The organism is Rhodopila sp. (assembly GCF_035548095.1).
Classification (GTDB): Bacteria; Pseudomonadota; Alphaproteobacteria; order Acetobacterales; family Acetobacteraceae; genus Rhodopila.
Genome location: NZ_DASZUV010000001.1, coordinates 1 through 115343, shown reverse-complemented (window position 1 = coordinate 115343; position 115343 = coordinate 1). Strand labels below are relative to the sequence as shown.

Genomic DNA, 115343 nt, shown 5'->3' with positions numbered 1-115343 from the left:
CCGCGCCGGGGGGCGATGAGCGGCGGCCTCACTCTCATATGCGTTCTGGTCAGCCGGCGCCGGCGCCGTCCATCCCGCGTCTGCCGCCAACGCGGCTAAGATTTTGTAAACACTATGAATAAGTGTCCCGACCTGTTCGGTTTCAACGGAATTATGTTCCAGATGAGCGGAGACGATCAGGGAAACAAGGGTCAAGAGACGAGGGTGCCGTTCGGCCATCGGATAGGGCTGCCCATGCATGAAATGGTGTTTTGACGTTTTTTTAACGTTCTATTAGAATTTTTTTACCGGTCAACCGGGTTGCGGCCGAATGTCGGCCGCCCCGCGTTTGAATCGGGTTCTCAGGTCGGATGAGGAGCGTGCAATGAGCGATCGGGTCGTAGAGGAAGCCTACAATCGGGTTCGCAGCCGATATTCCGATGAATCGTGGTTCGCGCTGCCGCCGCGCGCGGTGACGGACGCCATCTATCAGGAAATCCGCCGGATCGACGCCGAGCACATGCAGCAGGCGCCGACACCGTCCAGTGAGGCCGTGCGAGACGCTTTCGCAGCCTGAGACACCACGGTGTCTGCTGAACCGCGTCGCGGTGGGTCGCCTGTCGGCCGGACGCGTCGAAGGCTGGCGCCGCCGTCAGCCGAGGTTTTTCCTCGGTCCTCGGGTCGGGCAGCGGGTCAGCCAACGCCTGATGGTCGCGGGCGCGGCGGCCGGTTCGGGTGATTCACGCGGTTATCCTCGTTTTCATCCCGGATTCGTTTGTCAGGACTGCCCCGGCCCCTTATCTGTGCCGGATAAGGAGGTATCCAGCGCGATGGGTTCTGGCAGTTTTCCGATCGATCTGGTCCTGTTCGGGATGATCGCCGCGTTCCTGGTGCTGCGCCTGCGCAGCATCCTCGGCCGCCGCACCGGGTTCGAGCGCCCACCGCAGCCGGTGCAACCGGCGCCGCGCATGGCACAAGGCCCGGTGATCGACGGTAAGGTGGAACCTGCCGTGCCCGCTGCGCAGCAATCCGTGCCGGATCCGGCATCGCCGGTCGGCCAGACATTGGCGCGCATGCGGGACATCGATGGCACATTCGATCCCGGCCGGTTCCTGGGCGGCGTGGACCAGGCCTTCCGCATGATCGTGACCGCCTTCGCGCAAGGCGATCGGGTGACACTGCGCAATCTGTTGTCGGACGATACCTATCGCGCGTTTGAGGGCGCCATCAGCGCTCGCGAGGCCGCCAATGAAACCCAGGTCAGTGAAATCCGCAGCATCCAGCAGCTCGCGATCGAAGGGGCGGAGCTGAAGGGCAAGACCGGGCAGATCATGGTCCGGATCGTATCGGACCAGGTCAGCTACGCGCGGGACGCCGGCGGCAAGCCGCTGACCGGCACGGATGCGGTCACCGAGATCGTCGATCTGTGGACTTTTGAGCGGGACCTGGTCGCCTCGGATCCGACGTGGCGTCTGGTGGCGGCGCGCAGCGGCTGATATCAGCCGTCTTATGACGGATACGAAAAAGCGGGTGGGTCTGTTCGTGACCTGCCTCGTCGATCTGCACCGGCCCTCGATCGGTTTTGCCGCCATCCGCCTGCTGGAGCAGGCCGGCTGCGCGGTGGAAGTGCCGCGCGCGCAGACCTGTTGCGGCCAACCTGCCTATAACAGCGGCGACAGGGGCACCGCGCGGGATCTCGCTCTGGCGGTGCTGGATAGCTTCAGCGGCTTCGACTACGTCGTCGCCCCGTCAGGGTCCTGCGCCGGGATGCTGAAACACCATGTGCCGCATCTGTTCGACGACGATCCCAACCTGCGCGCCAAGGCGGACGCCTTGGCGGAACGGACCTTCGAGCTGGTGAGCTTCCTGACGGATGTGCTGCATGTCACCGATACCGGCGCGCGGTTCCAGCGTATTGTCACCTACCACGACAGTTGCTCCGGCCTGCGGGAGCTGGGTGTGAAGCAGCAGCCGCGCACCTTGCTGCGGGCAGCCGGCGCAACGATCGTGGAGATGAAGGAGCCGGAGATCTGCTGCGGGTTCGGCGGCACGTTCTGCGTCAAGTACCCGGATATCTCGATCCGCATGGTGTCCGACAAGATCGAGGACGCAGCCACCACCGGCGCCGACACGCTGCTGGCGGGCGACCTGGGTTGCCTGCTGAATATGGCGGGCCGAGCGCAGCGGCTGGGCAAGCCGTTACACGTGCGGCATGTGGCGGAAGTGCTGGCGGGTATGACGGATGCATTGCCTCCCATCGGCGAAGGGCCGCATTAGCGCGGACATCCGGCCATCGGCGCCGGCGATGCCATTCGGCGGCTACCCACTTGCCATATGCAGGGCTCACGCGCGCCGCCGGGATTGGCCTAGATTGTCATGATATCGTAGTTTGCCGCCGACAGACCCCATTCCTTTCCTGACGACAGGGACACACGTGCCAGACATTGCGATCACCCGGACTGCCCACCCGAAGACGCCGCCGGCGGACGATTCGCTGGCCTTCGGGAAGGTCTTCACCGATCACATGTTCCTGTTGAACTATGATGAAGGCCAGGGTTGGCACGATCCGCGCATCGTGCCGTACGGCCCGTTCACGCTGGATCCGGCCTGCTGTGTCCTGCACTACGGTCAGGCGATCTTCGACGGGCTGAAGGCCTTTCGTGGCGCGGATGGGCAGATCCGCCTCTTTCGGCTGCGCGATCATGCGCGGCGGGTGAACCGTTCCGGCCACTATCTGTGCATTCCGGAAATCGATCCGGAGATGATCGAGGAGTCGATCCGCAAGCTGGTGGAGGTGGATCAGAACTGGGTGCCGTCCAAGCCGGGCACCGCCCTGTATATCCGCCCGACCGTGATCGCGACCGAGACGTTCCTGGGCGTGCACCCGTCGCACTCTTATCTGTACTACGTCATCGTTGGTCCGGTCGGCGCGTACTACAAGGAAGGCATGAACCCGGTTCGCATCCTGGCGACCGACAAATATGTCCGGGCCGTGCAGGGTGGCATGGGCGCGGCGAAGACGGCGGGCAACTATGCCGCCTCGTTGTTCGGGGCGGAGCAGGCCGCGAAGGAAGGCTATACCCAGGTGCTGTGGCTGGATGGCGTCCACCATAAATACCTGGATGAGGTCGGCACGATGAACATCATGCTGAAGATCGGCGATGAGGTGATTACCCCGCCGTTGAACGGCTCCATCCTGGCCGGCATCACCCGCGATTCCACGCTGACATTGCTTCGCGACTGGGGGTTGCGCGTGTCGGAACGGCCGGTCTCCATCGATGAGGTGATTGCCGCCGCCAAGGCCGAAGACCTGGAGATGTGGGGTACCGGCACTGCCGCCGTGATCTCCCCGGTGGGTGAACTGGGCTATAAAGGCGAACGCTATGTCATCAATGGCGGCCGGACCGGCGCGCTGACACAGAAGCTGTATGACACCATCGTCGGCATCCAATACGGCACCCTGCCGGACAAGTTCGGCTGGACCACGACCCTGGGCAATCGTCGCGAAGGCTGATCTGGGCGGGTCGGCGTGCTGCGTCTGACCGAGGTCCGGCTACCGCTGGACCATCAGCCCGAGGCATTGCAGCAAGCGGTTCTGGAACGCCTGGATGTACCGCCGGCGGATATCCTGGATATCCGCATTGCCCGCCGGGGCTACGATGCGCGGCGGCGGTCGGCCATTGTCCTGGTCTATTCGCTGGACGTCGCCGTCCGCGATGAGGCGGCTGCGCGGATGCGCCATCCCGGTCTACGCCTCGCCCCCGACACCGCGTACCGGTTCCCCACGCACGTGACCGACCCGCGCGTGCGCCCAGTGGTGATCGGCACCGGACCGTGCGGGCTGCTCGCGGCGCTGACGCTGGCCGAAATGGGATTCCGTCCGATCATCCTGGAACGCGGCAAGCTCGTGCGAGAGCGGACACGCGACACCTGGGCCCTGTGGCGCCGCCGGGTGCTGAACACGGAAAGCAACGTGCAGTTCGGCGAGGGCGGGGCAGGCACTTTCTCCGACGGAAAGCTGTATTCCGGCATCAAGGACAATCGCCATCTTGGCCGGCGGGTGCTGGAGGTTTTCGTCGCGGCCGGCGCACCCGAAGAGATCCTGTGGGTCAGCAAGCCGCATATCGGCACGTTCCGCCTCGTCACGGTCGTGGAGGGTATCCGTGCTCGGATCGAGGCGCTTGGCGGCGAATACCGGTTCGGCTCCCGCGTCGATGACATCGTGCTGGATCATGACCGCCGGCTGCGCGCGGTGGTGCTGGCGGACGGATCCGAGGTGGCCACCGACGCGGCGGTGCTGGCGATCGGGCATAGTGCGCGCGACAGTTTCACCATGCTGCATCAGCGCGGGGTGGCGATCGAGGCAAAACCGTTCTCGATCGGGGTACGGATCGAGCATCCGCAATCGCTGATCGACAAGGCACGTTTCGGCCGCGCGGCCGGCAACCGGACGCTGGGCGCGGCGGACTACAAGCTGGTCCACCACGCCGGCAACGGCCGATCGGTCTATAGCTTCTGCATGTGTCCGGGCGGACGTGTGGTCGCGGCGACATCCGAGGAAGGCTGCGTCGTCACCAATGGCATGAGCCAGTATTCCCGCGCCGAGTTCAACGCCAATGCCGGGATCGTGGTGGGGGTCACACCGGCGGATTTTCCGGTGATGGATCATCCGGGAAATCCGTTGGGTGGGGTTGCATTCCAGCGCATGTGGGAGCGGCGGGCCTTCGCCGCGGGCGGCGGCACCTATGACGCGCCGGCCCAGCGCCTTGGCGACTTCCTGGCCGCTCGGGCGTCGACAGGGCTGGGTTCCGTCGTGCCTTCCTATCGGCCCGGCGTGCGCCCGGCCGATCTGGCCGCCTGCCTGCCGGACTTCGCCGTTGCGGCGATGCGGCAGGCCCTGGCCGCCTTTGGGCGGAACATTCCTGGCTTTGCCATGGACGACGCCGTCATGACGGGGGTGGAGACGCGCACTTCCTCGCCCATCCGCATCCGCCGTGGCGCCGATGGACAAAGTGTCAACACGATCGGACTGTTTCCGGCGGGGGAAGGAGCGGGGTACGCCGGCGGAATTCTGTCCGCGGGCGTGGATGGCATTCGCGCGGCAGAGGCGGTGGCCGCGGCGCTGACCGGCACGCCCCTGCCGGAACCGATGACGCGGACCGAGGCAACGCCGGGCGGCGTTTATGGGTAGATGCGGATGGCGCATCGCCTGGCAGTTGATTCCAGCCGGCATGGGTGTTGACCCGGTCCGCCGTTGCTTCCCGTCATGGCAAGCGAAGTCCCGCCAGCCATGGCTTTGCCTTGAGGCGCGGTTGCAGGGTGGGATTTTCGATGGAAGGCCGTGAATGACGGGTCTGCGCACGCCATCACGAAAGGGCGCGACGAGTCCCTTGCGCCGCATGAAATGAGACCGGCGGGACAGCTCGATCGTGGGTCGTCATGACGGCGCGTCGCCGTCCGGCAAGCCGTTCGGAAATGCCAGCTTGCGCAGGAAATCGGTCGAATAGTCGATTTCCTCGGGCCAGGTGAGGCCGGCGCCGCCATCCAGAACGCGCATCGTGGCGACGAAATAGTCGCCATCCCGCAGCGGTGTGAACCAGCCGCCGCGATCGATCACCGGCAGGAAATCCACCGTGCCGCGCAACCCGTCCGACCAGGTAATGGTCACCGTATGGTCGGATTGCGCGACGGCGCTTGTGATACCGTACAGCACGCGCCCGGGACTTTTAATCCTGGCTGCCCAAACGCGTAATGCGACCGGCGGTCATCCCGCCATCGATGACGAGTTCGGACCCGGTCATGTGGCTGGACAGGTCGGAGGCCAGGAACAGGATGCCATTGGCGATCTCCTCGGGTTCGCCGGCCTTGCCCATCGGCACGCTTGCCGGCGCCATGGCATAGGGGTCGATCGGCCGGTTCTGGCCGACGGGAATCTTCGTCCAGATCGGGGTTGCAATGATGCCCGGATGGACCGAGTTCACTCGGATGCCGTCATGTGCCTGCGCGCATTCCAGGGCCATCGACTTGGCGAACAGTCGTACCGCGCCCTTGGTCGCGCTATAGCCTGCCAGGCCGGCCGATCCGCGCAGGCCGGCGACTGACGACAGCATGATGATCGACCCGCCATGGCCGAAACGGCGCATCACGGGGATACAATACTTTACCGTAAGGAAAACGCCATCGACATTGATTGCCATCTGGCGGCGCCAGTCCTTCAGCGACATGTCGATGGCGTTGCCCATGATGCCGATACCGGCATTTGCCACGACGATGTCGAGCCGTCCGAGCTTTTCGGCGGCGGCGGCGACGGACGGCCAGGTGTCCTCGTCGGTGACGTCATGGTGCAGGTAGATGCCGCCCACTTCCTCGGCAACCGCCGCTCCGGCCTTGTCGTCCAGGTCGGTCAGCACCAGCCGGGCACCTTCCTTCGCCAGTGTCCGCGCGGTGGCAGCGCCGATTCCCATCGCGGCCCCGGTAATGATGCCGACCCGGCCATCTAGCAAGCCCATTGGTTTACCCCTGTCGTTGTGGCCCGTTCATCGCATCAAGCCATGATGCTTCCAAGGGCCTTCCGTGACCCCCGTATACTCTCACCATGACCTCATACTCTCCATGACCTCCGTGTCGGGATTGCTCAAAGCGGAAGGAACCCGGACAGCGTCCGGGAATCCCTGGGATTTCGGCGTCTCGGCCTGCCCGTTAACCTCTCCCGCCTTATTACTGGGGCAACCGTCCCATGCCCACCGCTTAACGATCCGCTCCGGTCACCGGAGCGGCGCAGTTTGGGGAAGGGGCGGGGACGATGCCAAACCGTCCCCGCGTGCCGCGCGTGCCGGAGGTTCCGGCTGACCGCCTATCGTACGAACCCGGCCAGTTCGTCGGCGGCCCAGTTCTGCACGTCCTTCACCGACTGGCCGCTCTTGAGCTTTGCCAGCATGGTCGGCAGCGTGCCGCGGTTGTAGATCTGCACGGCGATTTCCGGTGGTGCGGGCGCGACGGCGATCCAGTTCTTCTGATGATGCGACTCGCGGATCGGGTAGTGGTAGACCGTGCCCTTCGGCGGCTCGACCTCCTGCCAGATCTTGAAGTCGGACATACTGGCGAAGGGCGGCACGTCATAGCCGGAGCTCGCGTTGCAACGCTCCTCGACATACTCCCGTTGGCACAGATATTCGATCAGCTCCTTCGCCGCGGTCTTGTTCGGGCTGAAACCCCAGATTCCCAGGGAAAACGCGCCGATCGGCAGGAACCGTCCCTTTGGTCCCTTGGGCGCCGGGAAGGTCCAGCAATCCTTCGCCACGTCCGGCGCGTCGCGCTTGGCGACCGCCCAGGCCGAAGGCGGGTTCCAGATCAGCGCGCTCTTGCCGGCGATCAGCGCGCGGTTGTTCGATGCGTCGTCATAGCTGACGGCATCATCCGGCAGGTATTTCACCAGTTGCTGAGCATATTCCAGCACTTGCCGCACCGCGTCGGAATCAACGGTGACCTGGCCCTCGGCACTGACCACCTCGGCGCCGAAGGCGGCGAACATGGACCCGGCGGTGTCCACCGAGTCCGGTGTCGTGCCCAGGCCGATCCCGAAAGTCATGTTGGCTTTCTTGCAGGCCTCGGCGGCCTTCAGCATCGTATCGTAGGTCCAGTTGTCCGCCTCGGCGGCCGCCGGCGCGGATGGCGGATACATCTTCACGACGTCCAGGCCGGCGGCTTCCTTCAACACGGAGATGCGGCCGCACGGTCCCTTGTTCTGATTGCCGGAGCTGAACGGGACAGCGAGCCACTTGCCCTTGGCGGTGAACAGATACTTGCTGATATCGGCAACCGGCCCGTATTTCGCGAGCAGCCGGTTCATCACGTCATCGATCGGTTCGAGCTGATCGGCGTGGTTCTGTACTTCCCAGCCGGGAAATTGCTGGATGTCATGGCCGGTGCGTGCCTGTGCCTCGGCGGCCTGTGTCAGGATGTTCTTGCCGCCATTGGACGTGATGAAATCGATCTGTACCTCAACCTGATTGGCCTTGGAAAACGCCTCGCACTGCTTGCGCAACGCGTCGTTGCCTGCCGGCACCCAATGATCCCAGAATCCCACCGATACCTTCCCCGCCGCCCGGCCGGTGCGGATATGCACCAGCGGCAGGGCCGTGGCGGCAGCGCCGATTTTCAACGCGGTCCGGCGCGACAGTCTCGTCGATTTCATGGTCGTATGAGCCTCCAGTGGTTGTTTCTCAGCCAGCCGCGCGATGCGGACTGTCAGGAACGCCTTGTTGTCAGCAGGCTAATGCAGAATGTCAGGCTGGCACAATATCTGTCCTGATGCCGTGTGGTGACATCTGCTTCAGAAATGACATTTGATCTATAAAAGCTGAAGGATGATGAAGCTGGCCACCGCGGCGAAATACAGCGTGGCGATGCCCAGCCGGACCTGGCGGGCATGACGCGGGAACAGCCGGGGGCTTAACAGGAAGGCCGCCATCGTCGTGCCGGTGACGATCTGGGCGGCCCGTATGGTTTCAGATGAGACGTGATCCAGCAGCACGTCCGCGTTGTCGGCTATTCCTGCGGGTAACGCCAGGGGTCGGACGGCTGGGCGGCGGTCTCATCGATCGTCCATTGCGGCAGCGCCAGGCCCGGCGCGACATCGGAGAACACCATGCGCAGCCGTGTACCGATGCCGACCTTCTTCACCATCTCGGGCGGGGCAAGCTGTCCGTCCGGCGTCGCCAGATTGCCGACCACGCGCAGCGCCTCGTCCGGCGTCGGCTGGCCCTTCTGCGTATCCAGGTCGACCACCAGGATCATATAGGGTGTCTTGCCCTTGAAGGCGGGCTGAATGGCGTGATGCACCTCGGCATAGGAATGCACCGCGCCTTTGCCCTCGACCGCCGTCCATGTCGCTTTCGGGCTGGCGCACCATGGGCAGCCGGTGGTCGGCGGATAGCGCAGCAGGCCGCAATCGTCGCATTTCTGCAGATGGAAGTCGTGCGCGGCGCAATGTTGGAAATAGTCGATGTTCTCGTGGTCGAGATCATCGAGCGTCAGGTTCATTCCCAGATAGTTGCCCTGGACGGTCATTGCCCGTTCCCTCCACTCAGTTGCTCAACGCCTGGTCCGCGTCGCCGGCGCCCCGCGCCCGCGGCGGCCCCGCGTTACACGCCGCGCCGCATGACCATCGCCGAGGTGGTCATCGGGTTGGCCCAGCCCAGGTTGGCGGTGACCTCGATGTCCTTCACCTGGCGGCAGCCGCCCTCGCGGTAGTCGTGCGTGTGCATGCGCTTGCCGTCCGGTCCCATCGGGCAGGAATCGTCCACGTCATGGCGCAGTTGCCGGACATTCTCGATCACCATGTTCATGCCGTGCGTGTAACCTTCGCACAGATGCCCGCCAGAGGTGTTGTTCGGCCGCTTGCCCCCCAGGCGCGTGATGCCCGAGGATACATACTCCCCGCCCTCGCCTTTCTTGCAGAAGCCGTAATCCTCCAGTTGCAGCATCGACGTGAAGGTGAACGCGTCATAGGCGCCGGTCGCGTCCACGTCCTCGGGGCCGACGCCGGCGTTCGGCCACAGGATCTCCTTGGCGTAGTAGCCGCCAACGCGCTCGATCGGGCCATGCTGGTAGTGCATGTCCATGCGCGGCTTGCTGCACCGTCCGACGACACCGCGGATCAGCGCCGGCGTATGCCGCATATCCTTCGCGCGGTCCGCCCGGGTTACGATGATCGCGGTCGCATTGTCGGTCTCCACACAGCAATCCAGCAGGTGCAGCGGCTTGCAGATGATGCGGCTGTTCAGCACGTCATCCACCGTGTAGCGCTTCTTGTAATAGGCCTTCGGGTTGTTGGACGCATGCTCCGAATGGACCACCTTCACCATGGCCAGCTGCTCAGGCTTCGTTCCATACACGTGCATGTGGCGCATGAAGGACGGCGCGAACATCTGTCCGGCGCTCTGCCAGCCATAGGCGCGGTTGTGCAATGCCTCGCCATTGACGGGCGCCGCCGACCGCGCGCCGGTGCCGCCGATGCGCACCTGCGAAAAGCCGTTCATCGCGCGGAAGATCGCCACGCAGTTGCACAGGCCGGCCTCCATCACGCCGATGGCGATGCCGATCAGCGCCTCGGTCGAGGAGCCGCCGCCATAGCAGTCCATGAAGAAGTTCAGGCGGGCACCGATGTCGCCGGCCATGAAAGTGGAGGGCGTGCTGTCATTGTTGGAGTAGGACAGCATGCCGTCGATGTCGGACGGCTTCAGCCCGGCATCGGCGATCGCGTTACGCAGCGCCCAGGTGCCCAGCGCCCGCGTCGTCTTGTCCGATCCGCGCGTATAGGTGGTCTCGCCCACGCCCACGATCGCATATTTGTCGCGCAGGTATTTCGGCGTCGAGACATCGGTGTCGGCCGGCAACGGCATGACGCGTCCTCCCCCTTCTGGTTGACCGGAAGCGTGAGCGCTTCGGCCACACCAGTCAACCGGTGCGACCTCCGGTGCCTGTTTTCCCGATGATGCCACGCTTTCCGCACGATGCTGGCCAGACGAGGGCGCCGCCTTCGTGCCGGCACTGCCTTCCTGCCGGCACTGCCTTCGTGCCGGTACCACCTTCGTGCCGGTCAGGCCGCGTTGGCAACGTCCGCGGCCAGCCTTGCATCCAGCGCCGCATCCAGCTCCGCCCGCCGCTGCCATAAGGAGCGATACCAGGCGATCCGCGGCTCGACCTGATAGGCGAGCATCCGCTCCGTCTCGACATAGTGGCGCGCAGCGTCCCCCATCGCCCTGGCGGCATTCGGATCGTCCAGCAGGCGCCGCAGGTTCTGGTAGAGTTCACTCGGATCACGGAACAGCAGGCCGGTCCGTCCATGCTGGATGCTGTCGCTGTACACCACGGTGCTGGCCAGCGCGGTCGCCCGGCAGGCGCCGCATTCGATGAATTTCAGGTCCGACTTGGCGCGGTTGAACGGCGTGTCGGCCAGGGGCATGAAGCAGATCTCCGACGTGCCCAGCAGATGCAGATAGGTCTCATAGTCGCAGGTCGGGGTGAACGCCTTGTGCGGGGTGTCGAGCGCCTCGAAGAAGTGGCGGTCGTGGACCACCTGGAACCGCAGGCGCCGGCCGAACATCCGGGCGACCGTGTTGATCACGTCCATCAGCGGCTGCCAGCACTGCTCGCGGTTCAGCGCACCGAAGAACAATGTCATGCTGTCCGGATCATGAAAATTATGGATGGGAGGCAGCGTCGCCACCGCGTTGGGAAAGATTGCGATCTCGGGGTTGTAGCGGCGCAGGACGGTGGCCAGGGTCGGCGTGCTGGTCTGCAAGGCGTGCACCCCGCGAAACGTCAGGTCGCCGCCCATGCGCATCATGTTGAAATAATCCGGATGGTCATCGAACTCGGTGATCACCAGATAGCCCGATGTCCGCAATGCCCGAATCAGCGCATGTCCGCGCTGCGCGGCCAGCGCCGGACGGTGCAGGACGAAGATGCGCGGCGTGTCATCCGGCGGCGGCTGGGCGGTCATGTGTTCCGTCACCCGGACGGTGGCCAGCGGATCGGAACCGATCGCGGCCAGGGGATGCACCACGCGGACATGGGATACGCCACCCACCGGTTCCAGCATGCTGCCCGAGACGATCAGACGCTCCCCATCCGTCTTACGAACGCGCCAGACATGATGCGAGGCACAGGCGCGTCTTGCGTAATCGTCCGGGTCCACGCCCAGCGCCGCCAAAGCGGGCGTCATGGCCGTGACGAAGGCCTCGGCCTCATGCTTGGCCGGTTCCTCCAGCGTGACGTCGCAAAGGGCCAACCCGATGTCCAGCAGGCCTTGCCGCAGCCCGTCGAGGGAAAAGACCGGCGGCACGGCGGGCACCATCAGATCTGCCTCGTCCGCATCCGCGCCCCGCAGCAGGCGCCGCGTCAGGCGCCAATACTCGGCGTTGGGGACCTTGATCAGCATCATGCCGTCGGTGGCGAGGGCGGACATATGCCGGCGCAGCCGGACGAATGGCTCGGCCGACCGCTCCAGCGCGCGGTCATAGACAATGCAGTCGATCCGGCCATCAGCGTCGTCCAGCGGCAGCGCATGCGGTCCACCATCGACCGCGACCGCGTCGAAATCGGCCTCCAGGGCCGGGATCGTGGCCGGATCGGACACCAGCGCCAGCAATCGCGCCCGCGGGTTCATCCGCCGGTATGCCATCGCCAGGGCACCGTCGGGGCAGTCGATCATGAGAACGGTTCGCGCGGACAGGGGAATCCGCCGCAAGAGTTCCGGATCGGCAGTTTGAGGCATGGGCGGACAGGTTCCCGCAAAGTGCGACGTCAGAGCCTGTGAACGCTCAACCGACAGGCCGGAGTTGGTATTCGGATTTGTTCAATCGATGCAAGCCTGTTCCGGCCACGGAGACGGAAGACCGCCGATGCGCGCGCCGCATCGGGTCGCACCGGAGCCGTGTCACCGCGTCCAGCATACGGCTCTGGGCTCGGTCCAGCGCCGTGTCGGACGACAGGTGCGCTTCCGCCGTGGCGGCGCGCTGCAGCGCCTGGGCGGCCATGTCGAGAAATCGGTTCGGCCACAAGCCATTCAGCTCGTCCCGGTGCCGCGACAGCAGGCGGCGTATGCGGTGGCGCTGGCAAAACCCCCGGACCGTCAGCCATTCCGCTCCGCAGGTTGCCGGCAGGTGCTCCGATCGCAGCGTGACGTCCAGGGTCGCCGCCCAATCATGCCACTTGTCCCGATGGATCGCGGCCAGCGGGCGCAGCGGCACCCAAGGTATGCGCAGCGCGTCGGCGATGATGGCGCCGTGCAGCGATTCACTCAGCAGTACGTCGCAGCGGGCGATGGCGGCCATCACCGCCTGCGGCGGCTCGCGGGGATCGATCAGGGTCACCCCCGCCATCCCGGCGGCCCGATCCCAGGGGCCGCGCTGCAGGCTTTCGAAATGCGGCATGAAGCCGACGGCCGGTTGCGCGCCGGCGACTGGCCCGCCAGGGAATGGCCCGCCAGGGAATGGCCCGCCAGGGAATGGCGCGGTGGGGAATGACGCGGCGGGGAATGATACATCAGGGAGCCGCCGGACCACCGGGCGCCGCGGGACTGAGTGTTGGGGGACGGAGTATCGGGGGACGGGGCAGGGCATGGCGAGGGGCAGCAGCATCGCCGGGTCCCCCAGCGCGAGGTCTGCCGGCAGACCCAATACCGCCGCGGTTAGCGGCCCTCGCACCCAATGGATGATCCAGGATTCGTCCAGTAGCGGCTTTCGCTCATAGCCGGCGTAACCGGCGCCGGCCACCACCTTGGTTGCCTGCGGCGGATGCCGGCTGTCCAGGACCGAGCCGATGCCCAGCAGCCGGGTCGCCGGCTCGCCGTCGAAGAAGTCCGGCAGCAGGGCGGGCCATAACAGCGTGTTGAGCTCGTCGCCGAAATTCGGTGCGTGGCCTCGCCAGTGATACAAAATCATGCGGCGGCCGCCAGTGATGTCCGGCGCATCATCGCCTTCCCCACATGCGGGCCGAGGGCGGCGCGAATGAAGCCGGCTGCATAGGCGGCCCGCCAGCGGCCTTCGATCAGGAAGGCTGACTGGCGTGGCACCAGGATCAGGGGTCCCAGCAGCACGGCAACCGCCAGCCGGCGCGGCAGCTCTTGCCATACGCTGCGCGGGTTGCGCAGCAGGCGCCGCGTCAGCACCGTCGAGGTGCCTTGCCAGTAGAGACGCGTCAGCAGCCAGGATGGCTCCAGGCGCCGCGCCTGGATCTGGTGATGGACCACGATGCGAGAGTCATAACGGACCGAGTGGCCGGCATCCTGCAGGCGCCAGACGACTTGCACTTCCTCATCCGACAGCAGCGAGGTGCCGAAGCGGCCATGTGTGGTGCCAAACCCGCCGATGGCGATCAGCGAGGCGACATGCAGGACGAGGTTGGCGGCATAAGGTTCCAACCCGCCGGGCAGATCCGCGGTCCGATACTCGCCCTCCCCCTCATGCTCGATGATCGACAAGACGCCGCGCAAGGAGGCAGGCCACCAATCGGGCAAGGGAGCCTCCCACTTCGGCAGGATGCGGCCGCCGATCGCCGCCGGCGGACGCCCGGGTCGGGCGATCGAAGCCAGGATGGCCTCCGCCCAATCGGGTGCCGGAATGGCATCATCGTCGAGATAGGCGATGTAGCGGCTCCGCGCCGCCCAGGCGCCGGCGTTGCGCGCCAGGCTGACGCCCGGGCGGTCCAGGCGGATCAGCCGGGCGCCGTTCTCCGCCGCCAGGGCTCGAAGCTCGGCGGCGGCGGGGGGGTTGGAAGCGCTGTCCACCAGCACCAGGGACAAGGCGGAGCGCGGCAGTGTCTGGGCTCGCAACCCCGCCAGGCAATCGCGCACATAGCCCGGCCGGTTATGGGTGCAGATGCAGACGGTGAGGTCCATGGCCGCCACCCTAGGCTGCAAACTGCTAACGAGCCGTTAACGGCAGCATGTTCTTCGCGTGTCCCGGTGCGGTACAGTTGACATATATGAAATGACTATACCGCACCCCGTCGTGTGCCATCGATCCTTAACCGCACATGACCCTAATCCAGGGACCGACGGGCGGATTCTGCCTGCCCTGGCATGGAGTACATGGCGATGTCGGATCTTCTCTACCTGGCCCTTGGGGCGGTCTTTCTTCTTCTTTGCGTGGGCTATGCCCATGCCTGTGACGTCCTGTAGGGGCGTCCCATGGCCCTGGATTACCTCCTTGGCGGCGCGGTGGCCCTGTTCGTGCTGGGCTACCTGATCTTCGCGCTGATCCGCCCGGAACGCTTCTGACCAGCCGCGGAGCTTATTGCCATGACCTTGAATGGCTGGCTGCAGATCGCATTGTTCTGCCTGCTGCTGCTCCTGATCACCAGGCCGCTTGGCGGCTACATGACACGCGTCTTCAACGGCGAACGGACCGTGCTGTCGCCGGTGCTGCGACCGCTGGAACGGTGTTTCTATCGGCTGGCGGGCGTGGATGAGACCGAGGAACAGCATTGGATCGGCTATACCGTCGCCATGCTCGCGTTCAGCTTCGCCGGCTTCGTGGTGCTGTACGCGCTGCAGCGCCTGCAAGGCATTCTGCCGCTGAACCCGCAGGGAATGGAGGCGGTGTCGCCAGACCTCGCGTTCAATACCTCGGTCAGCTTCGTGACGAACACGAACTGGCAATCCTATGTGCCGGAAGCAACCTTCGGCTATCTGGTGCAGATGGCGGGCCTGACGGTGCACAACTTCGTCAGCGCCGCCACCGGCATTGCCCTGGCGCTGGCGCTGATCCGCGGTTTCGCGCGCCGGTCGGCACGGACGGTCGGTAATTTCTGGGTCGATCTGACCCGTGGCACCCTATACGTGTTGCTGCCGATCTGCATCGTCGCCGCCGTGTTCATGGTGTGGCAGGGCGTACCGCAGAACCTGTCCGCCTATACGCAGGTCACGACGCTGGAAGGCGGCAGGCAACTCATCGCCCAGGGACCGGTCGCCTCGCAGGAGGTGATCAAGATGCTGGGCACCAACGGCGGCGGCTTCTTCAACGCCAACTCCGCCCATCCGTATGAGAACCCGACGGCGCTGACCGATCTGGTGCAGATGCTGTTGATCTTCTCGATCGGCGCCGCGCTGACCAACGTGTTTGGGCGCATGGTGGGGAATCAGCGGCAGGGCTGGGCGATCTTCGCCGTCATGGCCCTGCTGTTCCTGATCGGCGCTGGTACCGTCTACACCGCCGAGGCGGCTGGCAATCCCTTGCTGGCGCATCTGCCGCTGGATCAGGCCGCCGGCAACATGGAAGGCAAGGAGGTCCGGTTCGGCATCGTCAACTCGGCCTTGTTCGCCACCGTCACCACCGATGCGTCCTGCGGCGCGGTCAACACGATGCACGACAGCCTGACGCCACTGGGTGGCATGGTGCCGATGGTCAACATCATGCTGGGTGAAATCATCTTTGGCGGCGTCGGCTCCGGCCTCTACGGCATGCTGCTGTTCGTCATCCTGGCGATGTTCGTTGCCGGCCTGATGGTTGGCCGCACCCCCGAATACCTCGGCAAGAAGCTGGAGGCGAAGGAGGTGAAGATGGCGATGCTGGCGATCCTGGTGCTGCCATTGTCGATCCTGGGCTTCACCGCGCTGGCCGTCGTGCTGCCGGTCGGGACCGGCGCGCTGGCCAACGCGGGCCCGCACGGGTTCTCCGAGGCGCTGTACGCCTACACCTCGGCCACCGGCAACAACGGCAGCGCCTTTGCCGGCCTGTCAGCCAACGTGCCGTTCTGGAATACGACACTGGCGCTGGCGATGTTCATTGGCAGGTTCATGATGATCGTCCCGATGATGGCGATTGCAGGATCGCTGGCGGCGAAGAAGATCGTTCCGGTATCCGCTGGAACCTTCCCGACCGATGGCGGCCTGTTTGTCGGCCTGGCGGCGGGCGTGACCCTGATCACCGGCGGCCTGACCTTTCTGCCGGGTCTGGCGTTGGGACCGATCGTCGAGCATCTGGCGATGCTGGCCGGCACCACTTACTGAGATCGTTGGAAATGACAACACAGTCTCATTCGCGAAGCGTTCGGTCCAGCATGCTGGACCCGGCGATCCTGATGCCGGCGATCGGTCAGGCCTTCGTCAAGCTGGACCCACGGCAGATGATCCGCAATCCGGTCATGTTCGTGGTGGAAATCGTCGCCGCGCTGACCGCCGTGCTATGTGTCCGCGATGCCTTGGCCGGCGGCACCCATCTGGGCTTCACCATTCAGATCGTCGTCTGGCTATGGTTCACCGTGCTGTTCGCGAATTTTGCCGAGGCGGTGGCCGAAGGACGCGGCAAGGCGCAGGCGGCGACCCTGCGGCGGGCGCGCACCGAAACGACGGCAAAACGCCTGCTGCAGGGAAGCGATGGCTCGTTCAATGTCGATGGGTTGTTCGAGGAAGTTGCCGCACCGGACCTGAAACCCGGGGACATGGTCCTGGTCGAGGCCGGTGAGCTGATCCCGAGCGACGGTGAGGTGGCGGAGGGGATCGCCTCGGTGGATGAATCCGCCATCACGGGTGAGTCCGCGCCGGTGATCCGCGAAAGCGGTGGCGACCGTTCTGCCGTGACCGGCGGCACCCGGGTGCTGTCGGACTGGATCAAGGTGCGTATCACCGCCGCGCAGGGCAACACCTTCCTGGACCGGATGATTGCGCTGGTGGAAGGGGCGGAGCGGCAGAAGACGCCGAATGAGATTGCGTTGAACATCCTGCTGGCCGGCCTGACGATCATCTTCGTCTTCGCCGTCGCGACCATCCCCAGCTTTGCATCTTATGCTGGTGGGGCAGTGCCGGTGGTCATCCTGGTTGCACTGTTCATCGCCCTGATACCGACCACGATCGGCGCGCTGCTGTCAGCCATCGGCATCGCCGGCATGGACCGGCTCGTCCGCTTCAACGTATTGGCGATGTCGGGCCGCGCGGTGGAGGCGGCGGGCGATGTCGATACGCTGTTGCTGGACAAGACCGGCACCATTACCCTGGGCAACCGACAGGCGACCGCGTTCATGGCGTTGAGCGGCGTCAGCCCGCGTGAGCTGGCCGATGCGGCACAGCTGTCATCGCTGCCCGATGAGACGCCCGAAGGGCGGTCGATCGTCGTATTGGCCAAGGAGAAATACGACATCCGCGGCCGCGAGATGGCGCCTCTGGGTGCCCATTTCGTTCCCTTTTCGGCACAGACCCGCCTGTCGGGCATCGACTTCGACGGCTCATCGATCCGCAAAGGGGCGGTGGACGCGGTGCTGGCCTGGGTCCGCGCGCCACGCGCAACCGGGGACGGCACGACCCTTATCCGCTCCGGCGTATCCGAGGACGCGGTGCAGGAGCTTACCGCCGTCGCCGAACGCATCGGCAAGGCCGGCGGCACGCCTCTGGCGGTGGCCAGGGACGGGCGCCTGCTGGGCGTGATCCAGCTGCAGGACATCGTGAAGGGCGGCATCCGCGAGCGCTTCGCGGAACTGCGCAAGATGGGCATCCGGACGGTGATGATCACGGGCGACAACCCGCTGACCGCGGCGGCGATCGCGGCCGAGGCCGGCGTGGACGACTTCCTGGCGCAGGCGACGCCGGAAACGAAGCTGCAACTGATCCGCGATGAGCAGGCGCAGGGCAAGCTGGTGGCGATGTGCGGCGACGGCACCAACGACGCTCCGGCCCTCGCGCAGGCCGATGTCGGCGTGGCGATGAACACCGGCACCGTGGCGGCGCGCGAGGCCGGCAACATGGTCGACCTGGATAGCGATCCGACCAAGCTGATCGAGATCGTCGAGATCGGTAAGCAGCTGCTGATGACCCGCGGCGCGCTGACGACGTTTTCCATCGCCAACGACGTGGCGAAATACTTCGCGATGATCCCGGCGATGTTCATTGCCTTCTACCCGCAGCTGGAGGCACTGAATGTGATGCGCCTGCACAGCCCGCAGAGCGCCATCCTGTCAGCGATCATCTTCAACGCGCTGATCATCGTCGCTCTGATCCCGCTGGCGCTGAAGGGGATCGAATACCGAGCGATCGGGGCAGCGGCGCTGCTGCGCCGCAATCTGCTGATCTATGGCGTTGGCGGACTGATCGTCCCGTTCATCGGGATCAAGCTGATCGACCTGGGTGTCTCCGCGCTTGGGCTCGTATAGCTCACTGGCAACCGGCTTTCACAGGACACGCCTTACATGATCCATCACATCCGCCCGGCCATCGTCATGATCATTGCCATGACGCTGCTCACCGGCCTTGCCTATCCTCTGGCGATGACCGGGATCGCCCAGCTCGTCTTTCCCTATCAGGCAAACGGAAGCCTCATCGTGCGTGACGGCAAGGTGATCGGCTCCGCCCTGATCGGCCAGACCTTCACCGGACCGGAATGGTTCCACGCACGGCCGTCGGCCACCACCGATACCGATCCGAACGACGCCAGCAAGACCATTCCGGCGCCATACAACGCGGCGAACTCCGGCGGGTCCAATCTCGGCCCGACCGCGAAGGCGCTGATCGACCGGATCACCGGGGACACGCGGAAACTGGCCGCCGAGAACCCCGGCACACCCGTGCCGATGGACCTGGTGACGGCGTCGGCCAGCGGGCTCGACCCGGACATTACCCCCGCGGCCGCCTTGTTCCAGGTGCCCCGCGTCGCAAGGGCGCGCAACCTGCCGGAAGACCAGCTCCGCCAGCTCGTGGAACGGACCACCACCGGCCGCCTGCTCGGCCTCCTCGGCGAGCCGCATGTGAATGTCCTGGCACTGAACCGGGCGCTGGACGCGCTGTCGCGGCATTGACCGGGGTGCTAGACAGTCGCCATGGGCGAGAGTGCGGCGAAGGACCGTCGGCCGTCACCTGACGCGCTGCTGAAGGAAGCGCGGAAGGCGCATCGCGGGCGCCTGAAGATCTTCCTTGGCGCCGCGCCGGGCGTCGGCAAGACCTATGAGATGTTGTCCGCCGCACAGGCGCGCCGGCAGGAGGGCGTCGATGTCGTGATCGGCGTCGTGGAGACCCATGGCCGGGCGGAGACGCAGGCTCTGCTGGCCGGGTTGGAGATCGTGCCCCGCCGCGCCGTCTCCTATCGCGGACACGCGCTGAGCGAGATGGATCTGGATGCCGTGCTGGCGCGCCGTCCCCAGCTCGCGCTGGTCGATGAGCTGGCGCATACCAATGCCCCTGGCAGCCGGCATCCGAAACGCTATCTGGACGTCGAGGAATTGCTGGCGGCCGGAATCGACGTCTATTCCACGCTCAACATCCAGCATGTCGAAAGCCTGAACGATGTGGTTGCGCGCATCACGCGCATCCGGGTGCGGGAGACCGTACCGGATTCGGTGATCGAGCAGGCCGATGATGTCGAACTGATCGACCTGACGCCGGACGACCTGATCCAGCGGCTGAGAGAGGGCAAGGTCTATGTGCCGGCGCAGGCGGAGCGGGCGGTCCGGCATTATTTTGCGCCGGGCAACCTGACCGCGCTGCGTGAACTGGCCTTGCGGCGCACCGCGCAGCGCGTTGACAGCCAGATGATCGACTATATGCGCAGCCACGCGATCGAGGGGCCCTGGCCGGCCGGCGACCGCGTGCTGGCCTGCGTCGAGGCCGGGGCGGGTGCCGTCTCCACGGTCCGGCACGCCAAGCGTCTGGCCGATCAGGTCCACGCCCCGTGGATCGCGCTGAGTGTGGAAACCGCGGGCGTGCGGCGTGACACCCAGGCTGCCAGGGACAGCGTGGCCAATGCTCTTGGCCTCGCGGAACGCCTGGGTGGAACACCGGTCCTGCTGCCGGGACGGGACGTGGCGGCCACGGTGATCGACTATGCACGATCCAACAACGTCACGCATATCGTCGTCGGCAGACCGCGCCGCCCGCTCTGGTGGCAGCGGCTTGCCGGATCGATGGCCCATCGCCTGATCGACCAGGCCGGGGCGATCAGCGTGCATGTCGTGGAAACCGCATCGGACCAGACAGCCCCGCCCGGCGCGGGATCCTCGCGCCGTATGGAAGGTCCCCGCATCAAGCCATACGCCATCGCGACAGGCATAGTGGCGGCGGCCACCTCGGGCGCAGTGGGCCTGCATGCGCTGCTGAGTGTCGCCAATGTCAGCCTGGTCTTCCTGACCGCGGTGCTGATCGATGCGGTCCTGTTCGGCCTGGGGCCTTCACTGCTGGCCTGCCTGCTGGCGGTGCTGGCCTATAATTTCTTCTTTCTGCCACCGCTCTATACCCTGACGGTTGCCGATCCGGAAAATGTCGTGGCGTTGTTCTTCTTTGGCGTCGTCGCGCTGATCGCCTCCAACCTCGCGGCGCGTGTCCGTGACCAGGCGCTGACGGCGACCCAGCGTGCCCGCACCACCGAGGATCTGTATCAGTTCAGTCGCAAGCTGACCGTCGCCGTCACCATGGACGACCTGCTCTGGGCCACGGCCCATCAGATCGCGATGATGTTGAAGGTGCGGGTCGTGCTGCTGTTGCCGGAAGGCGAGGGATTGGCCGTCAGGGCAGGATACCCGCCCGAAGACATGCTGGATGAAGCCGACCTGGCGGCCGCGCGGTGGTGCTGGGAGAAGAAGCACGTCGCCGGCCGGGACTCGGACACGCTGCCTGGCGCGAAATGGCTGTTCCAGCCGATGCGCACCAGCCGGGGACCGCAGGGCGTGATCGGCATCATCCGCGACGAGACGGGACCGCTGCTGACGCCGGATCAGCAGCGGCTGCTGGACAACCTGTCCGATCAGGCCGCGCTGGGGATTGAACGCGTTACGCTGGCCCGCGACCTGCACCAGGCACGGCTGCAGGCGGAGACCGACCGGCTGCGTTCTGCGCTGCTGACCTCGATTTCGCACGACCTGCGCACGCCGCTCGCTTCCATCCTGGGATCGGCGACCAGCCTGCGGTCGCAATCCGCGGTGCTGGACGCCGAGACCCGGGAGACGCTGTTGACGACGATCATCGAGGAGGCGGACCGGCTGAACCGCTTCATCGGCAATCTTCTGGACATGACGCGGCTGGAGTCCGGCGCCTTGCATCCGCGGACGGACCTCGTGGTGCTGTCCGACGTGGTTGGGGCGGCGCTGCAGCGGGCGGCGAAAATCCTGTCAGGTCACCGGGTGGAGGTTGAATTGCCGGCGGATCTGCCGCTGCTGTGCCTGGACATGGTGTTGTTCGAGCAGGTGCTGTTCAACCTGCTGGACAACGCGGCGAAATATGCGCCGCCACGGTCCCTGATCCGGGTGGACGCCACGCGGAACGGGATGTCCGTGATGCTGCGGGTGACGGATGAGGGGCCGGGCATCCCGGCTGCCGCGGTCGCGCACATCTTCGAGAAATTCTATCGGGCCAAGGGGCCGGATCGGGGCAGGGCGGGAACCGGCCTGGGCCTGGCGATCTGCCGGGGGTTCGTCGAGGCGATGGGCGGCGAGATCATGGTCACCAACCGGCGCGATCGGCCGGGCGCCGAGTTCACCGTCACCTTGCCGGTACCGGAAGATGTGCCACTGCTCGATCTGGCCGAAGAGGCTGACGCGTGACCGCCGGGAGCGCGCCGTTGCGGGTTCTGGTGGTGGATGACGAGCCCGCCATCCGGCGCTTCCTGCGTGCCGGCCTGACCAGTCAGGGCTATGTCGTAACGGAGCTGGAAACCGGACAGCCGGCGATCGATGCCGCCCGCCGTGGCGCGGCCGATCTGATCGTGCTGGACCTGGGTCTGCCCGACATCGACGGCATGGATGTCATCGCGGGTATCCGCTCGGCCGGGGTGGCGGTCCCCATCGTCGTTCTGTCCAGTCGCGACAATGAAGCGGCGAAGGTCGAGGCGCTGGATCTGGGTGCCGATGATTACGTCACTAAGCCGTTCGGCATCGACGAGCTGTTGGCCCGTATCCGGGCGGCGCAGCGACACCGGCTGCAGCAGGGGGGGGAATCTGCGATCTTTCGCAGCGGCGATCTGGCGGTCGACCTGGTGCGGCGGATCGTCACCGTGCGTGGCCAGGAGGTGAAGTTCTCGCCGCGCGAATACGCTGTGCTGCGCCTGCTGGTCCAGCATGCCGGCAAGGTGCTGACGCACGGGATGATGCTGCGCGAGGTCTGGGGGGCCAATACCGACGTGCAATATCTGCGTATCTACATCAGGGCGTTGCGCCAGAAGATCGAGGCCAATCCGGAGCGGCCGACGCATATTCAGACCGAAACAGGCGTTGGCTATCGCCTGCGCGTTGGCGACTGAGCGGCGGCATGGAGATCGCCGAGCTTCTGAGCGAGGACCGTATCGTGCTGGGCTTGCGCGTCCGCGACAAGCGGAGCCTGATCGCGGAGCTCGCCCGCCTGATCGCGCCGCACACCGTTGGCGTGTCCGCCACGGAGATCGAGCGGGCATTGCTGATGCGGGAACAGCTTGGTTCCACCGGTCTCGGTTCGGGTTTCGCGTTGCCGCATGCCCGCCTGGGCGGGTTGGCGGCCTTCGTCGGCTTGTTCGTCCGGCTGGCGCGGCCGGTGGATTTCGATGCGATCGATGACAAGCCGGTGGATACGGTCTTCGTATTGCTGATCCCCGATTCCACGGCGGATCATGTTGCTGTTCTGGCGGCGATCACGCGGCGTTTCCGCGACGCGGATCTGCGCGCGGCAGTACGATCCGCGGCGACGCCGGCCGAGATCGCGCGTATCTTAACACAGCGGTAACAAGTGCCCGGCTGCCCGGGCCGTGACAACTGATCTGAAAATAGCCAGGACCCGTGCCGATCGTCGGCCCCATTCGTGCTGCTATCGAGACGTGTACGGGGCAAAAAGCGCCATTGACCCCCGGTGCCGGTTTCTTCATTTACCGTCGTCGTGCAGTCTACAGACGATTCGGACAATATGACAATAACAAGACAGTCATATTGCGTTTCGGCGTTGCCTTGTACTTGTCGGAGGTATGGTCTTGGCCGGTGTCAGAGAGATGGATCGTGATCAGGTCGCCGAGGCGTACGGACGATGGGCGCCGATCTATGACCTGCTGTTCGGGCCGGTCTTCCGCCAGGGGCGCCGCGCGGCGGTCGTGGCGGCCGAACGGATCGGCGGACGTATCCTGGAAGTCGGGGTCGGAACGGGCCTTTCTCTGAGTGATTATGTCAAAGGAAACCGTATCACCGGCATCGACATCTCCGCTCCCATGCTTGACAAGGCTCGGCGGCGCGTTGAAACCCTGAAGCTGGACCACGTGGAAGGCCTGTCGGTGATGGATGCCGAGAACCTGACCTATCCCGACGCCTCCTTCGATGTGATCGTGGCACAGTATGTCGTGACTTCCATTCCGCATCCGGAAAAGGCGCTGGATGAGTTCGTGCGTGTGGTTCGGCCGGGCGGCGAGATTATCCTGACAAGCCGGATCGGTGCCGAAACAGGTCTGCGGGGTTCGATCGAAAAGATGCTGATGCCGATGACCAGCCGACTGGGATGGCGGACCGAATTTCCCTGGGGCCGCTATGAACGCTGGGCGGAACAATCGGGTGCCGTCCGACTGCTGGAGCGCCGGGCGCTGCCGCCACTGGGGCATTTCTCACTGATTCGTTATGTTCGATTGAGCGATCCGCGAGGTGCGGGACCTGCCAGTTGATACAGCGATCAGCCTGTCAACCAACGTCGAACCGTCAAGGGAAAGCGCATGCGTAACTTTCTGGAAGCTCTGCGAATCCAACGCTGGGATGATCACCGCTACTACCACCACAGCCTGGTGAACCAGTCGCTGCATTTCCTCAGCGCGATCAGCTTCTGCATCGCCTATCTGGTGATGTTCAAGGATCCGGCTATGGCGGCTGTGATCGGCTGGGCGGTCTCCATGCTCAGCCGCCAGGCGGGGCATTTCTTCTTTGAGCCGCGAGACTACGATTACGTCAATCAGGCGTCGGACGAGTACAAGGAAGCAATCAAGGTCGGCTACAACATCAAGCGCAAGATCATCCTGATGTCGATCTGGGCCGCCTCACCGCTGCTGGTCTGGTACAGCCCCACGCTGTTCGGCCTGTTGCCCTCGCCACAGGGCACGGTCCAGTGGATCCGCCAGATCGGCTATGTCTGGCTGGTCGTGGGGATCGGCGGCCTGATCTTCCGGGTCGGCCAGCTTTGCCTGACGCGCGGCGTGCAGACCGGCCTTGTCTGGGCAACCAAGATCATCACCGATCCGTTCCACGACATCCGGATCTACTGGAAGTCGCCCTGCCTGCTGCTGCGCCGTGTGAAGGATGTCTCACTGATCAATGAGGAAGATGAAGGACCAGCGGAAGTGCCGCAGTACTGAGATCGCGTGGCCGCCGCCGGGCGCGCGGTCCCGGCGGCATGCCGAGGCTCAGGCGGCCTTCCCGACGCGGTTCGGCCGCGCGAGTTCCTTCTGCCGGTCGAACTCCTCACGCCGGCGCTTCAGTTCCTCGGCCCCGATCTGCTCCAGGTTCAGATAGTCCAGCTTCCATTTACCATCCTGGTTCCAGCGGATCGGCGACTGCCGGGTGGTCTGCGGGCCGGAGGCGGATTCCAGCAGCGACAGCGCCAGTTCCAGTGTCTGGTCCTGCGACGCGACATCGTGCGGCTTGCCCGCGCTGTTGCCCAGCGGGAAGTCGCTGAACAGGAAGCGCGGCACGGCGGCGTGTTCGACGATGTCCTTGGCGCAGCCCATCAGCACGGTAGGGATGCCGGCAGCTTCCAGATGGCGCGCGGTGAGGGAACAGGTCTGGTGGCAGACCGGACAGTTCGGCACCAGAATGGCGACATCGGCGCCATCTTCCTGCACGCGGCGCAGGATTTCAGGGGCGTCCGTCTCCACCGTGATGCGATGGCTGCGGTTGGTGGGCGCGCCATGGAAGCGCGGGGCCACAGCCCCGATCCGTCCGGACGCGGCGGCCCGGCGCAGGGCGGGTAACGGGAACCAGGTATTGCAGTCGGTGGCGGTGGTATGCGTGCGGTCGTAGCCGATATGCGAGATACGCAGGTCGTGATCGACCGATGTGTCGCCGGAGTAGACCTGATAGAATTTGGCGCTGCCATTATAGGGCGCCCCCGGACCCTGGTCGCCCTTGTCCGGCTGGTAAGGCGCCGCGGTGGAGATGATGGCGACCTTTGATTCCGCCAGCGGCTTCTTCAGCGGTGCAAATGGCGCGGCCAGGTAATGAGCCCAGCGGTACGGCGTCGTGTACCCGATCGCGGCATAATATTCGCGCGTGCGACGCATATACGGGATCGGCGAATCGTAATCCGGCGCGAAGCCGAGGAGTTCGTCGAGGGCCTTGTCCATCAGTTCCTCCGGTCTCGAAAGCAGGCGGCAATGTGCGGCCTTGCCAAAGTGGTCGCATGCCAGCGCCGGCCCCGCAAGAATGCTCGCCCGCATGGGATTGCACAGAAGGGGGCTCAGCCCGGCGCGGCGACATTGTCCAGCAGCCGGACGGTGCCCAGGCGCGCGGCGGCGATCAGCCGGCCCGACGCGGACGCGCTGGTCAACGGCGCCAGGGTCGGGCCATCGACCAGCGCGAAATAGTTCACCTCGAACCCTTTCGCCTCCAGGCCGGCACGGGCGTTCGACAGGACCTGTGCGACGGGCTCGCCGCTGGCGATCCGGCCGGCGGACCGCCGCAGCGCAAGGTTCAATGCCGGCGCGATCGCGCGCTCCTCCGCGGTCAAAAACCGGTTGCGAGAGGACAGGGCCAGCCCATCCGGCTCGCGTACGGTCTCGATCCCGATGATGTCCAGCGGCAGCAGCAGGTCGCTGGCCATGCGGATCACCACCTGCAGCTGTTGCCAGTCCTTCTCCCCGAAATAAGCCCTGTCCGGACGCACCTGTCCGAACAGCTTGGCGCATACCGTGGCCACGCCCCGGAAATGGCCGGGTCTGGCCTCACCCTCCCACCGTTCCGCCGGACCGGCGACCGAGATCGTGGTGGCTTCGCCAGCCGGATACATGACGTCCACCGCCGGCAGCCAGGCCAGCGCGCAGCCTTCCGCTTCCAACGCCGCCAGGTCGCCATCCTCATCGCGGGGATAGCGCGCCAGATCCTCGCTGGGGCCGAACTGCAGCGGGTTGACGAAGATCGACGCGACCGTTGCCGCGCCGGACGCGACGCCCGCGCGGACCAGGGCGCGGTGGCCGGCGTGCAGGGCGCCCATCGTGGGAACCAGAGCGAGCGAGCCGGCGGAGCGGCGTAGCGAGGCGCAGGCATCACGCAGATGGGGCAAGGTGCGGGCAATCAGCATGGCGCGGACCATGGTGCAGGCGCAGCGCGAAGGCAACAGCCGCGCCGGGCGCATTGTCGCCCTGCCGCGCGGGCCGGGATTGTACTGGGCCGCGGATCGTTTCCACGGCAACATGGTAGGGCACATCGGGAGGTATCGGCATGCAGCTTGAAGGCAAGATCGCGCTGATCACGGGCGGGTCCCGCGGTATCGGCAGGGCCACGGCGCTGCTATTCGCGCGGGAAGGGGCGGATATCGCATTCTGCCACCTGAATGACGATGGGCGTGCCGACGTGGCCGCTGCCGAAATACGATCGCTGGGGCGACGCGCCCTGCACCGGTCGGTCAACGTCGCCGACATCGCCGCCGGCAAGGCCTTCGTTGCCGATGTGGCGCGTGATTTCGGACCGGTCGACATCCTGTTCAACAACGCCGGGATGAATATCCGCAAGCCATTTGTCGACTACACGGAGGCCGAGTTCGACAGCATCGTCGCGGTGCACCTGAAAGGCATGTTCTTCATGGCACAGGCGGTGTTTCCCGCGATGGTCGCCAGGGGGCAGGGGTGCATCATCAACATCGCGTCCCAGCGCGGACTGAAGGGTGCGCCCAACGCCGCGCCTTATTCGGCGGCGAAGGCCGGAATCATCGGCCTGACGCGTGCGCTGTCGTGGGAGGCGGCGCCAAGGGGCGTGCGCGTGAATGCCATCGCGCCGGGCCCGATCACCACTGACCTGACGGCGACGATGGACCCGGCCGATCGCCAGGCCTTCATCGACGCCCTGCCGGTCGGCCGTTTCGGAACGCCGGAGGAAATCGCCGCCACCGCTTTGCTGCTGGCCGGGCCTCAAGGCGGTTTCTATGTCGGCGCCACGCTGTCGCCGAATGGCGGCGATGTCATGTATTGACCCGCGCCGACCCGCCTGTATGGGACAGGGTGCCGGCTGCGCGCGCCGAGGGTGCGCGATCCGCGGCGATCGCGGTCAGCACCTGGTCCGGTGTCACCCGCATGACTCCATCGTAAACGCCAATATCCGGCGTGGTGATTGGTACGATCTGCGAGGCGTGCTCCACCGGCGGGGTGCGCCCGAAGATGGCGTAGGATCGGACACCCACCGCCGCGGCCATGTTCATCACGCCGGTGTCGTTACCGGTATAGAAGGCTGCCTCGGCCAGCAGTCCCGCAACCTCATCCATCGGCCAGCCCAGCACGGGGATGACGCGCGACGGATCGAAGGCGGCATTGCGGATCGTGGTCGCTGCCGGTGCGTCGTCGGGGCCGCCCAGAATCGCGATCGCCGGCCAGCCGTCCGCCAGCAGGGCGGCAGATACCGTGCCGAACCGGTCGGCCGGCCAGCGACGCAGTTCCTCACTGCTGCCGATGCCGATCGCGACGAAAGGCGCTTCGCCGATCCCCAGCCGGGCGCGCGCCGCACTCCTGACCGCCGCCGGAACATGCAGGATGGGTTCGGCGTCGCCCAGTTGCAGACCGGCATTGCGCAGGAAGCCGGTGGCCCGTCCGTGCGGCCGCTGTTGCGCGTCTTCCGGCTTGATCCAGGGGCCGGTGGTGAGAAACCAGCGCTGCACGCCGCGTCCGTAGCCGCGGCGGTCGGGGATGCCGGCAAGCCAGGCGGCGGCGGCGAGGCTCTCGCTATGGTGCAGGACGACGGCGCTGGCGAAGCGGCCGGCCCGCAGGTCCCTGATCAGCCGCAACAGGCCCAGCGGCCCGTCATGGGCGCCGCGGCCACCGCGCGGATTGCGGTCGACCCACAGGACGCGCTCGACCGATGGTTCATGACGCAATAACTGATCGGCCAGGGAGCGGGGCTTGGTCAACACGGTCACCGGCGCGCCGGAGAAGGCGGCTATGGCCCGCAGATGCGGCACATGCCAGACCATGTCGCCGATGCCCGGCAGGGGTTGCACGACCAGGACAGGCGGCCGAAGAGGCGGCCAAGGACGAGGGGCGACCGGCACCATCCAGCCTATCCCGGCGCGGGCGTCGCCTGGCCGGGGCGGGTCGCGATGTACAGCCATTCCATCGGCAGCAAGCCGTAGCGAACCTCGGCCGGTGGCGGCAGCCGGAACGTTTCGACGCTGAAGCCGGCCGCGGACAGGCGGTCGGCGAAATCCAGCCCATAATAGCGGCGATGGTCGGGGGCGTTGAAATGCGCGTTGCGGAGGGCCGGGTCGGTGATCGCCGGATCCTCGTAGGTCGTGGCCCTGGTCGGATTGAGCGGCACCGTCAGCAGCGCGATTCCGCCCGGCCGCAGCACGCGGAACAACTCCCGCATGGCCTTGCAGTCATCGTCGATATGTTCCAGCACATGGTTGGCGATGATCACGTCATAGCTTTGGTCGGTCATCGGCAGCCGGGTGATGTCAGCCTGGTGGGTGACGCCGGGTTGGAACAGGTCGCAAGTCTCATAGCCCGGATTGCCGGCCAATGCCTTGCGCAAGGCTTTTTCCGGCGCGAAGTGCAGGATGCGCTTGCCGTTCAGCCTGTTGCCGCCGTCGGCGGTGATCCACAGCCACAGCAGCCTGTGCCGCTCGCGGCTGCCGCACCTGGCACAGCGGGAGTCCCAGCGGGGCGGGTGACCGACGCCGATCATCGCGCCGGTGTGGCCGCAGATCGGGCAGGTACGCGCCACCTTGCCGCCAATGAACTGGCGCCGGTCGCGCAGCCAGGCACCGACCAGACGGCGAACCACCGTCCAGTCCAGGCGAGCGGCCTGGCCGCCCCCTGGGGCCTCCGTGGCTCGGCCGAAGGTCGTATCGGTCACCATGATCCGGTCCGCTTACCCGGACCGGGGGTGGTTCACAAGCGCTGCTTCCAGGCGGCTGATGGACTATTCCATCGGCTCTGCCTTGACCGCGATGATCCCTTTTGGACGGCGCATCATCAACAGCAACAGCAATGCCGGCAGCGTGGTGTAGATCAGCAGCATGTAGTCATTCGAATAGGCGATGATCTGAGCCTGGTGGTTCACCACCTTGTCGAGCAATGCCGCTCCGTGCTGGGTGGCCGGATCGTAGATGCCGATGGCCGCCAGGGCGCGGTTGAATGGCGTGACGGAGCCGCCGATCACCTCGTGCATGATCTGTGTGTTGCGCGCCAGCATCATGGACGTGACCGAGACGCCGATGGCGGCGCCGATATTCCGCACCAGGCTGAACAGCGAGGCGCCCTCGGTCCGCATGGCGGCCGGCAACGTGGCGAAGGCCAGAACCTGCAGCGGGGTGAAGACCAGCCCCATGCCGGCGCCCTGAATCATAATGGCGATAATGATGTCGGTCTCCGACACGTCGGGCGTCCAGCCGGTCATCATCCAGAAGGAGCTGCAAATCAGCAGCAGCCCGACGCCGACCAGCAGCCGCGGGTCCATGCGCGTGGACATGCGTCCCGCGAACATGATCGCCGCCAGGTTCCCAAGCCCGCGCGGGGCCATGACCAGGCCGGCGGTCTGCACCGGGTAGTCGCTGAGCGTCTGCAGCCATGGCGCCATCAGCGCGAGGCTGGATACCAGCAACGTGCCCATGGCGAACATCAGGGCGAGCCCGGAGGAGAAGTTCATATCGCGGAAAATCGCCGGCCGGATCAGCGGTTGCCTGGCCGACATCATGTGGACCAGGAACAGGTAGATGCCCAGCCCGGCCAATACGCATTCCACGATGATCTCGGTCGAGTGAAACCAGTCCAGGGTCTGGCCACGGTCCAGCATCAACTGCAGCGAGGCCACGCCGACCGACAGCACGGTGAAACCGAACCAGTCGAACCGCAGACGGTTCAGGCCCATGGTTCTCGGCATGAAGACGATCAATCCGATCGTCGCCAGCACGCCAAACGGGAGGTTGATGTAGAAGACGAACCGCCAGTTGTAGTTCTCGGTCAGGAAGCCGCCCAGGGTGGGGCCCATGATCGGGCCGATCATGACGCCCATGCCCCAGACCGCCATGGCGAAGCCTCGCCGAGCCGGCGGGTAGATGTCGAGGAGGGTGGCCTGGGAGAGAGGGACGAGAGCGGCGGAAAACATGCCCTGCAGCAGACGGAAGCCGACGATCTGTGCCAGCGATTGCGCCGCGCCGCACAGCATCGACGCGATGGTGAAGCCGATGATGCAGCCGACATATAATGGCTTGCGTCCGAAGCGCTGCGCCATCCAGCCGACCGGCGCGGTCAGGATCGCGGCCGCCGTGATGTAGGAGGTCAGGACCCACGTGATTTCATCATAACTCGCCGAGAAGCTGCCCTGCATGTAGGGCAGCGCGACATTGGCAATCGTCTGATCGAGCGATTGCAGAAGCGTCGCGCCGATGGCGCAGATCGTGATCATCGCCCGATGCGGTACGTCGTCTCCCATCGGCGTCTGATGGTCCGATTCCGCCATGCTGTCTGCTACGTGGGACGTTTCATGCTGTGCGGACGATCGTGCGGGCAAACCGGCCGTCTGGTCAATTGCCCGACGCTGTTTTAACCGTCGTCAAGCCGTCCCCAGGACAATACGGAAACGATCCGGATCGCGATGACCGGCAATGGCGCCAGATCCATGGCGCGATACTGCGCATATCGCGCCCGCAACGATTCCTGCGCGGCATCGTGCTCGGCGCCGGTGTCCAGGATGTACGCCGTACCGCGCACCATGACCCAGGCGAGGCGCGTCCAATCCTCATCCCAGCGATCGGCCGTCAGCGCGACGGACGGGTTCTCCAGAATATTCCGGATACGTTTCAAGGGCCGGTCGGCCCGCTTCGGTTTCTCGTCGATGGTGATGTAAATGCGGCCATCCAGCAGGCAGAAGCACACCGGCACCAGATGCGGCCGGCCGGCCGCGTCGGCCGTTGCCAGCCGCGCCACCCGCGCGGCCTGCAGGAAGGCCGCCTGAGCCGGCGTCGGCCTGACAGCGGCGGCCGGCGTCACAGCACCAGTTCGATGCGAGTGGTCTTTTCAAGCGTGTCATCGAACCAGGACTCGATCGCCGCCTGGCGCTTGCCGACGAAGACCGGCTTGCCGTCCTCCAGCACCATCGGCAGGTCGTGGCCGGGTACCAGCAGAGTACCGGGGCGCTTGCGCCACAGGGTCCACATGCTTTCGATCGAGCGCGCGGTGACCGAGGCATCATAGGTCATGTCGGCTTGGCGGGTGAGCAGCTCCACGCGGTTCTTCGCCGCATCGCCAGTGAACAGGACATCACGATCCTTCCCCGCCAGGTAGAAGATCAGATGCCCGGGCGTGTGGCCGGGCGCATCATAGGCCGTCATGCCCGGGATCAGCGTATCGCCCTGGCGCACGCGGCGGAGCTGCTGAGAGCCAGCCAGCTCCCGCACATACAGTTCCGGGACCGGCGTGCTGCCCCAGGGCTCCTTCACCGACCAGTCGAGTTCCTCGCCGCCGATCCAGATCGTTGCCCTGGGGAACAGCACCCAATTGATGGCATGGTCGTGGTGGGAGTGGGTCAGCACCACATCGGTCACTTCGGCCGGCGTCAGGCCATGCCGCTTCAATCCGTTGATCAGGTTGGCGCGATGGCTGAACGTGCCGCAATCGACCAGGGCGACCCGGCCGTGGCCACGCAGCAGGACGATCGTGCTCCAGCCCAGCCCGCCATGGCAGACCGACTTACCGGGATAGCCCTGCACCAGAATGTCGAGCTGATAATCGCTATCGGCCACGGCAAATCCTCCCTTCCGTTGCGTCCCGGGTACTGCGATTGCCGGCCCCCGGCAAGGTCAGCGTCGGCAGGGTCGGCGGCGGCAGGGTCAGCGTCGGGCGAGTTGTTGCTCCACCAGTGTCGCCCACCACGATGCACCGACCGGCAGGACGTCGTCGTTGAAATCATATTTCGGATGGTGCAGCAGCGGATCGTCGGAGCCGCGCGCCCCGCCCAGCATCAGATAGGCCCCCTGTTTCGCGTTCAGCATGAAGGCGAAATCCTCGCCACCCATCGTTGGTGCCGGCAGTTCTTTCACGTTATCGGCCCCCGAGACGGCATCGGCCGCGGCCACCGCGAAGCGCGTTGCCTCGGGGTCGTTAACCGTGGCCGGGCAATGCCGGCGGAAGGTCAGTGCCGCGCTCGCGCCAAAGCTCTCGGCGATCCCGTGCACCAGCCTGTTCATGCCGGTCTCGATGCGGTCGCCGACCTCCGGCTTGAACCAGCGTGCCGTCCCCTTCATCACGATGCGTTCCGGCAGGATGTTATGGGCGTCTCCGCCATGGATGCTGCCGATCGACACAACGCCGCCCTGGATCGGTTCGATGCCGCGCGAAATGATCGTCTGCAAGGCGGTGATGATCTGCGCCGAGACGACGACCGGATCGACGCCCTCATGGGGGAAGGCGCCATGGCTGCCGCGGCCGGTGATGGCGATGTCGAAGAATGCGACCGCCGCCATCACCGGCCCGGTCCGCCACAGGAACGATCCGGCCTTCATCTGTGGCCAGTTATGCAGGCCATAGACCTGATCCATCTTGCAGGTCCGGAACAGCCCATCCTGCACCATCTTCTCGGCGCCGCACTCGAATTCTTCGGCCGGCTGGAAGATCAGGTAGACGGTGCCATCGAAATTCCGTGTCTCCGCCAGGTATTTCGCCGCGCCCAGCAGCATTGTCGTGTGGCCGTCATGGCCGCAGGCGTGCATCACGCCCGGGTTCCGGCTGGCCCAGGGCAGCCCTGTCTCCTCCTGCATCGGCAGCGCGTCCATGTCCGCCCGCAGCCCGATCGCCCGGTCCGATGTGCCGGCACGGATCACGCCCACAACGCCGTGCTTCGCCATGCCGGTGATGATCTCGTCCACCCCGAACGCCTCGAGCTTTTCCTTGACCATCGCGGCGGTGCGGCTTTCGTGCATCGACAGTTCCGGGTGTGCGTGCAGATCCTGCCGCCATCCGGTCATCTCCTCGTGGAACGAGGTAATCCGATTGATCACTGCCATGTCACGCATCCCGTGAATCGGCTGGTTGAAAGGAACGCGCGAATGTCAGCGCAAGTCCCTGGTCGAGCGCAACCGGTATCGTGCCAAGCCGGTCGCGCATCGGGCCGATCGAAAAAGCCTTGTCCTCGGTCAGGCGCCGGATTTCCTCGGGTGCGATGGTCGGCAGTGCGCGGATATGGCGCGTGAGCCTGGCGCCCATCAGCAGCGGGGCCAGGGGGAAGGGCAGAATGATCGGCTGGCGCAGGCCCGCCGCCGCGGCGACGGCGCGCACGAAATCGGCATAGCGGATCGGTTCGGGACCAGCGATGACAAGGCTGGTCGCGGTGGCCCACGGTTGGGTCAGGGCGGCGCGAATGCAGCGCGTGACATCGCCCTGATGGATCGGCTGCACCAGGAACGTGCCGCCGGCCGGCAGCGGCAGCACCGGCATGCGCCGTAGCAGCGCGGCGAGACGTTGCACGTTGTTCTCGCCCTGCGCGCCATAGATCATCGTCGGGTGCAGCATCACGCCACGCCGTCCGGACCGCAGCAATGCCGCCTCGCCGGCCAGCACGCCATTGCCGTGCGCGTCCGGCCAGCGGGTGAATTTGCGGGTGCTCCCCAGCAGGATCAGCACGGCCTGAGGGGGCGCCGCCGCGATGAGTGCTTCCGTATGACGTGCGTGGGCGCAGGACACGATATGGGTGGCATCGGCAAGCGCCACCTTCAACGTGTCGGGCTGCCGCAAATCAGCCTGTCGCGACTCGCCTGCCAAGGCGGTTGCCGTCCACTTCGCCGGGTTGCGCACGACCGGCGCGACCTCGATCCCGTCTGCCAGCAACGACCGACACAGGACGACGCCGGATCGGCCGGACGCACCGATCACATGGACCCGCTCCATCTCTCTCTCAGCCGCGCAGCGGAACGCGCTCGGCGATCAGGAACGCCGCGTCCGGCTCGGCCTGGGTGCACAGGCAGATATCCGTGATACGGCGGGAAACCGCCAGAGCCGGCGCGAACCATGCTTCCGCCGTTGGCATGACGACGGATTTTTCGGCCGCCGACAACCGCCGCGTCAATGTCATATGGAAGAACCAGGTATCGAACACGTACGGATAGCCCCAGCGCACCAACATCGCATCCTGCTCCGCCGAGAGCCGCGATCTTCTGCGCCGAGCCAGTTCGGCGTCGGAAGGCGGAGCGCGGAACATGTCGAGCTCCCTGACGCAGGCATCCGCCAGAGCCTGCAAGGGCGCGCAGGGCTGCGTCTCCCGCAGCGCCAGAAACCCGTGCAGGTCCTGCACCGACAGGCGCGGCAGCTCGAATGGTGCGATGGAGGAGGCCATCACGGTGACCGCATCCCGCAGTGCCGCCCAGCCTCGGCCAGCCGCCAGCCGCATCGGTGGCTTCAGCGTCGCATGAAACCCATAGCGTCTTGGCTCCGCCGTCAGCTCCGCGATACCGGGCAGCTCAGGCTGCGGCACCGGCGTGCCGGAGACAGGGTCCCGGCCAAGCCAGCGTGCCGCCAGGCCGGTCAGCGGATCGTCGGGTAGCGGCGCATAGTACAGCGCGACGCGGGCCGGCTCCGTCATCAGATGACCGCCATCAGATGACCCGTTCGCCGGCATGCCAGACCTGCCGCACCACCGGCAGCGCGCCGAGCAGCCGGATACGGACGAGGTCGGCGCGCAGGCCGGGCTCCAGGCGACCCCGGTCGGTCAGGCCGACCATCCGGGCCGGCTGGTCCGTCACCATCGCCACCGCCTGGGGCAGCGTGATCCCCACATCCCGCGCGCACTGGAATGCCGCCTCGATCAGGCTGGGCGGCACATAGTCCGAGGCGAAGGCATCCACCGCCTTGGCCCGCACGAGGTCGGCGGCGGCGACATTGCCCGAATGGGACCCGCCGCGCACGATGTTCGGTGCGCCGGCGATCACCTGCATGCCCGCCTGCTTGGCGGCGCGGGCCGCTTCCATGGTGACGGGAAATTCGCTGATGCGGATTCCGTCCGTGGCATTCTCGGCCACTTCCTCGACCGTGCGGTCGTCGTGGCTGGCAACGGCGATCCCGCGGTCACGGACCCGGTCCAGCAGCGCGCGGCGGTTCGGATCGCGCGTTCGCGCCCGCTGCTCCTGCATCTCACGCATTCGGCGCTCGATTGTCTCGTCATCCAGGCCGCCGCGCCGGCGGAGGTCGCGATAAAAGTCGAGATTGGCGTACTGGCCGACGCCCGGGCTGTGGTCCATCAGGCTGATCATCCGTACCAGGCGGTGATCGGCGACGGGATCGAACAGTTCCAGCACGTCCGTCGCCGGTACCTCGCAGCGCAGATGCAGGTAGTGGTCGGATTTCAGCAGCCCGGCCTCGCAAAGCGCGTCCAGGTCGACGACGCCGTCCTTGAACGTCTGGATGCGGTCCTTGTCGAAGCCCAGATCGCCCAGGCACAGCGCGTCCAGGATGGTGGTGACGCCGGCCGCGGCGCATTGCGCGTCATGCGCGACCATGGCGGAGCGGGACGGCCAGCGCGCCAGGCTGCGCGGCTGTACCTGCCGCTCCAGGTTGTCGGTGTGCAGGTCGACGACGCCGGGCATGACTGTGTCGCCCCCCAGGTCCACGGCGCCCGCCGCGGCGGACCGGCCGGGCTGGATCTCGGCGATCCTGGTGTCACGGATGACAATGGTTCCCCGGACGACTTCGTCCGGCAGGACGAGGATGGCATTGGTCAGAACGGTCTCGGCGGTCATGCTGCTTCCTGCAGGGGCGTCATCTCGAACAGCCGGTCGGCAATGGCGTCCCGGACATCCACATCATGGCAGATCGCCACGATCGCTGTCCCGCGCGCTTTCGCCTCCCGCACCATGTCCACAACCACTGCGCGGTTGGCGGCGTCCAGGCTGGCGGTCGGCTCATCCAGCAGCAGGATGGGGTGGCCGGCGATGAAGCCGCGCGCGAGGTTCACGCGTTGCTGCTCGCCGCCGGAGAAGGTCGCGGGCGGGATGCCATGCAGGCGAAGCGGGATGTTGAGGCGCAGCAGCAGGTCCCGCGCCGCTGCCCGCGCGGCTTCGGGGGCGTGGCCATGCAGCACCTCGGTGACCACGTCCAGCGCCGACACGCGCGGTACGACACGCAGGAACTGGCTGACATAGCCGACGGTTTCCCGCCGCACCGCCAGGATGATCCTGGGATCGGCGGCGGCGATATCGAGCATGGCGCCGCGATGACGCACCTCGATCGTTCCGCCGTCAGCCTGGTAATTGCCGTACAGGCTGCGTATCAGCGTGGTCTTGCCGGCTCCGGACGGGCCTGACAGCACCACGCACTCTCCGGCCCGCACGGACAGATCGATGCCGGAGAGCACCGGCATGCGCATGTCGCGCAAATGCAGGGTGAAGGATTTCGTCAGCCCGTGCGTGCGCAGCAACACGGTCATGCCGCCACCCTCCCGCTAACCTTTGATTCACGATTTCGCGGTTCCCTCGGCCGGTAGGTCCGAGGTGCCCCCTCTCTATGTCCGTTAGCCGCCGCCTGAGGAGTCCGCGAGGACGAAACCGCGCCGATCACCGATCGGTCGGCCTGGTCGCGGCGCGTCCCGGAGAAGACGGAGCGCGTTGCACCGTTACCAGGGCAACGCCGCCATCGGAGAATGGCAATGACATTCCACGTCATTATCCTGATCCGGTGGGGGAAGAGGTGGGTCAAGATCGAAATCAAGATCCGCCTCTGACCTACACCGGGGCCGGAGGATGCTAGCAACGCTCCCCGGTGCCCGGGTCCATACCAGACTGTACGTGCCCTCTCAAGCCCCTGTAATCGCTGCATACTTATGCACTCAGGACCGAGCTGACGAGCAGTTGTGTGTAGGGATGGTGCGGATCATCCAGCACCCGATCGGTAAGGCCGGTTTCCACGATATGCCCACGCTGCATGACGGCGATCCGGTGCGCCAGCAGCCGGGCCACCGCGATATCGTGCGTCACCAGCACCACCGCGATCTTCAGCCGGGCGACCAGCGACCGGATCAGGTCCAGCAACCGCGCCTGCACCGAGACATCCAGCCCACCCGTCGGCTCATCCATGAACACCAGCCGCGGGTGCGTCACCAGGGTGCGGGCGATCTGCAACCGCTGCTGCATGCCGCCCGAGAATGTCCGCGGCAGGTCGTCGATTCGGCTGCCGTCGATCTCCACCTGCGCCAGCCAGTCCAGCGCCGCCGCCCTGATGTTCCCGTAATGCCGAGAGCCCTGTGCCATCAGGCGCTCACCGACATTGCCGCCGGCGCTGACGCCCATGCGCAGGTTCTGGCGAGGGTCCTGATGCACGAATCCCCAGTCGGACCGGTGCAGCGCGCGCAGCGCCGGGGCCGGCATGGCATGCACGTCATGCAGCCGGTCATCCGGGTCGCGATACGAGACAACGCCCCGATCCGGCCGCACGCGGCCCGACAGCACGTTCAGCAGCGTCGTCTTGCCGGAGCCCGATTCGCCGACGATCGCCAGCATCTCCCCCGGCCACAGGTCGATATCGACATCCGCCAGAGCGGTCACCGATCCGAAGGCCAGGCCGAGGCCGCGCCCCGACAGCAGCGTCGCGTCGCTCATTCCGCGGCCTCCTTCATCCCGTCGCTGCCGACATGGCCGGCCGCCCGGCGTTCAGCGCAGTAATCGGTATCGGAGCAGACGAACAGCCGGCCGCCGCGGTCGTCGGTGACGACCTCATCCAGATAGGAATGGGTCGATCCACACAGCCCGCACGCATGCGGCGCATTGATCGCGCGAAACGGATGATCCTCGAAATCCAGCGATCTCACCCGCGTCCACGGCGGGATCGCGTAGATCCGCTTCTCCCGTCCCGCGCCGAACAGTTGCAGTGCCGGCATCATGTCCATCTTCGGATTGTCGAAGGCAGGAATCGGGCTGGGCGACATCAGGTAGCGCTGGTTCACCATCACCGGATAGTCGTAGCTGATCGATATCTGACCGAAACGGGCGATATCCTCATACAGTTTCACGTGCATCAGCCCGTAATCCGCCAGCGCGTGCATCCGCAGCGTCTCCTGCCGGCTCGGCTCCAGGCGGAACAGCGGCTCCGGCTGCGGCACCTGGTAGACGATGATCTGGTCCTCCCGCAGCTGTCGTTCCGGAATGCGATGGCGAGTCTGGATCACCGTCGCCTCGGCGGTCGCGGTGGTTGTCCGCACGCCGGCGGTGCGGGCAAAGAAGCGTCGGATGGACACGGCGTTCGTCGTATCGTCCGCGCCCTGATCGATCACTTTCAGTGTGTCGCCCGAACCCAGGATCGACGCCGTCACCTGAATCCCGCCCGTTCCCCAGCCATAGGGCAACGGCATCTCCCGAGAGCCGAACGGCACCTGGTGCCCGGGGATCGCGACCGCCTTCAGCACGCAGCGGCGGATCATCCGTTTCGTCTGCTCATCGAGATAGGCGAAGTTGTAGCCTTTCATTCGGCGGCTTCCTTCTCCTGGCCCATCCGTTCCTGTTCCGCCCGCAGCCGCCGCACGTTCTGCAGCTCGCTCTGGAAATCCACATAATGCGGCAGTTTCAGATGCTCGACGAAGCCGGTCGCCTCGATATTGTCCGAATGGTACAGCACGAACTCGACGTTCTGTGCCGGCGCCGTGACATCCTCGCCCAGCTCCGCCGCGCGCATCGCCCGATCAACCAGTGCCATGGCCATGGCCTTGCGTTCACTGAATCCGAAGACCAGTCCGTAGCCGCGGGTGAATTGCGGCGGCATGGTCTTCGAGCCCTTGAACTGGTTCACCATCTGGCATTCGGTCAGCACGATGTCGCCGATATCGATGGCGAAACCAAGCTCAGGCGGGACGAATTCCACGGATACCTCGCCCATCCTGACCTCGCCGGCGAAGGGATGGGCGCCTCCATAACCGCGCTGGGTGGAGTAACCGAGGCCGAGGACGAAGCCTTCGTCGCCCCGAGCGAGAGCCTGCAGGCGGACGTCGCGGCCGGCCGGAAAGCGCAGAGGTTCGCGCGTCAGGTCCCCCGGCTCGTCGGCTGCGCCACCATCGCTTTCCATCAGGCCTTCCTGCCCCAGAATGTCCGGTACCCGCGGCATCACGCCGTCATCGGGTGCCGCGCGCGATGTCGTTGCGGCATCGCTCGGACCGAGCAATGAAAAATCCAGCAGCCGGTGCGTGTAGTCATGCGTCGGCCCCAGAACCTGGCCACCAGGCAGATCCTTGAAGATGGCCGATACCCGCCGGCAGATCGCCATCATCGTGGTATCGACAGGCTCCGAATAGCCGAAGCGGGGCAGGGTGGTGCGATAGGCTCGCAACAGGAACACCGCCTCGATCAGGTCGCCGGAGGTCTGTTTCACTGCGAGTGCCGCCAATTCGCGGTCGTACAGCGACCCTTCGGCCATCGCCCGATCGACCGCTCGCCCCAGTTGGGCTGCGATCTGCGTCACCGACAATTCCGGCACGCCCGGATCGCCCCGCCGCTCCTCCGCCAGCCAGGCATGGGCGGCGTCGATCGCCCTCTCGCCGCCCTTGACCGCTACGTATGCCATCAGGCGTCTCCCACTGTGATGCTGCGCGGCAATGCGGCAACCATGTCGCCGGCGCACAGGATCAGGTCGATGCCGCGGGGGAACAGCGCATGGTTCGCCGCCCAGCGCGCAGCGAAGTCAGCCGGTAGCCCGTCGACGTGGAATGTTGCCGGTTCCCGCAATCCGGGCCCTGCCAGGCGGAAGCCGGGGCCGGAGGACAGTGACTGCACTTCCAGGATCACGGTGGCCGATGCTTCCGGCATTTCATCGCTGCCAGCCGGCACGCTGGTCAGATCGGGCAGGGACAGCGCGAGCGCGAAGCCGGCGGCGTCGGCCGCCGTCATGGGCGCGCCGGTGTGGAACGTGATCCACGGCGCGGCTGCCTCGGCCCGCGGGTCCAGCCAGAGCGGCGTCTCGTGGTCCACCAGGGTCAGAAGCACGGCCGCCGCGGCCGGTGATAGCGGGTGGGGCGCTTCCAGAACAGGCACGCGACGCACCCGCCCGGGATGCGACAGCGCGTCCAGCACGGCGCGGAAGCAGGTCTGGGAGTCCGCGACCGGATCGGCGAAGCCGGGGGACAGGGAAGCGCTCATCCGCGTGTCGTCTGCATGGCGAAGAACTGGACCCGTGTACCGGCTGCCTTGGCGGCGCGATCGGCGCGTGCCGCCTCCTGCGCCGCGGCGAGCGGAGCGATCACATGACGTTCGACGGCCTCGGACCAGTCCGGATCCTGCATCAACGCATCCGCCAGGGCGGCGGCTTCAGCCTGCGGTCCATCCCGCCCAGCCACATAGGCGTGACCCACACACCCGGTCGCGGTGCGGATGGTGCAACGCGTGACCGTCATTTCGCCAAGATTGAAGGGACCGCCGCCGCCGCCGACCCGGCCGCGCACCATCACCAGCCCATCCTCCGGTCCGCGGATCACGGTATATGGCGGCAGGGTGCCGCAGGCGGCCAGTCCCTGGCGGATCGGCGCCGCGCCTGCTCTCGCGAGGATGGACATCCAGCGGCGGCGCGCCGGATCGGGATGGGCTGTCTCGGCTGTCATTGCAAACACCCGGTGCTGTGTAGATGTCTAGACGACTAAGCGTGCATCGGCGTATGGTCAACCGCGTTCTGGCAGCGCCGGATGGAGGAGTGGATGAAAAGTCTATGACGCCCGCGGATGACGTGCTGATCCATCCGGTCCAGCGCCAGGCCGGGGTGGCGCTGTGGCGCCAGATCGCCACCGCGCTGCGGGAGGATATCGCCAATGGTATCAGCCCGCCAGGAACGCAATTGGCAACCGAAGCAGAAATGTCCGCCCGCTTCGCCGTCAACCGCCACACGGTCCGTCGCGCGCTGGAGGAGTTGTCCCGCGATGGCCTGGTCCGCGTAGAGCAGGGCCGGGGCACGTTCGTTGCCGAGGATGTCCTGGACTATGCTGTCGAAGCGCGCACCCGGTTCTCGCAATGGATACGCCGCCATAACAAGGAACCGTCCGGGCGTGTGCTCCGCCTGCAGGAGATGGCGGCGGAGCAGCGGGTCGCGCGGGGTCTTGGCATGCGCGCGGGCAGCCGCGTGGTGCTGCTCGAACGGATCGGCTTCGCCGACGACCGCCCGGTCTCCCTGACCCGGCACTATTTCCCCGCGGCGCGGCTCAGGGGCATCGAGGAGGCGCTGCACGCCACCCCCTCGATCACCGAGGCACTTCGGAAAGCCGGCATCGACGACTACCTGCGTCAGCAGACCAGGGTGACCGCGCGAATGCCGACGCCCACCGAGGCGGATCTGCTGCGCATGGCGCGCAGTCGCCCGGTGCTGGTGACCGAAAGCGTGAACGTCGACCGCCTCGGCACGATCATCGAATTCTCCCTGGGTTGCTACCCCACGCCCCGCGTGCAAATCGTGTTCGAACCCTGAATCGTATTCGAACCCTGAAAGGTGCCGACGATGCGTGATCTTTCCCTGGCCGGCGGCACCGTTCTTCTGCCGCGGGACGGTCTTCAGCGCGTGGATGTGGCGGTGCGTGGCGGCCGTATCGACAGCGTTGGGGATGCCGGAGCCGGTTCAGCGCTGCTGGACGTATCGGGACTGCTGGTCCTGCCGGGCATTGTCGACCTCCACGGCGACGCGTTCGAGCGCCAGATCCAGCCGCGGCCCGGTGTCGATTTTCCCGTCGACCTCGCCTTGCGCGATACCGAGGCGCAACTGCTCGCCAACGGCATCACCACGGCCTTCCATGGCGTGACGCTGTCCTGGGAGCCGGGTCTGCGCAGCCTCGCGGCCTGGCGCGCCATCCTGGATGCACTCGCGGCGGGGCAATGGACATGCGACATGCGCGTGCATCTGCGATGGGAGGCCTACAACCTCGACGCGCTCGACACCGCCGTTGCCGATATCGAGGCCGGCCGTGTCCATCTCGTGGCGTTCAACGACCACACGCCGTCGATCCTCCGGAAACTGAATGACGCGGTCGAGGGTGCCAAATACGCCGGGCGCGCCGGCATGAAGATGGCCGCATTCAGGGCCTTGGCGGATTCCGTTGCCGCGCGCGCCGACGCGGTACCGGCTGGCCTGGATCGCATTGCCGCGGCGGCCACGGCCGCTGGTCTGCCCATGGCGAGCCACGACGACGACAGCGTCGAGGTCCGCAACGGTTTCCGTGCCCGTGGCGCCCGGATCTGTGAGTTCCCGATGGGCGAGTCCGTCGCCGAGGCCGCCGTCGCCGCCGGCGACTTCGTGGCAATGGGCTGTCCCAATGTGGTGCGCGGCGGATCGCATCTGGGCTGGGCCTCTGCCGCACGGCTGGCGGAAGCCGGGCTGTGCCGTGTGCTGACCTCGGACTACTACTATCCAGCGATGAGCCGAGCGGCTTTCATCCTGGCGGAGCGGGGGGTATTGGGCCTGGCGGAGGCCTGGGCCCTGATCTCGGAAAACCCCGCCAGGGCCGGCAATCTGCATGATCGCGGCGTCATCGAAGCCGACAAGCGCGCCGACCTCGTCGTTGTGGACCCGGTGGACGGCCGCCTGTTGGCGACCATCGTCGAGGGGCGCATCGCCCATCTGAATGCGGCGGCCAGCACGCGGATGTCCTGGCGATAGGGGACATCTGATCCGCGTCAAGGAACGTGGCGTCCGCCTTCCTCAAGTTTATTGCACTGCGGCACGGAACACGGCATGTGGTCCGGTCGTGACGGTTGATGGCGAGGCAGGCGTGGGATTTCGGTACATCATCGAACGAGTCATGTTCGCCAGCCGATGGCTGATGCTCCCGCTCTACCTCGGGCTGATCCTGTCGCTGGTCATGCTGGCATTCAAGTTCCTGCAGAAGCTGGTGTCGCTGGTGCCCGGCTATGTCGGGCTCGACTTCAACACCGCCATGGTGGACAGCTTGAAGCTCGTGGACATCACTCTGACCGGGAACCTGCTGCTGATGGTGATCCTGGCCGGCTACGAGAACTTCATCGCGCCCATGCGCCACCTGGGTGGTCTGGAGCAGCCGCAATGGATGGGCCACGTCGACTTCACCGACCTGAAGATGAAGCTGATCACCGCGATCATAGCGATTTCGGCGATCCAGCTTCTGGAGCGGTTCATGAATATCGGTGATCAGCCAGCGAACGACCTTCTGTGGTCGGTGATCCTCCATGTGACATTCCTGGTGTCGGGCCTGCTCCTGGCTCTGATGAACCGCATCAGCCATCCGCCGGAGCAATAGGAGGCACAGGGCAGTCTTGAAGCAGGATAGGGTCAACCTGACCCTATCCTGCTCTATCAACTCTTCGATTCAAGAGCGCGGGTCACGCCGCCTCGCCGCCGGCTTCAGGCGATCGCGCGCCAGCAGCCGGGGTTCGAGCCGGCGCCGGCGGGGCGACGCGGCGTTGCTGTCGGCCTTGGCTATGCGGGCAGGGGCGGATCGGCCGTCCGAACCGCCGCGACCAGTGTTTCGGTGGGGGCCAGGCGCGGCCCATCGCCGGTATCCACCGGCGGCACGATGGTGACTCTCCAACTGGCCAGTGTCCGTAGCGATGCCTGCGCGATCGGATGAGCCAGCAGCGGCGCGTTGAGAGACGGCGCGACGATGACCGGCGTCTGGCGGCCGATTGCCTCGGCCGCGACGGACAGCGCCAGTGAATCGGCGATCCCCTGTGCCAGCTTATTCAAGGAGTTAAAGCTGCACGGTGCGAACAGCAAGACGCCGAGCGGCGGGCGCGGACGGATCGCGCGATCAAAATAGGATTCCACGACCTGCACGCCGGGTGTGTCGGCCAACTCTCGGCCGGCGATGGTGCGGGCCGCATTCGGCGTCGGGATCACGATGACAGAGCTGTATCCCAGCCCGACAAGGCTGGTGAGGATTTCTGGCCCACGCGCCGCCGTGGTCGTGCCGCTGATCAGCAGATAAAGCGTCTCCAGACGGCCGGGCGGGCGTTCGGAAGGGATCGGGGGCGCTACCATGTTGTACCATCGGATCGGCACCCTGGGCGCGGGCGTCGCCTTCTCGGGCCGCTTTGCGCCAGGTGCCGGCCCATGCGGTCAGCGTGCGGTGCCTTTCCGGTTGACCGATACGCCTCGCTCATGACCGCGCCCTCCGCCTAGTGTCCCGCGTGGCTGCCGGAGAAGTCCGGCTCGTTCAGCCCCGATGCCTTCAACTGCGCCACCAGCGCCGCCTTCAGCCGCTCCAGTCCCGCTTGGGTCGTGGCCTCGGCGCGCGCGACCAGGACCGCCTGCGTGTTGGATGCGCGCAGCAGCCACCAGCCGTCATCGGTCAGCACCCGCACGCCGTCGGTCGGCGCCACGTTCGCACCCTCGGCGGCCAGGCGGGCAGCCACCTCCTCGATCACCGCGAATTTCCGGGAATCGTCGCAATCAAAACGGACTTCCGGCGTATTGATCACCACAGGCAGCGCGCCGCGGAATGCGGACACCTTGCCCGGCGTGCGGGCGATGATGCCCAGTGTACGAACAGCCGCGTACAAGGCGTCGTCGAAGCCATACCAGCGATCCGCGAAAAAGATATGGCCCGACATTTCGCCGGCGAGCGGGCTGCCGGTTTCGGCCATTTTCGACTTGATCAGCGAGTGGCCGGTCTTCCACATCAGCGGCGTCCCGCCGGCCTTGGCGATCTCATCGAACAGCACCTGACTGGCCTTCACGTCGGCAATGATGGTGGCGCCGGGCTTGGCCTTCAGGACGTCGCGGCTCAACAGAACCAGCAATTGGTCGCCGAACAGGATATGGCCCTGGTCGTCCACCAGGCCGATGCGGTCGGCGTCGCCGTCGAAGGCGATGCCGACATCCGCCTTGTGCGCGCTCACTGCCTCGATCAGCTGCGCCAGGTTTGCCGGGACGGTCGGGTCCGGATGGTGGGCCGGAAACGTGCCGTCGATCGCGCCGTTCAGGACGATGTGCTCACCGGGCAGGGTGGCGACCAGCTTCTTCAACACCTCACCGGCCGCGCCGTTGCCGTTATCCCACACCACCTTCAGCGCTCGATCACCGCCGTCCCAGTCCGCGTGCAGCCGGGCGACGTAGTCGTCGACGATGTCGATGGTCTTGTCCGATCCCTGCGCCTCCGGCACCACGTCCCCGGCGGCGGCCAGGTCGCCGATCTGACGGATCTGCGCGCCGAAGAACGGCTTGCGGCCCAGCATCATCTTGAAGCCGTTATAGTCCGGCGGGTTATGGCTACCGGTGACCATCACCGCACCATCGGTCTGCAGCTTGGTAGCGGTATAATACAGCATCGGCGTCGGGCCGCGGCCGATCCGCAGCGCCTCCAGCCCGCTGGCCTTCAGGCCATTCACCAGTGCCTGTTCCAGCGATGGGCTGGTCAGCCGCCCGTCGTAACCGACTGCCACGCGCTTGCCACCGCCTTTCACGACGATCGAACCGAATACCCGCCCGATCGCGAAGGCATCCGCCTCGTGCAGCGTGCGGCCGACGATACCGCGGATGTCGTATTCGCGCAGGACAGTCGGGTCGAAACGGTGGGAAAACGCCATGGAGACCCCTCTGTATCGTCAGACGTACTTCTTCAGGAACGCATGCACCGCCTGGGCCATATCCGGCCGCTTCAGTGCGAATGCGATCTGGGCTTCCAGAAACCCTACTTTGTCGCCGCAGTCAAAGCGCGTTCCCTGATAACGCAGACCGTGGAACGGCTGTTCGCCGATCAGGCGCGCCATGCCATCGGTCAGTTGCACTTCATTGCCCGCGCCGCGTTCCATCAGCGCCAGATATTTGATTACGTCCGGCATCAGGATGTAACGGCCGATGATCGACAGGTTGGATGGTGCCTTGTCGGGCGCCGGCTTCTCCACCAGGCCCTTGACCTCAACCAGCCGTCCATCATCGCGGCCGGTCTTCAGGATGCCATACCGGTTTGTGTGCTCGCGCGGAACCTCGGTGACCGCAACGATGTTGCCTCCGGTCTCGTAATAGGCTTCGGCGAGCTGTGCCAGGCACGGCGTCTCGGCCAGCACCAGATCGTCCGGCAGCAGGATGGCGAAAGGATCATCGCCGATGAAGGCTCGCGCGCACCAGATCGCGTGCCCGAGCCCATGTGGCACCTGCTGGCGGACGGTCAAAATGGAGCCGGGCTCGACCCGCGTACCCTCCAGCAGATCCAGCGCCTCGGTCTTGTTCCGCTCCCGCAGCGTGGCTTCCAGCTCATAGGCAATATCGAAATGTTCGACCAGCGCGGCCTTGCCACGGCCGGTGACCATGCAGAATTCATCGATCCCGGCGGCAAGCGCCTCCTCGATCGCGTATTGGATCAGGGGCTTGTCGACAACCGGCAGCATTTCCTTGGCGGTCGCCTTGGTGGCCGGCAGGAACCGCGTTCCAAGGCCGGCGACAGGAAGGACGGCCTTGCGCAATTTCTTGGTCACCCATTGTCTCCGTTTCTGAATCGAGTGAACGTCGGACTAGCCAATTTCGGGTTAGCCATTCGGATTCGGGTTAGCCACTGGGGCAGGCGGAAATATGGCGGCGCGGCGGTCTATGCGGCGTACAAAGGCGTGAGAGTGATAACACGATGCTGCGATGCCGCAGAGGCCATGGCCGCGTGTCGTTCAACCCAAAAGGACATCGCGCGCCTGGTTGATGCGTGTCGCCAGCCACGCCGATCCCCCCACATCCGGGTGTGCCCCGCGCATCAGGCGATGATGTGCCTCCCGCACCTCGGCTTCCCCGGCACCTGGCCGCAGGCCCAGAATATCGTACGCTTCCTGGCGTGACATCGCGCTGCCACCGGTGCGTGCCCGTGACCCGGAGCCCTGGGCGGAACCCTGGCCGGAACCCCGGGCGGAACCTTGGCCGGGGGCCGCCCCGCCCGGGCTTTGCGGGCCATGCTGTCCTGCTCCCGCGCGCCGGGCAAAGGATTGCATCCGGGCCGCCTGCACCTTCTGCCAGACCAGCGGCCCGAACATCACCAATGCGCCGACCGCCGCACCGCCGCGGCCGGTCAGGGTCAACATCAGGGCCAAAGTCAGCCCGCCCAGCGCCGCGATCCAGGCCAGCAATGCCTTGATCGAGCCCACCGACGCCCGCTCGAACGCGCGCAGGGCCGCGACCAGACTGAACAGGACCAGGGCGCCAAGCAACAACCAGATCATGAGGGCGTGTCCGTCGGAACCGTCCCGTCGATATGGCCCTGCGCCTGCACGACCGAAAGGGCGCTCAGGTTGACGATGCCCCGAGCGGTGACGCTGGGCACGACCACATGGATCGGCTTGGATATGCCCAGCAGAATGGGCCCGATCGGCAGCCCGTCCGCCGCCGCCTTCAGTACATTGAAGGAGATGTTGGCCGCGTCCAGCGTTGGCATGATCAGCAGGTTTGCCGTCCCAGTCAGCCGGCTATCCGCCACCGCCTGGTTGCGGATCGCCTCCACCAGCGCCGCGTCGGCGTGCATCTCGCCGTCTACTTCCAGATGTGGCGCCTTCTTGCGGATCATCGCCAGGGCGCGGCGCATCTTCCGCGCGGTGTCGCTGTCGCTGGCGCCGAAGCTGGAATGCGATACCAGGGCGGCCTTGGGTGTCAGCCCGAAACCGCGCACCGCCTCGGCGGCCAGCAGGGTCATTTCCGTGATCTGCTCTGCTGTCGGGTCGACCACCATGTAGGTGTCGCACATGAACAGCACGCCGGTCTGCAGGATCAGGCAGGACAGGGCGTAGACGCGGTCGACCTCCGGCCGGCGGGGAATGATCGGCAGGATATATTGGATCTGCCGCCACCAGGCGCCGGTGCCGCCGCAGATCGCCGCGTCCACCTGCCCGTCGTCCAGCAGCATCGCCGCCGCCACCGAGGGACGGGTGCGCATCCGCCGCGCCGCGGGGTCGGGCGGTGTGCCGCGTCGGCCGGCCAGCAGCTGATAGCGCGGGATCAGCGGTTCGAATACCGCGCTGTCACGGTCCGGATCGAGAACCCGCGTTGCCCCGTCCAGGTCCAGCCGCAGCCCCATCTCCTTGACCTTGGCTGCGATGACGTCGCGCCGGCCCAGCAGCACCGGGCGTGCGATGCCGTCATCCACCAGCGTTTGGGCGGCGCGCAGCACACGTTCGTCCTCGCCCTCGGCAAAGGCGATGCGCTTTGGCGCCCGCGCGGCGGCGGCGAAGACCGGACGCATCAGGTAGCCGGAGCGGAAGACGAACCGTTCCAGTTCCCGCTGATAGGCGCCGAAATCGGCGATCGGGCGGCGTGCGACGCCGCTGGCGATCGCGGCCCTGGCGACGGCGGGCGCGATCTCCAGGATCAACCGCGGATCGAAGGGCTTGGGGATGATATAATCGGGGCCGAAGACCGGTGCCGCTCCGCCATATGCGGCGGCGACCACCTCGCTTGCCTCGATGCGGGCGAGACGCGCGATCGCCTCGACCGCCGCGATCTTCATGTCCTCATTGATCGTCGAGGCACCGACATCCAGCGCGCCGCGGAAGATGAACGGGAAACACAGGACGTTGTTGACCTGGTTGGCATAGTCGCTGCGTCCCGTGGCGACGATCGCGTCGGGCCGGGCGGCGCGGACCAGGTCGGGGTCGATTTCCGGGTCGGGATTGGCCAGCGCGAGGATCAGCGGACGCTCCGCCAGCAGTGGCAGCCATTCCGGTTTCAGCACGCGGGGGGCGGACAGGCCCATGAAGATATCGGCCCCCGCCAGGACGTCGGCCAGCGTGCCCGCGTCGGTGTTTCGGGCGTAGCGCGCCATGTTCGGCAGCATGTTGGGCCGGTCGGACCGGATCACGCCATTGATGTCGGTCAGCGTCACGTTTTCCGGCCGCAGCCCCATCGAAACCAGCAGATCGACCGTGGCCAGCGCCGCCGCCCCCGCGCCCGAAGTCACCAGCCGGACGTCCGCGATGTCCTTTCCCTGCAGCAGCAATCCGTTGCGGACAGCGGCGGCCACCGTGATGGCGGTGCCGTGCTGGTCGTCGTGGAATACCGGAATGCCCATGCGCGCGCGCAACGCGTGCTCGATGGCAAAACATTCCGGCGCCTTGATATCTTCCAGGTTGATCGCGCCGAAGGTCGGTTCCAACGCAGCCACCACGTCGCAGAACCGGTCCGGATCGGCGGCGTCCACCTCGATATCGAACACGTCGATTCCGGCGAATTTCTTGAACAGGACGGCCTTGCCTTCCATCACCGGCTTGCCGGCCAGCGCACCGATATTGCCCAGGCCGAGGACCGCGGAGCCATTGGAGATCACGGCGACGAGGTTGCCGCGGGCGGTGTAATCGAAAGCGGCGCTGGGATCGGCCTTGATCGCCTCGCAGGCGGCGGCGACGCCGGGGGAATAGGCGAGCGACAGGTCGCGCTGCGTTGCCATGCGCTTGGTTGGCTCGATCGCCAGTTTTCCGGGCCGCGGCAGCCGATGATAGTCCAGCGCGGCCTTTCGGAAGTCGTCATCCATTCAGGTTTCCCCCAGCCGGGTCGTTGCCCGCTGTCATAGCCCAAGGGGTGGGACGGCGGGAGGGGCGTCATCGGAGCCGCCTGGCAGGTTGGCGCCGTCGAGGATGGATTTGGCCCCTGGCCGGCGCGGCGTGGGAGAACTCTGTCGGCGCCAAGGCGTAAAAAGAAAATACATCTTAATTATCGGGGTGATCTTGCGGTCAGAGAAAAAATATCCTCCTTTCTGACGGAATTTGCCCCTTTTACCAGGCCCTTCGTGGATGCATCTGCCCCACCTCAACCCGCCGGCCTTCGTCCCAGGCTCGGTCTGGCTGGTCGGCGCCGGCCCCGGCGATCCCGGTCTGCTGACACTGCATGCGGCATACGCGCTGAGCCAGGCCGACGTGGTGGTGCATGACGCACTGGTGCCGGCCGAGATCCTGGCCCTGGCCGGGCCCGCCCGGCTGGAACTGGCGGGCAAGCGCGCTGGCGGCATCCGCACCCAGCAGATGTACATCAATGCCCGGCTGATCCGCCTGGCACGCCAGGGACAGCGCGTGGTCCGGCTGAAGGGCGGCGATCCGCTGATTTTCGGCCGCGGCGGCGAGGAAGCCCTGGCGCTGGCCACGGCCGGCATTCCGTTCCGGATCGTGCCCGGAATCAGTGCCGGGATTGGCGGCACCGCGGCTGCCGGTATCCCGCTGACCCATCGCGGCCTCGCCCGCAGCGTGGCCTTCGCCACCGGCCATGATTCCAGCGGGGACCTGGCCGATGTCGACTGGACGGCGCTGTCCCGCGGGTCGGAGGTACTGGTCTTCTACATGGCCCAGAGGCGCATCGCGGCGATTGCCCGACGCCTGATCGACGCCGGGCGCGACCCTGACGATGCGATCGCGCTGATCAGCAACGCCACGCGGCCTGACCAGGAAGTCCGGATCACGACGCTGGCGGTGGTGGCCGAGACCGGCGCCGAGGTTCCGGCCGACGCGGCGACGTTGGTCGTCAGCGGACCAGTTCTGGCGCTGCGTCCGCTGCTGGCTGGCTGGCAGCAGACCGAGCCGATGAAAGTTACGGATAAAACCATGCCGCGGCGCGCGGTGGGTTGAGGAAGACATGATGAAAACCGCAGTTCTACTGCCCAGCTCGGCGCCGTTCGCCGCCGATCAGATCGACGCGCTGAATGGCGTGATCGGTGCCGCCTCGGCGGAGCAGCGCGCCTGGCTGTCCGGCTTTTTGGCGGGACTTCAGGCTGCCAACGATTCGCGCGCCGCTGCTCCGCCCGCCGCGCCGCCAGCGAAACGTGTCCCGCTGACCATCCTGTTCGGCACCGAATCCGGCAACGCCGAGGCACTGGCCAACCAGGCTCGCAAGGCCGCGTCGAAGCTGGGCTTCGCCCCCAAGGTGCAGGACATGGCGGACTTCACGCCGGCCCAGGCCGCCGGGGTCGAGAATCTGCTGATCGTTGCCGCCACCTGGGGCGAAGGTGATCCGCCGCAACGCGCCCAGGATTTCTATGAATCGCTGATGGCCAACGGCGCGCCGCGTTTCGAAAAGACGCGCTACGCGGTGCTGGCGCTTGGTGACCGCGCCTATGCCCAATTCTGCGAGATCGGGCGGCGGATCGATGAACGGCTCGCGGCGCTGGGCGGGGCGAGGATCGCGGATCGCATCGAATGCGATGTCGATTACGAGACGCCGGCGCAGGGCTGGATCGACCAGACCCTGCAGCGGCTCGGCGCCGAGGCGGGTGCGGCCGGGGATACCTCGGTCATCCATGTCGATTTCGTCCGTTCGGGCAGCGAGGCGGAGGCGGACCAGCCGACCCGCGCACGTCCCTTCGCCGCTGAAATCATCGAGCATGTCCGCCTGTCCGGCAGCCGCTCGACGTCGGACACCTATCATGTCGGCGTGTCGCTGGAAGGGTCTGGCATCACCTACGAGCCTGGTGACGCCCTGGGTGTCGTGCCGCGCAATGATCCGGCCTTGGTCGACGCCATTCTGGACACCGCCGGGCAGGGCGGCGACGCGGCGTTGCGAGAGACGCTGACGCAGCGGCTGGACATCACCACTCTGACCGCGCCGCAAGCCGAAACGTTCGCGCGGCTCACGGGCACCGAGGTTCCGCCAGCGGACTGGCTTGCCGGTCGGCAGGTGATCGACCTGCTGGAGCGTGCGCCGGGGAAGCTGTCGACGGAGCAATTGACGGCGCTGCTACGGCCGCTGACGCCCCGCTACTACTCGATCGCGTCCAGCCGCAAGGCCGTGGGCGAGGAAGCGCATCTGCTGGTCGGCGCGGTGCGGTACCGGTCGCATGACCGCGACCGGAGCGGCGTTGCCTCGGTGGACATCACGGAACGGTCGCGCGCAGGCGGCCATCTGCACGTCTTCCTGCGTCCGAACCCGCATTTCCGCTTGCCGGCGGAACCCGACCGCAAGGTGATCATGGTCGGACCCGGCACCGGCCTCGCCCCGTTTCGCGGTTTCCTGCAGGAACGCGAGGCGACGGGCGCCCAGGGCGCCAACTGGCTGCTGTTTGGGCATCGCAACTACACGCACGACTTCCTGTACCAGCTGGAAATCCAGGACTGGGTCAAGAGCGGCTTGCTGAGCCGGCTGGATGTCGCCTTTTCCCGCGACCAGCCCGAGAAGCGCTATGTCCAGCATGCGCTCTGGGACGCGCGGCGGGACCTGTATGCGTGGCTGAAGGACGGCGCGTCGCTGTACGTCTGTGGTGACGCCAATGCCATGGCAAGGGACGTGCATGCGGCATTGCTGCGCGTCCTGGCCGACCAGGGCAACCAGGATGAGGACGCGGCCAAGGCCGAACTCGATGCGATCCGCCGCGATGGGCGGTATCTGCGCGACGTGTATTGAGGGTTCTGACGATGGACATGGAACGCCCGCTATCGGCGAATGAGCGGATCAAGGAAAAAAGCCGGTTCCTGCGCGGCACGATCGCTGATGGCCTGACACGCGTGGATACCGGCGCCCTAGCCGACGACGATACGCAACTGACGAAATTCCATGGCTTCTACATGCAGGACGACCGCGACCTGCGCGCGGAACGCGGCCGGCAACGGATGGAGAAGGCATTCAGCTACATGGTGCGCATGCGCGTGCCGGCCGGTATCGTCTCGCCGCAGCAATGGCTTGGCATCGAGAAACTCGCGCTGGAACGCGGCAACCGCACTATTCGGCTGACGACGCGGGAGACGGTGCAGTTCCACGGCGTGCTGAAAAGCAACCTGACACCGCTGATGCGGGGATTGGCGGCGATGTCGCTCGATACGATCGCCGCTTGCGGCGACGTGAACCGCAACGTCATCGCCACCACCGATCCATCGCGCGGCGGCCTGCATGAGGCGGTGGCGACGCTGGCCCGCGACATATCGGGCCATCTGCTGCCGCGCACGCGCGCCTGGCATGAGATCTGGCTCGGCCAGGAGCGTATCGCCGGCGGCGTGATCGAGGAGGAGCCGATCCTGGGCCGCACCTATCTGCCCCGGAAATTCAAAATCGGTATTGCCATCCCACCGCGGAACGATGTTGATGTCTTCGCCCAGGACCTGGGCTTCATCGCGGTCGTCGAACGGGGCCGGATCGTCGGCTACAACGTGGCCGCCGGCGGCGGGATGGGCATGACGCATGGCGAACCGGAAACCTATCCGCGCAACGCCGACGTCATCGGCTATTGCGACGCCGATGACGTGATCGCGGTGGCGGAGGCGGTGGTGACCGTCCAGCGCGATTTCGGCGATCGCTCGAACCGCAAGCACGCGCGGCTGAAATACACCATCGACACGCTGGGGTTGGACAGGTTCGTCACGCTGGTGAACGACCGCCTGACGCACAGGCTGGGGCCGCCGCGTCCGTTCACCTTCGAATCCACCGGCGACCGCCCCGGTTGGGCCGAGGACGAAGACGGTCGTTCGCATGTCACCCTGTTCATCGAGAACGGGCGCATCCACGACCTGCCGCATCGGAAGATGATGACCGGCCTGCACCGGATCGCGGAACTGGATGTCGGGCGCTTCATCATGACACCGAACCAGAACATCATCATCGCCGATATCCCGCCGGCATCACGACCGATGGTGGAGGCGCTGCTGGCGGAGCACGGGCTGGATGATGCGCAAAGTGGCCTGCGCCGCAACGCCATGGCCTGCGTCGCCCTGCCGACCTGCGGCCTGGCCCTGGCCGAGAGCGAGCGCTACCTGCCGGCGTTGATCACGCGGCTGGAACAGGAGCTGGATCGGTTCGGCCTTGCGCAGGAAGACATCACCCTGCGCATGACCGGCTGCCCGAATGGCTGTGCCCGGCCGTATATCTCTGAAATCGGCATCGTGGGCCGCGGGCCTGGGCTATACAATCTGTATCTCGGCGGCGCGCATGAGGGCACGCGGCTGAACAAGCTGTATCGCCGCGACGTCGATGACGACGGCATCGTCGCCGCGTTGTCGCCGCTATTTGCCGCTTTCGCTGAAGCACGGAAGCGGAACGAACGCTTCGGCGACTTCGTGATCCGTACCGGCCATGTCGCGGCGACCGTTACCGGCCTCGATTTCCACGAAAACCTCGCTTCAGATCTGAGGAGCTGACCTCATGCGTGCCGTTCGTGTCCTGACTGGACTGTCCTTTGGCCCCGCCGCGCGGTCGGGCGGTCAGCCGTGGTTGCCCGGCCTGCCGCACGTTTTGGTTGCGCTGGCGATCTGGCCCGCCCTGGGCGCGGCCGCATGCGTGACAGGGTTGCTGCTGGCGACCATGGCGAGCTTCGTGGTCTTCCTGCCGCTGACGGCGCTGGCGCTGAATGGCGGCCGCCCGTTGCCGGCGGACGCGCCTCCCCCGGTGCTGCCGGTGCGGGCCCAGTTGACGCTGTTCGTGCTATGGTCGCTGGCGGTGTGGGTTGCCGCTGCCCTGGCTGCGTATACGGGAGGCTGAGAGGTCGGCGGCGCACCGGGGCGCTGCACCGTCATCGCCTGGGGGTGTCACGAAAGGCGATGGACGGCGTCCGGCTTCCGCGGGAAGCTCCGGGGCATGCGTCCCGTCACCGCCTGAGAGCCGCCCCGCATGCCGCTCGCTGTCACATTGTGTCTCAGTCCGGCTGCCGCCGTTTCTGTCAAGCGCCTGCTGCGAACCTTGGCTGATCGTCTGGGCGTGGACGACGTTCTGCGCCTGGGGTACCGGCCGCACGTGACCCTCGCCGTGTTCCCGGACGAGACGCCCATACCACCGATTGAGTCCGCATTGCGGCGGCTGGCTGCCGATGCACCGGGCTTGGCGGTGACATTGGCGGGTCTGGCGATATTTCCAGGCACACCACCGGTTCTATGGGCCGCGCCGGCACCCTCCGCCAGGTTGCTCGCATTCCACCGTCACTTGCTGGAGGCCATCCCGTTCGAGCCGCATCCGCACTATCGGGAAGACCACTGGGTGCCACATGTCACTCTGAGCAAGGAAGCCCACGTGCCGGCCGGCGCGCTGCTGGACGCGGTGGTATCCGCGTGGTCCGGTCCGATCGGCGGATATCTGGACCGGCTGGAACTGGTCCGGTTCCGGCCGGTCGGCATCCTGTTCAGCCAAAGGCTGGAGGCGTGATGGGACAGCCCGGTCTCAGGCCGGCACCATTGCGGCGGCGGCCCGCTTCACGGCCGCTTCCCGCTCCGCGCGTCGTGCCGCCATGCGGGTCCGCGCGGCCGCCACCAGGGCCGGGTCCGCGGTGTCCGGGTTGCCGGCATTGAAAGGCGGAGCGGGCGCGTATTCGATGCCGAGCTGAATGGCTTGCGCAGCGTCCGGACCCGCCAGCTCGGCTACCATGGTCAGGGCGAAGTCGATCCCCGCAGTGACGCCGCCACCGGTGAAATACTTGCCGTCGCGCACGACGCGACCCGGCGTGGGGATGGCACCGAATGGCACCAGAAGGTCGGTCCATCCCCAATGCGTCGTCGCCTTGCGGCCATGTAGCAGCCCGGCCGCGCCCAGCACCAGCGAGCCGGTGCAGATCGAACCGACATAGGTCGCCTGGTCCGCCTGCGCGCGCAGGCATGCCAGGGTCTCGGGATCTTCCATCAGCGCCAATACGCCATAGCCGCCCGGCACGCAGATCACATCCAGCCGCGGACAGTTCGCAAAGGTGACGTCCGGCACCAGGGTCAGGCCGCCATCGGCCTTGATCGGGTCCCGGGTCTTCCAGATCACCATCACCTCGGCTTCCGGCATCGAGGCGAAGACCTGCGCCGGACCGGACAGGTCCAGTTGGGTCACGCCGGGGAAGGCCAGCAGGCCGATACGGATGCGAGGCATGGGATTCTCCTTCACCATGGATGATTGCCGTGGACGGCGCCGTTGTCGCATGGCAGGATTTGGCGGAAATGCCATTTGACCCACATATTCCGCCATTCCCTCGCCGCGTCGAAGTTCTGGCTTTCCCCAGCGTGCAATTGCTGGATGTCACCGGACCGTTCCAGGTGTTCGCCACTGCGAATGATTGGGCGGAGCGGGAGGGGCGTCGGCGTCCATATGCGCCGCTGGTGATCGCCCCGGGTGGCGGCCAGACCGCCGCCTCCGCCGGGCTGGCGCTGCTGGCCGAAGGGTTGCCGACGGCCAAAGTCGGGTTGGATACCTTGATCGTGGCGGGTGGGCCCGGCGTTCACGCGCTGGCAGCCGATCCGGCAATGTGTGCCTGGGTGAGAGAGCGGTCGCGTGTCGCCGGGCGAACCGCGTCGGTCTGCACGGGTGCCTTTCTGCTCGCCGCCGCCGGGTTGTTGGATGGCCGCCGAGCCACCACGCACTGGTCGCGCTGCGCGGAACTGGCCGCCACCTTTCCGGCGGTGCGGGTCGAACCGGACCCGATCTACATCCGTGACGGTGCGGTCTGGACCTCGGCCGGCGTCACCGCCGGCATCGACATGGCGCTGGCGATGGTTGAGGCCGATCTGGGCCGACCGGCCGCCACCGCGGTCGCTCGGCAGCTGGTGGTCTTTGCCAAACGGCTGGGCGGGCAGGCCCAGTTCAGCACCGACCTGGCGCTGGCGGGCGCCGACGACAGCTTCGACGGCCTGCACGACTGGGTGCGGCAGAACCTGCGCACGCGCCTGGCGGTGCCGATGCTGGCCGCGCGGGCCGGCATGAGCGAGCGCAATTTCCTGCGCCGCTACAAGCAGGCGACCGGCCTGACTCCGGCCCGTGCGATCGAACGGATGCGTGTCGAGGCGGCACGGCAGGTGCTGGGCGCCACGACGCAGTCGCTGAAACGCATCGCCCGCGACTGCGGGTTCGGAACGGAGGAAACCATGCGCCGCGGTTTCCTGCGGGTGCTGTCCGTGCCGCCGCAGGCCTATCGGGAGCGGTTTCCGGTCTGATGCCAGCCCTGATCCGGCGTGCGTTCCGCCAGCGTATGTTCCGGATGATGTGGCGATAACGCGCGGGCCTGGCGCGCCGAAGCCGGGCATCGGTGTCATCACCTGTAACCGGAAGGGGTTGCTGGCCGAAACGCTGGACCGTGGCTGGAGCCGCGTGATGCCGTAATATATATTACGTTATCGATAAAGTAGAGCGGAATCGCGCCGTCCATCTGGAGGTTCATCAGCAGGAATCTCGTCGGCCACCCTGGCGGAGCGATGATGAAATGCGACAGTTCAGGGTTGAGATCGACGCCGCGTCGCGAATAGGCGAGGCGGCATTCGCGCTTCGGCCAATCGGATAGCGTGAACGATGGAGGTCGGCGGTCGCGAGGCGGCTGCCGGTTACGGCAGCCCCGCGCCCGGCACCGTCACGCGGACCGTCTCGATCTTTCCGTCGGTCTTGCCGGCGCGGTCAGGTCCGCTGGCCGGCGCGGTGCACAGGAACAGCGTACGGCGGTCGGCATCGCCCAACATGCAGGCGAAGGCGTTGCGGCCAGGCAACGGTATCGTCTCGGCGATCGTTCCGCCCTCCCGCACGCGCAGCACCCGGTTGCCGCGCGCGTCGGCGACCCAGATCGCGCCCTCGGCATCCAGGCAGATGCCGTCCGGGAACACGCCTTCCATCTCTGCGAAGACCGACCGACCCGATAGCGCGCCATCCCCAGCGATCGTGAATCGTGTCAGGCGGCTGCCCATCGTTTCGGCTACGATCAGTGTCTTGCCGTCCGGCGTGATGACGCTGCCGTTCGGGAAGCGCATGTCCTCGGCCACGACCGAGACGGTTCCGTCGGGATCGACCCGAGCTAGATTCGCCGCCCGCACGGCTTCACCATTGAACCGATCGTAACCAAAATTCCCCACATACGCTCGGCCTTTTTCATCGACCACCATATCGTTGCAGGGGCCGCCGGCAATCGCGGACAGGTCACCATGCACCACCAGTGCGCCGTCCTGAACCCGCATCAGCTTGCGGTCGTTCATCGAAACGACCAACATCGTGCCGTCCGGCAGCCAGCCCAGGCCGGACGGGACTTGCGGAACGGTCAACATCGTCTCCGCGTGACCGGCCAGATCCACGGCGACGACGCGGTGGTTGTAGAAGTCCGAGAACCACAGGCGATCCTGGCGCCAGCGTGGTCCCTCGGCGAATGTCAAGCCTTCCAGCAACGTCTCTGGTGCCGTCCCTGGCACTGTCCCTGGCATCGTTCCGTCTCCGTCTCAGCGTGAGCGAGGGTTGGCGGCAACCGCCAGCGGCGATGTGACATCGGCGAACGTCACATCCATCGATGTACGCACGTCGATCACCGTCGGAATGCGGGAGGTCAGGGCTTGCTCCAGCGCCGGCTTCAGCTCCCACGGGTCGGTGACCCGCACCCCGTTGCAGCCCATCGCGCGGGCGATGGCGCCGTGATCGAAGTCCTTGAAGGCCGCCGCGAACGGGCCGGAACCGTGATAGACCCAGCCCAGCGCGTTGTTGTTGAAGACAACGACGACGATCGGAATATCCTGTTCGATCGCGCTCATCAGCCCGTTCATCGTCATGGCGAAGCCGCCGTCGCCGCAGATGGCGACGCAGGGACGGGCGGGGTGCACCAGCTTGGCGCCCATCGCCGCCGGAATGGCGAAGCCCATCGGGCCGGAGCCGGCGGCTTGCAGGAAGCCGCCCGCCTTCTTCGTCTGATAGAAATGCGTCATCAGGATGCGATTCTCGCCGGCATCGCAGGTAACGATCGCGTCGGACGGAAGGGTGCGCATCAGCTCGCCGATGACCCGTTGTGGCAGCAGCGGCGATTCGTCGGAATGATAGGTGGGGCCATCGAAATAACCGTGCTCCGACCGCAGCGCGGCGACACGTTCGCTGCCGTGATGCAGCCTCCCCTCGGCGCGGTGGCCGATCGCCTCCCGCAGCTGTGCGAGCACGGTGCCAGCGTCGCCGACCAGCACATGTTCGGCCGGAAAATTCCACGATGCGTTCTTTGGTTCAATGTCGATCTGGATGAAACCCTGCCGCGTCGGGTCCAGCAGATCCCGGTTCTCCCACGCCGTGTCGGACGGACCGAGCTTGGTGCCGATCGCCAGCACAAGATCGGCGTCCATCACCGCCGCGTTCGCCGCCTTGGTGCCGAACGTGCCGAACACGCCCAGTGCCAGGGGATGAGTCTCGGCGAAGGTGCCCTTGCCGGCGGCGGTGGTGACGACGGGCGCGCCGATTGCTTCGGCCACGGCTTCCAGCGCGTCATAGGCTTGGGAAATGCGCACGCCATTGCCGGCGATGATAACCGGCCGGACGGCGGTGAGCAGGGCGCGCGTAGCCTCGGCGACGCGGGTGGCGTCGGCGGGTGGCGGTGGCGGTGGCAGGTAATAGCGGGTGGGATACAGCACCGGCTGGCTATCGGGTTCGACCGATCCGCTCAGGCTGGCCAACGAGAACAGGACGGTCACCGGCCCCATCTGCCCCGCCGTGGCGTGCTTGATGGCGAGCTGTGTCGCCTGCACCGCGGCGACAGGGGTATGTGCCTGCATCACCTGCTTGGTTACGCCGCCGAAGGCCCGCCGTGCGTCCCAGCTGCCATAGTCGCCGGTCGCCTGCTGATAGGGCGCGTGCAGGTGAAACGGCGTGGCGTCGGAGAAATCCGTCAGCAGCAGCATCGGCGAGGAGGACAGATATGCCTCCATCGTGCCGATCAGCCCATTGCCCAGCACCCACGGACCCTGGCCGATCAGCACGCCGGGCCGGCGGGTCAGCCTGCCATAGACCTCGGCCATCACGCCGGCGAGCGATTCCTCGCGCACCGTCACCATGCGCACAGAATTCTGATATTTTGCCAGGCCGGTGATGATGCGGCCGGTATGGCCACCGGAGATGCCGAAAACATATTCGATGCCGGCTTCCTGCAATACGCGGCCGATGAGGTCGCCGACCGGTTCGGCCTCGGTCAGCATTCGGTCGATCGCCATGATGGTTTCCTCCGTCTGGTTGGGCCGGAGGGTGGAGGCGCCGCCGCCGGGGCGTCAAGCTCCGTTCGGATCGCGGAGCTTCCGCCTCGTCATGGGCTTATCGCCAGATCGGGCGGCCCAGATTGATTCCCGAACCGGTGGTCACCGCGCCGCCCAGCGCACCGGCCGCGCCGCCGATCGCCGCGCCGACCAGGGGCGCCCCGCCGGTCAAGGCCGCGATCCCGGCGCCGCCCGCCGCGCCGATCAGGCCGCCCGATGCCGCCCTGTCCCCCGGCGTACGACCACAGCCAGTCAACAGCAGCAGGGCGCCCAGCAGGGCTATGGCGGGTGTCAGCGAACGCGGCATCGATACATTCTCCTTGATCATGTCAGCTTGATCGTGTCGGCGCCATCACGTCAGGCAAATCGGGCTGTTTTGGGGACGGATTGCGGCGGGAAAGGCGTGCGATCGTCACGGCCTCGTGACCTGGGCTGCGGGCGCGGGCGCAATTCCCCCATTCTATCCCGCGCGCCGCCAGCCGAATCGGTTGCCAACCGCTCGGTGGCTTGCCTTAGTGCGCGGCAGGCGATTGGCGATGGAGGGAATTGGCTGCATGCTTCCTCGATGCATCCGGCGATGGATGCTGATCCTGCCGCTGCTCGCCGCCACCGCCTGCACCGGACCCCAGATGCCTGATGCCCATGTGCCCCCCTTCGCGAAAGTTCCGTTCGAGCCGTTCTCCCGTGAGGCCGTGGTGGCCATCGCGTTGCGGGAGTGGCGGCTGTTCGGGCAGAACATGGCCGATCCGGCGAAGGACGCGATGCGCACGGTGAAGCCCGAGCGAGAGCAGGGGTTGTGGCAGCGTGTCGGCGAATACTGGTGGCTGGGCATGAATGCCGGCTCCCCTGAGAGCGACTGGACCGGCAGGCATGACGCCAAGGGCGACGTGTTTCCGCGCGACGAAGACGGCAACTATGCTTGGTCCGCCGCGTTCGTTTCATATGTGATGCGGATAGCCGGTGCCGGGAAGCGGTTCCCGTATTCGGCCGATCATGCCGACTATATCAACGCGGCACGCAGGGTCAGCCTGGGCCAGACCCAGCGCTGGCTGATTTCGGCGGAGCGGGTGCAGGATTACGCGCCGCTACCGGGCGACCTGATCTGTTTCGGTCGCGGTTCGGCGCGCGGGTTGCGCTATGAAGACCTGCCGACGCCGGCGACATTCACGTCGCATTGCGACATCGTGGTCGATACGGCGACGCCGGGGCAGATCGCGGTGATCGGCGGCAATGTCGAGGATTCCGTGACGATGACGACGGTGCCGGTGACCGCGGATGGCAGACTGGCCACGCCGGACGGCACGGTGCTGGACAAGCGCTTTCCATGGATGGCGGTGCTGCGTCTGACCGGTGGGTGACGCGTCGCGGCGGAAGCCGCGGCGGCCGCGCTTCGTTCATCCGTTGCGTGTTGTTGGTGATCGGCCGCGCCCGGTTCGGGTCCATCCTCCGTCGGGTCGGCTGTCAGGGCCCGCCTTCTGGTAGGCCGTGCTTCAGTCGGAACCCGCTGCCCTCGGAACCCGCCCCAGCCGGAACCCGCCCCAGCCGGCATCCGCTTCGGCAGTGACCGAAGCACGGGCCGGTGGTCGGTTTCCAGCCGCCGAATCAGGAAGTCCCGGTCGGCAGCATCCGGTGAAGCGACCCGCAGGTCGTCATTTCCGCCGCGACGGCCTTGTCGATGCGCGTGGCCAGCGTGTCCGAGACCAGTGTCATCGGCAGGCGCAGTTCCGGACTGTTGATCAGTCCGCACCGCCAGAGCCAGTGCTTGATCGGCGCCGGATTGGGCTCGCTGAACAGCAGCGCGGGAAGCGCCGACAGGTCCCGCCAGGCATGCGCCGCGGCATCCTGGTCGCCGGCGGACAGCATCCGCCGGATGGCGGCGAAGTCACCGGTGTGGATATGGGCCGATGCCAGGATGCCACCATCCGCGCCTTGCATGAGCGCGGAATGAAACTGCGCGTCCTCACCCGTCAGGACCGCGAAAGCCGTCGGACGCCGCGCGATGAGGTCGGCGGACTGTGCGGGATCGGCGCAGCAATCCTTGACGCCGGCGATCCTGGGATGCTCCGCGAGTTCCAGCATCGCCGGGTTCTGTAGATTGACGCCGGTGCGATAGGGGATGTTGTAGATCATGACAGGCCGCGTCGCGGCGTCGGCAAGCACGGTGAAATGGCGCACCAGCCCCTGTTGCGACGGCCGGGTATAATACGGGCAGGCAATGAGGTAGCCGTCGATCGGCCAGCGCGCTGTCCGCGTAAGCCGGTCTACGAGCCTTGCCGTATGGCTGCCGCACAACCCGAGGACGATCGGCAGCCCGCAATTGGCGCGGCTCAATTCCATTTCCGTAAGGATCACCAGCCGCTCGACCTCCTGGTCCGACAGCGTCAGGCCCTCGCCGGTGGTGGCCGCCAGGATCAGTCCGTCGATCGGCGTTCTGGCGTAGTGTCCTACCAGCCGCCGCACCGCGGGCTCGTCGAGTTGCCCGTCGCGAAACGGGGTGATGAGCGGAAGCCAGACGCCGTGGCGTGTCTGCGTTCTGAGGGTCATGTCGTTCGTCTCCGGTTGACAGGTGGAGACGTGACGATCAGGGCCCCGTCCTCACCGGCGGGGTCCAACGCGATCCAGGCTTGCGGCTGTCTAGTCGGCGCGCGGATCGTCGGCCCCCGGAAGGGGACGCTTTTTCGACGCGACGGGCGTGCGGCTGACGTGGATCACATCATGTCGATGACGTACGGGCGCCCCGGCGTCAAGCCCGGTGCGCCGCACCGCGAATGGTAGACCGATCCATGCAGCGCGGTCAGCGCAGCGCGGGAGCTGCGCCAGGTGCGCGACGCAGCGTCACGGATGGCATCGCGTCTTCGCCGGTGGTTTATCGTTGCAGCCAGGGCAGACCCTCAGCCTTCCAGCCGGCTGCGTGGCCACGATGGCCATGCGCGTCGATCGGGCCTTCGAACCCGTCGGCGACGTTGAACACGTGCGGGAAGCCGGCGGCGCGCGCTGCTTCGGCGGCGGCAAGGCTGCGCACGCCACTGCGGCAGATGAAATACAGGTGATGATCGGGCGTGAATCCGGCGCGGGCCAGGCGATCCTCGAACGCCCGGTCGCGCTGCATTGACGGATAGACCTGCCATTGGATCAGCACCGCCTGCTTGCCGGCCTCCGACAGATCGGCGACGCCGACGAAGGCCCATTCGGCTTCGGTCCGCACGTCGACCATCTGGGCGTTGGGGTTGTTGCGCAGGGCATCCCAGGTCTGCGTCGGCGGGATATTCGGGATCATCAATGGTTCTCCAATCGGGGCCGCCCGTACCATGTGCCCCGCACGACGCGCACTGTACCATGCCCGGCGCCGGAGGACAGGCCACTCGCGGGTCGCCGCCACGCGGCCGGCATTGATGTCGGCCGGGTTTGCGGCCTAATCAGGCACGTCGATCGGGGTTACATCGATAAGACATCGGGCCGAAATCCCTCGGCCATAACCGCCGCCGCCTGGCGGCATGAGGAAGCGCATGACAGCCTGTTACCATGGCAGCGGCTACCAGGCGGATCTGGCCGCCGCAATTGGTCAGACGCCGCTGATCCGGCTGCGCCGCGCGTCGGAGGCGACAGGCTGCACGATCCTGGGCAAGGCCGAGTTCATGAACCCCGGCGGGTCGGTGAAGGATCGCGCCGGCCTGGCGATCATCGCGGATGCGGAGCGCCGGGGCGTGCTGAGGCCCGGCGGCACGATCGTGGAGGGCACGGCGGGCAATACCGGCATCGGCCTGACCCTGGTCGGCAATGCGAGCGGCTACCGCAGCGTCATCGTGATGCCCGAGACGCAGAGCAAGGAGAAGATCGACTTCCTGCGCATGATCGGCGCCGATCTGCGCCTGGTGCCGGCCAAGCCGTATCGTGACCCCGGCAACTACGTGCATGTCTCCCGCCGCCTGGCCGAGGAGATGGCTGCGGAGACCGGCAACGCCATCTGGGCCAACCAGTTCGACAACCTTGCCAACCGTGAGGGCCACAGGACGACGACCGGACCGGAGATCTGGGAGCAGACCGAAGGCAAGGTGGATGCCTTCACCTGCGCCTGCGGCACCGGCGGCACGCTGGCCGGGGTTGCTCTGGCGCTGAAGGAGCGTAATCCACGGGTCCGCATCGTGCTGGCGGACCCGGAAGGCAGCGGGCTGTACGGCTGGGTCAAGACCAATGACTTGACCATCGAGGGCTCCTCGATCACGGAGGGCATCGGCCAGTCGCGCGTGCCGGGCAATCTGAACGGCGCACCCATCGACGACGCGGAGCGGATTCCCGATCCCGAGGCGCTGGAGCAGATTTACGACGTGCTGATCCATGAGGGACTGTCGGTCGGCACCTCCTCCGGCATCAACATCGCGGCGGCGATCAGGGTCGCGAAGGCGATGGGGCCCGGGCATACGGTGGCGACGATCCTGTGCGACGGCGGCAGCCGCTATCAGTCGAAGCTGTTCAACCCCGCCTTCCTGCGGGAGAAGAATCTGCCGGTCCCGCCATGGCTGGCTTGAGGCAGGCGCTCTTTCTGGCCGGGTTGTTGCTGCCCGGATGGTTGCTGCAGTCGGCACCCGCATGGGCGGTGAACCCGCCGCCCGTGCCGGCCGAGCTGGCGGGAATCTGGCGCTGGGTGGGACTGGATGCGCCCGGTAAGGCGACGCGGGTGAGCGCACCTGAACGCTACCTGCTGAGCTTCCCCGAAGCGGGACGGATCGCCCTGAAGGCCGACTGCAACCGCGCAGCCGGCGGCGCCAGCTTCGGAGAGAATGGCGCGTTGAAGGTGGGCGTCATGGCCATGACACGGGCGATGTGCCCACCGGGCTCCCTGGGCGACCAGTTCGCCGAGGACGTCTCCCTGGTGACGCACTGGTCCATCAAGGACGGAGCATTGCTGCTGGAGCTAGGAGACGGGAAAGGGACGATGCGGTTTCTGCCCCAGATGTAAACGCCGGCGGGCCCCGCCGGCCGGCTCCGCGGCTGCTTGCCTTGACCCCGGTCGCCTTTGGGAAAAGGCGTGGTCGGCATGGCATCGGCGAATCGGGGGCTGCTTCAGCCTTATCGGTCGGGAGCCAATGGACTGCCACGGCGAGGCCGGGACCGGCTCTCACGGATGAGCCGGGGATCGGGCGGGGCGGTTTGCCGAGTTGCGGCATTAACCGAATCTTTACGATGAGCGTCACACCCTGGCGTGGTGCGCGCGTTTCTTGACCCCGATCATCCCGACCGGCCGATCCTGCTGACAGTGCTGCTGCTCCTGGCCGGCGGGTTCGCGTCCGGCCTGCTGATCGACCCGGCGCTGTATTGGCTGCTGCTTGCAGGCGGCGCCGCGGCCGGCGTGCTGCTGTTGGCATGGCGGTTCACGACGCTGGTCTGCGCCGCCTGGCTGCTGGTCACCGCGGCGTCGCTGGAGATGGCGCTGAACGACCTGATCGGTCCCGCGGCCTACACCGCCACCATTGCCCTTGTGAAGGGAGCCGGCCTGCTGCTTGCCGCGCTCTGCGCGCTGCGCTTTGGCGTGCGGTTCGACCTGCCCAACCCGGCGCTGGCGTATCTGTTCATTCTGGTGGTTGGTTGGGCGCATGGGCTGTACCCTGGTCTGACCGCATCGGACAGCGCGCGGTCCTTTATCGGTTCCGCCGCGCCCTTCGCCTTCGCCTTCGTCCGTCTGCCGCGCGCGTGGGCCGAGGCGATGATCGCCACCACGCGATGGTGTCCGCTGGCGGTGGTCGGAGCGGCCGTGCCGCTGGCTCTGGCGGGGATGCGACCTTTGTTCGTCGAGAGCGGTGGCCTCCGCTTGGCTGGTCTGGGACACCCCGCCTTCCTGGCGAATGTGTGCCTGCCGGCGATCTATGCCAGCCTGATCGAGATGTTCCGGCGTGGCGGCCCGGGCAACCTGTCCCTGCTGGCCGCGAACGGCCTGATCCTGGTGCTGACCGGCGCGCGCGCTCCGCTGGCCTATGCCCTGGCGGTAACCGCGATCAGCCTGCTCGCGGTGCCGGCGCCGATGTTCCCGGCCTCGGCCCGCCGTCTGCTGCTGCTTGGCGGCGGGCTGGCGCTGCCGGTTCTGATCGCGCTGGCCGGCGTCTTCGCCGATATCCGCATCTTCAACGTCACGGTGAATGAGACTGCGAACCTGTCGGGCCGCGAGTTGCTGTGGCCCGCATTCCGGACTGCTGCCGCGCAGTCGCCGTGGTTCGGCTGGGGTCTCGGTGCCGGCAACTTCATCATCCCCTCCGATTCCCTCGTCGCTCGGACTCTTCAGACCTGGGCGGCGCACAATGAATACCTTCGCATGGAAGTGGAGGGCGGCGAGATCGGGCGTGCGCTGCTGATTCTGTCTTTCGCCACCTGGGCCATCGTGCATACACGCCGTTTGGCCGGACCGGATCGGATGATTCTGCGGCTGGCATTCTTCGCTTTCGCGTTCCATGCCGTCACCGACAATGTGTTGATATCCACCCCGGCTTGCGTACTGTTCACCTTCATCACGGCTGTCTTTGCGCGAGCGCAATCCGCCATCCCCGCGGAGCGCATCCCTGCCATCGCCGGCTGGCCTGGATTCGCCTTGCCCGATTCCAGGACGTGAGCGTAGGAAGTTGCCGTCCTGCTGGAGTACGTCGCGTGATGCAGCGCGCAATGTCCCTGTTCTGCCGGGCGAGTTTCGCAGCCGCCCTGCTAGCTGTCCCCCTTACGATGGCCGCTGCATCCGCCCATGCGGCCGGGATCGCGTTCGTGATCAATTCCCGCGGTCCGTCGATCAGCATCGTCGACATGACGACGAAGAAGGAAATCGGCCGTATCCCGGCGCTGCGGGAACCGCACCACCTGATGCTGTCGCCGGACGGCAGGAGCTTGCTGGTCGGCGATACCTCGGGCAACCAGATGATGTTCCTGGATCCCAATACCGGGGAGGTACGGAAGCGCCTGCCGATGGCCGATCCGTACCAGTTCGCATTCAGTCCGGATGGCCGGTTTTTCGTGGTCAACGGCCTGGCGCGCAACCAGGTGGATGTCTATGACGGCCGCACCTTCGCGCTGATCAAGCGCTTTCCCGTGGTGGCGACACCCAGCCATCTGGCGTTTTCGCCAGATTCGAAATGGGTCTTCGTCAGCCTACAGGATAGCGACAAGCTGGTGTCCTTCGACCTGGACACGATGACGGAGCGGTGGTCGCTGCCGGTGGGCAAGACGCCGGCTGGCGTGCTGTGGCTGAATAATGAGGTGCTGGTGGCGGATATGGGGACGGACTATGTCGCCCGCGTCGATCCGCATACCGGCAAGGTGATCGGCACGATCGTCACCGCCAAGGGCGCGCATAACCTGTTCCTGTCGCCCGACAGGAAGATCCTGTGGGTGAACAACCGGGAAGGGGGTTCAACCACGGCGGTGGACGCGGCCAGCCTGAAGGTGATGCGCACCTACAAGCTCAGCGGCGGACCGGACGATCTGGACTTCGCGCCGAACGGCAGACTCTGGCTCACCCGTCGGTTTGCTCAGAGCGTGGCGATCCTGGATCCGGCGACCGGTGAGATCCAGATCATCGATGTCGGCCGTTCGCCACACGGAATCTGGCTGAACCCGAAGGCGCCGACGCCCGCGCAGGTGTCGAGCCGCTGACGTGAGGGACCCGTTCGACCTCGCGGCAGGCTGGCTGCAGGAACATGCCATCATTCCGATCCTATACCGGTTCGGACTGATGAACTGGGAGGATGTTTCCTCCAACTACGTCCTGTTCGCTCTGTATGGTGCCGCCCAGGTCGCCGTGACCTTTGCGGTCTGCATGCCGCTGGAGCGATGGCGGCCCGTCGAGCGGTGGCCGAACCAGGATTCGGTCTGGGTCGATATGCTGTATACCATCCTGTCGCGCGTCGGCGTGCTGCCGCTGGTGACGTATGTGCTGTTCTACGGCGCCCAGGTGCGTGTCAGCGGCTGGATGACCGACCGCGGCTGGGTGCCCCCCACACTGGAAGGTTGGTTTCCCTTTTTGCTGGGCATGCCGATCCTGACCTTTTTCCTGTATGCCGTCATCCTGGACTTCGCCGAATATTGGCGCCATCGCCTGTCACACCAGTTCCGCTGGTGGTGGGCGTTGCATTCGCTGCACCATGCGCAGCGGCAGATGACGTTCTGGTCGGATGACCGCAATCATTTCCTGGACGATCTGATCTCCTTCGTCTGGTTCGGCGTGATCGCGCTGCTGATCGGCGTGCCGCCCATGCAATTCCCGGTGCTGGTGCTGATGTTGCGGTTCCTGGAATCGCTGTCGCACGCCAATGTCCGCATCTCCTTCGGCTGGCTGGGGGAGCGCCTGTTGATTTCCCCCCGGTTCCACCGGGCGCATCATGGCATTCTCGCGGCCGGGGAGCGAAGCTGCAACTACGGCGCTGTGCTGCCCTGGTGGGACATGATGTTCGGCACCGCGGATTTCTCCCGTTCCTACGTGCAGACCGGCGACCCGTCGGGGGAGGAAGCGCTGGCCACCGGCACCTATCTGCAGCAGCAATGGGCCGGCCTGCGGCGTTTCGCGCGCAGCTTCCTCCGCCGGTCCGGGACACATTCGGTGCGCATGGGCCACTAAGGCCACGGCCCGGGACGGTCCGGATCAAGGCGGGTTTGCCACCATCCCATGCGACGAGCATCCTGGCTTGCATGCGAAAGGAGCGCGGGCGTCGAGCGTTGGTGTTCCGAATCTCGACAAATCCAGTAGACATCCGTATGCTCGGTGAGTGAAAAACAACGGATTGGAAGACCGATGGCAGTCGCTGGCTGTCTGCTCGCCTGCATCGAAACGACCGGCGGAGCCAACTGTGTAGGTGCCTTCGTCGGGGAGGGTGCCGCCGCGAATCCAAGCCACGGCATCAAGGGCCGCGAGCCCGCCCGCCGCGCCTTTCCATCCCTGGACGAGGCACGTCGCTGGATTGAGGATCAGGCGGCGTACCTGGCGCTGTCGGTGAAGTGGCTGGATCAGTCTCCGCCAAGGTAGGCTGCCAGGGTAGGTTGCCAGCGTAGGCTGCAGACCCGCTTCCGGTCATATGGCGGAGCACGCGCATCCGCCGGTTCGGCGCCGCCATCATATCTTCATGAAGAATTCGCTTTACCGAGCTGATTCCTGGTGCGGAATACGCTACCGGCGCGCCGTCATGCCGGACGGGCGGCGGTTCGGATTCGGGGAGGGGGCGATGCGGTATGCCAGCATGGGGTCCATGATGGTTGCACCCGCACGGTAAGATCGGTGCGCCCGCTCACGGATCTCGACGGCAGCGGTGCGGCATCGATCGCGCTCGGACTGGCCGCTCTGCCGCATCATGCGACGCCGGACGTCGCCGCGGCAGACATCGAGGCGTCCCATCTCATCTACGCCATTGGTGATATCCACGGCCGGCACGACCTGCTGACCCGGATGCTGCGACGGATCGAGGCCGACACGGTCCTGCCCAAGATCCTGGTATTTCTGGGTGATGTGGTGAACCGCGGGCCGCATACGCGCATGGTACTGGATCGCCTGATCCAGGGTCCCGATCGTCCGACCGATCGTTGGATCGTGCTGCGCGGGAACCACGAGCAGGCGATGCTGGATGCACTGATATCGCCGGACGGCGTTGCAATTTCACGCTGGTTGAAGCGTGGCGGGATGCAGGCCCTCGGCTCCTATGGCGCGACCGGGAAGGATGTCGCGCCGTCCCGTGCCAGAACGCTGGTCGGGCCGCGACATCTGGCGTTTCTGGCGTCCTTGCCGCTGACTCACCTCGCTGGAGGCTACCTGTTCGTTCATGCCGGCGTCGCGCCGCGCGTGCAGCTTGTGGACCAGCCGACGTCGGCGTTGATGACGATCCGCGCCCGGTTCCTGAAAAAGCGGCACGGACTGCCATACACCATCGTGCACGGCCATACCCCCACCGATGGAGAGCCGTTACTGGGTCCGGGCCGGATCGGCATCGACACCGGCGCCTACGCCACCGGCATCCTGACTTGTCTCGCAATCGACATGAGGACGAACCGGCGGCGCTTCCTTGCCGTCAGAGGGCCTGCCGGATAGGGCGATCCGGCGCCGTCCAGCCGGTGGCCCGAACCAGGGCGCCGCGGCTTCATCCATCCCGCATGATGTGATAGCCTTTTCGGGTGATCCTTCCGCTGTTGCGGCAGCGAACGGGATCACCATAGAAATCACTATAGAACAAGGGCGTATGCGCCGCGCAAAGGGAGGACTACCGATGACGCTTTCCCGCCGCCGTCTGGCTGCCGCCACCGCGATGTTGTGCGGTACGGCACTTGCTGCCTCGAACGCGGCGTCGGCCGCCACCGATGAAGCGTCGGTCGCGAATGCGGTCGAGGCATATCGCAAGGCCATTTTCACCCGCGACAAGGCGGCGCTGGAGGCGATGGTCCTGCCGCAGCTCAGCTATGGCCACTCGTCCGGCAAGGTTCAGAACCGGCAGGAATTCGTTGCCGGCGCCACCGATCCGAAGACGACACAGAAATCGCTGGAATTCTCCAACACCTGGAACAGCGTGGTCGGCGACAATGCCATCTCGCGCTTCATCTGGACGGGCGAGTCGGAGAGCGAGGGCAAGGCGACCCAGATCCGGATCGGCGTGATGATCGTGTGGAAGAACCAGGGTGGCGCCTGGAAGATGCTGGCGCGCCAGGCCTACAAGCTTTGACGGTGCCGGCGTCGGTCGGAGCGCACGCATAAACCTCTTCGTGCGCCCCATCCGTCTGGGCTGCGCCCAATGGCGCCGATCCGTCGGCGGTGACCGGCGCGCCGGATGGCACGGAACCGGCATGGTCCGCCGCGTGGGCAAGCCGTCAGAACTTTTGATTGCAACCATTTGAGGAACCACCCATGACCAGCGCCGGCCGCGTCGTTTTCGGACAGATGGAAGAGGTGCGCTTCGGCGTACCTGCCGCCGCGGCGGTTGCGGAGCAGGTCGAACGGCTGAGCGCACAGCGCGTCTTTCTGATGGTCAGCGGCACGCTGAACCGCACGACGGACGAGATCGAACGTGTGCGCCGCGCCTTGGGCAACAAATGCGTCGGCACCTTCGACCGGATGCCGGCCCATTCGCCCCGCACCGCCGTCATCGCGGCGACGGAGCAGGCGCGTGCGGCGCGGGCCGACCTGATCGTCACCATCGGCGGCGGCTCGGTCACCGACGCCGCGAAGGCGGTGCAATTGTGCCTCGCAAACGACGTTCGCACCGCCGAGGCGATGGACCGGCTGCGGCCGGTCGATGGGGCTGCGTCGGGCATCCGGCCGCCGGCGATCCGGCAGGTCAGCGTCCCCACAACCTTGTCAGCTGGCGAATTCAGTGGCGTGGCCGGCGTTACGGATGAGCGTAGCCGCGTGAAGGAAATGATCCGCCATGCGCTGATCATTCCGGCGGCGGTGATCCTGGATCCGGCGATCACCGTCCACACGCCGGAGTGGCTGTTCCTGTCGACCGGCATCCGGGCGGTCGACCATTGCGTGGAAGGAACATGCGCGGCGGGCGCGAACGCCTATACCGATGCCCAGGCCTTGCGCGGCCTGTCGCTGCTGACCGCCGGCCTGCCGCGGGTGAAGGCGGACCCGGCCGATCTGCGGGCGCGCCTCGACTGCCAGATGGGGGCGTGGCTGTCGATGGCACCCTTGGCGGCCGGCGTGCCGATGGGGGCGAGCCATGGCATCGGCTACGTGCTGGGTGCGGTATTCGACGTGCCGCACGGCCATACCTCCTGCATCATGCTTCCGGCCGTGATGCGCTGGAACAAGCCGGCGAATGCAGAGCGGCAGGCGCAGGTGGCCTCCGCCATGGGCCGGCCGGGCGGCGATGCCAGCGAGTTGCTGGATCGGTTCATCGCCGGGCTGGACATGCCGCGCAGCCTGGCGGCGGTGAATGTCGGTCGCGACCAGTTCGATCGTATCGCCGAAGCCGCGATGCACACCCCGTGGGTACCACGCAACCCGCGCCCGATCGCCGGTCCGGCGCAGGTGCGGGAAATCCTGGACCTCGCGGCTTGAACCGGCCGGCGCGTGGAACGCAGCCCGCTTCGCTGTTTCGCCACCATCGCCCGCCGTGACGGACGATACGACTGGGATTGACCGATCCGTTCACTCCTTGGACGATCCCGCCCAATAAAGGTCAGGGCCCAATAAGGTCAGGGAGGGAGCCGTGTCTGCCATCGCGGCATCATTGCTGCACAAGGCGGCCACCCTTGTGCCGCAACTAGCGGAGCGGGAGGCGGCGACCAGCCAGGCGCGCCGCGTGTCGGCGGATACCATCGCCGCGTATCGCGACGCAGGTCTGCTGCGCGTCATGCAGCCACGCCGCTTTGGCGGCTTCCAGGAAAGTTTCGGCCTGTTCGCTCGGATCGTCGAAACCCTGGCCGAGGGCTGCGCCGCATCCGCCTGGGTCTACGCTGTACTGGCGGAGCATCAATGGATCATCGCCAGCATGAGCCTGCGTGCCCAGGAGGATGTCTGGGCCGACACGCCCGAGGCCGTGGCGTCCTCTTCGCTGGGGCCGCGGGAAACCGCGCGCCGGGCTACCGGCGGCTGGCGCCTGTCCGGGCGGTTCCCGTTCTCCTCGGGCTGCCATAACGCGCAATGGGCGATCCTGGCGGCACGGACCGAGGATGCAGCCGGGCCGACACGGGTTCGTTACATGCTGGTGCCAATGACCGACATCGAAATCATCGATGACTGGCAGGTGCTGGGGCTGCGCGGCACCGGAAGCTGCTCGCTGCGTGTCGAGGACGCGTTCATCCCGGACCACCGCACGGTGCTGCTGCACGACCTGAACCAAGGCACGACACCGGGCGCCACGGTGCTGCCGGAGTATGCTCTGCTGCGAGCGCCGCGGGGGTTTCTGGTACCGTTTTCTCTCCCCAATGTCTTGCTTGCGTTGGCACGCCGGGCGCTGACCCTGGTGCCCGCAGTGCAGCGGACGCGCCTGTCGCGCGGTGTGACGGCGGTGGCGGCGTCCGAGGTGATGCAGATGCGCCTGGGGGAAGCCTCCGCGATGATCGATGCAGCCACGACCTTGATGCATACCCACAGGTCGAAAGCCGTGGAGATGGTGGAGGCGGGGCTGCCCATCGCCGCTATCGATGTGGCGCGGGCTCGACGGGATGTCAGCCTGATCGCGCAACTCGTGCGGCAGGGTGTCGAAATGCTGGCGGAGACGGCCGGATCGCAGCACGTCTACGATGTGGACCCCTTGCAAGCACTGTTGCGCGATGTGCAGACGATCGCCACGCACATCGTTGTCGCCCGGCAGCCCGCGATGGTGCCGTATGGCCGCCTGCTGCTGGGCCTGCCGACGGCGGAGAGCCTATAGCGGCCCACCGCAACCGGTGCCGCCGCACCGTCCATGACGATCACGGATACTGGCCCCGCGCGTGCGGGCATAGCATAACGCCAGCGACCGGAAGGAGTGGCTCGGATGCAGGCAGATGTTGTCGTTCTTGGCGCCGGGATGATCGGCGTGTCCATCGCTCTGCATCTACAGAAGCGTGGCAGGCACGTGGTGCTGCTGGATCGGCGGCAGCCGGCCGAGGAAGCCTCCTACGGCAATGGCGGCGTGGTGCATCGTGAGGGCGTGTTCCCCTACACGTTTCCGCGCGATCTGTCGGAGGTTTTGCGAATCGCCAATAATCGGCAGGTCGATGCCGTCTACCACCTGACCGCGTTACCCGGCCTCGCGGGACGCTTATTTCGCTACTGGTGGCACTCCTCACCGAGCCGCTATGCCGCCATCACCAGGGAATATGCCCCGCTGATCGCAGGCTGCGTGCAGGAACATCGGGTGCTGGCCCGGGAAGCCGGATCCGCCGACATGTTGCGGCCAGTCGGCTATCTGCGCGCCCACACCAAGGCGCGGCAGCTGGAACTGGAGCTGGCAAAAGCGGCCAAGGCGAAGAGCGAATTCGGCGTCAACTATACCGCCCTGGACCGTGCCGGTATCCGGCAGACGGAGCCGCACCTGGAGGGGCCGTTCCTGGGCGCCGTGCATTGGGTGGACTCCAACGCCGTCAATGATCCGCAGGCCCTGGCGTTGAGCTATGTCGCACTGTTCCAGCGTCTGGGCGGCATGTTCGTCACCGGCGATGCGGGCACGCTGGCCCGCCAGGGGGCCGGCTGGCGCGTCGCCACCGCCGATGGCGGATCGGTGGAGGCGGCCGAGGCCGTCGTGGCGCTGGGCATCTGGTCGGACCGGGTGACGCGACGGTTCGGCTACGCCCCACCATTGTTTGGCAAGCGCGGCTACCACCTGCATTATCGGATGAACGGCAACGCCTTCCTGTCGCGGCCGGTGGTCACGGACAGTTTCCTGCTGGCACCGATGCGGGCGGGCTTGCGTGTAACCACAGGTGCCGAGTTCGCCCGTCCCGACGCACCGCCGACGCCGGTCCAGCTTCGGCGGGCGGAGCCGATTGCGCGCAGCTATCTGCCGCTGACAGAGGCGATCGAGGCGGAACCCTGGATGGGCATCCGGCCCTGCCTGCCGGACATGACGCCGGTCATCGGGCCGGTTCCGGCGCAACCCGGTCTTTGGGCCGCCTTTGGTCATGCGCATCACGGCTTCACCCTGGGACCGATAACCGGCCGGCTGCTGGCCGAGATGATGACCGGTGACACGCCCCTTGTTGATCCCACGCCGTTTCGCGCTGACCGGTTCTGACGGTCGGTCCTCTTCAGCGGCGTGGAACCGCCCAGCTCTCCACGACCAGGGCGGCGACGTGGTCGGCCAACGCACCCAGGGCGATGCTCAGCGCGGCGACCAGTGCCTGTGCCGAGCCATTGGCCGGCGTGATCTGTTTCCAGGCGGAGCGGGTCAGCAGCCGCAGGCCCGCGACCTGCACCACCGCCACGACCAGCACGTCGCCCTGCCGGTTCGTATCGAAGCGCTCGACACTCAGGTCGATCCAGGTGTCGGAGGCCGGGAATGGCGGTTCCAGGGCAACGATCATCCGGGTGCCGGGCAGGCGTTGGGTCAGGTCCTGCGCCAGCACGCGGGCGATCATCGCGGAGAGCGGCTCCGCCCACCACACGGTGGCCGGGGTCGGCGGCGGCGGCAATAGCGAGGCGCCTATGATCGCCGGCTGCCGCGGGATCTGCGACAGCATGACCCCCCGGATCAGCACGGTCATCGGCGCGCCCGTCAGCATCGCACCGGGCACCGGCATCAGCACATAGGGCGACGGCTCCGCGCATCCGGCGGCCATGCTCGTCAAGGCCATCACCAGGCTGCGCCGGTGCAGCACGATCGGACCCGCCACAGCTGCCTTGCTTTCTTCCGGATTGAACGGCGCGGCCGTTGCTCCGGCCGATACCGGGGCGTCGCGTATTGAACAGGCCGCCGGTTAGCGGGAGGTTAACGCCGGTCCGTCATCGCGGGCCGCGCCCGCGCCTTCGCTGATGAACCGCGGCAACCCTGCACCATCCGCCATGCGCCGTAGAGGCCGAGGCAGATGGCAACCAGTGTGCCGGGCCAATGGAGCACCAATGCGAGGCCGCAACCAATGGTCCAGACGCCAATGGCGAGGTCATACCGCATTCCCTGGGGCAGCCGGGAGGTGGTGGCGTAGGTTCCCAATGCGATGATCGCGGCACCGGCGCCGATCAGCAAAGGACCCTTCAGATCCATCGCAAGCCCGCGCCGCGAGGCGGGTCGGCTCCTTGTCCGGGTTGGTCTGGCACCGATCAGACGTCCGTGTCCGGCCCCGAATATCCTCGGTGCCTGTCGCGCTGTGCCCTCAACCTGCCTGCTCCATCGCTTTTTGATCTATGAAAGACCAGCGTTTCAGGATTATTTGTCTTTGATGAAAAAATACTTCCGGGTGGCCAGTCCTGTTGGGGACGATAGATGCGGAGCGCTTCGACAACAACGCAGTCTTTTCTATCCCGCCATCCTATCGGAACGGACCGTCGGCCGACATGCGCGGTTGGCGGCCGGGCAGTGGATCAGGCCTGCACAGCGCGCTGAATCACGCCGGCGACAAGCTCCCGCATCCACCGGTGTCCTTCATCGGCACGGCGCGACTCGTGCCAGATCAGGCTGATGGGGATCGGCACATCGGGCACGACGTTGCGCAGAACCTGCAGCAGCACGTCGCCACGATTCTGCTTCAGCATGCTTTCCGGCAGGTAGCAGACCAGATCCGTCAGCAAGGCCACGAACGGCACTTCCAGGAACTCGCTCAGCGACACGACCCAGTCGAGGTCAAGGTCATCCAACAAGCGGCGGATGATTCGCATCGAATCGGGAGGTGTCCCCTGCCGCGGATGGATGCCGACAAAGCCTTCCTTGCGCAGATTTTCCAGCGGCATGTTGGGCCGCACGCGGGGATGATTGCCCCGGGCGATGAAAACCAGACGGTCGTCGAACAGCTTGCGCAGGACGAACCGGTCGCCCTCGACCGGGAACCAGTCGATGCAGGCATCGACTTCCCCATCACGCAGCCGCGTCGCGAGATCGATCGGCAGGGTCCGTGTATCGAAGCGGATGTGGACGCCCGGCGCCTCTGCCTGCGCGGCCGTTCTGATCGCCAGCGCCCATACCGGACCCATCGGATGAGGGATGGCCAAGGTGAATTTGCGGCTGGATTCGGCCGGATCGAAACCGCGTGCCTCGGCGATCGCCCGCCTCAAGCCATCAAGGGCGCGTTTGACTTCGGGGTAGATCTGGCGGGCGACCCCGGTGGCCGCGACGCCGTGGCCAGAGCGGATGAACAGGTCGTCCTTGAACGCCTCCCGCAGCCGGCCCATCGCATGGCTGGTTGTCGGCTGGGTGAGTCCGAGCCGTTCGGCCGCGCGGGTGACGGAGCCTGTCTCATAGACGACCTCGAAGATCGTCAGCAGATTGAGGTCGACGCCGCGTAGGTTCGTCGTCAAGGCCATGCGGACCTCTTCCATCTTGCAAGCACACAAACACACCGCTCGCCGCGACGGTACGCCACCGCGACGGCTGATGCGCAGAGTTAAGCACAGTAGACCGAAGCACCTCGCCGCACGATCCATAATGCACGCACCGTGACATCATCCGGATTCGATCCGCGCGCACGGCCTTCATGCACAGGGGAATTTACATAAGGGATCTTCGTGGGAGATTTTCGCGGGGGGATTTTCGTGGGGGCGGCTCGCGTGGGCAACTTTGCATTGGGGACCTGGCGTGGGGGCCTCTGTGTGTGGGACGTTGCGCGGGGTTGAGGGTCCTGCCCTTGCGGATGGGGAGCGTCCTCCTGAAAATGTGTGTGAAAATGCGGCTCGAGACCGCATAGCATCATTCTTCCCGACGTGGAGTGGAGACAGGGCGGAGGCAGGGCAGCTCATGGCCGTAAGCGAACCACGCCGCTCCCTTGCGCTCTTGCTCGCACCGCTCGCCCTGGGGGCGCTGATGCCATGGGTGGCGTGGCTCGCCGCCGGCCGGCTGGACTGCTGGATGATGGGAGCCGCCACGCTGGGCGTCGGGATGGTCTACCTGGCTTGCGTGCATCGGCTGGGCGATCTGGAACTCAAGCTGCGCCGGGCGCTGGGACGGCGATATCAGCCGCCGCCACCCGAAATGGTCTTGAGCGTGTGCCTCGGACTCGCGGCGTCCTTTCTGCTTCCAGGGCTGTCCTGCGGGGCGCTGGCCGAAATGGTCGGCTTTCCGCGCGTCGAGGGTTCGGTACGCACTTATGTTCCTGAGGAGCTTGCCGGCATGGGCGCGCGCATCAGCCTCGCGCGATGGGCCTTCTCTCCTGGCACCCGCCTGACCTTTCTGTCGGACGGGCAGGCAAGAATGACCGTTTCACGATATGGCGAACCGGTGCGCTTCGCCGCGGCCTGGCGTACCCACGGCCAGCAGATCTGCATGGAGCGGTTCTGCATGCGCGTCGATCCGTCCAGTGGCCGGCTGTTCGCCGATGGCGATGTGGAGATCGGGAGGGTTCGTCAGGTCGGTGTGGAGGTGGAAAGCCAGTCGGACCGGCCAGGCGTGCCGTGGGAACTGCATAACCTGTTCGCCAATCTGGCCGCGCGCGATTAGAGCGTTTCCCGGATGACAGGAAACGCTCCGGATATTGTTTTCGAGAAATGGCCTCGGCCGGAAGGCCGCAGCCCGATTCCAGTCGGGCTGAGATTGCTCCGGGCGATGGAGGCCGCCCCGCCGGCGTGGCGGACCTGGACGGTCAGCACATGTCCTCACGCCGGACGCCTTCGAAATCCAGGATGAAGTCCGGTCCGTAAACACCGGCGGGCGTCCGGAAACCGGCCGTGGCTTCACCGGCCAGCACCCGTTCAGCGATGGCAATCACCGAATAATACGTGAAGGTGTAGACATTCGGGCTGTACAACCGGGACGCCACGACGCGGCGATAGGCGTCCTCGGCCTCGGCGACCACCACTTTCGGCGTGGCGGCTCGTTGTGCCTCCGACGGTCCCTCGGGCCAGGCTCGGGCCATCCTGCTCAGGAGATCGGAGACCACCGGCAGCCGAAGCGGTTCGGCAACCAGGGACACCGCCTGATACGCGGCGCGCCGCGGCAGATCGGCTTCCAGATAGCCCTCGATGTTCGGGATGGCGGTGGTGTGCCAGGCGGTGAAGACATCCGGCCAGGGCACCGCCATGCTCAATCGCGGTCCGCTGCCGTAATCGAAGGGCCGCTGTAACCGGCCGACCGGCACCGCGGTCAGCACGTTGTCGCGGCGAACCGGTACGCGGTCGCCGATCATGCCGAGCATCGACGAGAAGCTGCCGCGCGACACCAGATCGCCACGCGAGAAGCCCAGGCGCAGAGTCGTCGCACCGGGCATGCGGCGGGCCATGTGCGCGGCGAGACAGTCCGCAGCCGCGACGACGAAGCCGGTGCCCGGCATGATCATCACGCCGGTGGCGACGGCGACCGTGTCGTAGCCCAGCAGCAGCCGCAGCACCGGGATCTCCCCGGTCACATCCAGGTAATGGGTGCCGGTGCGCAGGCAGGATTCCACGAGGGGCCGAGCGCTGGTCTCGAACGGGCCGGCGGTGTTGACGATGGCGGCGACGCCGCGCAGGGCGTTGTCGAGGGCGATCGGATCATCCAGCCTCACGCCGAGCCAGGGTAGGCCCAACTCATGGGCCAGCGGCTCCAGCCGCGCTGGATTGCGTCCCGCCAGGATTGTATCGACGCCACGCAGCCTGGCGCGCGCCGCCAGCAACCGGCCCGTGTAGCCGGATGCCCCGTATATCAGCAGCCTGTCCTTCATGTCGCCTTGTCTGTGTCGCCGGCAGCCCGATCCGCGTCTTCACCCTCCTCACCGCCGCGGTCCAGATCGGACCCGGCTACGACGAACTCCCACGTATCCCCTTCGTCCGGCCCGGCCTCCGGCCACCGCGCCAGACCTTCCCGCTCGGGCCAGAAGCGCCCCGGCAGCCCGATCGGGCCCAACGACCGCACTGGCATGCTGTGCGCCGGGCGCTTCGGCCACAGCAATTCCTGGTGCGGGCCCAGCCGGTAAGGCTGCGTCGAGCGGAGCACGCTGGCTCGGGAGGCCCATTCGTCGCTGAGGATCGACTCCACGACCAGTTGCAGATCGCCGACAGCCTTCACGGCAAGGCCGGCATTTTCGTGCGTCTGACGTTCCCAACGCTGCGGATAGGTCCAGTCGTAGACCGCTGCCAGCACGCCATTGGCCAGTGTGCGCAGCAGCAGGGCGGGCGCGGTGTCCACCGGCATGGAGACGATCGTGGCGACGGCCTGTGCCTCGGACTGCTCATGCTGCAGGATGTGAAACCGGGTCTTCCCCTCATTCACATGGCAGGTCAGATGCTGCAGTGCATGCCGCACATTCGGCGGCAGCGCCATCGCCAGCAGGGCCAGGCGGTCGTCGCGCTCTCCGTCCGTCCATTTGCGGGCCACCACCTCGCATGCCACCAGCAGGTTCCACACGGCGAACTTCGCCCTGGTGGAAATCAACGCGGTCCAATCACCGTCCGGCGCCTGCGGGGCCCCCATGATCCAGGTAGCGATCGACACGATCTGGTCCAGCAACGGGCTGATCGATCCGGCGATGACGGGTTGCCGGCTGAACAGGGTGCGATACGCATCGGCATCGGCTTGCCGCACCATGCCCTTGCGGGCGGTCAGCGCATAAGCGGCCCATTCCGGAGAATACCACCAGGGCTCCAGCGGCAGATCCGCATTGTCATCCGACGTGTTGCCGTAGCCACGCGCCGGCAGGAAGGGCGGTGCGTCGCCGGTGGCGTCTTCCAATATATTGGCCAGCTGCTCCGCCGTCGGCAGATCCAGCGAGTCAGCGAAAGCGCGGAGATCCTCGGGACTTTCCAGGCTCATCCGCTCGATCAGGGCAGCCATCTCCGGTGCCGGCGCGCGCAGGCGCTTACGCCAGTCCGGGTCCTTGCGCATCCGATGTGCCGCCAGCGCCAGCTGGTTGGTCACCGACTGCCGCAGCCAGGCGACCGCTTCATCGCGCAACTCCTGCGCATGGCCGTTGGCGAGCTCCTCGACCAGCGAGCGTCCGCCGCGCACCCGGCCGGGCGCCGAGAAGAAGCCGGACGCGGAATCCGCCGCGCCTTGTTCCGGGGGAGATTGGAAAAGCGTGTGGCCAAACTGCCAGTGCCGCGGCGGCTTGTCCGCCGTATTGGCCGCCCCGGGCGGGATGCGGACCAGGGCCAGCGTCTTTCCCAGGGCTTCGCGGATGCCGATCCGCATCCAAAATGGCCGTACCGGCTGCAGATTGTCGGTGACGTTGCCATCGAGCGAGGTCACGCTTTTCACCCGCAGGCCCAGCGCGTCCACGATCGGATGCCCGGGCACGCGGTTGATGCGGACATGCACCCGCTGCTCTATCTCCCGCATGTCATACACGCGCATGATAGACCGTTCGGTCAGCACGGCGGCCTGGTAGCAGGCCCGGTCCATGTCGGCAGCGTCACGGTATTGCTTCAGGGTCAGTCGGTTGACGGGCGCGCGATGCGCCAGGATCTCCAACGCCATGGCCTTGACCGCGTTGATCTCCTTGCCGTGGCCGAACGCGATCCTGGCCTTGCGCTTCAGGTCGGCGACCATGTGCCGGCCCCATGAATCGGCGATGCCCTGCCATCCCACCTCATCGCCCGGTGGCAGCACATCCTGCTGGTCCACCTTGATCAGGCGCCGGTGCGTGGCGCGCTGACCTGCGTTGAACGCCGGGAAAACCTCGGTCGACACGTCCAGCAGGTGGCGATCGCCGGCCGGGCCGTCGGACGATGTCCAGACATCCGTCGGGCTATCGATCAGCGCCACGACCGAGTTGCGGCCGTTCACCTCCCGATCCGTGATCACCGCCCTTCCATGGTTGGCATAGACGAACGGTTCTACCAGCGCGACGGTGACCAGATCGCCGTTGCGATACACGCCCACCGGGACGCAGAACGCGACCTCCCGCTCCGCCCACCATCCCAGGTTGTTGCTGGCGGACCACATCGTACCGCGGCTATCGCCGTTCACGGTCACGATCATATAGGCGCAGGAACTCAGCGGCTCGAACCGCAATGCCGGGCCGGTGCCGGCAGATGAGGCAAAGGGCTTGTTCCAGCAGCTGTCGACGTACTGCCGCAAACGGTCAGGGTCGGCCGGCAGCGGATAGACCTGCAGCATCACATCAGGGAAATGGAACGGTCCCGACACGGCCTGGCCGGCTGCGCCCAGTGCCGTGTTGATCGCATTCGGGGCAGCGAGGTCGGCGATCGCCGCCTGCGCGCCGGCGGCATGGCCCGTGCCGGCGGTGGCCTCGCCGGCCTGCTCATCCACCCACAGCGTACGGTCCTTGTCGGCCGGCCTGTCGGGGCTGGCAGTGCGCGAGCAGATCACCTGTCCCGCGCCGTACAGCATGTCGACATCCACCCAGAACGGGAAGCTGGGCTTCAGGATGGATGCCGCGGGGCGGTCGGTTCCCTGGTCGTGGCCGGCAACCTCCAGGCCCAGGGTCTCGATGATCGGCTGGGACACGTAACGATGGATGCGAACGGAATAGCCGCCCGAGGGATCGCCGCGCAGCAGGTCCCAGTCGCCCAGCAGCCCATATTGATTTATCCGGTCCACGCCCATGCGCGAGTTCACTACGGCAGTGTAACAGGCGAGGGTCGGGTTTTCCGGATCGCGGTACTGCTTCAGGTTGACGGTGTTGTTGAACAGCAGCGGCAGGGCGTTGGCGGTACGCAGGCCGGACGGATCGAGGTCGCTGTTGTCCGTCTGGCTGCCCGGCTTCGGTGCCAGAGTGGGCAGGGCCGCACTGGGCAAGGCCACACTGGGCAAGGGCAGCCCGGCCAGCATGTCCCAGGCCATGCCGCCGCCTTTCTTCGCCATCGCCCATAGCGCTTCCAGGTTGCGGCCGGGCGGGAAACCGCGCAGCCGCAACCCGGCGGCGATGTCCAGCGCATCCCCCATCAGCGACAGCCCGCTGCTGATGAGGTTCGGCACCACCTGGGTTACCGACCAGGGGCATTTCAGGTTCGGCGGGAACTCGGCATAAGACGCGACGGGATCGCGCAGCACCTCCAGCAGCACACGCTGCGTCTCCGCCTGGCCGGCGTAGACATCGGAGAACATGTCGGCGCTGAGGCTGAACAGCCGCGTACCCGATCGCGGATGCGCGGCCCATAGCGGCGTGTCGGCATCGATATGGGCCAGCACCTTCGGCCAGCCGTACACCTCCCGCCCGGTCGTCTGGGACATTGCGTCGTCGACATAGATGAACGGCGAGACGCTGGCCCAGTCCTGGAAGATCAGCTTTGCCGTTGCCGGATCGCGCCGCCAGCGTTGCAACGGAATGGTGAACGTCACTTCGTGCTGCGCGATCCAGCCCGCGTGCTGCGCCGCGCGCGAGGTCGGGGACATCCCGCCGTAGTTCAGCACGGTGAAGTAGACGTAGGGCAGGGCGGGGGTGAAATGGACGATCGTATCGGGGATGTCCATGTTCAGGTACTGGTCGATGAACTGCGTCAGGCGTCCCATATTCGCCTTCAACGGAAACACCCGGGCGGTCACCGCCCTGAACATGAAGGGCGGCTTCAGTGCGACGGCGCCCTGCTGCCCGGTTTCGCCGGTCGGGTCGATGTAACCGGGCTTCATGCCATTCCTCCCTGTGTCCGTAACCGGACGCCTCTGAGTCCTGCTCGTCTCGGTCCTGCTCGCCGTCCTGTCCCGGCGGTCAGGGGTCGAGGCGACGGATTCCATTACATCCGATGGAAGATCCACGTGGCCAGGCCGCGGATGAACCGTGTATCGCGCGTATCCGGCAGGCCCCGATAGATCGTTGCGTATTCATGCAGCGCCGCCCCGGCCAGCCCGTGAGCGATACCGCGGGCGTACTCGATCGACCCATAGCCGTCCATCAACTGCCTGATCCAGGCCACCTGATCCGCTGTCCGCTCCCTCCGGCCGGGATCGAGCAGGCTCGCCAACTCCCGCTGCTGCGCCGGCGGCGACAGGCGGTAGACATGGTTCAGCATCAGGGTCCGCTTGGCCTCGAAGATATCGCCGTTCGGTTCCTTGCCATAGGTGTCGTCCGGCACCAGGTTCAGCACGTCGTCCTGGATCTGGAATGCCGCGCCCAGGAAGAAGCCGAAGCGGATGAAAGGGTCGAGGTCCAGATTGCCGCGCGTGGCGATCATCGCGCCGATCCGGCTGGGATGGATCGAAGCCAGCCAGCAGGTCTTCTTCAGCACCATCACCAGATAGTCGGCGTCGGACAATCCGTTGCGGTTGTCGCGCCGCCAGCCCAGCTCCATCGCCTGGCCTTCCGCCGACTCCCAGGCCATCCGTTCGGTTTCGCGCACGATCGACAGCGCCACGCGCGGACCGACGCGGTCGAAATTCTCGAACAGCGGCCGGATGCTGAGCAGGGTCAGCGCGTCACCCGCGTTCAGCGCCAGTGGAATCCCATGCAGCGCGTGCAGGGTAGGACGGTCACGCCGCTGCTCGCTCTCATCCTCGATGTCGTCATGGATCAGCAGCGCGTTGTGCAGCAGTTCGATGGCCACCGCCGAGTGCAGGGCATCCCGGGCCTCGGCGCCGAAGGCGCGCGCGGTGGCGATGCACAGGCTGGAGCGCATCATCTTGCCGCCGCGCTTCGGATAGTCCGACAGCATGTCATACAGATGATGCCGCGGTTCCGCCGTAGGGAAATACGCGGCCATCGCCTCCCGCGTCAGGGCGCCATATTCCTCCAGCGTCTCCCGCACCACGTTCGGGGTCGGAATGTCCGGCATGGGCGGTCAGGCCGGGTTCGGCAGGACCCGCACCGACAGGGTCCCGCAGGGCTCCTCTGTTCCGCTGTCGATGACGACGCCCAGATAGGTACCCGCGGGCTGGCCGTCCGGCACGTCGATGTGCAGCAACGGCGTGGCGGTGGCCGGATCGAAACGAAACCGCACGCCGGTCAGCGGCGGCAGGTCCGGGTTCGCGGCGTGCAGCGCGTGCACCACCGGCATCAGGGTGACGGCGCCGGGCCTGATGTCCAGTTTCACCTGGGTGCGCCGGCCGGACGTCAGTTCCAGCCCGAAACTGGTACGGTCATGCGCGCCGGCCGCCGCCGCCTGGCCATCACCGGTCGGGGCCGCCGAGGGATGCAGTGCCTTGGCGACGGCGGATTGCAGCACCGGGCTGCGGACCATTGTTTCCACCGCGGCGACGGCCAGGGCGCCCATGTCCTTGTAGATGTTCAGCGCCCGTTCGATCAGCGTGCCGATCTCCTGCGCCGGCATGGCGCTGGGTTTGCCGGAGACCTGGCGAAGCCGCTCCGCCAGCTTCTCGCCCTGTCGGATCTGCTCATCGATCACCGTATAACCCAGCCTGACGCCATGGGCGACGGTCTGGTCCATGGCCGCATCGAGACCGGAGGCGGCCGGCTGATCCGGCGTGGCAACGGCGCTGCCACTCAGGCCGACGCCGCCCGGCATGACCCCGTTCAGGCCGGCCGCGCGCATGTAGCTCATGAAGTCGCGAATGGGTTCGGTGCGCGGCGGGTCAGGACGGTGCAAGCGCTCAGGCTTATCCATGGCCAGGCCCTGCCACCTCGCGGTCAGGCGCAACCGTCCCCACCGGGCCGCTAACCCGTGATGGGACACCGTGTTGCAGGCTCATATATCCAGACCCCCCACCAGCCGTGCGGCGTTCGCAAACAGCAGACGAAACGAGTCTGGCACACAAGCCGTACTCTGACGATAGCGATTCGGGGCGCTTGCACACAGGGTTTGCCGCGCTGCGTCATAAATGCCGCATCCGCGTCACGGGTGGTCGTACCCCGTGATCTCCTCCAGCGGCGGCGACAAGGAGATGGCGTGTGCGGCCAGGCGCCCCGACATCACCGCGGCTTCCACGCAGCCGGCATTGTAGCCGCAATCGGTCCAGTCCCCGGCGATGGTCAGGTTGTCATAACTGTTGTCCAGCGGCGAGATGCGATACCGCAACGTGCCCGGCAGCATCAGCACATATCGGTCGGACGGGTTGATGTTGGCGGTCCAGTATTGCGTGTCGAAGGACGTCTCGTCGGCGGGCGTGGACGCATCGGCGCTGGCGGCGTCCATCAGCAGGTCCCAGCGGAACCGTCCGGGATGGGCGGCGGCGTTCGGCCATAGATGTTGTATGTGATTGTTCAGGAAATCGATGGCGTTCCGCCGCACGGCGCCGCGTGTCCGCGCCTCATACGCCGGATCGTCGCGGCCGGGGATCACCGGCGGGTCGGCCAGGATATTGCAGAAATAGGCGATCGCCTTCGGGTCGGTCCGCCATGCCTCCTCCGGGATCAGGTGCGCCATGTCGGCCCAGGTGTCGAACGGCTTGGCAAAGGCGGACAACGTCACCGGCGGGTTGGTCCAGCCCAGCGCCGCCATGTCCTGGTTCATCCAGATCTGGAACGCCTGGGTTGCCACCGTCTTGACGTTGGCCACCATGTCGCGCCAGCGCTGGTCGCGCGCCAGGATGTCCTGGCACAGATACGGAATGGCACCGATGCTGACGCCCAGGACGACGAAATCGAAATCTTCCGTCACGATCAATGTCTTCGTCCGCGCCTTGCGGCGGTCCCAGAACGATTCGAAGCGCCAGCCTTCCCGCCGCAGCCGTTCCCCGTCGACCAGCTGCGCATAATCGGGCTCCGCCGGCCAGCAAGGCACGCCCTTCACATCCACCAGCGGCCGGTATTCGCTGTCATCGGCGATCTCGGCCTGCACATCGAATTCCAGGACCTCGACATACGGTTTCTCCCCCGGTGCCAGGTCCCGGGCGAGCCTCACGCTCTCCAGCCGATGAAAGAATTCGAAACGAACGCCCCGCCGCTTCAACACCTCATAGAACGGGCTGAAAACGATATCGCCCATGCCGGAGCGCATTTTCCAGAACAGCGCCCCGCGATAGGTGAAGAACATCCGCAACGATCCACGCAGCGCCTGACCCGCCGCCAGCCCGGGCTTCGCCGGGTCGCCGTCCTCATAGGCCAGCGCCAGGTCGTACAAGCCGCGCACGAAGGCCGAGTTCAAGGACCGCTCGGACGCGCCATTCATCCGCAGCCAGTCGCGGCATTCATACTCGTCGATCGCACTCATGCCGCGCGGATCGGTCATCAGCCGGAAGCGGACGCAACCGGTCAGGAAAGCCAGGACCAGGTCTACGACTTCCCATTTGTAGACCAGCCCGTCCTCGGTCGCGACCAGCTCTTCCAGCCGGAAGCGGATCGCACCGACGACGGCCTCCAGTGTCCGGCCGACCAGCTTCTCCGGAAACAGCGGCAGCGCCCGGATGACGGCGGACAGCAGGCCCAGCGCCTCGCTGATGACGGCGGCCGAGGACAAGGCGCCGATCTTCAGCAGATGTGTCATCTTCACAACGACCGAGGCGATGGTGGCCGGCTTGGCATCCGGCAATTCCGGCGGCCGCGCCGCCTTCTGCCGGGTGTGGGTGCTGAACAGCAGCTGGCGCAGCAGGGCCAGGGTGCGGGCGATGTAGCTGCGGAGGGTAAACGGACTGGCGTCGGCGAACCCGTCACCGGGCAGGCCGGGCGCCTCGGGGAAGTAGGTCAGCCATTCTTCCCAGGCGCCGGAGCGGGAACGTTCCGTCACCCCGACATGCGGTTCGGGGAAGAACGCGTCGCGCCACGTGGCGATCGGGCACGCCGCCGGATCGCGCCCCAGCTCGGCGTAAGTCTCGCGCATCAGGCGAAAGGCATTTTCGTAGAAGCCTAGCCAGATGTGCAGGCCATGTTCCTCGATGCGGGCCGACGGGCCACGGCCGGATGCGCCCTTGCCGCCCAGGCGCCAGCCCACTTGGTAGATGGTCACCTGGTATTTCCCGCGATGGTGCGGGCGGGTGAGCTCGAGTGCCGTGGCCATCGAGGCACAGCCGCCGCCGATGATGGCCACCTTGACCGGTGCGCTGCCGACCGGGGAATCGTTGGGCATTCGTACTCCTGCGGTGCCATGACATCAGGCGCTCGCGCGGCCGGCTGGCATGGCGCGGTCAAGCAGGCCGATCTTGCGCCGGGACGTGCCGCCGGCAAAGCATGATTTGCGGCGCCTGCCGGCGTCAGCGCCTGCCCGCGGGCAATAGCAGACCGATGCGCCGCGCGGCGCGGATGCCTTGTTTCCTCATCTCATCGTTCCAGGCGCCGCGGCCGACGGATCCGGCCAGGATCATTGCCCGCGCCAGGAATGGTCGAAACCGTCTGGCGCGCGCGGTGGCCAGTACACGCTCCAGATGCGGTGCCGCCTGGTCCGGTGCGTCCGGAAGGTAATGCGCCGCCAGCAGCAGGTCGCTCCAGGCGCATTGGATCGGATAGCTCCAACGATGCGCGTCGTCGGCTGCCTTCAGCGCCAACTCGGTGCTTTCATCGCGCAGGCCGGCATCGAAGAAGGCCGAGGCGCAGCACAGCCGGATCCAGTTCGCGTGGTGGCAGGATTCCTCGGGATGCGTCAGGGCTTCCCGGCACAGCGCGATGCCGGTCTCGGCGTCGCTGGAGCGGATCCGGGCATAGCCGAGCAGGCTGGCCAGAAGACCGAAATAGGAGTCGTGCCCGCCGGTGTTCTTGCTGGTTCGCAATGCCGCGTCCAGGGCCGGCTGCGCGGCGATCAGGTCGTTTCGATACAGGCAGGCCGCCGCGTAGCCGAACGTGGCCAGGCCGACATCCCAGTCCCGCTGGCCGGCGGTCGCGATGTCCAGCGCCTGTCGCCCCGTTGCGACGGCATCGCTCAACCGGCCAAGGCATGCCTGTGCCTGCGCGATCTGGGTCAGCAACATGACATTCGGTGTGCCGAAGCCGCCCTTCTGCGCCGTGATGCTCTGTTCCCGCTCCAGACGGCCCAACGTCTCAGTCGCTAGAGCCAGCGCGCGTGCCGGCCAGCCGTTATAGAAATAGCTGCGGCTGACCATGTAGCCGATCCGCATATGCAGGGCGTTGCTGCTGTCGCGCCTGGCCATCCGCTTGGCGCGCAGGCTCATCGCCAGTGCGGCTGCCGGTTCGCCCAACTGCAGCAGCGCACTGCCGCGCGAGATCATGATTTCGGGGATCAGGTCGGTGCGGCGTGTCTGTTGGGCCAGCAATTGGGCACGGTCGAGGTTGGTCAGCCGCTCCCGATAGTTGCCGATCGCGTTATGGGCCGTCCGCAGCAGCAGCCGCAGGTCGAGTTCGATGTTGTCGTCGCCGGCCTGTTCCTCGGCGATGATGGTCAGCGCGCGGTCGATATGGGCGATCGCATTGGCGTGGCTCGACCGCTGGATGGCCCGTCCCGCGGCGAGGCGCAGATAGTACAGCGCTTCGTCCCACAAGGCGGCGCACTCGGCATGCAGCGCCAGAACGTCCGACTGCTCCTCTGCTCGCCCGCCATACAGTGTCTCGAACGCTTTCAGGACACGTTGGTGCAGAATCCGCCGATCCTCCTTCAGGATGCCCTGATAAGCAGCCTCCTGGGTCAGCGCGTGGTTGAAGCGCACGCGCCGATCGGTGTCGGTGCCGGCGTGCAGCAGGATGCCCAGGCTCTCCAGGTCCGACAACGCGCTGTCGACGGCAATCTTTTGCGGCGACAGTTCCTGTATGAGCAGGCTGACCGGGACTTCCTGGCCGACCACCGCCGCCAGCCGCACGACGGTCTTGAGCGGGGCGGGCAGGCGGTCCAGCCGTTCCGACAGCAATGTGTTGATCGTCGACGGCAGACGGAGTGTGACGTCTGGCTTGGCAAGGGTGAATCCGGCCTCACCGCGCCCGACCGCGCCGCCATCGACGACTTCCTGCGCCATTTCCTCCAGGAACAGCGGGGTTCCGCCGGCTCGCTCCACGATCCGCGCCTTCAATCCCTCCAGCGATTGGTGCGATCCCAGTATCTGGGTCAGGAGGGAGGTCGCGACGTCCTGCGGCAACGGGGAAAGGGGCAGGCGCAGATCCGCCATCGGATCGAGGTCGGCGTCGGCGTAGCCCGGCCGGTAGGTCATCAGGATGGCAATCGGAACATCCCGAGTTCCCGCAATGATCGCGGCCAGCAGGTCCCGGCTGTCGGCGTCGAACCAATGTGCGTCCTCGGCCAGCAGGATGACGGGTCGGTGTTGCGCGTCGGCGCGCAGCAGCTTGACCAGGGCACGAAAAATTGCGCCGCGCAGCTCCGCCACCGGGGCGTCGCCGAACGTTCCGTCATTCCTCAGATCCAGCAGGCCGGCGATGCCGCGATAGGTGTCGATATCGAAACGGCCGATCTCTGCCAGCTTGGTCTCGGCGATGTGCCACGCATCGGCGGGACAGACATCCTGGGCGATGTCCAGCCAGCTGCGGACCATCGTGGCAAACGGCCGCAGGCCCGTGGCGAGGTCGATTGCCTCGGCCGAGACGCGCAGCCTCGTCCAGCGCTTCGTCCGGCGGCTGCGCAGAATCTCGAACGCCAGTCGCGACTTGCCGATTCCCGGCGGGCCGATCAGGGCGATGGCGGTTCCTCGGCCTGCCGTGACCGCCGCGAGGCCCTTGTTCAGCAGCGCCAATTCGTCGTCGCGACCCAGCAGATGTCCCAGTCCGTCCGCCGCCTTGGCTTCCCAACGGCTGCGCGTTGGCCATCGCGGCAGCAGCGCAAAGACCTGCACCACCTCCGATACACCCTTGGCCCGGCGCGGCCGCAATTGCCGGATGTGAAAGCGGGACCGAACCAAGCGGGCGGTGGCGGCGGTCAGGCAGATCGAGCCGGGCGCCGCCAGTTGTTCCATGCGGGCGGCCAAGTGTACGGCCATGCCGCCCGCCTCATAAACCAGGCCTTGTTCCAGCCGGACCGAGCGGGTGACGACCTCCCCCGAGTTGATGCCTATCCGGACCTTCACCCCCTGCAGCTGGGCCGCTTCCTGGATGCGCAGCGCCGCGAAGCACGCGCGATCCGCGTGATCACCCTGAGCAACCGGCGCGCCGAACACCGCCTTGATCCCGTCACCTTGCAGGCGCAGCACGCGGCCTTCCTCGGTTTCCACTGCGGCGACCATGCCGGCGATCACATCGTCCAGAAGATCGACCGACTGCTCGGGGTCCAGTCCCTCGATCATCTGTGTGGAATTGACGATGTCGGCGAACAGAACCGAGACGTGCTTTCGCTCCGCCGGTGTTGCGTGCCTCTCCTGCATTTCTGTCGAAGAGGTCACAGCCGCCGTCTTACCCTTCCATGCCAACAGCTGGTGTCAATCATTTCACCGATGCAGATCAAGGCAAACCAGCACCGATCCCCGCCAGGTCGGCTGGCTTCGGACTTCCGGTCAGTTCGTTGCAAAATCGTCCAGAGCAAAGAGGCGCGGACTGCCGCTGCCGGAGGCCACTGGGTCGAAATGAACGTCGCAGGAGGTGACCTTGCCGCTGCGCGGATCGAACCGCCAAACCTGCAGGAACTCCCCGGAGAATTCCAGCTTTCCGCCATCGTCCTGATCGGCGATATATCCGTTGACGATAACCCAGTTTGACAGCTCACAGATACGTTTGCGAACCGCACAGAACGGCCGGGCATCATCGAAAGTCTGGCCGCGTGCGAAGCGCTTTTCGTAGAATTCCTTGATCTTCTCCCGCCCCTGCACCCGGCATGGATAGGAGATCAGATGGCCCGACTCGCCCGCGCCATATTCCACCACGGCGTCATCCGCGAAGATGCCAACGACCGTGTTCAAATCGCGCTTCAGCAGGCCCACATACCATTGCTTTACCAGAGGAATATAAGTGTCGGACATTCCCCGGTCCCCCCTCGATACAATATCGGCAGGCTAAAGCGAATTGATGTCGGATACAACGAAAACGGCCGTTATGTGTCTGAACGGCATATTTGGCAGCGCTCCGTAACCCACGCATGAAATATGCATCCTGGGCGCCAGCCTTGGCACCGGGGCGGATTCCCGGTCTACTCCCGTCACGACACAAGCGGGCAACCGCGAACAGGAAGGGAACGGGCGATGATCACCAATTTCGACAGCTCCTATGTCGGGACCGTCGATATGGAGAACTGCGGCTATCTGGGCACGCCGATCAACGACCGCCGCTACAGCAGCGAGGAACTGGCGGGTGCGCTGCACAAGGCGGTCGCGTACGCCAAGACCATGGACGGGCTGGGCTACAACACGTTCTGGATGGCGGAGCACCATTTCCAGCCGGAAGGGACCGAGTGCATCCCCAACCTGCTGATGATGGCGATGCACCTGGTGCACCTGACCAAGAACCTGAAGATCGGCTGCGGCTTCAACGTCGTGCCCATGTGGCATCCGCTACGCCTGGCCGAGGATTATGCGATGGCCGACATCCTGAGCGGCGGCCGCGTGATCTTCGGCGTCGCCCGCGGCTATCATACGCGGGAAGTGGAAAGCTTCGGCGCCCCGCTGATCGATCAGGATGCCAATCGGGAATTGTTCGAGGAAGGCGTCGACATCGTCTTCAAGGCGTTCAATGAGGAGCGGTTCAGCCACAAGGGCCGCTTCTACACGATCCCGCCCGAAGTGCCGTATCGCGGCTATACGCTGAAGGACATCACCCTGGTGCCGCGTCCGGAACGTCTCCCGGTGGAATGCTGGCAGCCGATCCAAAGCGGCAGCGACCGCGCCTTCGACTTCATGGCCAAGCACGGCATCCGCGGCGTGATCGGCGGCGGATCGGCCGAAGGCGGCGCGGTGCAGCGCCATATGGACGGATTCCGGGCGGCCTATGCGCGCCGTGGAATCGAGTTGCAGCCGGGGGAGCGCCTGTCGCTGGGCTATCAGTTCTTCATCGCCGAAAGCCGCGAGGCCGCGATGGCGCAGGCCGGCAAATACTATGAGGAAAACATGAAGATGTTCGGTGAGCTGCGGCTGGTCCGCGCCATCACCGAGGCGCAGATCGCCGCGATGCGCGACCCCCGCCTGGTACCGAACACGAAGCTGCCGCGCATCGAGGACGCGGTGCAAGCCGGCGGCTTCCTGGCCGGCACGCCCGCCGACATCATAGAGGCGCTGAAGGCGGTGGAGAAGCGCTTTCCCGGCCTGAACCGCGTCAGTTGCAGCCTGGCTCTGGGTACGCCGCTGTCGCTGGCGCTGGAACAGTTGGAACGCTTCGCCAAGGACGTGATGCCCGCCTTCAAGGGCGCCATGGCGCAGGCAGCGGAATAGGGGAACGACAATGCCGGTCATCGACTGTCAGGTTCATGCCTATGAACGCAATTATCCGGGTCGGCCATGGAAAGGATTCCTGCACGGTCCGGATCATGTCACCGGCGACGAAATGGTCGCGGCGATGGACTCGGTCCGCGTGGACGGCGCGCTGCTGGTCTCACCCTTCGCGCTGTACCAGTTCGACGCCAGCTACGCGCTGGAGGTGTACAAGCAGCACCCGACGCGGTTCGGCCTGATCAAGCCGGTGGATACCGATGATCCCGGCGTGGCCGATATCATTGCCGAGTGGAAGAGCACCCGGGGTACCGTGGGTGTCCGTATCATGCTGAACCGGCTGAAGACCGACGATCCCACCGATCCGGGCCTGAACCGCGTGATGGCGGCGGCGGCGAAGGCCGGATTCCCGGTCAACATGCTGGTCTGGGGCAAGCTGGACCTGGCAGACCAGCTCGCCGCCCGCAACCCCGATACCAGCATCGTCATCGACCATTGCGGCCTGCAGCAACCCTTCGAACCGCCGCGCCCTACCCAGCCCTGGACGGAAATCCCCAAGGTGGTCGCGCTGGCGCAGCACAAGAACGTCTCGATCAAGATCAGTGGTGCCTGTACCCTGTCCCACGAACCATTCCCGTACAAGGATATCTGGGACCCGCTGGCGCGGCTGTTCGATGCATTCGGCCTGGACCGCTGCATGTGGGGAACGGACTGGACGCGCGCGACCTTGTTGTTGACCTACAAGGAAGGCGTCGAGGCGTTCCGCGTTACCGACCGGCTGTCCGCCGCCGACAAGGCGAAGCTGATGGGCGGCAGCCTGCAGCGCATCTACAATTGGACGCCCGGCAAGGCCTGATCCGGGTTGAAGGCGACGCCCGTCCGCGCCGCCTCGCGGTGGCAGTGGGACCGCGACCTGCTGCTCGGCATTGGCTGCATTTGTCTGTCCGCCCTGACATCGCCGCTGATGCAGGGCGTCGCCAAATTGCTGGGAGAGACATATAACTCCGTCCAGGTCTCCTGGGCGCGCGCATTTGGCCACATCGTCTTCATGTTGGCGGCGTTCGTGCCGCGCTTCGGTCCGCGCATGCTGTATACGCGGCGGATCTGGCAGCATTTGCGCCGGTCGTCCTGCCTGTTCCTGTCCAACCTGAGCTACTTCTTCGCCATCACCTTCATCCCGATCGCCAAGGCGGCGTCGATCAACATGGTCGGCCCGCTGATCGTCGCCGGCCTGGCCTGGCCCATGCTGGGGGAACGGACCACGATCGGCCGCATCGTCGCCGTGGCGATCGGCTTCATCGGCGTGCTGATCATCATTCGGCCAGGGTCGGAAGTGTTTCACTGGGCCGTGCTGTTCATCCTCTTCAGCGCCCTGCTGAACGGGCTGTATCAGATCTATACGCGCAAGATCGCCGACACCGAGGCACCGGAGACCTCGGCCATCTACAGCTCCATCGTCGGTGCCTTCGGCATGTTCCTGGTCCTGCCGCTGGTCTGGAAGACCCCGGTGGGCTGGGCGGATGTCGTCCTGTTCAGCGCCATGGGGGCGCTGGGCGCGCTGACCCACTACTTCGTTGCCCTGGCGCTGAGATTCGCCCCGGCGAACATCGTCACGCCGTTCAGCTACGTGCAGCTTCTGGGCTCTGTCCTGGTCGGCTATCTCATGTTCGACAACCTGCCCGATGTCATGACATGGCTGGGCGGTGCCATCGTCGTCGCCTCCGGGCTGTATATCGGCCTGACCCAGACCCGGCGACGGTCGTTGGCGGGCGCCGCGCACGCCGCTACCCTGCCGGACAGGGAAGGGAGGGCATAGACCGATGACCGCGCCCAACGGCATCGACTCATATCTGGCGGTACGGACCAGCGGCCTGACCATCGGGGAATTGCTGGTGGCGCGGACGCGCCAGCATCCCGATCGGATCGCCGTGGTGGACGGCACCCGATCCTTCAGCTTCGCCGCCTTCAACGCGCGCGTGAACCGTCTGGCCGCGGAACTGCGCCGGCTGGGCATCGCGCGCGGCGACCGTGTGGCGATCCTGTCGGAAAATCGCTGCGAATATCTGGAGCTGATGTTTGCCGCCGGCAAGCTGGGGGTGATCGTCTGTGCCCTGAATTGGCGGCTGGCGGATGCCGAGCTGATCCACTGCATCACCTTGACCAGCCCCAAGGCGACCTTTGTCTCACCCGCCCACGCGCCGGCCGGGGATCGGCTGTCCGCCATCCTGGGCGGAACGATCCGGCTGGGCGATGACTATGAAGACCGGCTGGCGCGGTGTTCCGATGCCGAACCGCCGATTGCCGCGCTGCCCGAGGACGGGCATGTCATCCTGTACACCAGCGGCACCACGGGAAATCCGAAAGGCGCGCTGATCTCTCATCGGGCGCAGATCGCCCGCATGCATTCAAGCTGCGTCGATTTCGATCTGGCGCCGGGCGACGTCTTCGTGGCCTGGGCGCCGATGTTTCACATGGTATCGACCGATCAATCGGTGGACACGCTATGTCTGGGCGGCAAGGTGATCGTCATTCCCGGCTACGATCCGGACCGCATCCTGCACGCCGCCGAAACGGAAAGCCTGTGGTGGCTAGTGGCCATGCCGGGCATGATCGAGGACCTGATCGCGGCGGCGAAGCGTCGGCGGACGGTGCCGAAGGGCATCAAGCTGATGGGTGCCATGGCTGACCTGGTGCCGCGGCACCAGCTGATCGAGGTGACCTCACTGCTGCGGACGCCCTATGCCAATACGTTCGGCGCCACCGAAACCGGGCTGCCGCCGGCCTCGGCGGGGCGTGTGCCGATCGGGCGGGTCCCGGACCGGCTGTCGAAGATCCCCAGCGCGAGCTGCGCGATCCGGCTGGTGGACGCCGACGGCCGGGATGTGCCCGACGGCACGCCGGGGGAGCTGGCGATCCGCGGCCCGACCGTGTTCAGCGGTTATTGGAACGCCCCCGAGACGAACGCGCGGGATTTTCGTGGCGGCTGGTTCCACATGGGCGACGTGTTCGTCCGCAACCCGGACGGCACGATCGATTTCGTCGACCGGGTCAAATACATGATCAAGTCCGGCGGCGAGAATATCTATCCCGCCGAGATCGAGCAGGTGCTGTTGCGCGACCCTCGTGTCGCCGACGCGGTGGTGGTGCGGGCGCCGGATCCGCGCTGGGGGGAGGTGCCGGTGGCATTCGTGGCCAGGCGGGATGAGGCGCTGACGGAGGACGATCTGGTCCTGCTGTGCCGAACCAGCCTGGCTGGATACAAGCGGCCGAAGGCGGTACGCTTCGTTGCGCTGGATGATCTGCCACGCAGCACGACCGGCAAGATCCAGCGGCATGAGCTGGAAAAGCGGCTGTCGGAATGAAGGAGAGCAAGCCATGAATGAGACCAAGCCGCCGGCCGTCCTGTTCCAGTTGCTGGAGCCCCATATCGCCCTGGTGACCCTCAACCGCCCCGAGGCGCGCAATGCCGTCAACGGTGCGGTTGCGGCGGGGCTCGAGCAGGCAGTGGAACGAACCGAATCCGATCCGGATACCTGGGTGACCATTCTGACCGGTCATGGTCCGGTCTTCTGCGCGGGGGCGGATCTGAAGGAGGTGTCGGCCGGTAACGGCGCGGCTCTGTCGACCGCCAAAGGCGGTTTCGGCGGCTTTGTCCGGGCGAAACGCGGCAAGCCCTGGATCGCGGCGGCGCAGGGGCACGCCCTGGCCGGCGGGCTCGAACTGCTGTTGGCCTGTGATCTGGCCGTCGCCGCCGATACGGCTGATTTCGGCCTGCCGGAGGTGAAGCGCAGCCTCGTGGCGGGGGCCGGCGGCGTGTTCCGCCTGCCGCGCGCCCTGCCGAAAGCGGTTGCACTGGAAATGATCACAACCGGGGATCCCATTCCGGCGTCCCGCGCCGCGCATTTCGGCCTCGTCAACATCGTGGTGCCGGCATCCCTGGTATTGACCACCGCGCTGACGCTGGCGCGCAGGATCACCGTCAACGCGCCGATCGCCGTGCGCGAAAGCCTTGGTGTGGCGCGCCAGGCCTATGACGGGACGGAAGCGGATTTGTGGGAAATCAGCGGTGCGGCCAGTCAGCGTGTGCGCCAGACCGAGGATTTCAAGGAAGGGCCGCGTGCTTTCGTCGAGAAGCGCGCGTCCAACTGGATCGGGCACTGATTCGTGGCTGTCTCCAGGCTGCTGATCGCCAATCGCGGCGAGATTGCCATCCGCATTGCGCGCGCCGCGGCGGATATGGGGCTACACAGCGTGGCCGTGTTCTCCCAGGATGATACGCAAAGCCTGCATCCGCGCATGGCGGAACAGGCGGTCCCGTTGCCAGGGCAGGGGGCTGCCGCCTATCTCGATATCGATGCCGTGATCGGCGCCGCGCGAGAGGCCGGCTGCGATGCGGTCCATCCCGGCTATGGCTTCCTGGCGGAGCGGGCCGATCTCGCCGCGCGCTGTGCCGCGGAAGGACTGACATTTGTCGGGCCGGATGTGGCTCATCTGGAACTGTTCGGTGACAAGGCGCGCGCCAGGGCAGCCGCGATCGCGGCGCGCGTGCCGGTGATCAAGGGACTCGATCACGCGGTGTCGCTGGAGGAAGCGAGGGCGTTCTTCGATTCCCTGGGTCCTGGCGGCGCGATGATCATCAAGGCCGTCGCGGGTGGTGGCGGGCGCGGCACCAGGGCGGTGCTGATGGCCGAGGATATCGCCGAAGCCTATCAGCGCTGTCAGTCGGAAGCGAGGGCCGCGTTTGGTCGGCCTGATGTCTATGTCGAGGCATTTCTGCCGCGGGCACGCCATGTCGAGGTACAGATCCTGGGTGACGCCGCCGGGCACGTCACGCATCTGGGAGAGCGTGAATGCAGCGTCCAGCGCCGGTTCCAGAAGATTCTGGAAGTCGCGCCGGCACCGGCGCTCCATGAGGGTCTGCGGGCCGACATCATCGGTGCCGCCGTCCGCTTCGCTCAGCGCGTCGGCTATCGGAACCTGGGCACCTTCGAGTTCCTGGTGGATGCCGCCGGCCACGATGTCGATGAACCTTTCGTTTTCATCGAAACCAATGCCCGCCTGCAGGTCGAGCATACGGTGACCGAGGCCGTCACCGGCGTTGACCTGGTGCAGACGCAGATCCGCCTGGCACAAGGCGCAAGCCTCGCGGAGCTGGGCCTGGCGACGGCGCCGATCCCGCGCGGGTACGCGATCCAGGCCCGCGTCAATATGGAAACGGTGTCCGCCGACGGATCGGTCCGGCCGTCCGGTGGTACGCTGACAGCCTATGAACCACCGAGCGGTCCGGGCGTGCGGGTGGATGGGTTCGGGTATACCGGCTATCGCACCAGCAGGGCATTCGACTCATTGTTGGCGAAAGTGATTGTGCAGACGCCCTCATCGGATTTCGCCGCCGTCGCGGCGAAGGCGTCACGCGCGCTGGGCGAATTCCGGCTGGATGGCGTTGCGACATCGATCCCGTTCCTGCGCGCCATCCTGGCTCACCGGGATTTTGCCGCCGGAGCCGTTCATACACGTTGGATCGATGAGCATGTCGCCGATCTCGTGGCCATGGCGGCCGATCAGCAGCCGCGCTTCGTGGAGCCGGCGCGATCCGGCAGTGACGCGGGCTTTGCCGGCGCGCGCGTAAGGAGTCGCGATCCGCTGGCGTTGTTCGCACATGATGCGCAGGTGAAGGCGCAACAGGCGGCAACGGCATCGGATGATGATGACGCACCCGAGCTGACCGGTCCCGACGGCTCCGTCGGCGTGCCTTCACCCATTCAGGGCACGATCGTCGCGGTCGATGTGAAGACCGGCGATGCGGTGCGGCAAGGCCAGCGCATCGCGGTGGTCGAGGCGATGAAGATGGAACACCTCATTACCGCCCCGCACAGCGGCATCGTGCGCGACGTGACGATGGCGCCGGGTGACGTGGTGCGCGAAGGCTTCCCGATCGCCTTCGTTCTGGAGGCGGATGTGGAAGGCGGCGCCGTCATCACCGACACCACGGCGGATCTGGATCACATCCGGGACGACCTGCGGGAGGTCTATGATCGCCACGCTCTGACCTTGGACGAGAATCGGCCCGATGCTGTCGCTCGGCGCCGTAAGACCGGCTATCGCATGCCGCGTGAGAATATCGAGCAGCTCGTCGATCCGGGTTCCTTCAAGGAATATTGGCCATTGATCGTCGCGCTGCAGCATCAGCGCAATTCCATCGAGGCGCTTCGGAAGAACACGCCGGCCGACGGCGTGGTCGCCGGCACATGCTCGATCAATGGCGACCTGTTTGACGAAACACGCTCACGCGCCCTTGTCGTTCACTACGATTACACGGTGCTGGCGGGAACCCAGGGCCGCCGCAATCACTATAAGCAGGACCGGATGTTCGAGCTGGCGCATCGCTTCCGCCTGCCGTTGGTGCTGTTCGGGGAAGGCGGCGGCGGCCGGCCCGGGGACGATACGGTCGGGCCGCGCGTTGCCGTCGATACCCATACCTTCACGACCTTCTCCCAGCTCAGCGGGTTGGTACCCCTGGTCGCCATCGTCAACGGTCGCACCTTTGCCGGCAACACGGCCCTGGTCGCGTGCAGCGACGTCATCATCGCGACCGCGGGCTCCACGCTCGGGATGGGCGGTCCGGCCATGATCGAAGGGGGCGGCCTGGGCATCTATACGCCCGAGGAGGTCGGCCCCATGTCGGTCCAGGTGCCGAATGGCGTGGTGGACGTCCTGGTGAAGGATGAGGCGGAAGCGGTCGAAGTCGCCCGTAAATACTTGTCCTATTTCCAGGGGCGGGTCGCCGCGTGGGAAACGCCGGATCAACGGGCGCTGCGCCACGTCATACCGGAAAACCGGCTGCGCCTGTACAATATGCGGGAGATCATCGAAACCATCGCCGACAAGGGGTCGGTGTTGGAACTGAGGCCCAGGTTCGGTGTCGGCATCATCACCGCCTTTATTCGCGTCGAAGGCCGGCCGATGGGCGTCATCGCCAACAACCCGCATCACCTGGCCGGTGCGATCGATTCCAACGGGTCCGACAAGGGCGCACGCTTCCTGCAGCTTTGTGATGCGTTCGACATCCCGGTCCTGAGCCTGGTCGATTGCCCCGGCATCATGGTCGGACCGGAAGTCGAACGAACAGCGCTGGTGCGGCATTGCACGCGGCTGTTCAATGTCGGCGCCAACATGACCGCGCCGCTGTTCACCGTGATCGTTCGCAAGGCCTATGGCCTGGGCGCGCAGGCCATGTGCGGCGCCGGCACGCTGGTCGGCTTCTTCGCCGTTGCCTGGCCCACCGCGGAGTTCGCAGGCATGAACATCGAAGGCGCTGTCAAGCTGGGCTACCGGAAGGAACTGATGGGCATTGAAGATCCCGAGGATCGCCGAGCAGAATTCGAACGCCGGACCGCTGCGGCATATGACGCCGCGAAGGCGGTGAACGCCGCACAGGGCGGTGGAATCGATGACGTCATCGACCCCGCCGATACGCGCGACTGGATCGCCAGCAGCCTCAAGCGTCTGCCGCCCGTTCCCCCGCGCACAAGCAAGAAATATCCCTATATCGATCCGTGGTGAGCCTGGATTGACGGCCTGGATATCCCGCCTGACACTGGCGGCAAGAACCAGACGGGGAGCGTCCAGGCATGACCGAACCATTGTTCGCGGGTCTGCGAGTGATCGACTGTGCCAGCTATGTCGCCGCGCCCGCCGCGACGACAGTGCTGGCGGATTTCGGCGCCGAGGTCATCAAGATCGAACCTCCGGGCGGCGGTGACCCCTGGCGTAGTCAATACAAGCGTCCCGGCATGCCGGATGCGGATCACAACCATCCCTGGTTAATGGATAACCGGAACAAGAAAGGCCTCGTCCTCGACCTCAAGTCCCCCAACGGCCTGCAAGTCCTCCACCGCCTCCTCGCTCGGTCTGATATTTTCGTTACCAACACTCCTTTGCCGGGCAGGGCACGGCTGGGAATCCGGTATCGGGACCTGGCGGAGAAATATCCCCGACTGATCTATGCGTCCTTGACGGCTTACGGTGAGGTCGGTGATGAGGCGGACAAGACCGGCTTTGACGCCACGGCCTACTGGGCCCGCTCCGGCCTCATGGATGAGGTCCGCGCCGACCATCGCGCCATGCCGGCACGATCGGTACCCGCAATGGGTGACCGGCCGACCGCGATGGCGCTGTACGGCGCCATTGTTACGGCTCTTTACCAGCGAGAGAAAACCGGAAAAGGCGGAGAGGTCAGGGCCGCGCTGATGGCCAGCGGCATGTGGGCGAACGCATACCTGATCCAGGCGGAACTCTGCGGGACACAATTCCCGCCCCGCCCGCCGCGCGAGGAATCGATCAGCGCGCTGACAAACCTCTATCGCACTCTCGACGATCGGTGGTTCATGCTTGCCGCCATCAACGAACGTCAATGGCCGGCCTTGGCGAAAGCGATCGACATGCCGGAACTTGTGGCGGACCCGCGTTTCGTGGATGCCGTTTCCCGCCGCACCCATGCCGTGACACTGACGCAGATCCTCGACTCGGTGTTCGCCCGGAAGATGCTGTCGGAATGGCGAGGCATTCTGGACCAGGCCGGAATCACGTTCGGGGTCGTCGGCAAGGCAGCCGAGATCGTCACCGATAAACAGGCGCATGACGCCGGCTTCCTGCGCCCGCTGTCAGACACAGGTCTGATGACCGTCGATAGCCCGTTCACCGTCAGCGATGCGCCGAAGGTCGCGGCGACCGAGGCTCCGGGCTATGGCCAGCACACCGGCGCGATCCTGTGCGATCTCGGCTATTCGAAAGCCGAGATCGCGGACCTTCGAACATCTGGCATCGTCGCCTGAGATGCGATCAGGATACGTGCCGACTGACGATCATGGTGGAATGAAAATTCAGAATTCCGCCATTGCCGCTGACCAGGATGTAATCGTTTTTCGGTACCTGCCGCTCACCGCCCTGGCCGCGCGCCTGCACGACGGCTTCCGATAGCGGCGTGAACGCCCACATGTAATAGCCGGAGAGCTGGCCGCCGCCGGTGTTGGTCGGCAGCGATCCCCCGGGTGCCAGCTTGCCGTCCGCGACGAAGGGGCCGCCTTCGCCTTTCTTGCAGAAGCCGTAATCCTCCAGCGTGACCAACACGGTATAGGTGTAGCAATCGTAAAGCTGGCAGCTTCCGATATCGTCGCGCGTGATGCCGGCCATGCGGAATGCCCGCTCACCGGACTGTTTCGCCCCTGTCTCCACCGCCGGGTGATGGTCGGTGCGCAGATTGTCGCCCGGCGCGCATTGTGCATAACCCAGTACATGCACTGGCGGCTGTTTCAGGTCGCGGGCCCGTTCCGGAGACGTGACCACCACGGCGACGGCGCCGTTGGAGACCAGGCAGCAATCCAGCAGCCGCAGCGGTTCGGCGATGAAGCGGGCGTTGTGATGGTCTTCCATGGTCATCGGCTTGCGCATCTGCGCCCACGGATTCATTTGCGCCCATTGCCGCTGGCCGATTGCGATGGCGCCGAAATGATCTTCGGTCGTGCCGTAAAGGTGCATGTGCCGCCGAGCGGCCATGGCGTATTCGGGATTGGCACCGAAATTGCCGTACGCGGCGCGCAGTCCGGTCATGCCGCCAAGCGGGAACCGGTGCGGCCCGGCATAAGACTGTCCCGCGCCGCGGCTGGGTGACAGTGGTGCGTCCGCGTAGACCAGCACGACGACATTGGCCAATCCCTCACGGATGGCCATGCAGGCATACTGCATCATGCTGCCCATGGTGGAGCCGTAGGCGTTCATCACGCTGATCAGCGACAGGTTCTCCAATCCCAGCATCATCTGCGCGCGGGGATCCATGTCGTTGGGGATGTTGGCATTGATCAGCAGCCCGTCCACCTCGGATTTCCGCAATCCGGCGTCGTCGAGTGCCAGCGCGATCGCCTCGGCGGCGAAATTCACCGACCGGCGGCCGTAGATCCTGCCCATCTGCGTGACGCCCAGCCCGACGATGGCGCCCCGGGATTTGCTTGCCATGTTCGTCCCCCCTTTCAGCCGGCCGGCCGGAACTTGGGCAGCGTGATGCTGTCGCCCGCATCCTCGAACACCGCTTCCAGGGCCATGCCGATCTTCAGTGCGTCGTTGCGGCAGCCGATGACGTTGGATACCATGCGCACGCCCTCCTCCAGATCCACTTGCGCAACGTTATACGGTACCGACGACGCGAAGCCGGGATTCATCACCTGGTGCATGATGGTGAAGGTATACAGCGTGCCCTTGCCGCTGGCTTGCCGCCATTCCAGCGTGGCTGCGAAGCAATGCGGGCAGCGCTCCCGCACGGGGAAGCTCCATTTGCCGCAGCCGGTACAGCATTGCAGCATCAGCCGCTTGTCCCGCGCGCCGTCGAAGAATGGGCGGCTCATGTCGTCGGGGACGGGGATCGGCTTGGGCACGGTCTGGGACATGACAAAACCTCCTGATCAAGCCTGCGTGCATTCGAAGCGGAACCCATCGCCCCAGCGCGTGAACCGGCCGGTGGACGGTGAGGGGAAATGGCCGGAGCAGAACAAGGTCGACGTATCGCAGATCTGTTCAAACAGGGTGCGCCGCGACACGCCGCCTTGCGTCCGGTCGTAGTCCGCCCGCATCGGCAGCTCTGGGTAACGGGCCTGAAGCGGCGAATGAATCATGTCGCCACCGATGATCGCGTCCGCGCCCGGCTTGCCGATCCGGACCGAGTAATGGTCGATCGTGTGCCCCGGCGTCGGGATCAGGCGTACCACGTCGGACAACTCATGATCGCTGCGCACCACCTCATGCCGCTTCGCCGAGACGATCGGCAGCACGGAATCGGTGATCCAGGGCTGCTTGCCGGGATCGGTTTTTTCCCGTTCCGTCCAGAACGCCAGCTCTCGGTCGGCGAACACGTATTTCGCCTTCGGAAAGGTCGGTACCCAGCGTCCGTTTTCCAGTTTCGTGTTCCAGCCGACATGATCGACGTGCAGATGGGTGCACATGACGAAGTCGATGTCGCCGAAGCCCAGGCCGTGCGCGGCCAGGTTCCGTTCATATCGGTCGGATGTCATCTGGTTCCAGAACGGGTAGTTCGTCCGTTCCTTATGGTTGCCGACGCAACTGTCGATCAGAATCGTATGATGGCGGGTCCGCACGATATAGGATTGGATGCACAGCACCAGTTGTCCGGTCGCCGGATCGAGGAAGCGCGGCTGCATCCAGGACCGGCTCTCCTCCAGGACCGTCTTGTCCAAGGTGGGGAAGAAGGTCAGCGGGTCGAACAGCGGGCCTTCATTCTCGATCACGCGGTGCACGGTCAGGTCGCCCACGGCGAAGCTCAGGCTCATGGTATCGTTTCCTCTTGTCGGCGCTGTCGTGATCCTACGCACGAAGCGGCCGCATCGACCAGACTTGCACCGTCCATCCACCACCGCCACCCTGCCGGGCCGGCAGCCATGCGGAGTCGGTCCCGATGCAGCATGCCTCGCCGATCCTGCTCTGGCGGGATGGCGCGGTCGGCATGACCTGCCGGACACGCTGACGACGCCTGACGTGACGGAGGGGCCGGCTGTGTTCAGGGCGCGCCGAAACCCGAACCTTTCCTGACGGAACCCGGTCCATGACGCAGAGCTTCGGCTTTTCCGACGAATTTCTTGCCACCCAGCCCTTGCCCTGGCGTGACGGGCTGTTCGAGGGCAAGCGCGTCCTGGTCAGCGGGGCCGGCAGCGGCCTGGGCAAATGCATCGCCACCACCTTTACCCGGCTGGGTGCCGACCTCGTGATCGTCGGCCGCAGGCGGGAACGGCTGGAGGAAGCCGCCGCCTTCTTTGGCCGTTTCGGCCGCCGGATCACCATCCGGCCGATGACGATCCGCAATCCGGACGAGGTGCACGAAACCTTTGCCTTCGTGCAGCGGGAGGTCGGCGGCATCGACATTCTGGTGAACAATGCCGGCGGTCAGTTTCCCCAGGCAGCGATCGATTTTTCCGTGAAGGGCTGGAACGCCGTCATCGACACCAACCTGAACGGCACTTGGTACATGATGCAGACCGCCGCTCGGCAATGGGCCGCGGACAAGCGGCCCGGTTGCATCGTCAACGTGGTGGTGGATTTCTGGCGCGGCATGCCGGGCATTGCCCATACCTGCGCGGCGCGGGCGGGCGTGGTGTATCTGTCGAAGACGGTGGCGGTGGAATGGGCGCCGCTGAATATCCGTGTCAACTGCGTCGCACCCGGGGCGCATGAGACCAGCGGCTTTGCCGTCTACCCGCCCGAGGGCCTGGCCTCCTTCCTGGAATCCAACCCGATGCGGCGGGTGGGCGATGCGCAGGACGTGGCCGATGCCTGCGCCTATCTGGCTGCCTCGACCGGCAAGTTCATTACCGGTGAGGTGCTGACGGTCGATGGCGGCCAGCAGCTCTGGGGCGACATGTGGCCGACCGGCCGGCCGGATTACTTCAAGTTGTGACTAAAGGTGTTTGACTCCCCCGGCGCCGCTGCTTAACCCTGCCCGCCTGATCCCGGCGGCACGGACCGTCGTGACAAACGCAATGGGAAACGACCGATGCGCTTTCGCTCCTGGTTCGCGGCCGCCGCGCTGCTGCTGAGTTCATTTGCCGCCCACGCCGCGGAACCGATCAAGATCGGCATGCTGTTCCCGCAAAGCGGTGGCGCCGGCGATGACGGCCAGCGCGTCACCAAGGCCGTGCAGGTGATGGCGGAGCTGATCAACGCCCAGGGCGGCGTCCTTGGCCGGCCCATCCAGGTCCTGATCCGCGATGACGAAAGCACGCCCGCGGTCGGCGTCGCCAAGGCCAATGAACTGATCGGCGAAGGCGTGTCATTGGTCATCGAAGGCTACAACAGCCCTGTCACGCTGGCGATCCAGCCGGTGCTGGCGCGTGCCGGCATCATGGACATCACGGTGCTGTCGAAGGCCGACGGCATCCTGGCGAACAACAACAATCCGCTGGCGGTGCGGATGAACAGCTCCAACGCCATGGACGCCGCCGCGATCGCCGACTGGCTGATGCACAGCAAGGCGCACCGGATCGCTTTCGCGACGCAGAACGATGCCTACGGCAACGGCGCCCAGGCCGGGGTGGAGGCGGAGCTGAAAAAGGCAGGCTGGCCCTATGAGATCGTCAGCCAGCAGAGCTTCCCCTTTACCGCCACCGATTTCCGCGTCGCCGTCACCGCAATCAAGGATGCGAAGCCGGATGCGGTGTCGGTCACCAATTCCTCGGGCGGCTCCGGCATGCCGGCCTTCCTGCAGCAATACGCCCAGCAGCGCGGCGGCGCGCCGGTGGTGGCCGCGGTCGGCACCATCTCCCCAACCGTGCTGGCGATCGCCGGCGCGGCCGCCGAGGGCGTTGCCAGCGCGGACATCTATTTCGCCGATGTCGAGCCGTTCAAGTCATATAAGGCGAACCAGGATTTCGTTGCCGCGCTGCGGACGAATCATCTGCTGGCGGACAAGTTCACCGCGCTGGGCGGCGGCGCGCTACAGGTCTGGGCGATCGCGGCCAACCAGGTGAAGAGCCTGGACAAGGAGAAAGTGGCCAATGCCATTCGCGGCAAGACGCTGCCCGGCACCATCTTCGGTGACGCCACGTTCGCTCCGAACGGCCAGATGCAGGCGCATTTCTTCACCACCACCGTGAAGGACGGCCAGATCGTCGTCCAGCAGTGACGGAACCGCTGCTGCGGGTGCGGGGTCTGTCGGTCCGCTTCGGCGGGTTCCAGGCCCTGCAGGACGTGTCGTGGGAGGTGCATCCAGGTCAGATCCTGGGGATCATCGGCCCCAACGGCGCCGGCAAGAGCACCTGCTTCAACGCCACCACCAACATGGTGCGCCACACCGGCGCCATCACCTTCATGGGCCAGGACGTGACCGGCCTGCCGCCCTACCGGCTGTCGGCGCTGGGATTGCACCGTACCTTTCAGCAGAACGCGTTCTTCGGCGGCATCTCCACCCTGGAGAACATGACCGGCGTGCTGCTGCGCACCACCGGCACGCCGCTCGCCGTCGCCGTGCTGTTGCCCTGGGTGGAATACCGCCGCCGTCGCGCGGCCGAAGCCGAGGCGCACGCCATCCTGGAGCGGTTCGGCGTGCCGCGTGGCCTCCACCATCTGCCACCCGCCTCCCTGCCGTACGGCACTCAGCGCATGCTATCGATCGCCCTGGCCTACGCCGAGGGCGCGCGTGTTCTGATGCTGGATGAGCCGGCCGCCGGCCTGGGCGGTCCCGATATGGAGCGGCTCGCGCGCGTGCTGGACCGCCTGCGCGGAGAAAATATCGGTATCGTTTTGATCGAGCACCACATGGATCTGGTGATGGAACACGCCGACTACCTGGTGGTGCTGGAGCAGGGCAAGATCCTGGCGCATGGCGATCCCGCCACGGTGCAGGCCGATCCGCGCGTGCTGGAAGCCTATCTGGGCCGAGCGGCATGAGGGCGGCGCTGGAGGTTGAGAAGCTGTCGGTCAGCTATGGCGGCGATCCGGCCGTTTCAGTGCCGCATCTGGCGTTGCCGGCCGGTACGCTGGCCGGTGTCGTCGGCGCCAATGGCGCGGGCAAGAGCACGCTGGTCAACGGCCTGCTGGGCTGGTCACGCGGACCGGCGCGCGCGTCCGGCGTCGTGAAGCTGGATGGTGAGACGCTGAACGGCCTGCCGACCTATCAGCGTGTCCAGCGCGGATTGGTGCTCGTGCCCGAAGGACTGGCCGTATTTGGCACGATGCTGGTGGAGGAAAACCTGCGCTCCACCCGCCCGCACGGACCGGAGGCGGAGCGGCGCGCCTTCTCCGTCGATCATGTCTTTGCGCTTTTTCCGCGCCTGGCGGAACGCCGCGCCAACCGTGCGGCCTCGTTGTCCGGTGGCGAGCGGCAGATGCTGGCGATCGGCCGCGCGTTGCGACTGGGTCCGAAGGTCCTGCTGCTGGATGAACCTTCGATCGGCCTGGCGCCAAGGCTGGTGCTGACCCTGCTGCTGACCATCCGCAAGCTTGCCGATGCCGGGCTGTCCGTTCTGCTGGTCGAACAGAATGTCCGCGCGGCGATGGAGGTGGTGGACCATCTTTACCTTTTGGAACGCGGCCGCATCATCGCCGATGGACCGATCGGCGCGATGCGTGACGATCCACGCATCGTCGAGGCCTATCTGGGCAGCACGAAAGCATGAATGTCTGGCAGCAACTGGTGAATGGCGTGATCATGGGCCACGCCTACGCCCTGACCGCGATCGGCTGGACCCTGCTGCTCGGCGCCGCCCGGCTGGTCAATTTCGGGCATGGACAGATGTATATGCTGGGCGCCTTCATGGCCTGGTGGGTCATGCACGCGACCGGGTTGCCCTATGTCGCCGCCATTCCGGCCGCGGTGTTGACCGGCGCGCTGCTGGGCGCGGTCATGCAGAGGGCGATGATGCGCCTGACGGTGCAACAGAACCTGGTCAGCCTGATGATCGTCACCCTGGGCTTCGGCCAGATCGTGGAAGGCACCGCCGGGCTGGCCTTCGGCGTCCGTCCGCAGATGATCGCCAGCCCGCTGAATGCCTGGACCCTGCAATGGGGACCGGTGCTGCTGACGGCCCAGGATATCGCGGTCGTCGTCGTCACCATCATCATGTTCCTGGTGCTGCGCGCCGTCATGGCGCACGGTCTGATCGGCTCCTGGGTGCGCATGGTGGCCGAGGACCCAAGGCTGACGCAGCTTGCTGGCGTCAATATCTCGAAAATCTACCTGGGGATTTTCGCGTTCGAGGGCGCCGCCGTCGCGCTGGCCGCCACACTGGTCGCGCCACGCACGCCGATCATCACGTCGATGGGATTCGATGAAGTGATCATGACTTTTGTCGTGGTCGTGCTGGGCGGCGTCGGCAGCGTCTCCGGTTCCTACTTCGCAGGGCTGGCGATGGGGCTGTTCAGCGCCTTCTTCGGCGCGCTGGTGGGCCCGACCTATGTGACCGCCGCGGCGTTCCTGATCATCATTCCGATCATGGTACTGCGGCCGGGCGGCCTGGCCTCGGCCGGAGGGCTGTCGCGGTGATGCCGGCGAGGCTGCGCTGGCTGCTGATCGCGGCCCTGATCGTGGCAGGCTGGTTCCTGCCCGTGATGCTCGGCGGATCCACGCTGATCTACAATACGCTGGTGGTGACGGCGATTTTCGCCGTCATGGCCTATGGCCAGGACATCATCCTGTCGGACCTCGGCGAAGTCTCGCTGGCCCATACCGCCTTCTTCGCCGCAGGTGCCTATGCCACCGGCATCCTGGCAGTGAATTTTGGCTGGAACGCCTGGGCGACGCTGGCGGCGGCCGGACTGTGCGCTTTCCTGCTGGCATTGGTCGTCGGGCTGATCACGCTGCGCACGCGGGAATTCGCGTTCTCGCTGGTCACCTACGCCACCAACGTCGTTGTCTATACGATCTGCTATAATACCGATCTGCTGGGCGGATCGGACGGCTTCGTCGGCATCCCGCCGCTGGACCTGTCGCTGCCCGGCCTGAGGTTGACCGCGCTCAGCAATAAGGATCTGTGGCCATACGCGTATGTCCTGCTGCTGCTGGTGCTGTATTTCGTCTCCCGCTTCCGCCGGTCCAAGCTCGGGCATGCCGCGCTGATGGTGCATATGAACACGCCGCTGGCGACCATGAGCGGGCTGGACGGCCAGCGGGTCCGGCTGTCGGTGTTCCTGGTGTCGGCGCCGCTGACCGCGGTGGGCGGCTGGCTCTATGCCTATCAGCGCGCCTATGTCGGGCCGGACTTGTTCGAGACCTATTTCCTGGTGCTGATGTTGACGGCCGTCGTGCTGGTCGGACGGCGCCTGCTGCTGGGGCCGCTGATCGGCACGGCGCTGCTGATGGTGCAGAAAAGCTACCTGTCGCTGGGTGCGTATTTCGACAAGATCGTGCTGGGCGTAGTGCTGGTGGGTGTGCTGTGCCTGTTCCCGGGCGGGCTGGCGAACCTGCTGCAGGGCGTGTTCGGCCGGCGGACCAGGGGCCGCGCGGCGGGTGGTCCCGTGGCAATGGAAGCGGAACGGGGCTGAGGATCGGTCTCGCAGCGACACGAGTCGCCTCGCGCTCCGTGTCGGCGGGCGCACCCGTCGCCGGGCCGGCGCAGTACTGCGGTGGATGGCCGCGCCTTACGGCGATTGCGGCGGGTCCAGCGCCAGGGCCGCGGCCTCCGCCGCACAGGCGGCCTCTGGGGCCTTGCCCCTGGACCGAACGGCGGCGAGTTCGGCCTTCGCGGCATCCAGCTCGGCGCGGAAGACAGGATCGGCATGCAGCCGCGCTACGGTCGCGGCGCCGATGAACTGGCCGGCCAGCACATCGCTCTCCCAGTGCACGTTGCAGACGACACGACTTTGCCCGAAGCTGCGGCCGCGAGCCTCGATCGCGTCGGCCCGGTCCGGCGCCAGCTCCGACAGGATCAGCGCCCAGGCTGTCCCGATCGAGGCGTGTCCGGACGGATAGGATCCGTTCGTTCTGAGATCGGCTTCCTTTTTCGGCGTGCAGGTCGCCTGCCGGTTTCGCATGAAGGGGCGCGCGCGCTGATAATGGTCCTTTGCGGCGGCGGTGGCGTATCCGGCGTCGGTCATGCCACGGCGGAGCAGTCTATACAGATGCGGCGCATCCTGCTCGGTGATCGATACGCCCAGGGCGCAGGTGAACGTACCAGCGGCATGCGGGAAACTCAGGTCGGCATCAGAGGTCGCCAGGGTCCAGCGCCCGCTGCCGCGCATCGCCTGGCCACGCTTGCTGAACGCCTGGTCGCGCGCGAATGCGGCCGAGTTGGCGGCTGGCGGCGGCGGTATCAGGGCCAGGCTGTTCGGCAGGGCGTCGCGCGCCAGATAGCCCTGCAGCACGCCAGGCCGGATTTCCGGCACCGGGGCCAGGGCAGGGGCCGATCCAGGGGCGGTCTGGGCGAGCGCGCCGGTTGAACCCGGCAAGGCCGGTACCAGGAGAACCGGCACCAGGAGAAAAAGCCATCCGCGCAGGCATCTGGCGGTCGCGACGTTCGGCATGGACGAGGTCTTTCCCTGGTCGGCGCTCCGTACGATGCGCCGCGGCGGGGCTTCCGTCCAGTCACCTTGATCGGTGGCCGTTCCCGCGCCTTGCGGCTGGCGCGATGATATCCGCCGCAACCGCCGTGAAAACCGTTCTTGTGCTGGCGTGCCGACCGACTAACGTGCGCTCGGCGCGCGGAACCGGCGGCCCGCAACGGCCGAGCCGGTCTTCATCGCGCGCCAGTAACAAATAAATACAGGGAGTTTCCTCATGTCCGGAGCTGTCAATACAGCGCAAGACGTCCCCTGGTGGCGGGAGCCCACCAAGGACCAATGGTACGCCTATTTCGCCGCCTGGCTGGGATGGACGCTGGATGCGTTCGATTTCACCATTTTCCTGCTGATCATGGTGCCCATCAGTCGGGAGTTCAACGTGCCGTTGACGGCCGTCACCGCCGTCTTCGCCGTCACGTTGTGGGTGCGCTTGGCCGGTGCTACCGCGGCGGGATGGATGGCCGACCGCTGGGGCCGCAAGGCGCCGCTGATGATTTCCATCCTGTGGTACTCCATCTGCAACCTGGCCGCCGGCCTGTCCCCCAGCTTCATCGTCCTCTTCCTCTTCCGCGCCCTGCTCGGAGTCGGTATGGGAGCGGAATGGCCGGCCGGGGCGGCGCTGGCGATGGAGTCATGGCCGGCCCGCTCGCGCGGCCTGATGTCAGGCATCCTGCAAGGCTCCTGGGGTCTGGGCTACGCGCTGGCCGCCGCCGCCTACGGCCTGCTCTACACACCGCTCGAGTCGCTGAACGCAGGCTGGGGATGGCGGGGCATGCTGATCCTGGGCGTGCTGCCGGCACTCGCCTGCGTCTGGATTCGCGCCTACGTCAAGGAGCCGGATGTCTGGTCGGAGAACCAGAAGATTCAGGTCGATACGAAGCAGGAGGTGAAACTGCCGCTGTTCGCCATCTTCAAGCGGCAATATCTGTGGAACACGCTCACCGGATGTCTCTGGATGGCGGCAAACTTCATCGTCTACTACTCGATCTGGGCGCTGCCCGGGACCTATCTGCAGAAGGAACTTGGCTGGACTCCGGCGATGGTGGCGACGCCGCTGTTCTGGGGTAACATCCTGGTGCTCCTATCCTCGGCCTTCTGGGGCGGGCTGTCCGACAAGATCGGCCGGCGCTGGGCGCTGATGATCCCATGCACGATCGCGATCTTCATCGTCCCGCTTTACCTGATGACGCACGATCCGCTGATGTTCACCATGTTCTTCCTGCTGCAGGCGCTGATCGTTGGCGGCAAGGACACGCTGAACCCGGCCTGGCTGTCGGAACGGTTCCCCACCGAAATCCGGGCCACGGCGGCAGGGTTCGTCTATCATCAGGGGGCGATCTGGGGTGGCTTCGTCGCGCCGGTGCTGACCTGGTTCGCGATCAACCAGGGCATGGGCTTCGCCATGCCGATGATGATCGCCACCATGGGCTCGCTGGTCGTGCTGGTCTTCGCGGTCTATCTCGGCCCCGAAACCAAGGGCAAGGAGCTGACCGCCGAGCTGCAGGTGTTCACCAGGGAGGAATATCCCTAGGACGCGATCGCCTGAGGCCGGCGGTTGGCAGGCGTGAATCGCGCTCGAAAGAGGTGAAAGCGTGACAGGGTCGATCTGGCCCTGTCATGCTTCGGCTGACGGCCGGAAGCCGCCAGCAAACCGGCCGGAACGGTGCGCTGGCGGCGGAACGTCCCGCCGGTCGCCCGGCTTCGTTTGATCAGCTCAGCCGCAGCTTCACGTAGCTGCCGGGTGCATCCTCGATCGCCTTCAGCTTGCCGTCGCCGGGATGGCGCGCCGGTACCTCGGCCTTGCCGAAGGACAGTGTCCAGCGATGCCAATCCGGCCACCAGGAGCCGGCCATCTCCGTCGCGCCCTCGAACCACTGGTCCGGGTCGGGTGGCAGGTCCTGGTTGATCCAGTGGCCGTACTTGCCGCCGTCCGGCGGGTTCACCACACCCGCGATATGGCCTGACGCGGCCAGCACGAAGCGGTTCTTGCCGCCCAGCAGCTGGGTTCCCTTGTAGGTCGATTTCCACGGCGCGATATGGTCTTCCCGCGTCGACAGGAAATAGGCCGGCGTCTTCACCTTGCCCAGATCGATCGGCACGCCCTTCAGATGGATGCCGCCCGGCTTCGCCAGCAGGTTCTGCTGATACATGTTGCGCAGATAGAAGCTGTGCATCTTTGCCGGCATCCGCGTGGAATCGGCATTCCAGTACAGCAGGTCGAACGGGAACGGATCGTTGCCCAGCAGATAGTTATTCACCACGAACGACCAGATCAGGTCGTTGGCGCGCAGCATGTTGAAGGTCGTGGCCATCTCGCTGCCTTCGAGATAGCCGCGCTTGTTCATCTTCTCCTCCAACGAGCGCAGCTGTTCCTCATCGATGAAGACGCCGAGTTCGCCGGCCTCGGTGAAGTCCATCATCGTGACGAAGAAGGTCGCGGTCTTGATCCGCTTGTCGTTGACCGCAGCCATATAGGCGAGGGTGGAGGCCAGCAGGGTGCCGCCCAGGCAATAGCCGATGGCGTCCACCTCCTTTTCGCCGGTCGCCAGCTCTATGGCGTCCAGCGCGGCCAGGTAGCCCTCGGTCATGTAGTCCTCGAAGTCCTTCTCGGCCAGTCGTGCATCCGGGTTGACCCAGGAGATCACGAAGACGGTGTGGCCCTGCGACACCGCCCAGCGGACGAAGCTGTTTCGCGGGCGCAGGTCCAGGATGTAGAACTTGTTGATCCAGGGCGGACCGATCAGCAGCGGCCGCTTCAGAACCGTTTCGGTGGCCGGGTCGTACTGGATCAGCTGCATCAGGTCGTTCTGGTAGATCACCTTGCCGGGGGAGACGCCGATATTCTCGCCTACCTTGAAGGCGTCCATGTCGGTCATCTTGATGTGAAGCTGGCCCTTGCCGCGCTCCAGGTCCGTCAACAGGTTGTTCAGCCCCTTCAACAGGTTCTCCCCGCCGGTTTCCGCGGTCTTGCGCAGCACTTCGGGGTTGGTCATCAGGAAGTTCGACGGGCTCATGGCGTCGACGAACTGCCGGGAATAGAAGTCCACCTTCTGCGCGGTCCGCGGGTCCAGTCCGTCGACATGGGCAACGACGTCCTGCACGTAGCGGGCGGACAGCAGATAGGACTGCCGGATGAAGTCGAAGACCTCATTCTCCTTCCACGCATCATCCTTGAAGCGGCGGTCGTTGGGTGAATCGATGACGTCCGGCGCCTCGATCCCCATCATGCGCTTGGCCGTGTTCTGCCACAGCGTCATGTAATCCTGCCAGAAACCCAGCTGCGCCTGCACCATGCGGGCCGGGTTGGTCATCAGGCGGGTCGTCATTTCCATGAAGGCGCGGCCGATATTCAGCGGGTCGGCATTGTGCTCCTGCTCCGGCTGGCGTTTCAGCCATTCGGCGACGATCCGCTGCGACCGCTCCGCGATGTCGGCCATCGACCGGCTGACAACCTCGGGGTCCGGCGTCTTGAAGCCCAGCGGCTCCAGGCTCGGCAGGGGCTTCGACGGAGACGGGGCGGCGGGCTTGTCGTTCCGAGCCATGGGAAGAGACATCCTTTGCGTCCGCGATGTCAGCCGCTACACAGACGGCCGTTAGCGAGGACGGTTACGACATATGGTGGGCAGCGAAGACAGCGTGCAAGCTAGAGGCGGCATATTCCACGTTCAAGCTGGGTCTGCAACGCTGCGCGTATGCACCGGCCGGGGGGTGATGCGCACGGCAGGGTTGCTACTGGCGACGGGGCTTTTGGCGGGCTGCTCCAACTCGTCCTCGTTCAATCCGGTGAACTGGTGGCACAGCGTCGAGGGGGGCAAGATCGCCGAGGAGCGGCCGCAGCCGCCGGGCGCGGATCAGCCCTATCCGGACCTGAACACGGTGCCCTCCCGCCCGGCGGCGCCCGACCAGGACGCGTTGCGCAAGCTGACGGCTGCGCTGGTCGCCGACAGGACCAATGCGCAGCATGAGGCGCAGTCGACGCCGCTGGCCGATCCATCCTCGCCAAGCGCTTCACCCAACCTGTTCGGCGTGGGCACGGCTCCGCCGCCCGGTGCCCCGCCGCCCGGTGCCCCGTCGTCCGGTGCCTCGCCGTCCGGTGCCTCGGCATCATCCGGCGCGCCGGCGGCCGGAAGCGGGGCGAGTACGGCCGCGCCGGCCGAACCGCCGGTGGCCAGCGCGTCTATGCCGGCGGTGACGGCACCGCCACCGCCGCCCGCGCCACCGGCCCCGGCACCGCGCAAGGCGGTGCAGAGCGCGCCGCTGGCGCCCGCGCCCGCCGTGCCGCCATCGGAGCCGTCCGCATCGGATTCACAGGCATCGGCACCGAG

At 66.1% G+C, this 115343-nt stretch carries 104 protein-coding genes and 1 pseudogene (1 of these 105 running past the window's edge); 52 read left to right on the top strand and 53 right to left on the bottom strand.

Features of this window, described 5'->3' with window-relative positions:
* Window positions 1-219 carry the 5' end (the start) of a MucR family transcriptional regulator gene (locus VHC04_RS00525; RefSeq protein ID WP_325676828.1) on the bottom strand. 267 nt of this gene lie to the left of the window's left edge, so only the first 219 of its 486 coding nucleotides appear in the window; the start codon lies at window positions 217-219; the stop codon falls past the left edge of the window.
* A 145-nt stretch (window positions 220-364) separates the two neighbouring features.
* Between VHC04_RS00525 and VHC04_RS00520 the strand changes: the two genes are divergently transcribed.
* The 5 genes from VHC04_RS00520 to VHC04_RS00500 all read left to right on the top strand — a co-directional run bounded on the left by VHC04_RS00520 (window position 365) and on the right by VHC04_RS00500 (window position 5170).
* A complete protein-coding gene (locus VHC04_RS00520) occupies window positions 365-556 on the top strand; it encodes a hypothetical protein (RefSeq protein ID WP_325676826.1) in 192 nt (63 codons plus the stop codon).
* 253 nt (window positions 557-809) lie between these two features.
* The gene (locus VHC04_RS00515) at window positions 810-1475 is read left to right on the top strand and encodes a Tim44/TimA family putative adaptor protein (RefSeq protein WP_325676824.1); all 666 of its coding nucleotides are present in this window, start codon (window positions 810-812) and stop codon (window positions 1473-1475) included.
* 13 nt (window positions 1476-1488) lie between these two features.
* Window positions 1489-2256, top strand: coding sequence for a (Fe-S)-binding protein (locus VHC04_RS00510; protein WP_325676822.1), 768 nt, complete (start codon window positions 1489-1491; stop codon window positions 2254-2256).
* Between the two features lie 157 nt (window positions 2257-2413).
* Entirely contained in the window at window positions 2414-3493 is a 1080-nt protein-coding gene (locus VHC04_RS00505; RefSeq protein ID WP_325676820.1) for a branched-chain amino acid aminotransferase, read from the top strand.
* Window positions 3494-3508: 15 nt separating this feature from the next.
* Window positions 3509-5170, top strand: coding sequence for an NAD(P)/FAD-dependent oxidoreductase (locus VHC04_RS00500; RefSeq protein WP_325676818.1), 1662 nt, complete (start codon window positions 3509-3511; stop codon window positions 5168-5170).
* 246 nt (window positions 5171-5416) lie between these two features.
* Here the strand turns inward: VHC04_RS00500 and VHC04_RS00495 are convergent, their stop codons facing one another.
* The 9 genes from VHC04_RS00495 to VHC04_RS00455 all read right to left on the bottom strand — a co-directional run bounded on the left by VHC04_RS00495 (window position 5417) and on the right by VHC04_RS00455 (window position 14383).
* A complete protein-coding gene (locus VHC04_RS00495) occupies window positions 5417-5692 on the bottom strand; it encodes a DUF2442 domain-containing protein (protein WP_325676816.1) in 276 nt (91 codons plus the stop codon).
* 13 nt (window positions 5693-5705) lie between these two features.
* Complete coding sequence (locus VHC04_RS00490) at window positions 5706-6488, bottom strand: glucose 1-dehydrogenase (RefSeq protein ID WP_325676814.1); 783 nt, start codon at window positions 6486-6488, stop codon at window positions 5706-5708.
* A gap of 344 nt (window positions 6489-6832) precedes the next feature.
* Window positions 6833-8173, bottom strand: coding sequence for an ABC transporter substrate-binding protein (locus VHC04_RS00485; RefSeq protein WP_325676812.1), 1341 nt, complete (start codon window positions 8171-8173; stop codon window positions 6833-6835).
* A gap of 156 nt (window positions 8174-8329) precedes the next feature.
* Window positions 8330-8512 (bottom strand): hypothetical protein, encoded by a 183-nt coding sequence (locus tag VHC04_RS00480; protein ID WP_325676810.1) that lies wholly within the window; start codon window positions 8510-8512, stop codon window positions 8330-8332.
* Between the two features lie 14 nt (window positions 8513-8526).
* Window positions 8527-9048, bottom strand: a complete 522-nt coding sequence (locus VHC04_RS00475; RefSeq protein ID WP_325676807.1) for a Zn-ribbon domain-containing OB-fold protein — start codon at window positions 9046-9048, stop codon at window positions 8527-8529.
* Between the two features lie 74 nt (window positions 9049-9122).
* Window positions 9123-10382 carry a thiolase C-terminal domain-containing protein gene (locus VHC04_RS00470; protein WP_325676805.1) on the bottom strand — a complete coding sequence of 420 codons (1260 nt, stop codon included), beginning with the start codon at window positions 10380-10382 and terminating at the stop codon, window positions 9123-9125.
* Window positions 10383-10579: 197 nt separating this feature from the next.
* Complete coding sequence (locus VHC04_RS00465) at window positions 10580-12259, bottom strand: glycosyltransferase family protein (RefSeq protein ID WP_325676803.1); 1680 nt, start codon at window positions 12257-12259, stop codon at window positions 10580-10582.
* Window positions 12260-12305: 46 nt separating this feature from the next.
* Window positions 12306-13427 (bottom strand): polysaccharide pyruvyl transferase family protein, encoded by a 1122-nt coding sequence (locus VHC04_RS00460; protein ID WP_325676801.1) that lies wholly within the window; start codon window positions 13425-13427, stop codon window positions 12306-12308.
* Complete coding sequence (locus VHC04_RS00455) at window positions 13424-14383, bottom strand: glycosyltransferase (RefSeq protein ID WP_325676799.1); 960 nt, start codon at window positions 14381-14383, stop codon at window positions 13424-13426. The genes VHC04_RS00460 and VHC04_RS00455 overlap by 4 nt, the downstream gene beginning before the upstream one ends.
* Before the next feature lie 291 nt (window positions 14384-14674).
* Between VHC04_RS00455 and kdpF the strand changes: the two genes are divergently transcribed.
* From kdpF to VHC04_RS00410, 9 genes are all read left to right on the top strand, one after another.
* Window positions 14675-14764, top strand: a complete 90-nt coding sequence (kdpF, locus tag VHC04_RS00450; RefSeq protein WP_325676797.1) for a K(+)-transporting ATPase subunit F — start codon at window positions 14675-14677, stop codon at window positions 14762-14764.
* Between the two features lie 21 nt (window positions 14765-14785).
* Window positions 14786-16495 (top strand): potassium-transporting ATPase subunit KdpA, encoded by a 1710-nt coding sequence (kdpA, locus tag VHC04_RS00445; protein WP_325676795.1) that lies wholly within the window; start codon window positions 14786-14788, stop codon window positions 16493-16495.
* 50 nt (window positions 16496-16545) lie between these two features.
* The gene (kdpB, locus tag VHC04_RS00440; RefSeq protein WP_325676793.1) at window positions 16546-18627 is read left to right on the top strand and encodes a potassium-transporting ATPase subunit KdpB; all 2082 of its coding nucleotides are present in this window, start codon (window positions 16546-16548) and stop codon (window positions 18625-18627) included.
* A 36-nt stretch (window positions 18628-18663) separates the two neighbouring features.
* On the top strand, window positions 18664-19269 hold the full coding sequence (locus VHC04_RS00435; RefSeq protein ID WP_325676791.1) for a K(+)-transporting ATPase subunit C: 606 nt from the start codon (window positions 18664-18666) through the stop codon (window positions 19267-19269).
* A 21-nt stretch (window positions 19270-19290) separates the two neighbouring features.
* The gene (locus VHC04_RS00430; RefSeq protein WP_325676790.1) at window positions 19291-22002 is read left to right on the top strand and encodes a sensor histidine kinase KdpD; all 2712 of its coding nucleotides are present in this window, start codon (window positions 19291-19293) and stop codon (window positions 22000-22002) included.
* Complete coding sequence (locus VHC04_RS00425; protein WP_325676788.1) at window positions 21999-22697, top strand: response regulator transcription factor; 699 nt, start codon at window positions 21999-22001, stop codon at window positions 22695-22697. Before VHC04_RS00430 ends, VHC04_RS00425 begins: the two co-directional genes overlap by 4 nt.
* Window positions 22698-22705: 8 nt before the next feature.
* Entirely contained in the window at window positions 22706-23152 is a 447-nt protein-coding gene (locus VHC04_RS00420) for a PTS sugar transporter subunit IIA (protein WP_325676785.1), read from the top strand.
* A 241-nt stretch (window positions 23153-23393) separates the two neighbouring features.
* On the top strand, window positions 23394-24068 hold the full coding sequence (locus VHC04_RS00415) for a class I SAM-dependent methyltransferase (protein WP_325676784.1): 675 nt from the start codon (window positions 23394-23396) through the stop codon (window positions 24066-24068).
* Window positions 24069-24116: 48 nt separating this feature from the next.
* Window positions 24117-24749, top strand: a complete 633-nt coding sequence (locus VHC04_RS00410) for a hypothetical protein (RefSeq protein ID WP_325676782.1) — start codon at window positions 24117-24119, stop codon at window positions 24747-24749.
* A gap of 48 nt (window positions 24750-24797) precedes the next feature.
* Here VHC04_RS00410 and VHC04_RS00405 read toward each other — a convergent pair whose 3' ends face one another.
* Window positions 24798-25736: a glycine/sarcosine/betaine reductase selenoprotein B family protein gene (locus tag VHC04_RS00405; protein WP_325676780.1), complete on the bottom strand. Its 939-nt coding sequence runs from the start codon at window positions 25734-25736 to the stop codon at window positions 24798-24800.
* A gap of 113 nt (window positions 25737-25849) precedes the next feature.
* A complete protein-coding gene (gene panC / locus VHC04_RS00400) occupies window positions 25850-26743 on the bottom strand; it encodes a pantoate--beta-alanine ligase (protein ID WP_325676778.1) in 894 nt (297 codons plus the stop codon).
* 86 nt (window positions 26744-26829) lie between these two features.
* Between panC and VHC04_RS00395 the strand changes: the two genes are divergently transcribed.
* Window positions 26830-27576, top strand: coding sequence for an SDR family NAD(P)-dependent oxidoreductase (locus tag VHC04_RS00395; RefSeq protein WP_325676776.1), 747 nt, complete (start codon window positions 26830-26832; stop codon window positions 27574-27576).
* Here the strand turns inward: VHC04_RS00395 and VHC04_RS00390 are convergent.
* The 15 genes from VHC04_RS00390 to phnG all read right to left on the bottom strand — a co-directional run bounded on the left by VHC04_RS00390 (window position 27566) and on the right by phnG (window position 41157).
* On the bottom strand, window positions 27566-28594 hold the full coding sequence (locus VHC04_RS00390; protein ID WP_325676774.1) for a glycosyltransferase family 9 protein: 1029 nt from the start codon (window positions 28592-28594) through the stop codon (window positions 27566-27568). The two genes, VHC04_RS00395 and VHC04_RS00390, sit on opposite strands and share 11 nt — an antisense overlap.
* Before the next feature lie 59 nt (window positions 28595-28653).
* Complete coding sequence (locus tag VHC04_RS00385; protein WP_325676773.1) at window positions 28654-29454, bottom strand: class I SAM-dependent methyltransferase; 801 nt, start codon at window positions 29452-29454, stop codon at window positions 28654-28656.
* A gap of 63 nt (window positions 29455-29517) precedes the next feature.
* Window positions 29518-31056 carry a DHA2 family efflux MFS transporter permease subunit gene (locus tag VHC04_RS00380; protein WP_325676771.1) on the bottom strand — a complete coding sequence of 513 codons (1539 nt, stop codon included), beginning with the start codon at window positions 31054-31056 and terminating at the stop codon, window positions 29518-29520.
* 83 nt (window positions 31057-31139) lie between these two features.
* Window positions 31140-31586, bottom strand: coding sequence for a TIGR03668 family PPOX class F420-dependent oxidoreductase (locus VHC04_RS00375; protein ID WP_325676769.1), 447 nt, complete (start codon window positions 31584-31586; stop codon window positions 31140-31142).
* On the bottom strand, window positions 31583-32338 hold the full coding sequence (locus VHC04_RS00370; RefSeq protein ID WP_325676767.1) for an MBL fold metallo-hydrolase: 756 nt from the start codon (window positions 32336-32338) through the stop codon (window positions 31583-31585). The genes VHC04_RS00375 and VHC04_RS00370 overlap by 4 nt, the downstream gene beginning before the upstream one ends.
* Before the next feature lie 87 nt (window positions 32339-32425).
* Complete coding sequence (locus VHC04_RS00365; RefSeq protein WP_325676765.1) at window positions 32426-33598, bottom strand: M20 aminoacylase family protein; 1173 nt, start codon at window positions 33596-33598, stop codon at window positions 32426-32428.
* A gap of 1 nt (window position 33599) precedes the next feature.
* Window positions 33600-34478, bottom strand: coding sequence for an NAD(P)H-binding protein (locus VHC04_RS00360; protein ID WP_325676763.1), 879 nt, complete (start codon window positions 34476-34478; stop codon window positions 33600-33602).
* 7 nt (window positions 34479-34485) lie between these two features.
* Window positions 34486-35169, bottom strand: a complete 684-nt coding sequence (locus VHC04_RS00355; RefSeq protein ID WP_325676761.1) for a DUF1045 domain-containing protein — start codon at window positions 35167-35169, stop codon at window positions 34486-34488.
* A gap of 13 nt (window positions 35170-35182) precedes the next feature.
* Entirely contained in the window at window positions 35183-36322 is a 1140-nt protein-coding gene (locus VHC04_RS00350) for an alpha-D-ribose 1-methylphosphonate 5-triphosphate diphosphatase (RefSeq protein ID WP_325676759.1), read from the bottom strand.
* Window positions 36319-37008, bottom strand: a complete 690-nt coding sequence (gene phnL, locus VHC04_RS00345; RefSeq protein ID WP_325676757.1) for a phosphonate C-P lyase system protein PhnL — start codon at window positions 37006-37008, stop codon at window positions 36319-36321. Before phnL ends, VHC04_RS00350 begins: the two co-directional genes overlap by 4 nt.
* Before the next feature lie 391 nt (window positions 37009-37399).
* On the bottom strand, window positions 37400-38176 hold the full coding sequence (gene phnK, locus VHC04_RS00340; RefSeq protein WP_325676755.1) for a phosphonate C-P lyase system protein PhnK: 777 nt from the start codon (window positions 38174-38176) through the stop codon (window positions 37400-37402).
* Complete coding sequence (locus tag VHC04_RS00335; protein ID WP_325676753.1) at window positions 38173-39039, bottom strand: alpha-D-ribose 1-methylphosphonate 5-phosphate C-P-lyase PhnJ; 867 nt, start codon at window positions 39037-39039, stop codon at window positions 38173-38175. The genes phnK and VHC04_RS00335 overlap by 4 nt, the downstream gene beginning before the upstream one ends.
* Window positions 39036-40127 (bottom strand): carbon-phosphorus lyase complex subunit PhnI, encoded by a 1092-nt coding sequence (locus VHC04_RS00330; RefSeq protein WP_325676751.1) that lies wholly within the window; start codon window positions 40125-40127, stop codon window positions 39036-39038. The genes VHC04_RS00335 and VHC04_RS00330 overlap by 4 nt, the downstream gene beginning before the upstream one ends.
* Window positions 40127-40699: a phosphonate C-P lyase system protein PhnH gene (gene phnH / locus VHC04_RS00325; protein ID WP_325676749.1), complete on the bottom strand. Its 573-nt coding sequence runs from the start codon at window positions 40697-40699 to the stop codon at window positions 40127-40129. The genes VHC04_RS00330 and phnH overlap by 1 nt, the downstream gene beginning before the upstream one ends.
* Window positions 40696-41157, bottom strand: a complete 462-nt coding sequence (phnG, locus tag VHC04_RS00320) for a phosphonate C-P lyase system protein PhnG (protein WP_325676747.1) — start codon at window positions 41155-41157, stop codon at window positions 40696-40698. Before phnG ends, phnH begins: the two co-directional genes overlap by 4 nt.
* A 104-nt stretch (window positions 41158-41261) precedes the next feature.
* Between phnG and phnF the strand changes: the two genes are divergently transcribed.
* Genes phnF through VHC04_RS00305 form a run of 3 tightly spaced genes read left to right on the top strand, consistent with a single transcriptional unit; the run spans window position 41262 to window position 43809 of the window.
* Entirely contained in the window at window positions 41262-42011 is a 750-nt protein-coding gene (phnF, locus tag VHC04_RS00315) for a phosphonate metabolism transcriptional regulator PhnF (RefSeq protein WP_325676746.1), read from the top strand.
* Between the two features lie 30 nt (window positions 42012-42041).
* Window positions 42042-43193 carry an alpha-D-ribose 1-methylphosphonate 5-triphosphate diphosphatase gene (locus VHC04_RS00310; protein WP_325676744.1) on the top strand — a complete coding sequence of 384 codons (1152 nt, stop codon included), beginning with the start codon at window positions 42042-42044 and terminating at the stop codon, window positions 43191-43193.
* Complete coding sequence (locus tag VHC04_RS00305; RefSeq protein WP_408903760.1) at window positions 43159-43809, top strand: TIGR00645 family protein; 651 nt, start codon at window positions 43159-43161, stop codon at window positions 43807-43809. Before VHC04_RS00310 ends, VHC04_RS00305 begins: the two co-directional genes overlap by 35 nt.
* Before the next feature lie 179 nt (window positions 43810-43988).
* On the opposite strand, the gene VHC04_RS00300 is transcribed toward VHC04_RS00305, so the two are convergent.
* The 5 genes from VHC04_RS00300 to VHC04_RS00280 form a co-directional block, all read right to left on the bottom strand.
* Window positions 43989-44549: a flavoprotein gene (locus VHC04_RS00300; protein WP_325676740.1), complete on the bottom strand. Its 561-nt coding sequence runs from the start codon at window positions 44547-44549 to the stop codon at window positions 43989-43991.
* 137 nt (window positions 44550-44686) lie between these two features.
* Window positions 44687-46096 carry a phosphoglucomutase/phosphomannomutase PgmG gene (pgmG, locus tag VHC04_RS00295; protein ID WP_325676738.1) on the bottom strand — a complete coding sequence of 470 codons (1410 nt, stop codon included), beginning with the start codon at window positions 46094-46096 and terminating at the stop codon, window positions 44687-44689.
* Window positions 46097-46114: 18 nt separating this feature from the next.
* Window positions 46115-46984, bottom strand: a complete 870-nt coding sequence (galU, locus tag VHC04_RS00290) for a UTP--glucose-1-phosphate uridylyltransferase GalU (RefSeq protein ID WP_325676736.1) — start codon at window positions 46982-46984, stop codon at window positions 46115-46117.
* Window positions 46985-47167: 183 nt separating this feature from the next.
* Complete coding sequence (locus VHC04_RS00285) at window positions 47168-47710, bottom strand: hypothetical protein (protein WP_325676734.1); 543 nt, start codon at window positions 47708-47710, stop codon at window positions 47168-47170.
* Window positions 47707-50007, bottom strand: coding sequence for an NADP-dependent malic enzyme (locus VHC04_RS00280; RefSeq protein WP_325676732.1), 2301 nt, complete (start codon window positions 50005-50007; stop codon window positions 47707-47709). Before VHC04_RS00280 ends, VHC04_RS00285 begins: the two co-directional genes overlap by 4 nt.
* A gap of 259 nt (window positions 50008-50266) precedes the next feature.
* Between VHC04_RS00280 and cobA the strand changes: the two genes are divergently transcribed.
* From cobA to VHC04_RS00255, 5 genes are all read left to right on the top strand, one after another.
* Complete coding sequence (gene cobA, locus VHC04_RS00275; protein ID WP_325676730.1) at window positions 50267-51091, top strand: uroporphyrinogen-III C-methyltransferase; 825 nt, start codon at window positions 50267-50269, stop codon at window positions 51089-51091.
* Between the two features lie 10 nt (window positions 51092-51101).
* Window positions 51102-52859 carry a diflavin oxidoreductase gene (locus tag VHC04_RS00270; RefSeq protein ID WP_325676728.1) on the top strand — a complete coding sequence of 586 codons (1758 nt, stop codon included), beginning with the start codon at window positions 51102-51104 and terminating at the stop codon, window positions 52857-52859.
* Between the two features lie 17 nt (window positions 52860-52876).
* Window positions 52877-54583: an NADPH-dependent assimilatory sulfite reductase hemoprotein subunit gene (locus tag VHC04_RS00265; RefSeq protein WP_325676726.1), complete on the top strand. Its 1707-nt coding sequence runs from the start codon at window positions 52877-52879 to the stop codon at window positions 54581-54583.
* Between the two features lie 4 nt (window positions 54584-54587).
* The gene (locus VHC04_RS00260; RefSeq protein WP_325676724.1) at window positions 54588-54923 is read left to right on the top strand and encodes a hypothetical protein; all 336 of its coding nucleotides are present in this window, start codon (window positions 54588-54590) and stop codon (window positions 54921-54923) included.
* 129 nt (window positions 54924-55052) lie between these two features.
* The gene (locus VHC04_RS00255) at window positions 55053-55580 is read left to right on the top strand and encodes a 2'-5' RNA ligase family protein (protein ID WP_325676722.1); all 528 of its coding nucleotides are present in this window, start codon (window positions 55053-55055) and stop codon (window positions 55578-55580) included.
* A 15-nt stretch (window positions 55581-55595) separates the two neighbouring features.
* Here the strand turns inward: VHC04_RS00255 and VHC04_RS00250 are convergent, their stop codons facing one another.
* Complete coding sequence (locus tag VHC04_RS00250; RefSeq protein ID WP_325676720.1) at window positions 55596-56285, bottom strand: DJ-1/PfpI family protein; 690 nt, start codon at window positions 56283-56285, stop codon at window positions 55596-55598.
* A gap of 68 nt (window positions 56286-56353) precedes the next feature.
* Here VHC04_RS00250 and VHC04_RS00245 point away from each other — a divergent pair, with 68 nt between their 5' ends.
* On the top strand, window positions 56354-57343 hold the full coding sequence (locus VHC04_RS00245) for a GlxA family transcriptional regulator (protein ID WP_325676718.1): 990 nt from the start codon (window positions 56354-56356) through the stop codon (window positions 57341-57343).
* A 384-nt stretch (window positions 57344-57727) separates the two neighbouring features.
* Here the strand turns inward: VHC04_RS00245 and VHC04_RS00240 are convergent, their stop codons facing one another.
* The 3 genes from VHC04_RS00240 to VHC04_RS00230 form a co-directional block, all read right to left on the bottom strand.
* Window positions 57728-58588 carry an SMP-30/gluconolactonase/LRE family protein gene (locus VHC04_RS00240; RefSeq protein ID WP_325676716.1) on the bottom strand — a complete coding sequence of 287 codons (861 nt, stop codon included), beginning with the start codon at window positions 58586-58588 and terminating at the stop codon, window positions 57728-57730.
* Window positions 58589-58603: 15 nt separating this feature from the next.
* The gene (locus VHC04_RS00235) at window positions 58604-60343 is read right to left on the bottom strand and encodes a thiamine pyrophosphate-binding protein (RefSeq protein WP_325676714.1); all 1740 of its coding nucleotides are present in this window, start codon (window positions 60341-60343) and stop codon (window positions 58604-58606) included.
* Window positions 60344-60440: 97 nt separating this feature from the next.
* Window positions 60441-60689, bottom strand: a complete 249-nt coding sequence (locus tag VHC04_RS00230) for a hypothetical protein (protein ID WP_325676712.1) — start codon at window positions 60687-60689, stop codon at window positions 60441-60443.
* A 247-nt stretch (window positions 60690-60936) separates the two neighbouring features.
* Here VHC04_RS00230 and VHC04_RS00225 point away from each other — a divergent pair, with 247 nt between their 5' ends.
* On the top strand, window positions 60937-61740 hold the full coding sequence (locus VHC04_RS00225; protein ID WP_325676710.1) for a DUF2272 domain-containing protein: 804 nt from the start codon (window positions 60937-60939) through the stop codon (window positions 61738-61740).
* 244 nt (window positions 61741-61984) lie between these two features.
* Here VHC04_RS00225 and dapA read toward each other — a convergent pair whose 3' ends face one another.
* On the bottom strand, window positions 61985-62926 hold the full coding sequence (dapA, locus tag VHC04_RS00220; RefSeq protein ID WP_325676708.1) for a 4-hydroxy-tetrahydrodipicolinate synthase: 942 nt from the start codon (window positions 62924-62926) through the stop codon (window positions 61985-61987).
* Window positions 62927-63248: 322 nt separating this feature from the next.
* The gene (locus VHC04_RS00215; protein WP_325676706.1) at window positions 63249-63659 is read right to left on the bottom strand and encodes a rhodanese-like domain-containing protein; all 411 of its coding nucleotides are present in this window, start codon (window positions 63657-63659) and stop codon (window positions 63249-63251) included.
* A gap of 229 nt (window positions 63660-63888) precedes the next feature.
* Between VHC04_RS00215 and VHC04_RS00210 the strand changes: the two genes are divergently transcribed.
* From VHC04_RS00210 to VHC04_RS00160, 11 genes are all read left to right on the top strand, one after another.
* Entirely contained in the window at window positions 63889-64908 is a 1020-nt protein-coding gene (locus tag VHC04_RS00210) for a cysteine synthase A (protein WP_325676704.1), read from the top strand.
* Window positions 64896-65339: an META domain-containing protein gene (locus tag VHC04_RS00205; protein ID WP_325676702.1), complete on the top strand. Its 444-nt coding sequence runs from the start codon at window positions 64896-64898 to the stop codon at window positions 65337-65339. The genes VHC04_RS00210 and VHC04_RS00205 overlap by 13 nt, the downstream gene beginning before the upstream one ends.
* A 246-nt stretch (window positions 65340-65585) precedes the next feature.
* Complete coding sequence (locus VHC04_RS00200; RefSeq protein WP_325676700.1) at window positions 65586-66980, top strand: O-antigen ligase family protein; 1395 nt, start codon at window positions 65586-65588, stop codon at window positions 66978-66980.
* Window positions 66981-67018: 38 nt separating this feature from the next.
* The gene (locus VHC04_RS00195) at window positions 67019-68011 is read left to right on the top strand and encodes a YncE family protein (RefSeq protein ID WP_325677455.1); all 993 of its coding nucleotides are present in this window, start codon (window positions 67019-67021) and stop codon (window positions 68009-68011) included.
* 1 nt (window position 68012) lies between these two features.
* A complete protein-coding gene (locus VHC04_RS00190; protein ID WP_325676698.1) occupies window positions 68013-68972 on the top strand; it encodes a sterol desaturase family protein in 960 nt (319 codons plus the stop codon).
* 174 nt (window positions 68973-69146) lie between these two features.
* The gene (locus VHC04_RS00185; protein WP_325676696.1) at window positions 69147-69377 is read left to right on the top strand and encodes a hypothetical protein; all 231 of its coding nucleotides are present in this window, start codon (window positions 69147-69149) and stop codon (window positions 69375-69377) included.
* A 249-nt stretch (window positions 69378-69626) separates the two neighbouring features.
* The gene (locus VHC04_RS00180; RefSeq protein ID WP_325676694.1) at window positions 69627-70430 is read left to right on the top strand and encodes a metallophosphoesterase family protein; all 804 of its coding nucleotides are present in this window, start codon (window positions 69627-69629) and stop codon (window positions 70428-70430) included.
* Window positions 70431-70605: 175 nt separating this feature from the next.
* Window positions 70606-71055: a nuclear transport factor 2 family protein gene (locus tag VHC04_RS00175; RefSeq protein WP_325676693.1), complete on the top strand. Its 450-nt coding sequence runs from the start codon at window positions 70606-70608 to the stop codon at window positions 71053-71055.
* A gap of 182 nt (window positions 71056-71237) precedes the next feature.
* Window positions 71238-72395: an iron-containing alcohol dehydrogenase gene (locus tag VHC04_RS00170; RefSeq protein WP_325676691.1), complete on the top strand. Its 1158-nt coding sequence runs from the start codon at window positions 71238-71240 to the stop codon at window positions 72393-72395.
* A gap of 151 nt (window positions 72396-72546) precedes the next feature.
* Window positions 72547-73713, top strand: coding sequence for a hypothetical protein (locus tag VHC04_RS00165; RefSeq protein WP_325676689.1), 1167 nt, complete (start codon window positions 72547-72549; stop codon window positions 73711-73713).
* 105 nt (window positions 73714-73818) lie between these two features.
* The gene (locus VHC04_RS00160; protein WP_325676687.1) at window positions 73819-75057 is read left to right on the top strand and encodes an FAD-dependent oxidoreductase; all 1239 of its coding nucleotides are present in this window, start codon (window positions 73819-73821) and stop codon (window positions 75055-75057) included.
* Between the two features lie 13 nt (window positions 75058-75070).
* On the opposite strand, the gene VHC04_RS00155 is transcribed toward VHC04_RS00160, so the two are convergent.
* The 3 genes from VHC04_RS00155 to VHC04_RS00145 all read right to left on the bottom strand — a co-directional run bounded on the left by VHC04_RS00155 (window position 75071) and on the right by VHC04_RS00145 (window position 77276).
* Complete coding sequence (locus VHC04_RS00155) at window positions 75071-75655, bottom strand: PqiC family protein (RefSeq protein ID WP_325676685.1); 585 nt, start codon at window positions 75653-75655, stop codon at window positions 75071-75073.
* Between the two features lie 95 nt (window positions 75656-75750).
* Complete coding sequence (locus VHC04_RS00150) at window positions 75751-76005, bottom strand: hypothetical protein (RefSeq protein ID WP_325676683.1); 255 nt, start codon at window positions 76003-76005, stop codon at window positions 75751-75753.
* A 335-nt stretch (window positions 76006-76340) separates the two neighbouring features.
* The gene (locus VHC04_RS00145) at window positions 76341-77276 is read right to left on the bottom strand and encodes a LysR substrate-binding domain-containing protein (protein ID WP_325676681.1); all 936 of its coding nucleotides are present in this window, start codon (window positions 77274-77276) and stop codon (window positions 76341-76343) included.
* A gap of 430 nt (window positions 77277-77706) precedes the next feature.
* Between VHC04_RS00145 and VHC04_RS00140 the strand changes: the two genes are divergently transcribed.
* The gene (locus VHC04_RS00140) at window positions 77707-78405 is read left to right on the top strand and encodes a hypothetical protein (RefSeq protein ID WP_325676679.1); all 699 of its coding nucleotides are present in this window, start codon (window positions 77707-77709) and stop codon (window positions 78403-78405) included.
* Window positions 78406-78547: 142 nt separating this feature from the next.
* On the opposite strand, the gene VHC04_RS00135 is transcribed toward VHC04_RS00140, so the two are convergent.
* The 7 genes from VHC04_RS00135 to VHC04_RS00105 form a co-directional block, all read right to left on the bottom strand.
* Entirely contained in the window at window positions 78548-79603 is a 1056-nt protein-coding gene (locus VHC04_RS00135; RefSeq protein WP_325676677.1) for a saccharopine dehydrogenase family protein, read from the bottom strand.
* The gene (locus VHC04_RS00130) at window positions 79600-83469 is read right to left on the bottom strand and encodes a hypothetical protein (RefSeq protein ID WP_325676675.1); all 3870 of its coding nucleotides are present in this window, start codon (window positions 83467-83469) and stop codon (window positions 79600-79602) included. Before VHC04_RS00130 ends, VHC04_RS00135 begins: the two co-directional genes overlap by 4 nt.
* Window positions 83470-83573: 104 nt before the next feature.
* The gene (locus tag VHC04_RS00125; protein ID WP_325676673.1) at window positions 83574-84608 is read right to left on the bottom strand and encodes a polyprenyl synthetase family protein; all 1035 of its coding nucleotides are present in this window, start codon (window positions 84606-84608) and stop codon (window positions 83574-83576) included.
* Between the two features lie 6 nt (window positions 84609-84614).
* Window positions 84615-85397, bottom strand: a complete 783-nt coding sequence (locus VHC04_RS00120) for a hypothetical protein (protein ID WP_325676671.1) — start codon at window positions 85395-85397, stop codon at window positions 84615-84617.
* A 228-nt stretch (window positions 85398-85625) separates the two neighbouring features.
* Window positions 85626-87794 carry an FAD-dependent oxidoreductase gene (locus VHC04_RS00115; RefSeq protein WP_325676669.1) on the bottom strand — a complete coding sequence of 723 codons (2169 nt, stop codon included), beginning with the start codon at window positions 87792-87794 and terminating at the stop codon, window positions 85626-85628.
* A gap of 124 nt (window positions 87795-87918) precedes the next feature.
* Complete coding sequence (locus VHC04_RS00110) at window positions 87919-90996, bottom strand: ATP-binding protein (RefSeq protein ID WP_325676667.1); 3078 nt, start codon at window positions 90994-90996, stop codon at window positions 87919-87921.
* Window positions 90997-91107: 111 nt separating this feature from the next.
* Window positions 91108-91569, bottom strand: coding sequence for a nuclear transport factor 2 family protein (locus tag VHC04_RS00105; RefSeq protein ID WP_408903759.1), 462 nt, complete (start codon window positions 91567-91569; stop codon window positions 91108-91110).
* A 219-nt stretch (window positions 91570-91788) separates the two neighbouring features.
* On the opposite strand from VHC04_RS00105, the gene VHC04_RS00100 reads away from it, so the two are divergent.
* From VHC04_RS00100 to VHC04_RS00070, 7 genes are all read left to right on the top strand, one after another.
* Window positions 91789-92970 carry an LLM class flavin-dependent oxidoreductase gene (locus VHC04_RS00100; protein WP_325676663.1) on the top strand — a complete coding sequence of 394 codons (1182 nt, stop codon included), beginning with the start codon at window positions 91789-91791 and terminating at the stop codon, window positions 92968-92970.
* Window positions 92971-92980: 10 nt separating this feature from the next.
* The gene (locus VHC04_RS00095) at window positions 92981-93823 is read left to right on the top strand and encodes an amidohydrolase family protein (protein ID WP_325676661.1); all 843 of its coding nucleotides are present in this window, start codon (window positions 92981-92983) and stop codon (window positions 93821-93823) included.
* A 6-nt stretch (window positions 93824-93829) separates the two neighbouring features.
* The gene (locus VHC04_RS00090; RefSeq protein WP_325676659.1) at window positions 93830-94783 is read left to right on the top strand and encodes a DMT family transporter; all 954 of its coding nucleotides are present in this window, start codon (window positions 93830-93832) and stop codon (window positions 94781-94783) included.
* A 4-nt stretch (window positions 94784-94787) separates the two neighbouring features.
* Window positions 94788-96329 (top strand): class I adenylate-forming enzyme family protein, encoded by a 1542-nt coding sequence (locus VHC04_RS00085; protein ID WP_325676657.1) that lies wholly within the window; start codon window positions 94788-94790, stop codon window positions 96327-96329.
* A gap of 13 nt (window positions 96330-96342) precedes the next feature.
* Window positions 96343-97128 (top strand): enoyl-CoA hydratase-related protein, encoded by a 786-nt coding sequence (locus tag VHC04_RS00080; RefSeq protein ID WP_325676655.1) that lies wholly within the window; start codon window positions 96343-96345, stop codon window positions 97126-97128.
* A 3-nt stretch (window positions 97129-97131) separates the two neighbouring features.
* Window positions 97132-100530 carry an acetyl-CoA carboxylase family protein gene (locus tag VHC04_RS00075; protein ID WP_325676653.1) on the top strand — a complete coding sequence of 1133 codons (3399 nt, stop codon included), beginning with the start codon at window positions 97132-97134 and terminating at the stop codon, window positions 100528-100530.
* Window positions 100531-100598: 68 nt separating this feature from the next.
* Window positions 100599-101801 carry a CaiB/BaiF CoA transferase family protein gene (locus VHC04_RS00070; RefSeq protein ID WP_325676651.1) on the top strand — a complete coding sequence of 401 codons (1203 nt, stop codon included), beginning with the start codon at window positions 100599-100601 and terminating at the stop codon, window positions 101799-101801.
* A gap of 7 nt (window positions 101802-101808) precedes the next feature.
* Here the strand turns inward: VHC04_RS00070 and VHC04_RS00065 are convergent, their stop codons facing one another.
* The 3 genes from VHC04_RS00065 to VHC04_RS00055 are packed head-to-tail and all read right to left on the bottom strand — an operon-like array spanning window position 101809 to window position 104303.
* Entirely contained in the window at window positions 101809-102978 is a 1170-nt protein-coding gene (locus tag VHC04_RS00065; RefSeq protein ID WP_325676649.1) for a thiolase family protein, read from the bottom strand.
* A 14-nt stretch (window positions 102979-102992) separates the two neighbouring features.
* Entirely contained in the window at window positions 102993-103406 is a 414-nt protein-coding gene (locus VHC04_RS00060; protein WP_325676647.1) for a Zn-ribbon domain-containing OB-fold protein, read from the bottom strand.
* A gap of 15 nt (window positions 103407-103421) precedes the next feature.
* Complete coding sequence (locus tag VHC04_RS00055; RefSeq protein WP_325676645.1) at window positions 103422-104303, bottom strand: MBL fold metallo-hydrolase; 882 nt, start codon at window positions 104301-104303, stop codon at window positions 103422-103424.
* 272 nt (window positions 104304-104575) lie between these two features.
* Here VHC04_RS00055 and VHC04_RS00050 point away from each other — a divergent pair, with 272 nt between their 5' ends.
* From VHC04_RS00050 to VHC04_RS00025, 6 genes are all read left to right on the top strand, one after another.
* Window positions 104576-105424, top strand: a complete 849-nt coding sequence (locus tag VHC04_RS00050) for an SDR family oxidoreductase (RefSeq protein WP_325676643.1) — start codon at window positions 104576-104578, stop codon at window positions 105422-105424.
* 96 nt (window positions 105425-105520) lie between these two features.
* Window positions 105521-106648, top strand: a complete 1128-nt coding sequence (locus tag VHC04_RS00045; RefSeq protein ID WP_325676641.1) for an ABC transporter substrate-binding protein — start codon at window positions 105521-105523, stop codon at window positions 106646-106648.
* Window positions 106645-107412, top strand: coding sequence for an ABC transporter ATP-binding protein (locus tag VHC04_RS00040; RefSeq protein WP_325676639.1), 768 nt, complete (start codon window positions 106645-106647; stop codon window positions 107410-107412). Before VHC04_RS00045 ends, VHC04_RS00040 begins: the two co-directional genes overlap by 4 nt.
* Window positions 107409-108140, top strand: coding sequence for an ABC transporter ATP-binding protein (locus tag VHC04_RS00035; RefSeq protein WP_325676637.1), 732 nt, complete (start codon window positions 107409-107411; stop codon window positions 108138-108140). The genes VHC04_RS00040 and VHC04_RS00035 overlap by 4 nt, the downstream gene beginning before the upstream one ends.
* Window positions 108137-109006, top strand: a complete 870-nt coding sequence (locus VHC04_RS00030) for a branched-chain amino acid ABC transporter permease (RefSeq protein WP_325676633.1) — start codon at window positions 108137-108139, stop codon at window positions 109004-109006. Before VHC04_RS00035 ends, VHC04_RS00030 begins: the two co-directional genes overlap by 4 nt.
* On the top strand, window positions 109006-110004 hold the full coding sequence (locus VHC04_RS00025; protein WP_325676631.1) for a branched-chain amino acid ABC transporter permease: 999 nt from the start codon (window positions 109006-109008) through the stop codon (window positions 110002-110004). Before VHC04_RS00030 ends, VHC04_RS00025 begins: the two co-directional genes overlap by 1 nt.
* A gap of 96 nt (window positions 110005-110100) precedes the next feature.
* On the opposite strand, the gene VHC04_RS00020 is transcribed toward VHC04_RS00025, so the two are convergent.
* On the bottom strand, window positions 110101-110982 hold the full coding sequence (locus VHC04_RS00020; protein WP_325676629.1) for an acid phosphatase: 882 nt from the start codon (window positions 110980-110982) through the stop codon (window positions 110101-110103).
* A gap of 253 nt (window positions 110983-111235) precedes the next feature.
* On the opposite strand from VHC04_RS00020, the gene VHC04_RS00015 reads away from it, so the two are divergent.
* Window positions 111236-112549 carry an MFS transporter gene (locus VHC04_RS00015; protein WP_325676627.1) on the top strand — a complete coding sequence of 438 codons (1314 nt, stop codon included), beginning with the start codon at window positions 111236-111238 and terminating at the stop codon, window positions 112547-112549.
* A 178-nt stretch (window positions 112550-112727) separates the two neighbouring features.
* Here the strand turns inward: VHC04_RS00015 and VHC04_RS00010 are convergent, their stop codons facing one another.
* On the bottom strand, window positions 112728-114560 hold the full coding sequence (locus VHC04_RS00010; RefSeq protein ID WP_413789035.1) for a PHA/PHB synthase family protein: 1833 nt from the start codon (window positions 114558-114560) through the stop codon (window positions 112728-112730).
* 169 nt (window positions 114561-114729) lie between these two features.
* Here VHC04_RS00010 and VHC04_RS00005 point away from each other — a divergent pair.
* Window positions 114730-115343 (top strand): annotated as a pseudogene (locus tag VHC04_RS00005) (hypothetical protein); the annotation flags it as partial.

Excerpts from the sequence above, each read along its gene's own strand:
- VHC04_RS00520 (WP_325676826.1), top strand. The coding sequence starts at position 365 with ATGAGCGATCGGGTCGTAGAGGAAGCCTACAATCGGGTTCGCAGCCGA.
- VHC04_RS00515 (WP_325676824.1), top strand. The coding sequence starts at position 810 with ATGGGTTCTGGCAGTTTTCCGATCGATCTGGTCCTGTTCGGGATGATC.
- VHC04_RS00510 (WP_325676822.1), top strand. The coding sequence starts at position 1,489 with ATGACGGATACGAAAAAGCGGGTGGGTCTGTTCGTGACCTGCCTCGTC.
- VHC04_RS00490 (WP_325676814.1), bottom strand. The coding sequence starts at position 6,488 with ATGGGCTTGCTAGATGGCCGGGTCGGCATCATTACCGGGGCCGCGATG.
- VHC04_RS00485 (WP_325676812.1), bottom strand. The coding sequence starts at position 8,173 with ATGAAATCGACGAGACTGTCGCGCCGGACCGCGTTGAAAATCGGCGCT.
- VHC04_RS00475 (WP_325676807.1), bottom strand. The coding sequence starts at position 9,048 with ATGACCGTCCAGGGCAACTATCTGGGAATGAACCTGACGCTCGATGAT.
- VHC04_RS00470 (WP_325676805.1), bottom strand. The coding sequence starts at position 10,382 with ATGCCGTTGCCGGCCGACACCGATGTCTCGACGCCGAAATACCTGCGC.
- VHC04_RS00465 (WP_325676803.1), bottom strand. The coding sequence starts at position 12,259 with ATGCCTCAAACTGCCGATCCGGAACTCTTGCGGCGGATTCCCCTGTCC.
- VHC04_RS00460 (WP_325676801.1), bottom strand. The coding sequence starts at position 13,427 with ATGATTTTGTATCACTGGCGAGGCCACGCACCGAATTTCGGCGACGAG.
- VHC04_RS00455 (WP_325676799.1), bottom strand. The coding sequence starts at position 14,383 with ATGGACCTCACCGTCTGCATCTGCACCCATAACCGGCCGGGCTATGTG.
- kdpF (WP_325676797.1), top strand. The coding sequence starts at position 14,675 with ATGGCCCTGGATTACCTCCTTGGCGGCGCGGTGGCCCTGTTCGTGCTG.
- kdpA (WP_325676795.1), top strand. The coding sequence starts at position 14,786 with ATGACCTTGAATGGCTGGCTGCAGATCGCATTGTTCTGCCTGCTGCTG.
- kdpB (WP_325676793.1), top strand. The coding sequence starts at position 16,546 with ATGCTGGACCCGGCGATCCTGATGCCGGCGATCGGTCAGGCCTTCGTC.
- VHC04_RS00435 (WP_325676791.1), top strand. The coding sequence starts at position 18,664 with ATGATCCATCACATCCGCCCGGCCATCGTCATGATCATTGCCATGACG.
- VHC04_RS00430 (WP_325676790.1), top strand. The coding sequence starts at position 19,291 with ATGGGCGAGAGTGCGGCGAAGGACCGTCGGCCGTCACCTGACGCGCTG.
- VHC04_RS00420 (WP_325676785.1), top strand. The coding sequence starts at position 22,706 with ATGGAGATCGCCGAGCTTCTGAGCGAGGACCGTATCGTGCTGGGCTTG.
- VHC04_RS00410 (WP_325676782.1), top strand. The coding sequence starts at position 24,117 with ATGCGTAACTTTCTGGAAGCTCTGCGAATCCAACGCTGGGATGATCAC.
- VHC04_RS00405 (WP_325676780.1), bottom strand. The coding sequence starts at position 25,736 with ATGGACAAGGCCCTCGACGAACTCCTCGGCTTCGCGCCGGATTACGAT.
- panC (WP_325676778.1), bottom strand. The coding sequence starts at position 26,743 with ATGCGCCCGGCGCGGCTGTTGCCTTCGCGCTGCGCCTGCACCATGGTC.
- VHC04_RS00395 (WP_325676776.1), top strand. The coding sequence starts at position 26,830 with ATGCAGCTTGAAGGCAAGATCGCGCTGATCACGGGCGGGTCCCGCGGT.
- VHC04_RS00385 (WP_325676773.1), bottom strand. The coding sequence starts at position 29,454 with ATGGTGACCGATACGACCTTCGGCCGAGCCACGGAGGCCCCAGGGGGC.
- VHC04_RS00380 (WP_325676771.1), bottom strand. The coding sequence starts at position 31,056 with ATGGCGGAATCGGACCATCAGACGCCGATGGGAGACGACGTACCGCAT.
- VHC04_RS00365 (WP_325676765.1), bottom strand. The coding sequence starts at position 33,598 with ATGGCAGTGATCAATCGGATTACCTCGTTCCACGAGGAGATGACCGGA.
- VHC04_RS00360 (WP_325676763.1), bottom strand. The coding sequence starts at position 34,478 with ATGGAGCGGGTCCATGTGATCGGTGCGTCCGGCCGATCCGGCGTCGTC.
- VHC04_RS00355 (WP_325676761.1), bottom strand. The coding sequence starts at position 35,169 with ATGACGGAGCCGGCCCGCGTCGCGCTGTACTATGCGCCGCTACCCGAC.
- VHC04_RS00350 (WP_325676759.1), bottom strand. The coding sequence starts at position 36,322 with ATGACCGCCGAGACCGTTCTGACCAATGCCATCCTCGTCCTGCCGGAC.
- phnL (WP_325676757.1), bottom strand. The coding sequence starts at position 37,008 with ATGACCGTGTTGCTGCGCACGCACGGGCTGACGAAATCCTTCACCCTG.
- phnK (WP_325676755.1), bottom strand. The coding sequence starts at position 38,176 with ATGAGCGACGCGACGCTGCTGTCGGGGCGCGGCCTCGGCCTGGCCTTC.
- VHC04_RS00335 (WP_325676753.1), bottom strand. The coding sequence starts at position 39,039 with ATGAAAGGCTACAACTTCGCCTATCTCGATGAGCAGACGAAACGGATG.
- VHC04_RS00330 (WP_325676751.1), bottom strand. The coding sequence starts at position 40,127 with ATGGCATACGTAGCGGTCAAGGGCGGCGAGAGGGCGATCGACGCCGCC.
- phnH (WP_325676749.1), bottom strand. The coding sequence starts at position 40,699 with ATGAGCGCTTCCCTGTCCCCCGGCTTCGCCGATCCGGTCGCGGACTCC.
- phnG (WP_325676747.1), bottom strand. The coding sequence starts at position 41,157 with ATGACAGCCGAGACAGCCCATCCCGATCCGGCGCGCCGCCGCTGGATG.
- phnF (WP_325676746.1), top strand. The coding sequence starts at position 41,262 with ATGACGCCCGCGGATGACGTGCTGATCCATCCGGTCCAGCGCCAGGCC.
- VHC04_RS00310 (WP_325676744.1), top strand. The coding sequence starts at position 42,042 with ATGCGTGATCTTTCCCTGGCCGGCGGCACCGTTCTTCTGCCGCGGGAC.
- VHC04_RS00305 (WP_408903760.1), top strand. The coding sequence starts at position 43,159 with ATGCGGCGGCCAGCACGCGGATGTCCTGGCGATAGGGGACATCTGATC.
- VHC04_RS00300 (WP_325676740.1), bottom strand. The coding sequence starts at position 44,549 with ATGGTAGCGCCCCCGATCCCTTCCGAACGCCCGCCCGGCCGTCTGGAG.
- pgmG (WP_325676738.1), bottom strand. The coding sequence starts at position 46,096 with ATGGCGTTTTCCCACCGTTTCGACCCGACTGTCCTGCGCGAATACGAC.
- VHC04_RS00285 (WP_325676734.1), bottom strand. The coding sequence starts at position 47,710 with ATGATCTGGTTGTTGCTTGGCGCCCTGGTCCTGTTCAGTCTGGTCGCG.
- VHC04_RS00280 (WP_325676732.1), bottom strand. The coding sequence starts at position 50,007 with ATGGATGACGACTTCCGAAAGGCCGCGCTGGACTATCATCGGCTGCCG.
- cobA (WP_325676730.1), top strand. The coding sequence starts at position 50,267 with ATGCATCTGCCCCACCTCAACCCGCCGGCCTTCGTCCCAGGCTCGGTC.
- VHC04_RS00270 (WP_325676728.1), top strand. The coding sequence starts at position 51,102 with ATGAAAACCGCAGTTCTACTGCCCAGCTCGGCGCCGTTCGCCGCCGAT.
- VHC04_RS00265 (WP_325676726.1), top strand. The coding sequence starts at position 52,877 with ATGGAACGCCCGCTATCGGCGAATGAGCGGATCAAGGAAAAAAGCCGG.
- VHC04_RS00260 (WP_325676724.1), top strand. The coding sequence starts at position 54,588 with ATGCGTGCCGTTCGTGTCCTGACTGGACTGTCCTTTGGCCCCGCCGCG.
- VHC04_RS00255 (WP_325676722.1), top strand. The coding sequence starts at position 55,053 with ATGCCGCTCGCTGTCACATTGTGTCTCAGTCCGGCTGCCGCCGTTTCT.
- VHC04_RS00250 (WP_325676720.1), bottom strand. The coding sequence starts at position 56,285 with ATGCCTCGCATCCGTATCGGCCTGCTGGCCTTCCCCGGCGTGACCCAA.
- VHC04_RS00245 (WP_325676718.1), top strand. The coding sequence starts at position 56,354 with ATGCCATTTGACCCACATATTCCGCCATTCCCTCGCCGCGTCGAAGTT.
- VHC04_RS00240 (WP_325676716.1), bottom strand. The coding sequence starts at position 58,588 with ATGCCAGGGACAGTGCCAGGGACGGCACCAGAGACGTTGCTGGAAGGC.
- VHC04_RS00235 (WP_325676714.1), bottom strand. The coding sequence starts at position 60,343 with ATGGCGATCGACCGAATGCTGACCGAGGCCGAACCGGTCGGCGACCTC.
- VHC04_RS00230 (WP_325676712.1), bottom strand. The coding sequence starts at position 60,689 with ATGCCGCGTTCGCTGACACCCGCCATAGCCCTGCTGGGCGCCCTGCTG.
- VHC04_RS00225 (WP_325676710.1), top strand. The coding sequence starts at position 60,937 with ATGCTTCCTCGATGCATCCGGCGATGGATGCTGATCCTGCCGCTGCTC.
- dapA (WP_325676708.1), bottom strand. The coding sequence starts at position 62,926 with ATGACCCTCAGAACGCAGACACGCCACGGCGTCTGGCTTCCGCTCATC.
- VHC04_RS00215 (WP_325676706.1), bottom strand. The coding sequence starts at position 63,659 with ATGATCCCGAATATCCCGCCGACGCAGACCTGGGATGCCCTGCGCAAC.
- VHC04_RS00210 (WP_325676704.1), top strand. The coding sequence starts at position 63,889 with ATGACAGCCTGTTACCATGGCAGCGGCTACCAGGCGGATCTGGCCGCC.
- VHC04_RS00205 (WP_325676702.1), top strand. The coding sequence starts at position 64,896 with ATGGCTGGCTTGAGGCAGGCGCTCTTTCTGGCCGGGTTGTTGCTGCCC.
- VHC04_RS00195 (WP_325677455.1), top strand. The coding sequence starts at position 67,019 with ATGCAGCGCGCAATGTCCCTGTTCTGCCGGGCGAGTTTCGCAGCCGCC.
- VHC04_RS00185 (WP_325676696.1), top strand. The coding sequence starts at position 69,147 with ATGGCAGTCGCTGGCTGTCTGCTCGCCTGCATCGAAACGACCGGCGGA.
- VHC04_RS00175 (WP_325676693.1), top strand. The coding sequence starts at position 70,606 with ATGACGCTTTCCCGCCGCCGTCTGGCTGCCGCCACCGCGATGTTGTGC.
- VHC04_RS00170 (WP_325676691.1), top strand. The coding sequence starts at position 71,238 with ATGACCAGCGCCGGCCGCGTCGTTTTCGGACAGATGGAAGAGGTGCGC.
- VHC04_RS00160 (WP_325676687.1), top strand. The coding sequence starts at position 73,819 with ATGCAGGCAGATGTTGTCGTTCTTGGCGCCGGGATGATCGGCGTGTCC.
- VHC04_RS00145 (WP_325676681.1), bottom strand. The coding sequence starts at position 77,276 with ATGGCCTTGACGACGAACCTACGCGGCGTCGACCTCAATCTGCTGACG.
- VHC04_RS00140 (WP_325676679.1), top strand. The coding sequence starts at position 77,707 with ATGGCCGTAAGCGAACCACGCCGCTCCCTTGCGCTCTTGCTCGCACCG.
- VHC04_RS00135 (WP_325676677.1), bottom strand. The coding sequence starts at position 79,603 with ATGAAGGACAGGCTGCTGATATACGGGGCATCCGGCTACACGGGCCGG.
- VHC04_RS00130 (WP_325676675.1), bottom strand. The coding sequence starts at position 83,469 with ATGAAGCCCGGTTACATCGACCCGACCGGCGAAACCGGGCAGCAGGGC.
- VHC04_RS00125 (WP_325676673.1), bottom strand. The coding sequence starts at position 84,608 with ATGCCGGACATTCCGACCCCGAACGTGGTGCGGGAGACGCTGGAGGAA.
- VHC04_RS00120 (WP_325676671.1), bottom strand. The coding sequence starts at position 85,397 with ATGGATAAGCCTGAGCGCTTGCACCGTCCTGACCCGCCGCGCACCGAA.
- VHC04_RS00115 (WP_325676669.1), bottom strand. The coding sequence starts at position 87,794 with ATGCCCAACGATTCCCCGGTCGGCAGCGCACCGGTCAAGGTGGCCATC.
- VHC04_RS00105 (WP_408903759.1), bottom strand. The coding sequence starts at position 91,569 with ATGTCCGACACTTATATTCCTCTGGTAAAGCAATGGTATGTGGGCCTG.
- VHC04_RS00100 (WP_325676663.1), top strand. The coding sequence starts at position 91,789 with ATGATCACCAATTTCGACAGCTCCTATGTCGGGACCGTCGATATGGAG.
- VHC04_RS00095 (WP_325676661.1), top strand. The coding sequence starts at position 92,981 with ATGCCGGTCATCGACTGTCAGGTTCATGCCTATGAACGCAATTATCCG.
- VHC04_RS00085 (WP_325676657.1), top strand. The coding sequence starts at position 94,788 with ATGACCGCGCCCAACGGCATCGACTCATATCTGGCGGTACGGACCAGC.
- VHC04_RS00080 (WP_325676655.1), top strand. The coding sequence starts at position 96,343 with ATGAATGAGACCAAGCCGCCGGCCGTCCTGTTCCAGTTGCTGGAGCCC.
- VHC04_RS00070 (WP_325676651.1), top strand. The coding sequence starts at position 100,599 with ATGACCGAACCATTGTTCGCGGGTCTGCGAGTGATCGACTGTGCCAGC.
- VHC04_RS00065 (WP_325676649.1), bottom strand. The coding sequence starts at position 102,978 with ATGGCAAGCAAATCCCGGGGCGCCATCGTCGGGCTGGGCGTCACGCAG.
- VHC04_RS00060 (WP_325676647.1), bottom strand. The coding sequence starts at position 103,406 with ATGTCCCAGACCGTGCCCAAGCCGATCCCCGTCCCCGACGACATGAGC.
- VHC04_RS00055 (WP_325676645.1), bottom strand. The coding sequence starts at position 104,303 with ATGAGCCTGAGCTTCGCCGTGGGCGACCTGACCGTGCACCGCGTGATC.
- VHC04_RS00050 (WP_325676643.1), top strand. The coding sequence starts at position 104,576 with ATGACGCAGAGCTTCGGCTTTTCCGACGAATTTCTTGCCACCCAGCCC.
- VHC04_RS00045 (WP_325676641.1), top strand. The coding sequence starts at position 105,521 with ATGCGCTTTCGCTCCTGGTTCGCGGCCGCCGCGCTGCTGCTGAGTTCA.
- VHC04_RS00035 (WP_325676637.1), top strand. The coding sequence starts at position 107,409 with ATGAGGGCGGCGCTGGAGGTTGAGAAGCTGTCGGTCAGCTATGGCGGC.
- VHC04_RS00030 (WP_325676633.1), top strand. The coding sequence starts at position 108,137 with ATGAATGTCTGGCAGCAACTGGTGAATGGCGTGATCATGGGCCACGCC.
- VHC04_RS00025 (WP_325676631.1), top strand. The coding sequence starts at position 109,006 with ATGCCGGCGAGGCTGCGCTGGCTGCTGATCGCGGCCCTGATCGTGGCA.
- VHC04_RS00020 (WP_325676629.1), bottom strand. The coding sequence starts at position 110,982 with ATGCCGAACGTCGCGACCGCCAGATGCCTGCGCGGATGGCTTTTTCTC.
- VHC04_RS00015 (WP_325676627.1), top strand. The coding sequence starts at position 111,236 with ATGTCCGGAGCTGTCAATACAGCGCAAGACGTCCCCTGGTGGCGGGAG.
- VHC04_RS00010 (WP_413789035.1), bottom strand. The coding sequence starts at position 114,560 with ATGGCTCGGAACGACAAGCCCGCCGCCCCGTCTCCGTCGAAGCCCCTG.